Source organism: Indolivaga capnocytophagoides DSM 22835 (genome assembly GCF_000426485.1).
Classification (GTDB): domain Bacteria; phylum Bacteroidota; class Bacteroidia; order Bacteroidales; family Dysgonomonadaceae; genus Dysgonomonas_A; species Dysgonomonas_A capnocytophagoides.
The window spans coordinates 173,014-288,356 of sequence record NZ_AUFL01000005.1; the positions used below are offsets into that span (position 1 = coordinate 173,014).

General features: G+C 38.5%; 103 protein-coding genes and 1 pseudogene (2 of these 104 only partly in view). 41 read left to right on the forward strand and 63 right to left on the reverse strand.

Translation table 11 applies throughout. The features are described from left to right. Window positions 1-207, reverse strand: partial view of a trigger factor gene (gene tig / locus K322_RS0102390; protein WP_026625428.1) — the beginning only. Its footprint begins 1,167 nt before the window's first position; only the first 207 of its 1,374 coding nucleotides appear in the window; the start codon lies at window positions 205-207; its stop codon lies beyond the left edge, outside the window. A gap of 365 nt (window positions 208-572) precedes the next feature. Between tig and K322_RS0102395 the strand changes: the two genes are divergently transcribed. From K322_RS0102395 to K322_RS0102415, 5 genes are all read left to right on the forward strand, one after another. Next, window positions 573-1,274 (forward strand): Crp/Fnr family transcriptional regulator, encoded by a 702-nt coding sequence (locus tag K322_RS0102395; protein WP_026625429.1) that lies wholly within the window; start codon window positions 573-575, stop codon window positions 1,272-1,274. Then, on the forward strand, window positions 1,271-2,785 hold the full coding sequence (locus tag K322_RS0102400; RefSeq protein ID WP_026625430.1) for a GH3 auxin-responsive promoter family protein: 1,515 nt from the start codon (window positions 1,271-1,273) through the stop codon (window positions 2,783-2,785). The genes K322_RS0102395 and K322_RS0102400 overlap by 4 nt, the downstream gene beginning before the upstream one ends. Window positions 2,786-2,964: 179 nt before the next feature. Next, window positions 2,965-3,810 (forward strand): outer membrane protein assembly factor BamD, encoded by an 846-nt coding sequence (locus K322_RS0102405; RefSeq protein ID WP_026625431.1) that lies wholly within the window; start codon window positions 2,965-2,967, stop codon window positions 3,808-3,810. A 126-nt stretch (window positions 3,811-3,936) separates the two neighbouring features. Continuing rightward, window positions 3,937-4,269, forward strand: coding sequence for a DNA-directed RNA polymerase subunit omega (locus K322_RS0102410; RefSeq protein ID WP_026625432.1), 333 nt, complete (start codon window positions 3,937-3,939; stop codon window positions 4,267-4,269). Beyond that, window positions 4,269-4,727, forward strand: coding sequence for a DUF4293 domain-containing protein (locus K322_RS0102415; protein ID WP_026625433.1), 459 nt, complete (start codon window positions 4,269-4,271; stop codon window positions 4,725-4,727). The genes K322_RS0102410 and K322_RS0102415 overlap by 1 nt, the downstream gene beginning before the upstream one ends. Window positions 4,728-4,780: 53 nt before the next feature. Here the strand turns inward: K322_RS0102415 and K322_RS0102420 are convergent, their stop codons facing one another. Then, window positions 4,781-7,729: a PEP/pyruvate-binding domain-containing protein gene (locus K322_RS0102420; RefSeq protein WP_026625434.1), complete on the reverse strand. Its 2,949-nt coding sequence runs from the start codon at window positions 7,727-7,729 to the stop codon at window positions 4,781-4,783. 262 nt (window positions 7,730-7,991) lie between these two features. On the opposite strand from K322_RS0102420, the gene K322_RS0102425 reads away from it, so the two are divergent. Further along, entirely contained in the window at window positions 7,992-9,008 is a 1,017-nt protein-coding gene (locus K322_RS0102425; RefSeq protein ID WP_035331135.1) for an LLM class flavin-dependent oxidoreductase, read from the forward strand. 6 nt (window positions 9,009-9,014) lie between these two features. Here the strand turns inward: K322_RS0102425 and K322_RS0102430 are convergent, their stop codons facing one another. Both K322_RS0102430 and K322_RS0102435 read right to left on the reverse strand, forming a co-directional pair. Beyond that, a complete protein-coding gene (locus tag K322_RS0102430) occupies window positions 9,015-9,383 on the reverse strand; it encodes a hypothetical protein (RefSeq protein WP_026625436.1) in 369 nt (122 codons plus the stop codon). Window positions 9,384-9,396: 13 nt separating this feature from the next. Further along, window positions 9,397-9,699 (reverse strand): FtsB family cell division protein, encoded by a 303-nt coding sequence (locus K322_RS0102435; RefSeq protein WP_026625437.1) that lies wholly within the window; start codon window positions 9,697-9,699, stop codon window positions 9,397-9,399. Between the two features lie 149 nt (window positions 9,700-9,848). Here K322_RS0102435 and xerD point away from each other — a divergent pair, with 149 nt between their 5' ends. Both xerD and K322_RS0102445 read left to right on the forward strand, forming a co-directional pair. After that, complete coding sequence (gene xerD, locus K322_RS0102440; protein ID WP_026625438.1) at window positions 9,849-10,754, forward strand: site-specific tyrosine recombinase XerD; 906 nt, start codon at window positions 9,849-9,851, stop codon at window positions 10,752-10,754. Window positions 10,755-10,948: 194 nt separating this feature from the next. After that, complete coding sequence (locus K322_RS0102445; protein WP_051290587.1) at window positions 10,949-11,572, forward strand: inorganic pyrophosphatase; 624 nt, start codon at window positions 10,949-10,951, stop codon at window positions 11,570-11,572. A gap of 59 nt (window positions 11,573-11,631) precedes the next feature. On the opposite strand, the gene K322_RS0102450 is transcribed toward K322_RS0102445, so the two are convergent. The 8 genes from K322_RS0102450 to K322_RS0102485 all read right to left on the reverse strand — a co-directional run bounded on the left by K322_RS0102450 (window position 11,632) and on the right by K322_RS0102485 (window position 19,466). Next, complete coding sequence (locus K322_RS0102450) at window positions 11,632-12,276, reverse strand: YiiX/YebB-like N1pC/P60 family cysteine hydrolase (protein ID WP_026625440.1); 645 nt, start codon at window positions 12,274-12,276, stop codon at window positions 11,632-11,634. Window positions 12,277-12,341: 65 nt separating this feature from the next. After that, complete coding sequence (locus tag K322_RS0102455; protein ID WP_026625441.1) at window positions 12,342-13,283, reverse strand: glycosyltransferase family 2 protein; 942 nt, start codon at window positions 13,281-13,283, stop codon at window positions 12,342-12,344. Continuing rightward, window positions 13,276-14,319, reverse strand: a complete 1,044-nt coding sequence (locus tag K322_RS20090) for a glycosyltransferase (RefSeq protein WP_051290589.1) — start codon at window positions 14,317-14,319, stop codon at window positions 13,276-13,278. The genes K322_RS0102455 and K322_RS20090 overlap by 8 nt, the downstream gene beginning before the upstream one ends. A gap of 1 nt (window position 14,320) precedes the next feature. Next, window positions 14,321-15,007, reverse strand: coding sequence for an acylneuraminate cytidylyltransferase family protein (locus K322_RS0102465; protein ID WP_026625442.1), 687 nt, complete (start codon window positions 15,005-15,007; stop codon window positions 14,321-14,323). 98 nt (window positions 15,008-15,105) lie between these two features. Further along, window positions 15,106-16,665: an aldolase catalytic domain-containing protein gene (locus tag K322_RS0102470; protein ID WP_035331137.1), complete on the reverse strand. Its 1,560-nt coding sequence runs from the start codon at window positions 16,663-16,665 to the stop codon at window positions 15,106-15,108. Further along, on the reverse strand, window positions 16,662-17,912 hold the full coding sequence (locus K322_RS0102475) for a hypothetical protein (RefSeq protein WP_026625444.1): 1,251 nt from the start codon (window positions 17,910-17,912) through the stop codon (window positions 16,662-16,664). Before K322_RS0102475 ends, K322_RS0102470 begins: the two co-directional genes overlap by 4 nt. Window positions 17,913-17,964: 52 nt before the next feature. Beyond that, window positions 17,965-19,227, reverse strand: coding sequence for a metallophosphoesterase family protein (locus K322_RS0102480; RefSeq protein WP_026625445.1), 1,263 nt, complete (start codon window positions 19,225-19,227; stop codon window positions 17,965-17,967). After that, window positions 19,224-19,466, reverse strand: coding sequence for a hypothetical protein (locus tag K322_RS0102485; protein ID WP_026625446.1), 243 nt, complete (start codon window positions 19,464-19,466; stop codon window positions 19,224-19,226). The genes K322_RS0102480 and K322_RS0102485 overlap by 4 nt, the downstream gene beginning before the upstream one ends. Window positions 19,467-19,789: 323 nt before the next feature. On the opposite strand from K322_RS0102485, the gene K322_RS0102490 reads away from it, so the two are divergent. The 4 genes and pseudogenes from K322_RS0102490 to K322_RS0102505 all read left to right on the forward strand — a co-directional run bounded on the left by K322_RS0102490 (window position 19,790) and on the right by K322_RS0102505 (window position 23,513). Then, window positions 19,790-20,365 (forward strand): terminase small subunit-like protein, encoded by a 576-nt coding sequence (locus K322_RS0102490; protein ID WP_026625447.1) that lies wholly within the window; start codon window positions 19,790-19,792, stop codon window positions 20,363-20,365. Window positions 20,366-20,504: 139 nt separating this feature from the next. Then, on the forward strand, window positions 20,505-22,058 hold the full coding sequence (locus K322_RS0102495; RefSeq protein WP_026625448.1) for a glycoside hydrolase family 10 protein: 1,554 nt from the start codon (window positions 20,505-20,507) through the stop codon (window positions 22,056-22,058). Window positions 22,059-22,082: 24 nt separating this feature from the next. Next, window positions 22,083-23,216, forward strand: a pseudogene (locus K322_RS18375) (THUMP domain-containing class I SAM-dependent RNA methyltransferase); the annotation flags it as partial. 21 nt (window positions 23,217-23,237) lie between these two features. Beyond that, window positions 23,238-23,513 (forward strand): hypothetical protein, encoded by a 276-nt coding sequence (locus K322_RS0102505; protein WP_026625449.1) that lies wholly within the window; start codon window positions 23,238-23,240, stop codon window positions 23,511-23,513. 65 nt (window positions 23,514-23,578) lie between these two features. On the opposite strand, the gene K322_RS0102510 is transcribed toward K322_RS0102505, so the two are convergent. After that, on the reverse strand, window positions 23,579-24,589 hold the full coding sequence (locus tag K322_RS0102510; RefSeq protein WP_026625450.1) for an aspartate-semialdehyde dehydrogenase: 1,011 nt from the start codon (window positions 24,587-24,589) through the stop codon (window positions 23,579-23,581). A gap of 354 nt (window positions 24,590-24,943) precedes the next feature. On the opposite strand from K322_RS0102510, the gene K322_RS0102515 reads away from it, so the two are divergent. The 3 genes from K322_RS0102515 to K322_RS0102525 all read left to right on the forward strand — a co-directional run bounded on the left by K322_RS0102515 (window position 24,944) and on the right by K322_RS0102525 (window position 27,166). Beyond that, window positions 24,944-25,795: an RsiV family protein gene (locus tag K322_RS0102515; protein WP_026625451.1), complete on the forward strand. Its 852-nt coding sequence runs from the start codon at window positions 24,944-24,946 to the stop codon at window positions 25,793-25,795. A gap of 95 nt (window positions 25,796-25,890) precedes the next feature. Continuing rightward, a complete protein-coding gene (gene rsmG / locus K322_RS0102520) occupies window positions 25,891-26,511 on the forward strand; it encodes a 16S rRNA (guanine(527)-N(7))-methyltransferase RsmG (RefSeq protein WP_026625452.1) in 621 nt (206 codons plus the stop codon). 16 nt (window positions 26,512-26,527) lie between these two features. Further along, the gene (locus K322_RS0102525) at window positions 26,528-27,166 is read left to right on the forward strand and encodes an MBL fold metallo-hydrolase (protein WP_026625453.1); all 639 of its coding nucleotides are present in this window, start codon (window positions 26,528-26,530) and stop codon (window positions 27,164-27,166) included. Window positions 27,167-27,227: 61 nt separating this feature from the next. Here K322_RS0102525 and tsf read toward each other — a convergent pair whose 3' ends face one another. The 5 genes from tsf to K322_RS0102550 form a co-directional block, all read right to left on the reverse strand. Then, entirely contained in the window at window positions 27,228-28,052 is an 825-nt protein-coding gene (tsf, locus tag K322_RS0102530; protein ID WP_026625454.1) for a translation elongation factor Ts, read from the reverse strand. Between the two features lie 206 nt (window positions 28,053-28,258). Beyond that, window positions 28,259-29,104, reverse strand: coding sequence for a 30S ribosomal protein S2 (gene rpsB, locus K322_RS0102535; protein WP_026625455.1), 846 nt, complete (start codon window positions 29,102-29,104; stop codon window positions 28,259-28,261). Between the two features lie 196 nt (window positions 29,105-29,300). Continuing rightward, window positions 29,301-29,687, reverse strand: a complete 387-nt coding sequence (gene rpsI, locus K322_RS0102540; protein ID WP_026625456.1) for a 30S ribosomal protein S9 — start codon at window positions 29,685-29,687, stop codon at window positions 29,301-29,303. Window positions 29,688-29,692: 5 nt separating this feature from the next. Next, window positions 29,693-30,148 carry a 50S ribosomal protein L13 gene (rplM, locus tag K322_RS0102545; RefSeq protein ID WP_026625457.1) on the reverse strand — a complete coding sequence of 152 codons (456 nt, stop codon included), beginning with the start codon at window positions 30,146-30,148 and terminating at the stop codon, window positions 29,693-29,695. A 266-nt stretch (window positions 30,149-30,414) separates the two neighbouring features. Beyond that, window positions 30,415-30,855 carry a copper resistance protein NlpE gene (locus tag K322_RS0102550; protein ID WP_026625458.1) on the reverse strand — a complete coding sequence of 147 codons (441 nt, stop codon included), beginning with the start codon at window positions 30,853-30,855 and terminating at the stop codon, window positions 30,415-30,417. A 208-nt stretch (window positions 30,856-31,063) separates the two neighbouring features. Here K322_RS0102550 and pnp point away from each other — a divergent pair, with 208 nt between their 5' ends. Further along, window positions 31,064-33,247: a polyribonucleotide nucleotidyltransferase gene (pnp, locus tag K322_RS0102555; RefSeq protein ID WP_026625459.1), complete on the forward strand. Its 2,184-nt coding sequence runs from the start codon at window positions 31,064-31,066 to the stop codon at window positions 33,245-33,247. A 129-nt stretch (window positions 33,248-33,376) separates the two neighbouring features. On the opposite strand, the gene K322_RS0102560 is transcribed toward pnp, so the two are convergent. From K322_RS0102560 to yihA, 5 genes are all read right to left on the reverse strand, one after another. Beyond that, a complete protein-coding gene (locus tag K322_RS0102560) occupies window positions 33,377-34,303 on the reverse strand; it encodes a 3-phosphoglycerate dehydrogenase (protein WP_026625460.1) in 927 nt (308 codons plus the stop codon). Window positions 34,304-34,325: 22 nt separating this feature from the next. Beyond that, window positions 34,326-35,399: a 3-phosphoserine/phosphohydroxythreonine transaminase gene (gene serC / locus K322_RS0102565; protein ID WP_026625461.1), complete on the reverse strand. Its 1,074-nt coding sequence runs from the start codon at window positions 35,397-35,399 to the stop codon at window positions 34,326-34,328. Window positions 35,400-35,601: 202 nt separating this feature from the next. Then, complete coding sequence (locus tag K322_RS0102570) at window positions 35,602-37,134, reverse strand: phosphoethanolamine transferase (RefSeq protein ID WP_026625462.1); 1,533 nt, start codon at window positions 37,132-37,134, stop codon at window positions 35,602-35,604. Window positions 37,135-37,217: 83 nt separating this feature from the next. Continuing rightward, on the reverse strand, window positions 37,218-37,667 hold the full coding sequence (locus tag K322_RS0102575; RefSeq protein WP_374116871.1) for a nucleoside deaminase: 450 nt from the start codon (window positions 37,665-37,667) through the stop codon (window positions 37,218-37,220). Window positions 37,668-37,759: 92 nt separating this feature from the next. Then, on the reverse strand, window positions 37,760-38,356 hold the full coding sequence (gene yihA / locus K322_RS0102580) for a ribosome biogenesis GTP-binding protein YihA/YsxC (protein WP_026625464.1): 597 nt from the start codon (window positions 38,354-38,356) through the stop codon (window positions 37,760-37,762). Window positions 38,357-38,555: 199 nt separating this feature from the next. On the opposite strand from yihA, the gene K322_RS0102585 reads away from it, so the two are divergent. Next, entirely contained in the window at window positions 38,556-39,749 is a 1,194-nt protein-coding gene (locus K322_RS0102585) for a M20 metallopeptidase family protein (RefSeq protein ID WP_035331143.1), read from the forward strand. A 77-nt stretch (window positions 39,750-39,826) separates the two neighbouring features. Here K322_RS0102585 and K322_RS0102590 read toward each other — a convergent pair whose 3' ends face one another. From K322_RS0102590 to K322_RS0102600, 3 genes are all read right to left on the reverse strand, one after another. Next, window positions 39,827-40,951 carry a TlpA disulfide reductase family protein gene (locus K322_RS0102590; protein ID WP_026625466.1) on the reverse strand — a complete coding sequence of 375 codons (1,125 nt, stop codon included), beginning with the start codon at window positions 40,949-40,951 and terminating at the stop codon, window positions 39,827-39,829. Between the two features lie 171 nt (window positions 40,952-41,122). Then, window positions 41,123-42,223: a TlpA disulfide reductase family protein gene (locus tag K322_RS0102595; protein WP_026625467.1), complete on the reverse strand. Its 1,101-nt coding sequence runs from the start codon at window positions 42,221-42,223 to the stop codon at window positions 41,123-41,125. Window positions 42,224-42,265: 42 nt separating this feature from the next. After that, window positions 42,266-43,354, reverse strand: coding sequence for a TlpA disulfide reductase family protein (locus K322_RS0102600; RefSeq protein ID WP_026625468.1), 1,089 nt, complete (start codon window positions 43,352-43,354; stop codon window positions 42,266-42,268). A 531-nt stretch (window positions 43,355-43,885) separates the two neighbouring features. On the opposite strand from K322_RS0102600, the gene K322_RS0102605 reads away from it, so the two are divergent. Beyond that, complete coding sequence (locus K322_RS0102605) at window positions 43,886-44,974, forward strand: hypothetical protein (RefSeq protein WP_026625469.1); 1,089 nt, start codon at window positions 43,886-43,888, stop codon at window positions 44,972-44,974. Window positions 44,975-45,032: 58 nt separating this feature from the next. On the opposite strand, the gene K322_RS0102610 is transcribed toward K322_RS0102605, so the two are convergent. Beyond that, window positions 45,033-47,654, reverse strand: coding sequence for a valine--tRNA ligase (locus K322_RS0102610; protein ID WP_026625470.1), 2,622 nt, complete (start codon window positions 47,652-47,654; stop codon window positions 45,033-45,035). Window positions 47,655-47,900: 246 nt separating this feature from the next. Here K322_RS0102610 and K322_RS0102615 point away from each other — a divergent pair, with 246 nt between their 5' ends. The 3 genes from K322_RS0102615 to dinB all read left to right on the forward strand — a co-directional run bounded on the left by K322_RS0102615 (window position 47,901) and on the right by dinB (window position 49,830). Next, complete coding sequence (locus tag K322_RS0102615; RefSeq protein WP_051290596.1) at window positions 47,901-48,290, forward strand: TM2 domain-containing protein; 390 nt, start codon at window positions 47,901-47,903, stop codon at window positions 48,288-48,290. An 88-nt stretch (window positions 48,291-48,378) separates the two neighbouring features. Beyond that, window positions 48,379-48,702 carry a DUF2752 domain-containing protein gene (locus K322_RS20530; protein WP_157279376.1) on the forward strand — a complete coding sequence of 108 codons (324 nt, stop codon included), beginning with the start codon at window positions 48,379-48,381 and terminating at the stop codon, window positions 48,700-48,702. A gap of 57 nt (window positions 48,703-48,759) precedes the next feature. Beyond that, complete coding sequence (gene dinB / locus K322_RS0102620; protein ID WP_035331201.1) at window positions 48,760-49,830, forward strand: DNA polymerase IV; 1,071 nt, start codon at window positions 48,760-48,762, stop codon at window positions 49,828-49,830. Window positions 49,831-49,883: 53 nt separating this feature from the next. Here the strand turns inward: dinB and K322_RS0102625 are convergent, their stop codons facing one another. The 16 genes from K322_RS0102625 to K322_RS0102700 all read right to left on the reverse strand — a co-directional run bounded on the left by K322_RS0102625 (window position 49,884) and on the right by K322_RS0102700 (window position 67,750). Then, on the reverse strand, window positions 49,884-50,477 hold the full coding sequence (locus tag K322_RS0102625) for an RNA polymerase sigma factor (RefSeq protein ID WP_026625473.1): 594 nt from the start codon (window positions 50,475-50,477) through the stop codon (window positions 49,884-49,886). Between the two features lie 182 nt (window positions 50,478-50,659). Beyond that, complete coding sequence (pdxH, locus tag K322_RS0102630; protein ID WP_035331145.1) at window positions 50,660-51,298, reverse strand: pyridoxamine 5'-phosphate oxidase; 639 nt, start codon at window positions 51,296-51,298, stop codon at window positions 50,660-50,662. A gap of 243 nt (window positions 51,299-51,541) precedes the next feature. Next, window positions 51,542-51,991 (reverse strand): GatB/YqeY domain-containing protein, encoded by a 450-nt coding sequence (locus K322_RS0102635; RefSeq protein ID WP_026625475.1) that lies wholly within the window; start codon window positions 51,989-51,991, stop codon window positions 51,542-51,544. A 109-nt stretch (window positions 51,992-52,100) separates the two neighbouring features. Continuing rightward, complete coding sequence (ftsZ, locus tag K322_RS0102640) at window positions 52,101-53,396, reverse strand: cell division protein FtsZ (RefSeq protein WP_026625476.1); 1,296 nt, start codon at window positions 53,394-53,396, stop codon at window positions 52,101-52,103. 148 nt (window positions 53,397-53,544) lie between these two features. Beyond that, the gene (ftsA, locus tag K322_RS0102645; RefSeq protein ID WP_026625477.1) at window positions 53,545-54,942 is read right to left on the reverse strand and encodes a cell division protein FtsA; all 1,398 of its coding nucleotides are present in this window, start codon (window positions 54,940-54,942) and stop codon (window positions 53,545-53,547) included. Window positions 54,943-55,024: 82 nt separating this feature from the next. Beyond that, window positions 55,025-55,759: a cell division protein FtsQ/DivIB gene (locus tag K322_RS0102650; RefSeq protein WP_026625478.1), complete on the reverse strand. Its 735-nt coding sequence runs from the start codon at window positions 55,757-55,759 to the stop codon at window positions 55,025-55,027. A 21-nt stretch (window positions 55,760-55,780) separates the two neighbouring features. After that, window positions 55,781-57,157, reverse strand: coding sequence for a UDP-N-acetylmuramate--L-alanine ligase (gene murC / locus K322_RS0102655; protein WP_026625479.1), 1,377 nt, complete (start codon window positions 57,155-57,157; stop codon window positions 55,781-55,783). A 13-nt stretch (window positions 57,158-57,170) separates the two neighbouring features. After that, complete coding sequence (gene murG / locus K322_RS0102660; protein ID WP_026625480.1) at window positions 57,171-58,271, reverse strand: undecaprenyldiphospho-muramoylpentapeptide beta-N-acetylglucosaminyltransferase; 1,101 nt, start codon at window positions 58,269-58,271, stop codon at window positions 57,171-57,173. Window positions 58,272-58,300: 29 nt separating this feature from the next. Continuing rightward, complete coding sequence (locus tag K322_RS0102665) at window positions 58,301-59,503, reverse strand: FtsW/RodA/SpoVE family cell cycle protein (protein WP_026625481.1); 1,203 nt, start codon at window positions 59,501-59,503, stop codon at window positions 58,301-58,303. 72 nt (window positions 59,504-59,575) lie between these two features. Next, window positions 59,576-60,910 (reverse strand): UDP-N-acetylmuramoyl-L-alanine--D-glutamate ligase, encoded by a 1,335-nt coding sequence (gene murD / locus K322_RS0102670; RefSeq protein ID WP_026625482.1) that lies wholly within the window; start codon window positions 60,908-60,910, stop codon window positions 59,576-59,578. Window positions 60,911-60,920: 10 nt separating this feature from the next. Beyond that, entirely contained in the window at window positions 60,921-62,183 is a 1,263-nt protein-coding gene (mraY, locus tag K322_RS0102675) for a phospho-N-acetylmuramoyl-pentapeptide-transferase (RefSeq protein WP_026625483.1), read from the reverse strand. A gap of 24 nt (window positions 62,184-62,207) precedes the next feature. Beyond that, a complete protein-coding gene (locus K322_RS0102680; protein ID WP_026625484.1) occupies window positions 62,208-63,665 on the reverse strand; it encodes a UDP-N-acetylmuramoyl-L-alanyl-D-glutamate--2,6-diaminopimelate ligase in 1,458 nt (485 codons plus the stop codon). A 27-nt stretch (window positions 63,666-63,692) separates the two neighbouring features. Beyond that, the gene (locus tag K322_RS0102685) at window positions 63,693-65,900 is read right to left on the reverse strand and encodes a penicillin-binding protein (protein WP_026625485.1); all 2,208 of its coding nucleotides are present in this window, start codon (window positions 65,898-65,900) and stop codon (window positions 63,693-63,695) included. 91 nt (window positions 65,901-65,991) lie between these two features. Next, window positions 65,992-66,330: an FtsL-like putative cell division protein gene (locus K322_RS0102690; RefSeq protein WP_246037511.1), complete on the reverse strand. Its 339-nt coding sequence runs from the start codon at window positions 66,328-66,330 to the stop codon at window positions 65,992-65,994. Between the two features lie 33 nt (window positions 66,331-66,363). Then, the gene (gene rsmH / locus K322_RS0102695; RefSeq protein WP_051290598.1) at window positions 66,364-67,299 is read right to left on the reverse strand and encodes a 16S rRNA (cytosine(1402)-N(4))-methyltransferase RsmH; all 936 of its coding nucleotides are present in this window, start codon (window positions 67,297-67,299) and stop codon (window positions 66,364-66,366) included. Continuing rightward, a complete protein-coding gene (locus K322_RS0102700; protein ID WP_026625488.1) occupies window positions 67,292-67,750 on the reverse strand; it encodes a division/cell wall cluster transcriptional repressor MraZ in 459 nt (152 codons plus the stop codon). Before K322_RS0102700 ends, rsmH begins: the two co-directional genes overlap by 8 nt. A gap of 333 nt (window positions 67,751-68,083) precedes the next feature. Here K322_RS0102700 and K322_RS0102705 point away from each other — a divergent pair, with 333 nt between their 5' ends. The 4 genes from K322_RS0102705 to K322_RS0102720 all read left to right on the forward strand — a co-directional run bounded on the left by K322_RS0102705 (window position 68,084) and on the right by K322_RS0102720 (window position 72,511). Then, on the forward strand, window positions 68,084-68,917 hold the full coding sequence (locus K322_RS0102705; protein WP_035331149.1) for a 1-acyl-sn-glycerol-3-phosphate acyltransferase: 834 nt from the start codon (window positions 68,084-68,086) through the stop codon (window positions 68,915-68,917). 160 nt (window positions 68,918-69,077) lie between these two features. Then, entirely contained in the window at window positions 69,078-70,151 is a 1,074-nt protein-coding gene (locus K322_RS18380) for a GNAT family N-acetyltransferase (protein WP_084158490.1), read from the forward strand. A 297-nt stretch (window positions 70,152-70,448) separates the two neighbouring features. Next, window positions 70,449-71,672 (forward strand): 3-phosphoshikimate 1-carboxyvinyltransferase, encoded by a 1,224-nt coding sequence (locus K322_RS0102715; RefSeq protein ID WP_026625490.1) that lies wholly within the window; start codon window positions 70,449-70,451, stop codon window positions 71,670-71,672. An 11-nt stretch (window positions 71,673-71,683) separates the two neighbouring features. Then, window positions 71,684-72,511 carry a metal ABC transporter permease gene (locus K322_RS0102720; RefSeq protein WP_026625491.1) on the forward strand — a complete coding sequence of 276 codons (828 nt, stop codon included), beginning with the start codon at window positions 71,684-71,686 and terminating at the stop codon, window positions 72,509-72,511. An 82-nt stretch (window positions 72,512-72,593) separates the two neighbouring features. Here K322_RS0102720 and K322_RS0102725 read toward each other — a convergent pair whose 3' ends face one another. The 3 genes from K322_RS0102725 to K322_RS0102735 all read right to left on the reverse strand — a co-directional run bounded on the left by K322_RS0102725 (window position 72,594) and on the right by K322_RS0102735 (window position 78,316). After that, window positions 72,594-74,483 (reverse strand): carbohydrate-binding domain-containing protein, encoded by a 1,890-nt coding sequence (locus K322_RS0102725; RefSeq protein ID WP_084158496.1) that lies wholly within the window; start codon window positions 74,481-74,483, stop codon window positions 72,594-72,596. Between the two features lie 167 nt (window positions 74,484-74,650). After that, on the reverse strand, window positions 74,651-76,774 hold the full coding sequence (locus K322_RS0102730; protein WP_026625493.1) for a S46 family peptidase: 2,124 nt from the start codon (window positions 76,772-76,774) through the stop codon (window positions 74,651-74,653). 51 nt (window positions 76,775-76,825) lie between these two features. Next, the gene (locus K322_RS0102735; RefSeq protein WP_026625494.1) at window positions 76,826-78,316 is read right to left on the reverse strand and encodes an oligosaccharide flippase family protein; all 1,491 of its coding nucleotides are present in this window, start codon (window positions 78,314-78,316) and stop codon (window positions 76,826-76,828) included. A 269-nt stretch (window positions 78,317-78,585) separates the two neighbouring features. Between K322_RS0102735 and K322_RS0102740 the strand changes: the two genes are divergently transcribed. From K322_RS0102740 to K322_RS0102755, 4 genes are all read left to right on the forward strand, one after another. After that, entirely contained in the window at window positions 78,586-79,167 is a 582-nt protein-coding gene (locus tag K322_RS0102740) for a terminase small subunit-like protein (protein WP_026625495.1), read from the forward strand. Window positions 79,168-79,504: 337 nt separating this feature from the next. Beyond that, on the forward strand, window positions 79,505-81,316 hold the full coding sequence (locus tag K322_RS0102745; protein ID WP_026625496.1) for an AMP-dependent synthetase/ligase: 1,812 nt from the start codon (window positions 79,505-79,507) through the stop codon (window positions 81,314-81,316). 38 nt (window positions 81,317-81,354) lie between these two features. Next, complete coding sequence (gene hemW / locus K322_RS0102750) at window positions 81,355-82,485, forward strand: radical SAM family heme chaperone HemW (RefSeq protein ID WP_026625497.1); 1,131 nt, start codon at window positions 81,355-81,357, stop codon at window positions 82,483-82,485. 76 nt (window positions 82,486-82,561) lie between these two features. Continuing rightward, window positions 82,562-82,777, forward strand: coding sequence for a hypothetical protein (locus K322_RS0102755; RefSeq protein ID WP_134437213.1), 216 nt, complete (start codon window positions 82,562-82,564; stop codon window positions 82,775-82,777). A 12-nt stretch (window positions 82,778-82,789) separates the two neighbouring features. Here the strand turns inward: K322_RS0102755 and K322_RS0102760 are convergent, their stop codons facing one another. Next, entirely contained in the window at window positions 82,790-83,494 is a 705-nt protein-coding gene (locus K322_RS0102760; protein ID WP_026625499.1) for a 16S rRNA (uracil(1498)-N(3))-methyltransferase, read from the reverse strand. A gap of 118 nt (window positions 83,495-83,612) precedes the next feature. Further along, a complete protein-coding gene (locus K322_RS0102765) occupies window positions 83,613-84,218 on the reverse strand; it encodes a bifunctional nuclease family protein (RefSeq protein ID WP_026625500.1) in 606 nt (201 codons plus the stop codon). A gap of 611 nt (window positions 84,219-84,829) precedes the next feature. On the opposite strand from K322_RS0102765, the gene K322_RS18385 reads away from it, so the two are divergent. The 3 genes from K322_RS18385 to K322_RS0102780 all read left to right on the forward strand — a co-directional run bounded on the left by K322_RS18385 (window position 84,830) and on the right by K322_RS0102780 (window position 88,359). After that, complete coding sequence (locus K322_RS18385) at window positions 84,830-85,261, forward strand: GtrA family protein (RefSeq protein WP_026625501.1); 432 nt, start codon at window positions 84,830-84,832, stop codon at window positions 85,259-85,261. A 115-nt stretch (window positions 85,262-85,376) separates the two neighbouring features. Next, a complete protein-coding gene (coaBC, locus tag K322_RS0102775) occupies window positions 85,377-86,576 on the forward strand; it encodes a bifunctional phosphopantothenoylcysteine decarboxylase/phosphopantothenate--cysteine ligase CoaBC (protein WP_026625502.1) in 1,200 nt (399 codons plus the stop codon). 82 nt (window positions 86,577-86,658) lie between these two features. Continuing rightward, window positions 86,659-88,359, forward strand: a complete 1,701-nt coding sequence (locus K322_RS0102780) for a peptidoglycan DD-metalloendopeptidase family protein (RefSeq protein ID WP_026625503.1) — start codon at window positions 86,659-86,661, stop codon at window positions 88,357-88,359. A 10-nt stretch (window positions 88,360-88,369) separates the two neighbouring features. On the opposite strand, the gene K322_RS0102785 is transcribed toward K322_RS0102780, so the two are convergent. After that, the gene (locus tag K322_RS0102785) at window positions 88,370-89,287 is read right to left on the reverse strand and encodes a LysR family transcriptional regulator (protein WP_026625504.1); all 918 of its coding nucleotides are present in this window, start codon (window positions 89,285-89,287) and stop codon (window positions 88,370-88,372) included. Window positions 89,288-89,501: 214 nt separating this feature from the next. On the opposite strand from K322_RS0102785, the gene K322_RS0102790 reads away from it, so the two are divergent. The 3 genes from K322_RS0102790 (at window position 89,502) to K322_RS0102800 (ending at window position 91,828) form a co-directional block, all read left to right on the forward strand. Further along, window positions 89,502-90,155, forward strand: a complete 654-nt coding sequence (locus K322_RS0102790) for a YceI family protein (protein ID WP_026625505.1) — start codon at window positions 89,502-89,504, stop codon at window positions 90,153-90,155. Window positions 90,156-90,252: 97 nt separating this feature from the next. Beyond that, on the forward strand, window positions 90,253-91,086 hold the full coding sequence (gene ygiD / locus K322_RS0102795; RefSeq protein ID WP_026625506.1) for a 4,5-DOPA-extradiol-dioxygenase: 834 nt from the start codon (window positions 90,253-90,255) through the stop codon (window positions 91,084-91,086). A 25-nt stretch (window positions 91,087-91,111) separates the two neighbouring features. Next, complete coding sequence (locus K322_RS0102800; RefSeq protein ID WP_026625507.1) at window positions 91,112-91,828, forward strand: pirin family protein; 717 nt, start codon at window positions 91,112-91,114, stop codon at window positions 91,826-91,828. Window positions 91,829-91,920: 92 nt separating this feature from the next. On the opposite strand, the gene pbpC is transcribed toward K322_RS0102800, so the two are convergent. From pbpC to K322_RS0102820, 4 genes are all read right to left on the reverse strand, one after another. After that, entirely contained in the window at window positions 91,921-94,290 is a 2,370-nt protein-coding gene (gene pbpC / locus K322_RS0102805) for a penicillin-binding protein 1C (RefSeq protein WP_026625508.1), read from the reverse strand. Between the two features lie 247 nt (window positions 94,291-94,537). Then, window positions 94,538-95,059 carry a gamma carbonic anhydrase family protein gene (locus K322_RS0102810; RefSeq protein WP_026625509.1) on the reverse strand — a complete coding sequence of 174 codons (522 nt, stop codon included), beginning with the start codon at window positions 95,057-95,059 and terminating at the stop codon, window positions 94,538-94,540. A 29-nt stretch (window positions 95,060-95,088) separates the two neighbouring features. After that, window positions 95,089-96,873 carry an aminopeptidase P family protein gene (locus K322_RS0102815; RefSeq protein ID WP_026625510.1) on the reverse strand — a complete coding sequence of 595 codons (1,785 nt, stop codon included), beginning with the start codon at window positions 96,871-96,873 and terminating at the stop codon, window positions 95,089-95,091. A 67-nt stretch (window positions 96,874-96,940) separates the two neighbouring features. Continuing rightward, the gene (locus tag K322_RS0102820; RefSeq protein ID WP_026625511.1) at window positions 96,941-97,291 is read right to left on the reverse strand and encodes a bactofilin family protein; all 351 of its coding nucleotides are present in this window, start codon (window positions 97,289-97,291) and stop codon (window positions 96,941-96,943) included. 176 nt (window positions 97,292-97,467) lie between these two features. Between K322_RS0102820 and folB the strand changes: the two genes are divergently transcribed. Together folB and K322_RS0102830 are read left to right on the forward strand one after the other, a co-directional pair. Then, entirely contained in the window at window positions 97,468-97,821 is a 354-nt protein-coding gene (folB, locus tag K322_RS0102825; RefSeq protein WP_035331152.1) for a dihydroneopterin aldolase, read from the forward strand. Window positions 97,822-97,855: 34 nt separating this feature from the next. Then, window positions 97,856-98,389: an RNA methyltransferase gene (locus tag K322_RS0102830; RefSeq protein WP_026625513.1), complete on the forward strand. Its 534-nt coding sequence runs from the start codon at window positions 97,856-97,858 to the stop codon at window positions 98,387-98,389. A gap of 81 nt (window positions 98,390-98,470) precedes the next feature. Here the strand turns inward: K322_RS0102830 and K322_RS0102835 are convergent, their stop codons facing one another. The 3 genes from K322_RS0102835 to K322_RS0102845 all read right to left on the reverse strand — a co-directional run bounded on the left by K322_RS0102835 (window position 98,471) and on the right by K322_RS0102845 (window position 102,800). After that, on the reverse strand, window positions 98,471-99,703 hold the full coding sequence (locus tag K322_RS0102835; protein ID WP_026625514.1) for a 3-deoxy-D-manno-octulosonic acid transferase: 1,233 nt from the start codon (window positions 99,701-99,703) through the stop codon (window positions 98,471-98,473). Between the two features lie 2 nt (window positions 99,704-99,705). Continuing rightward, window positions 99,706-101,229 carry a glutamate--tRNA ligase gene (gene gltX / locus K322_RS0102840; protein WP_026625515.1) on the reverse strand — a complete coding sequence of 508 codons (1,524 nt, stop codon included), beginning with the start codon at window positions 101,227-101,229 and terminating at the stop codon, window positions 99,706-99,708. A gap of 386 nt (window positions 101,230-101,615) precedes the next feature. After that, window positions 101,616-102,800: a C1 family peptidase gene (locus K322_RS0102845; protein WP_026625516.1), complete on the reverse strand. Its 1,185-nt coding sequence runs from the start codon at window positions 102,798-102,800 to the stop codon at window positions 101,616-101,618. A 494-nt stretch (window positions 102,801-103,294) separates the two neighbouring features. On the opposite strand from K322_RS0102845, the gene K322_RS0102850 reads away from it, so the two are divergent. From K322_RS0102850 to K322_RS0102860, 3 genes are all read left to right on the forward strand, one after another. Next, entirely contained in the window at window positions 103,295-104,014 is a 720-nt protein-coding gene (locus tag K322_RS0102850) for a head GIN domain-containing protein (protein ID WP_026625517.1), read from the forward strand. A gap of 11 nt (window positions 104,015-104,025) precedes the next feature. Next, complete coding sequence (locus K322_RS0102855; RefSeq protein ID WP_026625518.1) at window positions 104,026-104,778, forward strand: head GIN domain-containing protein; 753 nt, start codon at window positions 104,026-104,028, stop codon at window positions 104,776-104,778. A gap of 117 nt (window positions 104,779-104,895) precedes the next feature. After that, window positions 104,896-107,244, forward strand: a complete 2,349-nt coding sequence (locus K322_RS0102860) for an ATP-dependent helicase (RefSeq protein WP_026625519.1) — start codon at window positions 104,896-104,898, stop codon at window positions 107,242-107,244. Window positions 107,245-107,251: 7 nt separating this feature from the next. Here K322_RS0102860 and K322_RS20095 read toward each other — a convergent pair whose 3' ends face one another. The 7 genes from K322_RS20095 to K322_RS0102895 form a co-directional block, all read right to left on the reverse strand. Beyond that, window positions 107,252-107,830, reverse strand: coding sequence for a porin family protein (locus tag K322_RS20095; protein ID WP_026625520.1), 579 nt, complete (start codon window positions 107,828-107,830; stop codon window positions 107,252-107,254). 247 nt (window positions 107,831-108,077) lie between these two features. After that, window positions 108,078-109,191 (reverse strand): peptide chain release factor 2 gene (gene prfB, locus K322_RS0102870; RefSeq protein ID WP_134437195.1). Its coding sequence is split into 2 segments (ribosomal slippage): window positions 108,078-109,127 and window positions 109,129-109,191, totalling 1,113 coding nucleotides; the frame shifts between segments, so codons are not numbered across the junction. A gap of 252 nt (window positions 109,192-109,443) precedes the next feature. Continuing rightward, window positions 109,444-110,109: a porin family protein gene (locus K322_RS0102875; protein WP_026625522.1), complete on the reverse strand. Its 666-nt coding sequence runs from the start codon at window positions 110,107-110,109 to the stop codon at window positions 109,444-109,446. Between the two features lie 86 nt (window positions 110,110-110,195). After that, entirely contained in the window at window positions 110,196-111,842 is a 1,647-nt protein-coding gene (locus tag K322_RS0102880) for an alkaline phosphatase (protein WP_026625523.1), read from the reverse strand. A gap of 5 nt (window positions 111,843-111,847) precedes the next feature. Continuing rightward, window positions 111,848-112,993, reverse strand: coding sequence for a lipid-A-disaccharide synthase (lpxB, locus tag K322_RS0102885; RefSeq protein WP_026625524.1), 1,146 nt, complete (start codon window positions 112,991-112,993; stop codon window positions 111,848-111,850). A gap of 13 nt (window positions 112,994-113,006) precedes the next feature. After that, window positions 113,007-113,789, reverse strand: coding sequence for a 5'/3'-nucleotidase SurE (gene surE / locus K322_RS0102890; RefSeq protein ID WP_026625525.1), 783 nt, complete (start codon window positions 113,787-113,789; stop codon window positions 113,007-113,009). A 134-nt stretch (window positions 113,790-113,923) separates the two neighbouring features. Next, window positions 113,924-114,922, reverse strand: coding sequence for a Stealth CR1 domain-containing protein (locus tag K322_RS0102895; RefSeq protein WP_026625526.1), 999 nt, complete (start codon window positions 114,920-114,922; stop codon window positions 113,924-113,926). 93 nt (window positions 114,923-115,015) lie between these two features. Here K322_RS0102895 and K322_RS0102900 point away from each other — a divergent pair, with 93 nt between their 5' ends. Next, window positions 115,016-115,343: the 5' portion of a glycosyltransferase family protein gene (locus tag K322_RS0102900; protein ID WP_026625527.1), read on the forward strand. The gene runs 773 nt beyond the window's last position; 328 of the gene's 1,101 nt are visible here — the first part of the coding sequence; the start codon lies at window positions 115,016-115,018; its stop codon lies beyond the right edge, outside the window.

Below are 115,343 nucleotides of genomic sequence, written 5' to 3' on the forward strand. Positions count from 1 at the left end.
TTTATTTACTTCATCGGCCAAAATAGATTTACCGTACATTTTTTTCACCATTCCTACAGGCACAGTACCCGGACGAAATCCCGGTACATTTGCTTTCTTACGGAAAGTTTTAACCGCTTCGTCTACCTTTACCTGATAATCAGCCTTCTTTACTTCAATCTTAAGGATAGCATTTACACTATCTACACTTATAAGAGATGTATCCATCTTTGGTCTTTTATTTATAACTTTTATCTAATTAATTCGGTGTAAGAAAAATCAAGATTTATAACGACTTACCGTACACTCAACTTTTTTAGTGGTGCAAAAATAGTTTATATTATTCCAATATTCAAATTTATTTCCTTTTTTCACAGGAAAGATGCCGTTCCCTTTTTTGCCACAAACAATAGTTTATTCCACAACAAGTTAACCCGGGTATTAATCGGAAATCCGATAATGACACAATACCCACTCAAAAGGCATACAGCTGTGGTTTTCTCCTAAAAATCATAAAAATAAACAAAAAATACCTATATTTGCCGATGCATTGAAATATATGCATTTTGAGTCTTAGTAAAATTCTGCACTTTATGATGAAAGATAAGGGAGATGAAATTAGCTTAGAAGCTAGTATCCCTGAAATATGGGCACTTCTGGATGACAAAGAGCGAGAAATAGTAAAAGAGAACGCTAAATTAGTCAGCTACAAAAAAAACGAAATCATTTATTGTGAGGAAGAAATCCCCAAGGATTTGATGTGCCTACTCAAAGGAAAAGTCAAGATTTTCAAAAACGGAGTTGGTGGCAGAAGCCAGATTATCAGAATGGTAAGACCTGTTCAGAATTTTGGCTACAGAGCATTCTTTGCTAAAGAACCTTATGTTACCAATGCTTCGGCTTTTGAAGCATCTACACTTTGTTGTATTCCAATGGAAATAATAGAGGCTTTAGTATTGAAAAACACCAAATTGGCCATGTTTTTCATCATTGAACTCTCTACCGATCTAGGTATAGCAGATGAACGTGTTGTAAGCCTTACCCAAAAACATATACGCGGCAGACTTGCCGAATCGCTGGTATTCCTTCTCGAAAGCTACGGACTGGAAGAAGATGGAGCCACAATAAGTATATATCTATCACGTGAAGATCTTGCTAATCTTTCGAACATGACCACATCCAATGCTATACGTACATTATCGACATTTGTCGACGAGCGTATTATTTCGCTGGACGGGAGAAAGATCAAAATCATTGACGAAGAAAGACTTCGAAAAATCAGCAAAATAGGATGATTGCATCTATAATACGTAAATACCTTGATCACAAATTCAAGGAAGTAGACTATTTTATACAACACCCTTTTCAGTCACAAGAGAAAATACTTGAATACCTGATCCAATCAGGGCAAAATACATTTATCGGACAAGAATTCAAATTCTCATCCATCAAAAACAAAGATGATTTTCGTAAGCAGGTTCCTATCTTTCATTATGAAGATATGAGACCTTATCTCGATAAAATAATCGTTGACAAGCAACAGAATATACTTTGGAACAAACCCGTTAGGTGGTTTGCAATGTCTTCGGGTACAACTCAGGACAAAAGCAAGTACATTCCGGTCACTCAGGAGTCTCTAACTAAGAATCATTACCGTTGTGGCGAACAAATGCTTGCCATATATGCAAAAAGTAATCCTCAAACCAAATTCTTTCTGGGGAAAACACTGGTACTGGGAGGAAGTAAGCAGATCAATCATATCGGTGACGGGATTTTCACGGGAGACATTTCGGCGATACTTATCAAGAATCTGTATTTCTGGGCTAAACTAAGCCGTACCCCCGAAAGCATTTCATTGCTGCCCGATTGGGAAACTAAACTGCAAGCTCTGACCGACTATGCTATAAAGAATGACATAAGAGCATTTATGGGTGTTCCTTCATGGCTCTTGGTTTTACTGAAAAAGATAAAAGCCGATACAGGCAGGGATCTTACCGACCTTTGGCCTAATCTCGAAGTATTCTTTCATGGCGGAGTCAGCTTTACTCCTTTCGAAGAGCAATACCGAAAGCTCATCAACAAACCGTCTATGATGTATTGGGAAACATACAATGCATCTGAAGGCTTTTTCGGAGTACAGTTCTCCAGACAATCGAAAGATATGCTGCTGATGCTGGACTGCGGAATATATTATGAGTTTCTGCCTATTAATGAAATAGATTCGCCCAATCCGCAGACATTGACTCTCGAGGAAATAGAAACAGGACTGAATTATGCAATTATAATCTCGACCAACGGCGGCTTATGGAGATATATGATAGGTGACACAATAGAGTTTACATCTACATCGCCATATCTTTTCAGAATAACAGGACGCACCCGTAACTTCATTAATGCTTTTGGTGAAGAAGTTATAATCGATAATGCAGAAAAAGCATTATCGGAAGCTTGTCTGGCTACAGGAGCAGTAATAAGTGAATACACGGCAGCCCCGATATATTTCGGCGATAATTCGGCTGGGGCTCACGAATGGTTCATCGAATTTGAAACTCAGCCCGACAGCCTTGATAAATTTACGGAAGTATTAGATAACAGCCTGAAAAAAGTAAATTCGGATTATGAAGCTAAAAGATCGTACAATCTCTCGCTTCAAATGCCCAAAGTCAGGGTTTTGGCTGCCGGAACTTTTTACAATTGGATGAAGTCTATAAACAAAACAGGCGGACAAAATAAAATCCCCAGATTATCAAACAACCGGGATTATGTGGAAAGGCTGATCGCTTTTATTACAGAAGATAAAGACTGATAACATATTTTGATATACCAAAATAACTTAAAAAAAAGACTTTTTTTTCGAAATATAAAAGCTTTACTTAAATTTGTGCCCTAAAGGTCTAGGACCTTCTTATTGCTTTGGCTGATCAAACAGCTAAAAGTTGTTATAAACTAGAAGTATATCATTGAATACTTTTTTTACATAAAAGAATGAAAATAAAGATCTTTTTTGCTTTCTTGCTTACTCTGCTCATTACTAGTTCGTGCGGCGAGTACAATAAAATACTGAAAAGTACCGACTACGAACTGAAATATACTTATGCAAAGAAATATTTCGATGAGAAAAAGTATGGAAAGGCTTCTACTCTGTTAGAAGAGTTAGTTCCGATATTTAAAGGAACTTCACATGCCGAGGAATCGTTATTTTTATTAGCTCAAAGTTACTTTTACAATAAAGATTATACTACTGCCACTCAATATTATAAAGCATATTGCAATACATATCCAAAAGGAGATTATACTGAGCTGTCGAGATATAATGCTGCATACGGACTTTATCTTGATTCGCCGGATGTACGCCTCGACCAGACCAATACATACAAATCGATGCAGGAGTTCCAAACATTCCTCGAATTGTATCCTCAAAGCGATAAAGTACAGCTAGCTCAGGAATACTTATTCGAAATGCAGGAAAAACTGGCACTAAAAGAATTGATGGCATGCCGTTTGTATTTCAACTTGGGTAATTATATGGGTAACAACTACGAATCATGTGTCGTAACTGCCAGAGAAGCAATAAAAACATACCCATACTCGAAATACCTCGAAGAATATCAGGTTCTGATCTTGAGATCAAGATATGAATTGGCTAATCAGAGTATAAATGAGCGTAAACCCGAACGTTATAGAGACGTTATTGATGAACAGTACAACTACTTGAATATGTTCCCCGAAGGAAAATATAAGAAGGAAGCCGAAAGATATCATAAGCAGGCTTTAAAAGCAATTGGACAAAACACTGACAATTTGTCAATAAGTCCAGAAGAAACAAAATAAGGATTCTATCCTTTTATTTAGAACAGAAAGTAAATAATACAATCTGTTACACTTACAAAATCAATAAGAAGGTCTGAGACCTTAATAGAAATAACAAAATTCATTATATAGCGATTTTAAATAATTATGGACTACAAAAAAACGAATGCACCGAGTAATACGGTTACAAGAGATATGATGAGCCTCTCAGCTGATACTGAGAATGTATACGAAACTGTAAGAATTATCGGTAAAAGAGCCAATCAGATAGCTGTAGAAATGAAACAAGACCTGGATCGTAAGCTACAGGAATTTGCCTCATATAACGATAATCTGGAAGAAGTATTCGAAAACCGCGAGCAAATAGAGATCTCACGCTACTACGAAAAACTTCCTAAAGCGGGACTTATTGCTGCACAGGAATATACTGAAGGCAAAATCTACTATAGAAACCCGAATAAGGATAAAGACAACTTCTAATGATACAAAGAATACAGTCGATATATTTATTAGTTGCAGCCATTTTAATGGCTGTAACTGTTTTCAGTCCTTTAGCTTTTTTGGCTGATGGAGCAAACGGATATTTTATATACCGATGCTTAGGCTTCTTTGAAAACGGAGTTGGATCAAGTTATCCGACATGGGGTGTTATAGGAGTGGTATCGTTAACAGCGGTACTCACTATAGTCTCTATATTTCTCTATAAGAATAGAAAGCTGCAAATAAAACTTTCATATGCAGCAATAGCAGGAATCCTGGCTTCTTATGGAACTATCTATACCTACCTGCAAACAGGTATGGCTGCTACATCTTCAACGTTAGTGAATGTAAAATACGGAGTTATCCTACCCGTTATAGCACTAATCTTTATCGTTCTTGCTATAATAAAGATAAAAGCAGACGAAAAACTGGTACAGTCGCTCAATCGAATAAGATAAGGTAATTATCACTTATATAGACAGAAAAGGAGGAAGTGAGATTCCTCCTTTTTTTATTTCAACACTATCCCATATTTTTTCTTCCCGTTAATCTTTATAACCAAAGGGTCTGAGAACCGGACATGTCTCAAATACTGAGATTCGAAAACTGCAGGTTGGTTATTCAGGTACTCTTCGTCAAAAATACCATCATCTTTCAAGTAAGGATTGACAGTGAAATACCCTACCCCGAAAGAGGTCAGATTCTGAAAGAAGTGGGTTCCCTGGCTTGGCTCTATCCTATAATTTTCAAGCCCCGACTCAACAAGCAAACGTGCATTACTCACATGAGGCCATTTAACAGGTATTCCCAGCCAATAATCGCTGCTGCCCCATCTGCCGGGCCCTACCAGAATATAACCTTTATCATTCTCGGCAAACTGTTTATTAAGTTTTTCTATTTCATAAGCGACAAACTGATTGTTCGCGGCATTGAAACTGTCAGATTTTACGTATATAATATCGTATACATCGTCAATTATTCCATTTCCTAAAGCGTTTTTCGAAACCAGAATAGTTTCATCTTCAGGTATCACCGATAGGTCTTCGGTCATAGCTTCTTTATTCTGCACAATAGGACGTATCTGCAACAGATAAAATTGGGCTTCATCTTTGCTCTTTATATTTACGGCAAACTCTATTTCTATAGCCCTTCCCATTTCTTCCTGACCGATACGCAGTACTTTTTGAAGTGATTCCGGGAACGGAAAGAGGTCGTGCTGCAATATATTAGCGAATGAAATGATCTTCCGCCCTCCTTCATAAAAGCCGTCATAAATAACCTGATCCATGGGATCGAAAGTGGACACAATATATTGTAGAGAGCCATCCTGCACAGCATCCGACACATTCACTTTCAACAGATTAAAGCCATCGTTTACCGAAAACTCACGGTCGGTATCTTCCATATCCAAGGCATAAAACTGACGCTGGGTATCACGCAAAGCAAAGTCCATTGTACTTAATTGCAGTATATTATTTGGATGATAGGGTGAAAACCGCAGAGTTGTTCCCCCATCTACAATATACTTACCTAAGCCAAGGGCAATATTGGCTACACCTTCCTCTGCCTTTTCATGCCCTATAGGATAAAAATTGAGAGAATGGGCAACCCCTGACATAGTCGGATAAAAACGGTTACCGTATTTAGTCCCTACAACTTCCTGAAGAACAATTCCCATTTTCTCCTGATCTATCAGATTTTGAGTGGCAGTCATATATGCCTTACTATCTCCATAAAAGACAGATGCATATACCGACTTCACGGCATCATTGATAAGCTTCAACCGCTTTTCCTTATCATACAGATCGGGAATCATATAAGTAGCATATATGCCGGCAAACGGCTGATAATAAGAATCCTCCAGCAAACTGGACGAACGGATGGCGATAGGTGCATGTACAGCCTCGAACAAAGCCAGAAAGTCATCATTTAACCGTTCCGGTAGTTCGGCTTGCAGAAAAGCTTTTAAGATATCTTCATCCGAAGCTTCGGACAAAGCAATCGGATAAAGGTTATTGCGATCCATATACTCATCGAATATATCAGTACACAGGACTACTGTTTTAGGCAAAATCACAGGAAAATTCAGATTATCATTCAACTCCATGTGTGTTTTCACAATATTACCCAGAAAAGCTAATCCACGTCCTTTTCCTCCCAATGACCCTTTTCCGATACGTGCAAAATTGGAAAATTCATCGAAACGGTCTTTTTCAAAGACTGCGATAACTCCCGAATTCTTGATCCTTCGGTATTCTACAATCGCATCATAAATAAATTCGCGCGCTTCGTTGATATTTATATCCTTCACATCTATTTTTTTCAGAGCTTCGGCAATCGGAAACATAGCCCTCGAATACAGAAAACGTGAAAAATGATTATGAGACATGTGATATACCAATGACTTATCGGGTATGATCTTTATTGACCGCTGAAGATCCTTCAGGTTTCTGATTCGCAATATTTCCTCCTGAGTATCGGGATCAATAATGATAAAATCGCCAAAACCAAACTGTTCTACAATTCTGGCTCGTAAATCCAAAGGATACCGCTTCGAGTTCTTATCTATAAATGAACAATTCAGATCTTCGGCATACTTTTGATTTGCTTTTTCCGACGAATTAAAAATCACGGGAAGAAAACGATCCTGCTCCTTAATCCATTTAGCCAGATAATAACCAGCCAAACGCTCCTTAACCCCACTTTGCATATAGCTCATATCCGTTACCACCCCAAGCATATTATTTTTGTAACGAGTGTAAATATCAGCAGCTTCTTCATAACTTCTGGCTAGCAATATTTTGGGACGTCCTCTCATTCTCAATGTCTGTTGGTGCTCATTGAGAGCCTCTTTCGAAAACTCCTGAGATTCTTCCAATACAATCTTAAACAATGCCGGTAAGGCAGAAGAATAGAAGCGAACTGAATCTTCAACCAGCAATATAATCTGCACCCCGACCATCTCTGTATCGTGATCGACATTCATCGCATCTTCTATCAATTTGATAATGGCTAACAGTAAATTGGAATTTCCCATCCAGCTGAAAACATAGTCGGCAAAAGACAAATCTTCTGTTGACAATCTTTTGGATACCTCTTTCGAAAAGGCTGTCAACACAATCATCGGGATGTCCTGATACTGGCTTTTGATATTTCGAGCCAATGTGAACATCTCGTTGTCATCCATATTAGGCATAAATATAACCAGCTCGTAATGATTTAGCTTCAGACATTCATAAGCATCTTCTTCGGTAGACACCTGTGTAAAACGGGGCGGATAACGTAAACTCAGAGACGTATACTCGTCAAAGATCTGCTCATCCACACGTCCGTCCTCTTCCAATATAAATATGTCGTATTTGGTGGCAATAAGTAATACATTGTATATCCGTTTGTTCATCAAACTTGCAAACGAAGTGTCTTTAAATCGGTATTGTTTTATATCCGGAATATTCTGCATGTATAGTTTTTTTTAATTCTCAACTTTCAAAAGTTTACAAAGATCACTAGTCACTGATTCCTCCTTATAGATAAAATCAAAATATAAGCAACGTCCTCATTACTTTTTATCACAAACGGAACCTTCCAGCAAGATCTGTGACCTTAAAGATATTATATTATCGGTGAAATCTAAATTTCAAAAGTCAATTATCCATAAATATCTGCGTTTACTTAAACCGGAGACGCATACAGCTGTTATATATCGTATAAAATATAAAAAGATGGCAAAACAACATATTAAGCTTAGTGTATTAGATCAATCTCCTATCAATAAAGGAAAAACCTCAACAGATGCATTAAATGAAACAACCCGTCTGGCGGAACTTACCGACAGTCTGGGATATACCCGATTTTGGGTTTCGGAGCATCACAATGCCCCGACTCTGGCCGGCAGTACACCGGAAATACTGATTGCCCATCTGGCAAATCACACGAAGAAAATGCGGATAGGATCAGGAGGAATCATGCTGCCTAACCACAGTTCGTTGAAAGCAGCTGAAAGTTTCCGTCTGCTCGAAGCTCTTTATCCGGGACGTATCGATATGGGAATAGGACGGGCTCCCGGTACAGACCGACTGACAGCATCGATATTAAACCCGACCAACAAATTCGATGAGCAGGACTTTATACAACAGCTATACGACCTCAGTGATTTTTTTCACGATTCGCAAGAGAGCGGATCTGTATCTCAAAAAGTAAAGGCGATCCCTGTTACAAAAACAGTACCTCCGAGGTGGCTGCTTACCTCCAGCGGCGAAAGCGGGCTTATTGCCGCTCATTTCGGACTGGGACTTTCCTATGCACAGTTTATCAACCCGTATGTCGGAGCAAATATCATTCAGGGATACAGACGTAATTTCAAGCCGTCATCAGACTTAAAAGAACCTCAAGCCAATGTAGCAATCTTTGTTTTCTGCAACGAAGACGAAGAGGTCGTAAAACGCCAGCAGGCTCTCATGGACTATCGGTTTATTCAACTCGAGAGAGGAGGAAATCTGGTTGCCGTACATTATGAGGACATTATAACAATGCCGTACACAGAATTCGAAAGACAACGGATACAATACAACAGAGGGCGTACCATTATGGGAACACCGGAAATAGTGAAGAAAAAGCTCACAGCCTTAGCCGAAACTTACGATATAGATGAAATTATGCTGGTAACGTATGCTGAAAAGATAGAAGACAGGCTTCACTCGTATGAATTACTTGCCAAAGAGTTTAATATCAGCGAGTAAAGATATTTATTTGTTATTTTCTTCTCGCTGCTCCCTTGCATACTCGTGAGGGAGTATAATTGCGGTATAAAGAATCAGAATGGCTCCGATAAACATAGCCACCACCCATTCGTTCATTTGCTCGAACATCAGGTAAGTAGCAACAGCCATTGCTATCACACCGAAAACACGGATAGAAGCCAGACGCTTCCCCCTCATACTTTTTCCGGGATAAGGAGAGGTAAATATCCCCCACCCGAACCCAATGACACCGACAGCCATAGTACAAGCAGCAACAAAAGGATTGAACAAATACACACCGGCTGCCAATAGAATGAGCAGAGCCGATATTTTAAATACAGTATCTTTTATTTTGGCTGATTTATCTTTATTCATAGTTAGACGGGACTCATTCCACAACGAATACTTCTTCGTTGTCTTTTTTCATTTTATAGTTTTCACGGGCAAACTTTTCGATATTGTCTTTATCAGACTTCAGCTCGTTCAGTTTTTGTTTATCTGTTTCTATCTTTTCTTTGTAATAATTGATCTGTCCTTTCAGATCGCTGATCTCAAGATCGTAGCTGAACCGAGCAAAAATAGTACTATCACTGATTATAAAACAGCAAACCAACAAAACAAGGATAAAAGCCAGTTGTACTTTTGTAAACTTGCTTAATATATATTTTCCTATTTTTTTCAACTGTTCCATAATCTTACACTTATTGAGTAAACAGACTTATATGCAAATATAGAGATATTTGATCAGATTGCTGATGATATTAGGTTGCTTTTTGCTCAAAAGAAATTTTTTCATGTAGATTTGTAAATCTCAGCTCATAACGACTGATGGGACAATAGATGATAAAAGAAACCGACATAGTATCTAAATACAAATCGTACCTGCTTCTGGAAAAAGGATTATCCAAAAACTCAATCGAAGCATATACCGATGATCTGCTCAAGCTCATAAATTATCTCGATAACGAAAATCTCAAGCTTCAGCAGGTTACATTGGATGACTTACAACAGTTTGTCAGTCAATTGTACGATTTAGGAATCAATGCACGGTCGGTCGCCCGTATATTATCCGGAATACGGTCTTTCTTCAATTATCTGATTCTTGATGGTTATTTGCAGAACGATCCGTCTGAATTACTCGAGACGCCCAAAATAGGACTAAAACTCCCGACGGTACTGTCATTACAGGAAATCGAACAAATCAAAAACAGGGTTGATGTATCAACAAAAGAAGGTCACCGCAATAGGGCTATTATAGAAGTTCTATACAGCTGCGGACTACGTATATCGGAACTGATCAACCTGAAGTTTTCGGATATGTTTCTCGATGATGGATTTATTCGAGTCGAAGGTAAAGGCAGCAAACAACGACTTGTGCCCATATCGGAGATTGCAATAAAAGAAATAGGGAACTACTTACTCGACAGAAAATTGTACGACATCAAAAAAGGATCAGAAAATGTAGTTTTCTTAAGTAAACGAGGTACACCTATATCACGAATTATGGTTTTTCATTTTATAAAACAGTATGCACAAGAAGCAGGTATTCAGAAAAATATCAGTCCTCATACTTTTCGGCATTCATTCGCTACTCATTTACTTGAAGGAGGAGCCAATATCAGGGCTATTCAGCAAATGCTGGGACACGAAAAAATAACAACAACGGAAATATACACTCACATGGACAGGGAATATTTGAGACAGGAGATTATTGAACATCATCCGCGCAATATTGATAAAAGATAAGAGATATAGAAAAAAATAAAGAACTCGTCAATTGAAGGTTATTTCTCTCAGTTATACTTAAATATCAAAGTACAGTAGACATAAAACGAAACAAAACAGGCGATAATAAAAAGAATTTGAAATGCAAAAATTTTCGATTAGACATAATTTATCTAAATTAGAGCCGTTACTTATATAATCTAAATATACTTTTGATGATTAGAAAATACAAAGCACACCCTTGGCATGGGATAAGTCTGGGAGATGAAGCTCCCGAAGTGGTCAGAACTTTTATAGAAATAGTTCCGACAGATACTGTAAAATATGAAATAGATAAATCGACCGGCTATTTATGTATAGACCGTCCTCAGAAGTACTCGAATATCATTCCTGCTCTTTACGGTTTTTTGCCGCAAACAATCAGTGGTCCTCGTGTAGCAGAACTAAGTAACGTCAGATTGAGCCGTACCGATATTGTCGGAGACAGCGACCCTATCGACATTTGTGTTCTAACAGAGAAAGACATCACACATGGAGACATCATTGTAAAAGCACGTCCCATCGGAGGATTCAGATTGATAGACCACGGACAGGCGGATGATAAACTGATAGCCGTTCTGGATAATGACGCGATTTACAGCAACTATAAAGATATTAGCGATGTGCCGTTACCGATCATTGAACGCCTGAAACATTATTTTACAACTTATAAAGATATACCCGGTGATACGGAACGCAAATGCATATTAACTCATGTGTACGATGTAGAAGTTGCGTATGAAGTTATAAGAAGATCAATCGAAGACTATAACGAAAAGTACGATATTTGTAATATGTAAGGTCTCAGACCTTTTTATATGACAAATATCGTACTTTATTGTATTTTTGAAAAACAGTCTTAATACCGATATACAATATCAACAGCATCAGACAAAGACATTGATCCGGGACTAATGCCCAGCTCACCTTCCGGAACAGGCAACTGATGCTTTTCGAAATATTTCGACCAGCCTTCGGTTGTTTTTCCGGTTTTGGAATCTTTAAATGTCATCGGAGCCAAGTGAAATACTTCAGTTCCATTATTAGCCAGTTTCAGTGTTTCATATATAAGCTCGGTACAATAATAATTGTCGTTACCTAATATAAAACCATAATCGTACACCTTTCCTAAATGAGTAAAGCCGATCTTCAATGCTTCGGGTATTAGCGGCTGATATTCACTTTTCAACCGTCCGACAACAGATCTGGGTGTAGAACCATTACTCGATTTTGTATAAAGATACTCATTGATAGGAGTCAGAACCAGTTTAGGCGTGGTAGCCTCTAGTACAAACACACTGTCGTTATCATCAATATAAACCATCCCAACATGTGTAAACTGATAACCATCGAGGCTGGTTGTCACTTCCTGAATCGATTTCTCGAGATTACTTACTCCTGAATCCTGAAAAATCAGGTCTCCATTTTGCAATTTGAACTCCTGCGCTCCGGCATAACCCGAAAAGAACAGCGAAAACACCAATATAGTTATATAATATTTCATTGTTTAAAGTATAAATTCAATCTATAGAACCATACTTTGTGCTTTTTGTTCACACAGCAGTACCTTTATTTATCCAAATACTCTTCCGTCTCCTTTGCAATATAAATTGGACGCTTCTTGGTCTCAAGATATGTTTTAGATAAGTACTGACCTAAAATACCCAGACAAAGCAACTGTATTCCTCCTATAAAGAAGATACCGCAAATCAGAGAAGGATAACCTGCTACGGGTTCACCCCAGAGTAATGTTTTGGCAATAATATAGAAAGTCCAGCAGATAGCGATAAGGAAAAGTACAATACCGACGATAGAGGCGATAGCCAAAGGACGCGTAGAGAAAGCAATAATTCCTTCTATGGAATAAAAGAACAATCCCCAGAACGACCATTTGGTTTCTCCGGCTACACGTTCAACATTTTCGTAAGCAATCCATTTAGTATTGTAACCAACCCAGCCAAATATACCTTTCGAAAAACGGTTATACTCCTTCAATTCTAAAATGGAATTAACCATCTGACGAGTCATCAAGCGAAAATCCCGGGCGCCGTCCACAATCTCGGTATCGGATATCTTATTAATCAACTGATAAAACTGCCGTGCAAAAAACGATCTTATTACAGGCTCTCCTTTACGGTCGACACGCCGTGTTGCCACACAGTCATAATCTTCGTTTTGCAGCGAATCATACATTTCCGCCAACAAGTAAGGAGGATCCTGCAAATCGGCATCCAGCATGGCGACATAGTCTCCGGTCGATGCTTCCAATCCGGCATAGATAGCTGCTTCTTTTCCAAAATTGCGAGAAAAAGAAACGTAACGTACACGAGAATCTTTCTTTCTCAGGTCACGTATAACTTGTAGTGTTTTATCCCTTGAACCGTCATTAACAAAGATAAACTCGAATTCTTGTCCGCTCATCCGCTCTGCAACTTTTACCAACTCCTCATAAAGGAACGGCAAAGCCTGCTCTTCGTTATAACACGGAACAATTGTTGATATTTTATCCATTTGCCTTAAACTTATTTTTAAGTAAAATAATCGTATTGAAAACGTTTAACAGAAAAGCAAAACGTTGCTTTATCATCCAAATCATCAGCTGCCCCTTCCATCCCAGCCGTTCGGAGGTCATTCGACCTGCCGCATCTCGGGTTTCGGTACAACATATTATTTTTTTCACATTCCGGTATCTTGTTCGGAATGAATTTTGGTTATTCGAAAAGTACTCCTGATTTACAGAAGTTATTACCCTCAATATACAATCGTTTGCCAGACGTTGGTCTGCTTCTCCGACAAAAATACTATTTTTATTTTTTATGTATAACTCTTTCAGGTTTCTAAGAAAAATAAGTTCCTGATCCCATCGCTGCGGATCATACCGATTCGACAGCGATTCATCATTCACTTCATAATGATAAAACACATCCTGCACGAATAGCATATTACCGGCAAACAGCATTGAAGATATAGTAAACAAACGGTCTTCGCATCGCCTCAGCCGTGTATCGAACCTTATCTTGTACTGTTCTATCAGTTCTCTTTTAAAAAGATGAAGCCATAAGACTCCGAGAATAAACATCCCTCCGAATTTTTCGGAACCAATCATCGGTAATACGACCTCTTTTTCAAAAAGATCCCCATCATAAACCCCTTCAAAGGGAAGCCTGTTAATTATCTCTCCTTTCCGAACGGCATTAAAACGTATTATATCAGGATTCTCTGCGGACAAATACTCTGTCAATTTCCCGTAAGTATCCGATTCAATCCAATCGTCCGGATCAATAAAGCTTATATAATCGCCCGTGGCTATCTCTAGTCCGGCATTACGAGCAGACGATACTCCACTATTCGGTTGATGAATAACCCTGACTCTCTGATCTTGTAAGGCATAATTATCACAAACAGAGGGTGAACTATCCGTTGACCCGTCATCAATCAAAATAATTTCCAACTCCTTATATGTCTGATTCAAGATAGAATCGACACACCGGGTCAGAAACTGTTCCATATTGAAAACCGGAACTATAACGGAAATACGTTGCTGCATTCTATTTGTTTTTTAGCTGCTTATATATTGCTTCTGCTATAAAAAAATCGTCTACCCAGTCTATATCGAAAGCAGCAATATCACTGTTTTCGAAAAGATAAGGCTTCTGCCCTATTCTATCGTTCAGATTCTTATAAACGGTTATATCTGCGAGAAAAATTCCGCTATCGACCTCAAACAAAGGTTCAATTGTTTGCGTCCGAGGCCATTTCTCTTTCTGCCTGTCGTAATTTACCGCTCCGCTTTTATTCCAGATAAAAGTTCGCAATGCCATTACCGACATCAAAGAATCATAATCAGCTCCCGACAAAACCTCTTTATATTTTGATATTGCTTTAGCATACAACTCCGCATCTATAAACGGCGAAGTTACATGTGTCCATAAAACAGCACCTTCGGTAATTATTTGGGGTACATATTTAACCAGATCATCAGTAGATGCTGACGAAGTCGCCAGATGTTCGGGACGCCGATCTATCTGTATTTTAGCGTTTGATAATGATTCTGCAATATGTATCACCTCATCGTCATTAGTCGACAGCACAATTGTATCTATCTCCTTACAAGCTATAAGCTGATCGAGTTTTATCCTTAATAATCCCCCCTCAATACCTGCAAAAGAACGGGTATTTTTATGCGGAACACGTTCACTTCCTGCACGGCATGGTAAAAAAGCAGATATTTTCATTTTGATTTTCCGTTTACTAAGGTCGCAGACCTATTTGTTTCTTTGGCAAGTAAATAGGCTGAGCTTGTTATAACATTGAAATGTATCATTAAATACTTTCATTTGATTAATAGTCCATAGACCGATATATTCTTAACTCCGTTGTATTTGGTCGCTGTTATGGTTGCGATTTCTTTTTCAGGGTTTTCATTAACTGCTCTTGCCAACAGATATTCGTTTTCCTGAGTCAGCATTCTTTCATTCTCTCCGATCAATCCATCATAGCCGTCATATCCGGCAATATAAATGGTATTTGCCGAAATTTCGAGAGCAGTCTGTAACGCCAGTGCCGTATGCGAATCCTGATAAAGATCGGAAAATGTAACTGATGCCAATTCGAAACTTTTATCTTTCAGCTTTTCGGGAATATACGTTCCCATTTTTCTCGGATAAGGAGGCAGCACGCACGATATACATTCGAGATTGAAATCTGCAAACACTTTTTCTAAACGGTGTCCCTCATTCCCCACTAAACAGAAATACTGAGGTATGTCTATATCATTATAATATCCGGCATTCTTACTGCTTGCATGTATCAGACATACCGAATGGTTGTTTTGCTTTTTAATCAGCTGTTTAACGGCATATGCGGCACTGGCTCCGCTAGGGCCTCCTCCGATAATAACAGCCAGATCGAAATGTCGCCTTTCGGCATTGAATTGAGGTAACTTAAGGTTGTCGCCTTTCTTGTCCTTCATATTATTCAAAGCCTGTAAGATACTGTTGATCGAATAAAAACGGCGGGTTACCCAGTCCATCACATCTTTTTGTGGCAATGAATTGAACCCCGAAACCATATAAGGTAAATTCGTTCCCCAGCGATATTTTTCTTTCAGCCGCTCAAAGTCGGCAACGGTTATACTCAGACTGTTAAAATCAATTTCCAAGCCTTTGTTCGACGACAGATAAGACAATAACAATTCCGTCCGAAGGTTGCCCGCTCCACGCCCCATCCCGGTGATGGTTGCATCCACAATATCACATCCAGCATCTATCGCAGCCAGAGTATTGGCAAAAGCCAGTTCTATATTATTATGTCCGTGAAAACCTATCTTGCATTTCAGTACCGATTTAACCGCCTTGGTTATCTGGCTGACTTGTTCGGGCATCATACTTCCAAAAGAATCGACCATTGCAAAGCTGTCGACAACACCGTTCAATGAGAGCAGACTGTTTATAAAATCCGGGTATTGAGATGTCCACTTCGACATGTACATAACATTAAAACCGACTTCGAAACCCATATTCCGAATTTCGGCAGCAGTAACTTTTGCCCTACCGAGATTTGAGGGATCAACTGCCATTCGTATAAAGTCGAGCTTTCCTTTACAAGAGCCCAATAACCTGTCTAAATCTTCGACCCGAATTTCTTTCTCATTCAAAATAACACCGATCTTTTTAGACGGCATATATTTACGAGCCCTGCTTATGACATAATCTGGGCAGAAGTTATATTCTCCTTTGTAGTCATTGCTTAACAGCGAACGATAACCGATCTCTATATACTGAACCGGCAACTTCTCCATCGACTCAAAGTAGTTCTTTGTCAGATTCTCTTCAAAATCCCAATTTGTATAATATCCGCCATCACGGAGCGTACAATCTAATACCTGTATCATTTCAGTTCGGGATTAAATACATATTTGATCACTTCTTTCATTTCCCTCCTGATTTCACTTTCAGGTTTTGATTTGAAGTAGTTTATCTTGTTTTCCAGCCCTGCCAAGTCATAAAATTTATCATCCATTCCATAGAAGTCTTCGTTTTCCGAATCAGACCATCTTAATGAAATTTTACCTAATGCCAAAGACTCATAATATGCTGTTGTATTAACAGCTATGGTAAAATCGACTAAATCAGATCTTAAAACTTCCTGCACAGAATGTTCCCGCCCTACAAAAAATAGATTATCAGTAATACTTGCGAAGGCTTTATGTTCGGAATCGACTACAAACGGATGCTTTTTCAGATAAAACAATATCTTATTGCCGTGCTTGCGATTAAATTCCATAAGCAAAGCCAGTAACTTGTCATTGGAAGGTATATATACCGACCGTCCCAAGAGTACCAGACATTTACTGAATGACTGATCCACATACCCGATCTCTGCATCTTTGTATTTCGAATTTCCAGCCAATATAAAACGAGACTCGTCAAAACCTTTAGTCTTCAGATAATCTATGGTAGATTGTCCCCAGCACATCAGTTTATCTGCTATCAGATTATCCATATTGATAATATCAAACGGAACCATTTGCTTAAAGTCGCAAAAAACACCATGCTGAAGGCTGATTGTTTCCACTTTATGTTTCTTAAAATAAAGCGTCAGCAGACTTTCTTCTTTATATGCCGAATTAAAGCAGATATATTTTTTGACATTCGGAGGACACAGTACTTTATCGAGGTATTTAACCTGATTAAACAAGTTGGTAAGTATTGCAACCAAATAAAGTTTTGTAGTAAACGATTCTTTTACGGAACGGGAGAAAATAATCCGAAAGGCTTTCAGCAAATGACTTATATATGAGATTCCGAAAGGCGAATATCCAACCTTGTCAAGTGTCTCAAGACACGTCACATCCGAGTCGGGATAAGTTTTACGGACAGACTCCGCCAGATCACCATAATCTTTACGGTTAATCAAATAGGTTATTACCGTTGACTTTTCGGTTTGGAGAACTTGTGAAAGGTTAGTAAATTTTACCCCTTCATAAAATCCCTTAAATACATCCCTGCCTGTTACGGCATCATCAGTAAACATACATGTGAGATAACCCGGAATAAGACACCCGATATTATACCCCCTGTATGTATAATCGAGCTTAGAAAGCAGGTCTTTGTAACGGTTATAAAATCTTGTATCCATAATATAGTCCGAGAAGTCTTATCCGGCAAAGTTAATCATTTAAGGCAATGCCTCAAAAAGTTATTTCTACGTTATTATCAGCCGGATAAAAATCGAGTTCGATATTTTCGGGCGATAATGGCACAGGCATTCCCATATCCTTTATCAGATGCGCAATCGCTTCCTTCATAGCATCATCCACCTTTTCATCACCTTGCAGATGCTGTACAAATATCTGCGACGCCAGATCGGCTAATAAATCTAACGTTTGAGGAGGAAAGCTCATTCCTTTTGCTCTGATTACCTCCAAAGCCAAAGCTCTGGCACGCGACTGCATTACTTTTTTATTGTCTTCGGCCAGATCGGGCTTACCTTCGATAGCCGTCACGTTTTTTGTCGATACAGACATTCCGTTTTCGGTCAATTCCACAAAACGGTAAGGATATGCAAATGCCGCCAATGAGCCTGTTTCTATATCATAAATTTTATTTCCTGCCGGTGATTTGTATTCGGTGATGTCATTTGCATGGAAATGTCCGGTAAATATAGCCTTCATTCCCTGATCAGCTAACAAATCGGCTAAACGGCTCCAATCGTCCACCAGATAATCTTTAAAGAAATATGACTGCATCATAATATGTTCTACCAATCCATGATGCATCATACCCAGCACCCGTATGTTTTGTTTTCGGGCTTCAGCCAAAACTTCGGTGATCCACTTTTCAGTTTCGGGTAATATTCTCCCCGATGATATACTATTTCCCTTATAATCCTGATATTTGCAGGCATCTATAGCGAGCAGCCATGTTTTTTTATCCAGTTCGGCAACATAACTCAATGATGCTGTATCTCGGCTGATTTGTTCCGTATAACCACAATCGGCATATATTTCGGCAAATTCCTGAGGTGAAATATTTTCTGTCGGCAGGGTTTTATCTCCTTCGTATTTCACCGGGTGAGGAATATTGATATCGTGATTGCCCGGAATAACATAAATCCGCACACCTTTATCGATCAGCGGCTGGAGCTTTTTTCTGAAATCTATATGGCTTTGTTTCTCTCCATCTTTAGTTATATCTCCCGGGATCAGCAGAATATCTATGTCGCTTTTCAGATAATCGTCCAATACCTGCTGCAGTACCAATGGAACATCACGAATATCTTTTCCGCTCATATTTACATAATCTTTCACGGCTTTACCGTCATCCATCAATTGTTCTGACAAATAATGAGGATCACCGATAACACCAAGACGTAAAGATTCGGTACCGGATGCACAAGATTGCAAATGAATCGAAAAAAACAATATAAAGAAAAACAGTATATACTTCTTCATCGTCCAACCTCTATATATGTATTGTTCAGAAAATCGTCGGCGCGTTTTTTTGTCGTTTTAATGATAAAATAACCACATATGTAGAGTACCGTAGCCAACAATAGCATATATCCGCCTTTTATCATCAAAGATTTTTGCTTACGAAAAATACCGAATAAAAGCACCACAAGACCCGCAATGCCTAATATTATAAGTATCGACTGAATTATTTCTATAAAATCGGCTATTTGATCTAACATATCTTACCTAAGGTTTCAGACCTATTTATTGCTTTGGCAAGTATAACCACCAAAGTCTGTTATTAAACTAAAAGTATATCATTAAATACTTTCTGTCACTTAATTAAATCTACGAAAATAAGAAAAAAGAATTGTTGATGCATGGATATCTATTTATAAATTATATGAATCAGTAGTTAGATTGATAAAACGATCGTTTTTCAAATACTGATTCACATAAATTATATCTACGACAATTAGTACATACCAAATTTTGATCATAGAGAAGATGTTCACCTGCTGTTTTCTGAAATTTTATCTATACTTAAAAACACTTTACAATTATGGCAAAATACACAGAAGAACTAGGAAAGAAAATAGCAGACGCAATAGAACAGGATGAATATACATTAGGTGAAATCTGCACGATGTACAGCATCAGCCGTAAAACATTCTATCAGTGGGCACGGAATCATTCAGATTTCAAGGAAATGATAGATGATGCCCGTGCAGGTCGTGACGAAAGGCTGGCTCAAAAAGCCCGAAAAATCCTCAAACAAAGATTAGAGCATGGCTATACCGTAACTACCACCCGTTATAAATATGCAGTAGATGAGTACGGTGAAATATATCTGACAGGAAAAACGGTAACCATGAAAGAATATGCAGCAGACGAAAAGACACTGAAAATGGCAATGGCAAAAGAAGGAGAAATAGAAGAGAAGGTAGAAAACATTCGTGTACCGTGGGAAATCATAGTACAGAATCAAGAGGCTGCCGATCAGATTGAATTACTACGTAACCCCGGAACCGAAGAAGAAATAAGAGAAATATCTCTGCAAATCCAACAGAAGTATGCAGCGACACGACAAGAATCTGACCCCAATGCTTACGATCCGTCATTGGACAGTCGGATATAAGTAACAATAATGAAAAAGTGCAATTCTGGTGTGACTTTTGTTACCTTTTTCAGAAAATGAATAATTGCTTATTGATAACTGTTCTTTGATTTCGTTACCTTTTGCGTTATTATTTATACTTTTGTCTTTCTAAATTCGAATGATGAAAAAAATATGGATATTCTGGACATCAGTGATGTTCATTCTCGCAGCAATTCTGTTCTCTTCTTGCGGAAGTAAAAAACCGCAGCCGAGTTACAGTGATCTGAAATACCCCAAAAGAGAATTTCGTGGAGCCTGGATACAAACTGTATGGCAAGGTCAGTATAAATCGATGAACAGTACACAAATGAAACATTATTTCGTTTCGATACTGAACAAGATGCAGGCTGCCGGAATCAATGCTGTCATTTTTCAGGTACGTCCGCAGGCCGATGCCTTCTACTATTCCGAGCTGGAACCTTGGAGCAGTTTTATGACAGGAACACAAGGCAAAGGATTGCCGGATGGATTCGATCCTCTAGCTTTTATGACCGAAGAATGCCATAAACGTGGAATGGAACTGCACGCATGGCTCAACCCATACAGGGTATCGGCATCAGAGAATCAGGTATTGATGAAAAATCACATCTATTACCGAGAGCCTGAACGTTTCGTAAAATACGGTACTCAAATATTCTTTGATCCGGGTATCCCTGCCAACAGGGAATATATCTGTAAAGTTGTGAAAGACATTGTGAGCAGGTATAATGTCGATGCCATCCATATGGACGACTACTTCTATCCTTATCCTATCGCAGGAAAACCATTTCCTGACGAGCGCAGCTTTGCCCGCTATGGAGCAGAACAGGGATTCGATGCGGCGCATAAAGACGATTGGAGAAGAAACAACGTAAACTCACTGATCAAGGAAATAAAAGAAACAATTATACTGACTAAACCCTGGGTAAGATTCGGGATAAGTCCGTTCGGAATATACCGGAACAAACGCAGCACCCCTAACGGAACAGGCAGCAATACCAACGGACTGCAAAACTATGACGACCTGTATGCAGATGTGAAGCTTTGGGTCAAAAACGGCTGGATAGATTACAATATGCCCCAGATATATTGGGAGATCGGACACAAAGCCGCAGATTACACAACCCTTATTCAATGGTGGTCTGAAAACAACTTCGGACGTCCTTTGTACATCGGACAGGATATCAAACGAACAATGGATGCAGAAATGCCCTCGGGAGATAATCAACTGGATGAAAAGATGCGCCTGTCGAGAAGCTTTCAAAATGTACACGGCAATTCTTTTTGGGACGGATACAGTCTTATCTCAAACTACAGAGGAGTATCGGATGCACTAAGCCGCGAGTACCACAAATATCCTGCGCTTATTCCCCCATATACTTTTATGCACAACAAAGCTCCACAGAAGGTAAAGAATATCAAAGAACTCTATACCGAGAAAGAGCATTTACTGATCTGGGACAGCAATAAAAAAGAGGGAAATCCCGAAACGGCCAGCTACTTTGTTATTTACAGATTTGAAGAAGGTCAACCCGAAAACATTGAAAACCCCGCTAATATAGTAGGTATTACTTCCGATAATCAATACATATTGCCTTATGAAGGAGGTAAACGTAAGTTTAAATATGTAATTACGGCAGTAGATGCTTTCCATAACGAATCGAAAGGAAAGTCTAAAAAAATTAAGTTATAAATAATGGCACAAGAAAATTTTGAGATGATAGCCAAAACCATGGCAGGTTTAGAAGATGTTTTAGCAGAAGAGTTAATCGCTCTTGGAGCTAATGACATACAGATAGGACGCCGCATGGTATCTTTTTCGGGCGATCAGGCTCTTCTATACAGGGCAAACATGCATTGCAGAACTGCTCTCCGGATACTGAAACCGATTTTCCAGTTTAAGGCAAAAAATGCAGACGAAGTATACGCCGAAGTAAAAAAGTACAAATGGTACGAAATTCTGACCGAAACAAACACTTTCGCAATAGATGCGGTCGTATTCTCTTCGATCTTTACACACTCTAAGTTTGTAGCTTACCGTGTAAAAGATGCTATTGCCGACTACTTCACACAACGTGCAGGTAAACGTCCGTCAGTAAAGGTCAGTAATCCTGATGTTTTGATAAACATACACATCGCCGAGAATATCTGTACCATATCATTAGACAGTTCGGGCGAATCACTTCACAAACGAGGATACAGGGTCGCTCAGACGGAAGCTCCGCTCAACGAGGTGCTTGCGGCTGGTATGATTCTGAAAACAGGCTGGAGAGGACAATCAGACTTTGTAGATCCAATGTGCGGGTCGGGTACTCTTTTGATAGAAGCCGCCATGATAGCCATGAATATCCCTCCGGGCATTTACCGCAGCGGTTTTGCTTTCGAAAAATGGAATGATTTCAATCAGGATTTGTTCGATACCATATACAATGATGACAGTGCAGAACGTGAGTTTAAGTATAAAATTTACGGATCGGATATTCAACAAAAAGCCATTGATATAGCTACCGAGAATGTGAAGAGTGCAGGAGTAGCGAAATATGTCGAATTAAAAACAATGCCTTTTCAACAATATACAAAGGCTCCTGCCGAGAATGGGTTTATCGTAACTAATCCTCCTTATGGAGAACGTATCAAACCAGATGACCTCTTCGGGTTGTACGATATGATCGGAGAACGCCTGAAACATGTATTTATGGGCTATACTGCATGGATACTAAGCTACCGTAAAGACTGCTTTAACAAACTGGGGCTTAAAACCTCGGAGAGAATCTTTCTGGTCAACGGTTCTCTTGAATGTGAGTTCAGAAAATATGAACTGTTTGCCGGCAAGAGAGACGATTTGAAGAAAAACCAGGAAACAAACTAGCAGATGGAATTTCTAAAGGTTGGTGATTTTTGGACATATCAGATTCCCGAATGGGATAATTACGAAAAAGATATTCTTGAAAAGATTCTTTTCAAATTAGACTTTATATCCGTATCCGGCTATATCATGGCTCTCGAGGCAGATGTATGGAAGATAGAATATCAGGATCACACTTTCAGACTGGCCAATGATCTGGTGCATGGTTGCGAAATTAAGACGGACAGTGAAGAAGCACTTCCTTTGATGCAGGAATTGATCAAAAAACTGCCATTAGAATAACGAAAAAAGGGCTGTTCCTTTTTACTTTTGGAACAGCACCTTTCTTTATATGTTGAAATACTTACTTACAAAGCATTTTCTTTGATCAGGTACTCAGCTATCTGAACAGCATTCAAAGCAGCACCTTTCTTTATCTGATCACTTACCGACCAAAATGAAAGTCCATTCGGATTAGTTATATCTTTACGGATGCGTCCGACATATACTTCTTCTTTATTAGCTACAAACAATGGCATAGGATAATCTTTGTTTGCAGGGTCGTCTTGAAGTATAACTCCATTTCCTTCTGCAGCCAATGCAGCCTTAGCTTCCTCTACAGAGATTGGTCTTTCGGTTTCTATCCATGTAGCTTCGGAGTGAGCTCTTACAACAGGTACACGTACACATGTAGCACTAACTTCTATATCAGAGTGCATGATCTTGCGAGTCTCGTTGTACATCTTCATTTCCTCTTTGGTATAGCCGTTATCAGTAAACACGTCGACCTGAGGAATAACATTATATGCCAACTGGTAAGCAAACTTTTCGACAGTAACTTCTTCTTTATTGAGTATCTGTTTAAACTGGTTTACCAATTCGTCCATAGCTGTTGCTCCCGCTCCGGATGCAGCCTGATAGGTAGATACATGTACCCGTTTGATGTGAGATACTTTTTCCAGCGGATTCAACGCAACCACCAACTGGATAGTGGTACAATTAGGGTTAGCTATAATATTACGGGGACGTACTTTGGCATCTTCGCCATTCACTTCGGGAACAACCAAAGGCACATCCTTATCCATACGGAATGCACTTGAATTATCGATCATTACTGTTCCAAACTGGGTTATAGTATCGGCAAACTCAATTGATGTACCACCTCCGGCAGAAACAAATGCAATATCAATATCTTTAAAGTCATCGTTGTGCTTAAGTTCCTTTACCGTATACTTCTTACCCTTGAAAGTGTATTCTTTACCTGCACTACGGGCAGAACCAAACAAGACTAATTCATCAAACGGGAAATTGCGTTCGTCAAGAACTTTCAAAAATTCCTGGCCGACCGCTCCACTTACGCCAACAATTGCAATTTTCATTTTTGTGTTGATTGTTAATAATAAATAATTCTTTTACCTTGAGACTTAGAATCTCCTTCGCAAAGATAGACTTTTTATCTATGCTATAGATATATGATTATATATATTTACGAGAAGAAGAATATTAAGGATAAAGCCGTTATCTAAAAACACAGAAATGCAAAGTATATTTTACATTTCATTGATAGAATAAGTTTATCGGATATTGCCTTTTGGCTCGAATTTTATTTGGTATATTTGCGTATAAATTAGTTTTTAGGTCTTATTCCTCTTTGCTCGAGTTGCTCGAATAAATAACAATCGGAAGTTATCATTTAGGAATAAGTTATTAAATACTATATGTTATTTTACAATATGAAAATTCATTATTTATATTTACTGCTACTCGGAGTGTTTGTGTTCTCAATGGAGTCTTGTAAAAAGCAGGTTTCCAGTACAGCGGATAACGACATACAATTCGACACGATACATTCAGTCCGAAATTATCACATAGACAACGACTCTACACAGCCTTCGTCTAACTTGAAAGTGACTTTTATCTATCCGAAATACTATAGCGACGGAGCCTTACTTGATTCGATTCAGGAGATTTTCATATCCAGCTTTCTCGATGAACATTATTCGCATCTAAAACCAACCGAAGCTATTACAGCCTATGAAGATGCATATATCGAAAATTACAAGCAAGATGTCAATATCTATATCAAAGACCGAGTTTCGGGAGCATCCCATGATGATAATGACAATTACTTCTCTTACTATGAAACGATCAGCAATGAGATTCTTTTCAATAAGGGAAAAATACTATCTTTTCAGGTAAAACAAGTGAATTATAAAGGAGGTGCAACGTCTTATGAATATCTCAAAAACCATACTATAAACCTCGAAACAGGTAAATTAATGATGGAAGATGACATCTTTAATTCCGGATTCGAAAAGTTCCTATCATCAATATTCAAAGACAGGCTGATGAAGTCCAATAAGGTTCAAACAATTAATGATCTCGAAAATCTCGGGTATTTCGGTATTGATGAAATAGTACCAAACAACAATTTTTATGTTGACAGTAAAGGTATTACTTATATATTCAACAAAGGTGAATATTCAGCGTATCAACTGGATGCAATCAAGATCTTTATACCATATGACGAGTTGAGCCTTGTATTGAAAGAAAATTCACCGATAAGTCAATTTATAGAGAAATAAGGTCACAAACCTATTTATTGCTTTGGCTTGTATAACAACGTGAGTTTATTATAACTAAAAATGTATCATTAAATACTTTTATTTACTAAATAGTTATGGATATTATACTGAAATACTTTCCGAATCTGACAGATAAGCAAAAAGCCCAATTTGCAGCCCTTTATGATCTGTATCTTGATTGGAATTCGAAGATCAATGTGATATCCCGCAAAGATATTGAAAACTTGTATACACACCACGTTCTTCATTCATTAGGCATAGCAAAAGTTATTTCTTTCAAGCCCGGAAGTTCTATAATGGATGTAGGCACTGGAGGAGGTTTTCCGGGAGTACCTTTAGCTATTTTATTCCCTGAAACCCGATTCTTACTTGTAGATAGCATCGGCAAAAAAATAAAGGTAGCAACAGAAGTATCGAATGCTATCGGACTTGAAAATATCAGTTTCAGACACTGCAGAGCACAGGAAGAGAAAGGCAAATTCGATTTTGTAGTGAGCCGTGCGGTTATGCCGCTTGAAGAGTTAGTAAAAATAATAAAGAAGAATATATCCAAAGAACAGCAAAACTCTTTACCAAACGGGCTGATATGCCTGAAAGGCGGAGAACTGGAAGGAGAAGTAGCCCCATTCAGAAAATATGCCGAAATCGACGATTTGAGTAATTTCTTTTCTGAAGATTTTTTTGAGACAAAGAAGGTAGTTTACCTACCTCTGTAAATAAAATAGAAATACGATGAACATAAAGATATTCGAATTCAATCCAATCGCAGAAAACACATACGTTGTTTATGACGAAACCAAAGAATGCGTGATTATCGATGCTGGCTGTTTTTTCCCTGATGAAAAAAGGCAGTTGCTGGATTTCATACTGGACAACGATCTTGTGGTCAAACACCTACTAAATACACATCTCCATTTCGATCATGTTTTTGGAAATAAGTTTATACTGGATCAGTTTGGCTTAAAAGCATTTGCTAACGATAAAGATTTATTTCTTTTAGAGGCAATGCCGGCACAGATGCGCATGTTTGGATTCAGAGACGCAGAAGAAGCTCCGGAAGTCGGCAGTTTCATTAAAGAAAATGATACAATAGAATTCGGCAATCAGAAGTTCATTGTATTGGAAGTTCCGGGACATTCGCCGGGCAGCGTTGCGTTTTATAGTATCGAAGGCGAATGTGTATTTGTCGGAGATGCCTTATTCAGGGGAAGTATCGGTCGTACCGATCTTGCAGGAGGCAATCAATCTCAATTGATCGAAGCCATAAGAACCCGCTTGTTAACATTACCTCCGGAAACTATCGTTTATCCCGGTCACGGACCGCAAACAAGCATCAGAGACGAGAAAAGGAATAACCCTTTCTTACAATAAACCAATACAAAAAGGCGAATCAATCGATTCGCCTTTTTGTATATTAACTCTATTGTGCTAATTATTCAGCATTCAAAGAGAAACGTTTGAATCCTACAACAGTAAGTTCTTTATCCACAGAATGCAGATATTGCTCAATGTTTTGTTTAGGATTCTTAATAAATTCTTGTTGAAGAAGAGTAAACTCTTTGTAGAATTTAGTCAATGCACCTTCAGCAATTTTCTCGATCAAGTTTTCAGGTTTACCTGCTTCACGAGCTTTTTCTCTAGCAAGGTTTAATTCTCTTTCTTTGATTTCTTCAGATACCTCTTCAGCTTTCAAAGCAACAGGATTCATTGCAGCAATTTGCATAGCCACATCTCTTGCTACCTGAGCATCCACACCTGCTTTGTTGAAACCTACGATAGTAGCCAACTTGTTTCCCGGGTGTATATATGATACAACAGAAGGAGCAGACAATGTTTCAAAAGAACCTATTTCCATCTTTTCACCAGTTACCCCCATACGGTCTGTAACTAGATCTTCGATTCTGCGTCCATCGACTTGTACATTGTTTAACGCATCTAATGATTCAGGTTTGTTAGCTAATGCAGCATCAAGGATAGTAGTAGTTAATCCTACGAATTCAGCATTGATAGCCACGAAGTCTGTTTCACACTTTAATGCTACAAGAGCAGCGAAATCATTGTTTACACCTGCTAATACACAACCTTCAGAAGCTTCACGGTCGCCACGTTTTGCAGCGAAAGCTTGTCCTTTTTTACGAATAATTTCGATAGCTTTATCAAAATCGCCACCAGCTTCGCTCAATGCATTTTTACAATCCATCATACCTGCGCCTGTTCTTTTGCGTAGGTTTTGGATATCAGCCATACTAACTGCCATATTCTTTATTGTATTTTTTAGATTATAAAGGTCTCAGACCTATTTATTATTTAGGTAAGTAAACAACCAAACACAATATCAATCGTGTGGTATATCAGAGACTTTAGTCTACTTACATTGGTATATTAAAAAAAGAGAAGGTTAAGAATCAGGCCTAAGAATGTTTGTTCCCAGCTGTTATTCTTAACCTTTATGTATTTACGAGATTACTCTTCGTCTTTCACATATTTGCTAGCAACAGCAGCCTTCAGAGCTTCTTCGTCATCTTTAGATGCACGTTCTTTTTTAGCTCCGGTTTTAGCTTTACGCTCTCTTCTTGCACCTTCTTCCTGAGCTTCGGCAGCAGTACTGTCTGCTTTTTCTACTTTGCGTTCTTCTAAACCTTCTTTGATAGATTCGCAAAGGTGAGAAAGAATCACTTCGATAGATTTAGCAGCATCATCATTTGCAGGGATAACAAAATCTATATCCGAGGGATTAGAGTTTGTATCTACCATTGCAAATACTGGAATACCTAAACGTTGAGCTTCTTTCACTGCGATATTTTCTTTCAAAACATCAACAATGAACAGAGCAGAAGGAAGACGTGTTAAATCTTGGATAGACCCTAGAGTTTTTTCCAATTTAGCACGTTGACGAGTGATTTGAAGTTTTTCTCTCTTAGAAAGAGTATCAAATGTACCGTCTTTAATCATTTTGTCAATAGTTGACATTTTCTTAACAGCCTTACGGATAGTAGGAAAGTTAGTCAACATACCTCCTGGCCAACGTTCAATAACGTATGGCATATTTACTGATTGTGATAAATCGGCAACGACTTGTTTAGCTTGCTTTTTAGTTGCAACGAACAAGATTTTTTTACCTGATTTAGCTATTTGTTTCAATGCAGCAGCAGCTTCGTCAGCCTTTGCGATTGTTTTGTATAGGTCGATAATGTGAATGCCATTACGCTCCATAAAAATATAAGGAGCCATAGCTGGATTCCACTTTCTTTTTAAGTGTCCGAAGTGTACACCAGCTTCAAGTAATTGGTCAAATTCTAATTTTGCCATTTTTGTTTTTTCGTTTTTAATGCGTTTACTTTCTTTTTCTGCAAATTTGAATTGCCGGGTAGCTCATCAAAGAAGTCCCGTCAATTTAGATACTAAACGTAACTTTTGCCGACGTATTGACAACGTCTATATTTCTGTTCGCTATAAGAACTAAGCCACGAAAGACCAATTCTGATAAGCGAAAGCCATAGCCAAATTAACGTTTTGAGAATTGAAATCTTTTTCTTGCTTTTGGTTGTCCCGGTTTTTTACGTTCAACAACACGAGGATCACGAGTCATAAAGCCTTCTGCTCTTAGAGCTGGTTTATCATCTGCATTGATCTTTACAAGCGCACGAGCTATACCTAGACGTGCAGCTTCTGCTTGCCCTTTGTAACCACCACCATTCAGATTGATTTTAATGTCATATTTTTCAACAACACCTAATTTATTTAGAGGTTGAGTCACAACATACTGAAGGATTGATGAAGGGAAGTAATTTGTTAAATCTCGTTTGTTGATAACAATTTTTCCGGTTCCCTCGCTAACGTATACACGAGCTACTGCAGCTTTGCGTCTTCCGATTGCATTTATTACTTCCATTGTTATTATTTAAGAGAGTTTATATCTAATGTTTTAGGTTGTTGAGCCTCATGTTTATGTTCTGAGCCTCCGTATACATAAAGATTTTTCAAAAGAGCAGCACCCAAAATATTTTTAGGCAACATACCTTTTACCACTTTATGCACTAATCTGTCAGCACCCTTGCTAAGCAATACGGCTGGAGTAGTTTCGCGTTGTCCTCCGGGATATCCTGTATATCTCAGATAAACACGATCGTTCCATTTGTTACCAGTTAGAACAACTTTATCAGCATTAATAATAACTACATTATCTCCACAATCTACGTGAGGAGTAAAACTTGGCTTATACTTTCCTCTCAAAAGTTTAGCCACCTTTGAAGCCAAACGACCTAAAGTCTGACCCGAAGCATCAATCACAACCCACTCTTTTTTCGCGGTTGCTTTGTTTGCGGAAATGGTCTTATAACTTAAAGTATCCACTTTCTTTAATTGTTTTAATTTGGTTAATGACTAATACCCGATCATAGCTTAATCTACTTTTATCTGCTAAGGACACTTGTAAGCAAATAACAAACTATGTATCAAATATTTAAATTCACATTTATAATAATCGGCTCGCAAAGATACGGATTTTCTGTTAATTAGCAAAAAATATTATCACAGATAATTACGATTTCAACAACAAAAAAAGAGTTGTGATTTTTTATCACAACCCTTCGATATATTTTCAAGACAACACCGGTCTCTTACTCTTTTTTCAACACGTACTGATCGGCTAAGCTGCCTTCTATTTTTTTGCCTTCAATATCCAACTGACGCAAAGCTCCCTCTTCTACAAAATATTGATTAGGAGCATCTTCTCCCGACAGTGTTATAGTCGAACCATCTGCACTCCAGCTAAATACCCCTTTACTTGCATATGCTTTCGGATTTTTCTCCCCCAGATATTTAAATTCTTTGCTATAAGTACTATCTGTCAGATTGATAATAACCTCCATTCCTCCTGCTGATGCTGTAGGCAACACACCTTTATAAACCCCTGCGACATCCAATGATGTTCGAGCATTATGATCATCTACAACAGTTGTCAACGAATCACCTCCTACGGACTCTTGCTTATCCGCTTGTTTATTATTACAACTGAATAACAAAACCGAAGAGAATAATAACAAAAAGCTTTTTTTCATAATATTTATATTTTAAATTAACACTAATGATTTCTCATCATCCCAAGAAAATAAAAATTCCGTGAAATATTCCTCCAGCAAATATAACCTTTCAATGACAAAAGTGTTCATTATTTTATGTTAAGCTATCTTTAATGTGTTTCAAAACAGAATAATAAAAAACTTTACGTAACTTTACGCGATTTTTAGAAGATAGAAAAAAAGAATTATGATTAAACCGATTACAAAAAGTATCGATTTGGGTGATGGAAGGTCTATCACCATTGAAACAGGAAAATTAGCTAAACAGGCTGATGGTTCTGTTACCGTTAGAATGGGAGATACTATTCTGCTGGCTACAGTATGTGCCGCAAAAGATGCAAATCCGGGTGTAGATTTTATGCCCTTGCAAGTTGAATACAAAGAAAAATTCGCCGCATTTGGACGTTTTCCGGGAGGTTTTTTACGCCGTGAAGGACGTGCATCTGATTACGAAATCCTAACATGCCGATTAGTAGACCGCGCTCTGCGTCCTCTTTTTCCGGATGATTATCACGCTGAAGTTTTTGTTAATATAATATTATTCTCTTCAGACGGTAAAGATATACCGGATGCCCTTGCCGGATTGGCGGCATCTGCAGCGTTAGCTGTATCTACAATTCCATTTAACGGACCTATTTCTGAAGCACGAGTTGCCCGTATTGATGGTAAATTCGTATTAAATCCGACTTTCGATCAATTAGCACAAGCCGACATGGATATTATGGTAGGAGCAACTATCGACAATATCATGATGGTAGAAGGCGAAATGAAAGAAGTGCAAGAATCAGAAATGCTCGAAGCAATCAAATTTGCACACGAAGCCATTAAGCTACAATGTCAAGCTCAGCTTGAACTTATGGAATTATGCGGTACTACAGAAAAACGCACTTATTGCCATGAAGCGAATGACGAAGATCTTCGTAAAGATGTTTGGGCTAAATGTTACGACAAGGCTTATGCTGTTGCAACATCATGTAACACAAACAAACACGAACGTGTAGATAATTTCGAAGCAATAGTTACAGAATATAAAGCGAGCCTTACTGAAGAAGAACTTGCAGAAAAAGGAGCATTGATAGGAAAATACTATCACGATGTGGAAAAAGAAGCAATGCGCCGCTCTATTTTAGACGAAGGAAAGCGTCTTGACGGTCGTAAGACTACCGAAATTCGTCCGATCTGGAGCGAAGTAGACTATCTACCCGGAGCCCATGGTTCAGCAATATTCACTCGTGGAGAAACACAATCACTTACTACTGTTACTTTAGGAACTAAACTTGATGAGAAGATCATTGATGATGTTTTGAATAACGGAAGAGAACGTTTCCTTTTACATTACAATTTCCCTCCATTCTCTACAGGAGAAGCTCGTCCACAGAGAGGTGTAGGACGTCGCGAAGTTGGACACGGTAATCTTGCCCACAGAGCTTTAAAACCAATGATCCCAACAGGATATCCTTATGTTGTACGTGTGGTTTCTGATATATTAGAATCAAACGGTTCATCATCTATGGCAACAGTTTGTGCGGGAACTCTGGCTCTTATGGATGCCGGTGTGGAAATTAAAAAACCTGTAACAGGTATTGCAATGGGACTTATTTCTGAAAAGAAAGGCACAAACTATGCTGTTCTTTCAGATATTTTAGGTGATGAAGATCATTTAGGTGATATGGACTTCAAAGTTTGTGGTACTGTAGATGGTATTACTGCTACTCAAATGGATATTAAAGTAGATGGTCTTTCTTACGAAATTCTAGAGAAAGCATTGAATCAGGCGAAAGAAGGACGTTTACACATCATGGGTAAAGTTCTTGAAACACTGCCTGCTCCAAGACCAGATCTTAAACCAAATGCTCCTCGTATTGTTGTGATGATGATACCTAAAGACTTTATCGGAGCTGTAATAGGACCTGGTGGAAAAATTATACAAGGTATACAAGAAGAAACCGGAGCTACTATTACTATCGAAGAGATAGACAATCAAGGTCGAGTAGAAATCTCTGCTACCAACAAGGCTTCTATTGATGCTGCTGTTGCTAAAGTTAAAGGTATTACTACTGTTCCTGAAATAGGTGAGGTATATGAAGCGAAGGTTCGTTCGATCATGCCTTATGGCGCATTCTGCGAATTCTTACCGGGTAAAGACGGACTTCTACATATTTCCGAGCTATCTTGGGATCGTATAGAAAACATGGAAGATGCAGGCTTAAAAGAAGGAGATATCTTAGAACTTAAACTAGTTGATATCGATTCTAAAACAGGAAAGATTAAGCTTTCTCGTAAAGCATTACTTCCTCGTCCTCCACGTCCTGAAAGACCGGTTGTAAAAAAAGACGATCAAGCTCCTGAAGTGGCTGCACCTGAAAATTGATTTCTTGAATTTTCAACATATAAAATAAGGATTGCAAAATGCAATCCTTATTTTTTTTACACTGAAAAAAAACCGGAGCTATATAAATATATAGCTCCGGTTTTATATAATGATGTAAATAATCTTATCTTACTTGTTTACTCTGAAACGTTCATTACCATTTTCGAAGAAGTCTACAATCTGATTAGCCGCAGCTATACCAGCATTCGTATTAGCTTCGCCTGTTTGTGCCCCCATCTTCTTCGGAGTAGAAAAATACCTGTCTGCAAATTTAGCAACCAGTTCTTCGTGATTTCCGGGCTTAATATCAGTCACATATTTAAAGTCTGTCCGCTCTTCCATAAATTTAACGATCTCAGCCTCATTAATCACTTCTTTGCGGGCTGTGTTCAATAACAAAGCTTTCTTAGGAAGTTTACTCAACAATTCGAAATTGATTGAATTCTTAGTCTCTGCGGTTGCAGGAATATGCAATGATACAAACTGACATGTAGTATATAATTCTTCAACAGATTTAACAGCCTTAACACCTTCTTTCTCTATAGCCTCAGCCGAAAGAAAAGGGTCGAAAGCATACACATCCATTCCGAATCCTTTAGCTATACGAGCAACATTGCGACCAACGTTTCCGTATGCATGAATTCCAAGTTTTTTGCCTAACAACTCACTCCCAGATGTTCCGTTATAAAAATTACGAACAGCATATACTGCTAATCCAAATACAAGTTCTGCAACTGCATTTGCATTTTGTCCGGGGGTATTCATTGCACAAATACCATTGGCTGTAGCTGCATCCAGATCGATATTATCATAACCGGCTCCGGCACGCACCACTATTTTCAATTGCTTTGCTGACGACAAAACATCCTTATCAAAGATATCACTGCGGATAATCGCAGCATCAACATCGGAAACAGCATCTAACAACTGCTGTTTTTCTGTATATTTTTCAAGCAGAACCAATTCATATCCTGCCTTCTCGATAACACTTCTGATGCCTTTTACAGCCTCTGCCGCAAACGGTTTATCAGTTGCTATTAATACTCTTTTACTCATAGTATTTTGTTATATCCGATTTTTATTTAGCATTGTTTTTTTCGAATTCCTGCATAGCATCAACTAATGCCTGAACACCTTCCAAAGGCATCGCATTATATATAGATGCTCTGAATCCACCTACCGAACGGTGTCCTTTCAGTCCATCCAAGCCCTTGCTTGATGCAAATTTCAGGAAGTCAGCTTCCAATTCTTTATAACCTTCAGACATAACGAAACAAACATTCATTAACGAACGGTCTTCTTTCGCCGCAGTTCCGATAAACAGAGGATTACGATCTATCTCATTATACAACAAAGCAGCCTTTTCTTTATTCAATTTTTCCATAGCAGGAACTCCACCTTTGGCTTTCAACCAACGCAAAGTCTGCATGGCTGCATAAATAGGCACTACAGGAGGTGTATTGAACATAGAACCGTTATCGATATGCGTCTGATAATTCAGCATAGTAGGTATCTGACGTGATACTTTTCCTAGAATTTCATCTTTAATTACTACAAATGTTAGCCCTGCGGGAGCTAAATTTTTCTGAGCACCACCATATATAAGAGCATATTTAGAAACATCTATCACACGAGAGAATATATCAGAAGACATATCTGCTACCAACGGTACGGGCGAATCAATATCGGTGTGTATTTCTGTTCCGAAGATGGTATTGTTCGTTGTTATATGGAAATAATCAGCATCAGCCGGTATCGTATAATCTTTAGGAATATAAGTAAAGTTCTCTGGTTTCGACGATGCAACTTCTACGACTTCACCAAATAGTTTAGCTTCTTTTTCCGCTTTACTAGCCCAAGTCCCTGTATTCAAATAGGCAGCTTTCTTTTCGAGTAAGTTAAAAGGCACCATACAGAATTGTAAACTTGCCCCACCACCAAGAAATATTACCGAATAACCTGCGGGAACATTGAGTAGTTCTTTAAACAACGCAATCGTTTCATCCATTACGGCAATGAAATCTTTCCCACGGTGACTAACTTCCATTAGAGACAATGTAGATGAATTGAAGTCCAAAATAGCCTTGGCTGTTTCCTCTATTGTCTGCTGTGGTAAAATTGAAGGACCTGCACTAAAATTGATTTTTTTCATATTTGCAAGAATTAAAATCGTTCTTTCTTATTGGTTAGACATCTGTCAAAATTAATAAATATATTTGAAATTCGCAGTAATATTAAAAAAACCAACTTCTTTTTATGTTATTTTGTAGCTACAGATCAAACAATAACAATACACTTTTATCCACCTTAAATTATAGATAAAATAAATGATTTACGGTTAGGTTACTCCAATATTATAAATCGGCAATCTTATAGCTTCGTCCGTCTACATGATAGTAATATAAAGCTTCGTTTTGGGATCTTCTTAATAACTGCTCATCTATATCATAACCTAATAGAAAGGACATAAAATAACTAATACTATTAGAATTAAAGATACCATTATCCAGAAAATGCTCCATCTTTTGAGAAATATACCGTTTCTGACTATAAGGTATGATCAAAAAAGGAATCTTAAACTGGTCACTTTCTTTCTTCATTATTCCATGACCTTTATTTATTACCTCTCCATGATCAGAATAATAAACAATTACAGAAGAAATACTGTCTTTTGCTGAACCTTTGACTAAGTGATCAAGTTGAGATAAAACCCGGTCTGTATGATGGATACTTCGGTCGTAGTCGAGTGTTATTTCCCTTCCGGGTACTTCCTTAAAATCATCTTGATCCGTCCGATCATACTTATCGTTATAATCGATATGACTTCCCTTCAGATGAATAAAGAATATCTGCTTCTTGGATGAATCATATTGTTCACTCACATCCTTCAACAATTGAATATCATCCTTTTCAAAATGATAGAATTTCGAGGTCTTAGCATACGAAGCCATCAACCCTATAAAGCTGTCATGCATACCAACCTTATCTTGATTAGAAACCCAATGAGATTCATAACCTGCCAGATTAGCCATTGTCACAACATTTTCATTCTTGGTAAACGGAGCAACATCAAGAGGGGACGCAAAACTTAGAGACATTCTCAGCGCCTCTCTGGTTATAGGTGCTACAGAAAAAGCGTTATAATAAAGAAGATTTCCTGCTGTATTAAGACTATCGAGGAAGGGAGTTGTTGGTAAATCATAGCCATACAAACTATAATGAGTCCTCAAAGAACTTTCACCTATCACCAGAAATATTGTCTGTGGAGAGACATTCTTCTGCGAGTAAGAAAGTCCCGGCATAAGGACTTTCGGCAAGGTTGCTTCTTCTCTGAATTTCCTCATCTCATTCCAATATGAAAGCGTTGAAATAAACGAATTCACCCCTAAAGGAATCCGAACTGACATACTGGTCTGAATAAAAAGATCCGGAGCAGTATTAAATTCTTCATAGGCAGTTACTCTTTCGCCTTCTCCTCTTGAGAGAAAGATAGATGCAAAATTTAGACTTAAAGCAATCACTAAAAAGCCAACGATATACTTTTTTCGAATCGTTATCGACCGTGCTTCATGCACAGACAACATAATAATTGAAGTAGTCAGGAGAATAGCAGGCAACCAATCTTTTATATATAAGAGAAAGAAATCTCCGGCCTCAGATGTATTACTTTCAAACATTGAGGAAATACCTCCAAGAGTTAGCAAAGTCCCGTACACTAATTTATGGGTAATATCCGCTGTCACTAAAAGAGATAAGACAAAAGCAAACACCCAAGAGAACTTCGGAATCTTAGATATAAGAATAATCAAAGATTGTAAAATTACAGCATTTAATACTGCATAGATAAGATTGAAGAAAAAACGGCTATCCGGTAATCCAACTCTCATCCAAAACGCTAAAATCCCAAAATACAAAAAACTCAATATTGTAAACCGATACTTCAGAAATATTGAGCCTAAAACATTTATCATTAATATTCTATCTTGTCTTCTTTATCTGTCCACATTCTGAAAGCCTCTAAGGCTTCGGTATGCAACACTTGAGAAGAAGGAATGCTTCTTAATTCAGGTTTTAGTTCTATCTGCTCATATATAAACGAATCATCAAAACCGATATTTTTGGCATCAACTTTATTGCACCCGTAATAAATACGCTCAATACGAGCCCAATAGATCGCAGATAAGCACATAGGACAAGGCTCACATGATGTATAAATTTCACAGCCGCTAAGATCAAATGTATTTAAAGCGGTACATGCTTTACGAATAGTTGTAACCTCGGCATGAGCCGTCGGGTCATTATTCAGTGTCACACAATTAGAACCTTCCGCAACTATTTTACCATCTTTTACGATAACTGCTCCAAAAGGACCTCCCCCATTTGCCACACTATTCATTGAAAGCTCTATTGCTTTCATCATATATTCTTTATTCATCTTTATTTCTTTAATAAATAGTCACTAAGGCAATAGTAACCGGATAAAACTTCATTATAAATCAGATCGAGTTTGATTTATAATCCTTTATTGATTTGTTCGATATAATCAAGAATCTCTTCTCCTCCTATTTTAGCTTCGGATGAAGTATGGAATATAGGCGGAAGCTCTTCCCATGTTTCATGTAATTTATTCAAATAAACGGTCATATTCTCATTTAAACGAGATTTGCTCAACTTATCGATTTTAGTAAAAACAATGGCAAACGGAATAGCATTTTCGCCAAGCCACTCGATAAACTCCAGGTCAATCTTTTGAGGTTCGTGTCTGCTATCAAGCAACAAAAACAGGTTTGTAAGCGCTTCACGTTCCAGAATATAATCCTCGATGATCGTTTTAATACGTTCACGTCCATCTTTACCTCTTTGAGCATATCCGTATCCCGGTAAATCAACCAGATACCACTCATCATTGATAATAAAATGGTTTATTAACTGGGTCTTTCCCGGTTTAGCCGATGTCATGGCCAATCCTTTACGATTGGTCAGCATATTTATAAGCGATGACTTACCTACATTAGACCGTCCGATAAATGCAAATTCAGGCTTCTGATCCTGAGGGCACTTACGATAGTCGGTATTGCTTATTACAAATTGAGCGTCTTTTATTATCATTTTGAATGTATTCACAAATTACAAAAATACTACTTTAGATAGATAAAACAATAAGGTCTCAGACCTATTTATTGACTTTGCCAGTATAACAGCAAGAGTAAGCTATCACTTAAAACACATCATTAAATGCTTTTATGGCTTAGTTTTAAATCTTATTCATAACTTTAAGACTTCATTTCAAGTCATCAGAAATATGAAAATGGAACAATCAGAACTTACGAATGCGATCAAGGCAAAAGTCAAACTTTATCATAAAGATACTGTAACCCAGTATCAGCATTTACACCAGCATCCCGAATTGTCTTTCGAAGAGAAAAGCACATCCGAATACATCGAAAAACGGCTGAACGGCTGGGGTATAGAATACCGCAGCCACATCGGAGGATTTGGCATACTAGCGTGTATAAAAGGACAGAACCCAACATCACGTACTATAGCTCTCAGAGCGGATATGGATGCACTCCCCATTACTGAACAAAACCCCGTCAGTTTTAAATCGGAAAACGAAGGTGTAATGCATGCTTGCGGACACGACACACATACAGCAAGTTTACTCTCAGCTGTCAGAATCATAAACGACCTGAAAGATTCTTTCGAAGGTACAATCCTGTTCATATTCCAACCCGGAGAAGAAAAACATCCCGGAGGAGCAAGCCTGATGCTGAAAGACGGCATCTTCGATACGTATAAACCTGACATTATAATAGGACAACATGCTTATGTCGATTATCCCGTTGGAACTGTCGGTTTCGAGGCAGGAGTTATCATGGCATCGGCAGATGAAGTCCATATCAAAATCAAGGGCAAAGGAGGGCACGGAGCTATACCTCATGAAGCCAACGACACGGTACTTGCGGCCTCTCAGTTAATAGTATCAATGCAGCAAATAGTAAGTCGCCGATCCAACCCGTTCAAACCATGTGTACTGACATTCGGGAAGTTCATTGCCGATGGTGCGACCAACATCATTCCCAACGAAGTTACTCTTGCAGGCTCTCTTCGCTGCATGGACGAAGAAGAGAGAAACAAGCTAAAGCCTATTATAAAAGAGATAGCGATAAGCACAGCTAAGGCATATGGATGCCAATGCGATATTGAGGTCTATGACGGATACCCCTGCACATATAACAACGAACAAGTAACAGCAACAGCCAAGTCTTTCGCCATAGAATATCTGGGAGAAGACAAAGTGCTGGGATTGCCCAAACGTATGACATCCGAAGACTTCGGCTTCTTTTCTCAGGAATATCCGTGTACGTTCTATCGGTATGGGATAATGGGTATGCAGCATTGTACAGGATTACACACCCCGACATTTCTTATCGATGAAGAGGCCCTGCGAACTTCTGTCGGAACAATTACCTATCTGGCATTAAGATACTGTAACCCATAATACAAAAAGCTCAGAATAGAATGTCTACTCTGAGCTTTTCTCTTGTTATCTTTTAAGTCACAAACAAATCTGCAACCTTATCTCAATATTTCTGCGAGTTTCTTTAACAGTGCATCACCTCTCAAGTCCTTTTCGATAATCTTACCGTCTTTATCCAAAAGTAGAGTATGAGGAATGCTGTTTACTGCATAAGCAGCACCCAATTCTGTTTTCCAACCTTTCAGATCTGACATCTGAGGCCATGTTATATTCAGGTCTTTGATGCCTTTTTCCCATGCTGCTTTGTCATCATCTAAAGAGATACCGACAATCTCAAATCCTTTTGCTTTATACTTTTTATAAGCTTCTACTACAGTTGGCATTTCTGCACGACAAGGAGGACACCATGATGCCCAGAAGTCTACTAATACCACTTTTCCTTTTCCGGCATAATCAGACAATGCAATTGTTTCTCCGGCAGGAGTCGCGCCTTTGACATCTACAAATGGTTTACCTATTTCTGTAGCATCCAAAGCCTGTAATCTCTGTTCCAATTTTTGAACCTTTGCATTGGCTTTCAGTTTAGCATCCAAGCCTGGCAATAACTCTTTCAACTGAGCGGCTGAAAATGAAACACCTCTATCTAAAAGAACATATTGTCCTAAAACATTAGATATATTAGACTTGGTAAAGTCGAAAGTTGCAGCTTTTATTTCATTATAAACAGAATCATAACTGTTTTCCAATTTGGCTTCTAATTCAGGAGTAAGTTTTTTAGCTTCCTTGGCAGCTTCTTCCTCTTTGCTGATAGCAGCCATTCCTTCGCCGATAGTGTTTCGCTTATCGACAAATGCTTGATACTTATCATTCAGATCCGAACCCTTGATAGTCGCCACATAAGTGGTATCAAAAGACATCTCTATGCTGTCGGCTTCCAAAACAAATACAGCCGGACGGCGCAATGCCTCCATTGAAACAAAACGGATAGCAGGAGCTTCTGCCGCCGATCCGCTAAACACAAATGTACTATTGGCTACAGTCGCAGTATCTACGGAAACATAGTCACCAGTGTTTTCGTCAATAATCTGCAAATAAACTTGTTTTCCATCATACTCCGCAGAAGGTAATTTCCCGGTCAGAGCAAATTCCTTCTTCTCGGGTTTACTTGTACAAGCAGCCATAACAACCGCCAATGTTAGGAACAGTAAAGAAACTTTTTTCATCTTTCTTCAATTTTAAGGTCTCTGACCTATTTGTTAAATCAATAAACGAGTTAATATACATTTTACATTTGTCTGCTATATTAAGTAAAAGAAAATATTTAATGATATACTTTCAGGTTATAACAGACTTTGATTGTTTTACTTACCAAAGTAATAAAAAGGTCTGAGACCTTATTTCAATAATTCAGCGAGTTTTTGCTCTAATTGATCACCTCTCAAATTTTCTGCGATAATATTCCCATCCTGATCAATCAATAGTGTAAACGGAATACCCTGTACATGATAAGGAGCACTTAGTTCGCTACCCCACCCTTTCAGATCCGACATTTGCGGCCAAGTCATATTCATTTTTGTCAAAGCAGCAGTCCATGCAGCTTTGTCTTCATCCAAAGAAATACCGACTATTTCAAAACCTTTTGATTTATAAGCAGCATATGCTTTTACCACATTAGGCATTTCCTGAACACAAGGCCCGCACCACGATGCCCAAAAATCAACCAATACCAGTTTATTCTTACCAACATAATCAGATAAAGCGATTTTCTTTCCGGCCGGAGAATCTCCTTTGACATCAATATATTTTTTACCAACAAATCCTCCGCCACCGTTCTGAGCCTGCTTCATTGAAAGAATCTCTTCTATCAGTTTCTGATGTTCGGGGCTTGATAACGCCTGCAGTTCTTTCACTTGTTCATCAGAGAAAACACCCATAAAGGATATGAAATAGAACTCTCCGACCTTATTTTTGATATTTTCCTTAACAAAATCATAACCAATAGTTCCCATTTGCTTGTTCAAAGCATCCATCTGAGACATATAACCCTGACGTACAACATCGTCTGTTGCCTGATATATTTTTAAATCCAGCGCATCCAACTGTTTTACTACATCTGATAGTTTATTAAAGAAAACCTGACACTTATCATTCATCGGTGTACCCGAAGTTTTAGCGACACTATCTATTGCAACCTCTATAGTTCCATTTTCATAAACAAAAGGAATGCCATTGGGTGTACCCTCAGCGGCTTCTTTTACAACAATGTAACCAACAGAAGGTTCGGTTGTCTCTTTTAATTTGAATTTAAATTTCCCATCATGGACAATAACCGAATCAATCGGCTCAAAATTATCCTTCAATGATTTCATTGACAATAGGTAAACCATCTTGCCATCGTTAGATTTATTGGCGAATGTCCCGTTCAATTCGTTCTGCTTCGTACAAGAAGCCAATAATAAAGCTATTACCGGTAATAGGTATAATAGTTTCTTCATGCTTATTTATTTATAATTATTAATTAAGTAAAATTTGAGACCTTAGTCCAGCAATTCTTTCAATTTATTTGACAACTGCTCGCCTCTCAGGTTTGTTGCGATTATCGTTCCCTCCCTATCCAGCAACATAGTAAAAGGAATACTCGTAATTCCATATAATTGTCCGGCTTCACTCTTCCATCCTTTCAGATCCGACATCTGAGGCCAAGTCATATTCAATCGGGATAGAGCACCTTTCCATGCACTGGCGTCCGTGTCGAAAGAAACTCCGACTATTTCGAAACCCTTGTCCCTATATTCATTATAAGCTTTCACAACATGAGGCATTTCTTTAATACAAGGACCGCACCACGATGCCCAAAAGTCTACTAATATGATCTTTCCTTTCCCTGCATAATCAGACAAAGATATTTGTCTGCCGTCAGGAGCAGGCATCGAAAAATCCATAAACTTAGCTCCTTTTCCGGTTTTGGCTTTCTTCTCAAAATAAGCTTTCATCTCGCTCCCCATCCGGCTATTTTGGAATTGAGGACGTGTTTCAGATAATAAATCAAGAATATCCGAAGGTTCGAACAATTCGATAAAAGAGAATAGGAAGAATTCCCCAACCTCATTGCCAATATTCGATTTTGTATATTCAAATCCGTTGGTTTTAATCGTATTCAAAAGAGCGTCATATTCTGCAGTTCCCTCCTCAGAATCTAAATACTCTGTTTTTTGAAGCAAAGCTTCCAACTTTGTTTTTTGTAATTCCTGATCCTGAATAAACCGATAACATGCTTCATTTCCCGGAGTACCTGATGCAAAAGAAGGTTTTCCCATTTTCAGATCAATAATTCCGCTTTCCAAGACAACCAGTGCTTGAGGAGCATCTTTTAATTGAGGTGACGACACAAACCCCAACTCTACACCTTCCGTTCTTGACAAATCAGAGAAAACGAATTCATTATTCTGAATCAGAGCACTATCAATCTTTACCAAAGAACGTCTGTCATCCGACATCTTCTGAAGATAAATGTATTTACCATTATATCCTGCTCCATCAATAGAGCCATAAATTGTAAACTTCTTATTTTGAGCATTTGCACATAAAGCTATCAGTAATAAACAAATACTAAATATTCTGTTCATAAGCATTTTATTCCTTTAAGGTCTCTGACCTTTTTATTCTATTTCATGAGGTATTTCTTGTGGCTCGACAAAATCAAAATAAATTCTGCATTAATTAAACACTAACTGCCACTAATAAGCAAAAATAGGCAAAGTATTCGATAGATAACTGAATATGACGGGCATTTGTTTATTCTTTTTCAATATTTTACCAAAAAGGTTACAAAAGTTACACACTTTATGTTCACTTTTCGAAGGTTACTTTTTATTTCCTTTATTACTTCAGCTGCCCGTAGTGGCGAAAAATCTTTCGCCTGCAAATACCGGGCAAATAATTATTCGCGCCTACAAAATTCCTCAAAAGGTAACAAAGGTGATACCAAAAATGGACTTTTTCCATTGTTACTTTTTTCCTTTATTGTCACATTTCCCCATTAGATTCTAGCTTTTCAAAGAATATTTACCCATAGATAAAAAAGTAAATAAAAGGTCTGTGACCCTAGGTGTTTTTTTCATACATTTACATTCGAACCATTTAAACAACACATAAATATGGGAGCTTTCTTCTCTAACCTACAGGTTAAAATACCTGCGCATGAATCCCTTTCTAACCGGAACATAATTGATTGTATAATAAAAATCCACAATGATCTGGGCTACGAAACCACCGAAAATGAAGAATCAGCTGATAAAAGTATTATCATAGCCTCAGAGAAATCTACGCCATGGTATTCGATATACGACGAAGACTTTGATCTTAAAGCCAATAGTACCGACATTCTAGCTTCTTTCTTAGCCGAATCATTAAGCACAACTGTCTTAAGTACTATGGTAAGTGACAGTGACTATCTGGATGTCTCTTTATTCGGCATGGACAAAACGAAACATTCTATCAATAATGTCAATGATGAATTGAAATTCACTTTTCCTGAAATACACAGCTGGAATAGTATATTACCTGATAATAAGTCTTTTGAAGATATATTCTCAATATTCAGGGAGCAACAGATATTGGTGGAAAACTATCTGGATAAGCTGGCTCCATTGATACATCTTTCACCCTTATACATTCAATTAGGATATCAATATTTCGAAGAAATAATGCCTAATAAAGGTATAAAGCTACACTTTTCAAAAAAGGAAAAAGAGCAAAAGGAAACTCCGTCTGAGACCAACCTCGTATTCTCAGTGTACGGTTCGGATTATAATTTAAAAATTGGAGAACCTCATCCCATATCTTTTCAGATAAGTAACACAGGACTTTCAACAAAGGAAATAGAGATAATAATGGTAGGCGATGCGATTGAACAAGAAATGATTAAACCATCGGATATACAAATACGAATTAATGAAATTCAAAAAGAAATATCATTCTTAAAGACAATATCAACTGATAATAGAAAACTATGGGTAGCTCAATTAAGCGAGATCAACATACCCGAAGGTTGCTCCCTACCACCCAGCTATTCAATGAAAGAATATAGACGATATATGGAACAGATGTATAAATCGGCTATTATCCTGAACTTCAAAGTAGAAGGAATAAAACCGGGCAAAACATCTTTCTCTATATTCGCAATTCCCTTACCTAGAGGCTGCGGACAATCGGCTTATGCAGAAATAACATTTACTATAGAATAAAAAAACGGTTCCCCTTTTAAATCGAAGGGGAACCGTTTATATATCAACAATCGAGAGATTATTTTTTCAAAGACTCTATCGATTCTTCTATTGTTTTGATCTTGCTTTCGGCATCGGCCAGTTTCTTGCGTTCATTTTCCACAATTTCGGGCTTAGCATTCGCTACAAATTTTTCGTTGCTCAGCTTCTTCTGTACAGAAATTAAGAATCCTTTCAGATAAGTGAGTTCTTCTTCAAGCTTTTTCAGCTCGGCTTCGATGTCGATATTATTGCCGAGAGGAATAGCAAATTCGGTTGTTCCAACCATGAAGGTCACTGAACCCGAAGATTTATCCGAAACCTGATCAATAGCTGTAAGATTACCCATTTTCTGAATAACAGAATCAAATGTCTTGGCATACTCTCCTAAAACTTCCAATCCAAGAAGTTCTTTATTCGGAATATTTTTTTGAAGTCGTACAGTGCGGATACCCGACACTATTTCTTTTACCTTTTCGAAGTCAGACAAATAATCTGCATTAAATCCTTTCGACTGGGGCATATCAGAAATCATAAGACTTTCACCCGATTGACGGTCAGTCAAAGCTTGCCATAATTCTTCTGTAATAAATGGCATAAACGGATGAAGTAATCTCACCAGTGAATCAAAGAATCCCAGTGTTGCATTATATGTTACCGCATCTATGGGTTTTTGATAAGCAGGCTTGATCATCTCCAGATACCATGACGAAAATTCATCCCAAAACAGCTTATACAACTGCATTAATGCTTCCGACAGACGATACTTTCCGAACAGATCTTCAACCTCTTCGATAGTCTTCGATAAGATATTATCGAACCATTGTATTGCTATCTTTGCCGATTCGGGCTGTTCAATAGCTGCATCTACTTCCCATCCTTTAATCAGACGGAAAGCATTCCATATTTTATTGTTAAAATTACGTCCTTGTTCGCAAAGCGCATCATCAAACGGAATGTCATTACCTGCGGGAGCAGTCAACAACAATCCCATACGGACACCATCTGCTCCGTATTGGGCTATCAGGTCTAAAGGATCGGGCGAATTACCCAACTGCTTAGACATCTTGCGTCCAAGCTTATCTCTAACGATACCTGTAAAATACACATTACGGAAACATGGCTGCTGACGGTACTCGTACCCCGACATTATCATACGGGCTACCCAGAAGAATATAATATCCGGTCCTGTAACCAAATCATTCGTAGGATAGTAGTAATTTATTTCTTTATTATCAGGCTCATTAATTCCGTCAAATACAGAAATAGGCCACAACCACGAAGAGAACCAAGTATCCAGACAGTCTTCATCTTGTTTCAGATCCGACATTTGAAGATTGCTATTACCTGTTTTCCTGCGTGCTTCTTCCAATGCTTTTTCAGGAGTTTCAGCAACTACATATCCGCCCTCCGGCAAATAGTAAGCAGGAATACGATGCCCCCACCAAAGCTGACGACTGATACACCAATCCTTGATGTTCTCCATCCAGTGATTGTATGTATTTTTGAACTTAGCTGGAAAGAATCTGATCGTATCATCCTGAACAGCTTTTGCTGCCGGAGCAGCCAAATGTTCCATTTTCAGGAACCACTGCATAGACAGCTTAGGTTCGATAGCCACGTGTGTACGTTCCGAATAACCTACCTTATTGGTATAAGGTTCAGCTTTCTCCAATAAATCAAGATCAGTCAGATCCTTTTCTATCTTTTTACGAACGTCGAAACGATCCATACCTTCGTATGCCAATCCATGTTTATTAAGTGTCCCGTCATCATTGAAAATATCTATTGTTTCGAGGTTGTACTTTTCACCCAGCATATAGTCGTTCACATCATGGGCAGGAGTTACTTTCAAGAAACCTGTTCCGAATTCCATATCCACATAATCATCTTCAATGATAGGTACTTCACGATTAACAATAGGTACAATCACCCGTTTGCCTTTCAGTCTGGCAGTCTTCGGGTCATTGGGGTTAATGCAGACTGCAATATCCCCAAATATAGTTTCGGGACGGGTTGTTGCTATTACCGCATAATCGTCGTCACCTACTACTTTATACTTCAAATAGTACAGCTTGCTATGTTCTTCTTTATGGATTACCTCTTCATCCGACAAAGCTGTTTTAGCTTTCGGATCCCAGTTCACCATACGGACACCTCTGTATATTAATCCTTTATTATAAAGGTCTGTAAATACTTTGAATACACTTTCGGAACGCTTTTCGTCCAAAGTAAAACATGTACGATCCCAATCGCACGATGCACCCAGTTTTTTCAACTGTTCGAGAATAATACCTCCATGTTTATCAGTCCATTCCCATGCATGTTTCAGAAACTCGTCACGAGAAAGATCTTTCTTTTCGATTCCTTCGGCTGCTAATTTTGCAACCACTTTAGCTTCGGTTGCAATAGATGCATGGTCTGTTCCGGGAACCCAGCAAGCATTTTTACCCATCATACGGGCACGCCTGATCAAAATATCCTGAATAGTATTGTTAAGCATATGCCCCATATGCAGCACACCTGTGACGTTTGGCGGAGGTATGACGACTGTAAACGGCTCTCTGCTATCGGGTTCGGAGTGGAAAAACCGATTTTCCAGCCAATACTTGTACCATTTGTCTTCAACTTCTGCGGGGTTGTACTTACTTGCTATTTCCATAATCGTATTTAAAATTCAATCTGCGAAATTACAAAAATGTTTGCATATAGGACTTAACACTTTATCAAAAGTCGTTATGTCCCGAAAAAAGATTGATCACTTCGGACTAAGTATATAAAAAAAACATTTACTTTTGATTTTACTCTAAGGTCTCAGACCTACTTGATCTTTGGCAAGTATAACAACCAAAGTCTGTCATGAACTGAAAATATCATTAAATACTTTTTTTACTTAATATTGTATAATATGGAAAATACAGAAACAACGAAATCGGCAATCAGTCAAAATCAAATTGATATGTTTCTTGCCTCTCATGGAAAGAAGTTTTCCCCGATGCATTTTATGCAAATCAAACAAGAACTGTCAAAGTTGACTGAAAGTCAATATCAAGCCGTTTTAATAGCCGATTACAAAGATCCGACTATGCTTCTTGTTATATCACTTTTAGTCGGTCCATTGGGCATAGACCGATTCTTATTAAATGATATAGGATTAGGCGTAGGTAAGTTATTAACCTGTGGCGGATGCGGAATATGGACAATTGTCGATTGGTTTTTAATACAAGACAGAACAAGAGAATATAACTATAATTTGTTTGTTCAATCCATCTATGGGATGTCGCATTACTCCAATTAAGATATTCATAGAAAAAAGCCGGCAATACCCATACAATAACATTATAGCAATTGCATCTATTATTGCCGGTTATTTATTTTTATTGCTCATGGACTGCGCTTTACACCATGAGTATAAAACGATATGCCCGTTTAAATTAATCACAGGCATTCCATGCCCGGGATGTGGCATGGGGCGTGCCAGCCTGGCACTATTGCATGGACATATCGGGGAATCGCTGTATTATAATATCTTATGTATTCCGTTTACGGCTGCAATCAGTATATCGGCAATCTGGCTCATAAGGGATCTTATCACCAAAAGGAATTCATTTTTCAGCTATATAAAACAACCATTGGACAGAAAGTGGAAATTCTTACTACTGTTTCTCATCTTGTCAACATGGATTTTAAATATCTATCACGAAATTTAAAGAATCCTGCCAAGAAAATACTTGCTCATTCTTCATTTCATTTTGTACTTTTGTTCTATGCGCAAAATCATTCATATAGATATGGATGCCTTTTATGCTTCTATAGAGCAAAGAGATAATCCCGAACTACGAGGCAAACCCGTGGCCGTTGGCTACTCCGGAGAACGGGGAGTTGTTGCCTCCGCCAGCTACGAAGCTCGCCGTTTCGGGGTAAAATCTGCTATGCCTTCCAAAACAGCTCTTCGAAAATGTCCGCAATTAATATTCATACATAGCAGGTTTGATGCTTACGAAACTGCATCTAATCAGATTATGAATATTTTTCATGAATACACGGATCTCGTAGAACCATTATCTTTAGATGAAGCATTTCTGGATGTAACAATTAATCATAAAAACATCCCTTATGCAACAGTGATCGCCCAGGAAATAAAAAAGCGGATTTTGGAAGAAACCTCTCTAACGGCATCAGCAGGAGTAGCCCACAATAAGTTTCTTGCAAAAATAGCATCGGACTATAAAAAGCCAAACGGAATATTTGTGATAAAACCAAAGGATGCAGAGTTATTCGTTGAAAATCTACAGATCGAGCAATTTTTCGGTGTAGGTAAGATTACAGCTCAGCATATGCACCAGATGGGCATCAAAACCGGATTGGATTTAAAGCTAAAATCTGAACAAGAACTGGTCAGCCATTTCGGTAAAGCAGGACACATTTATTACCTCAATGCGAGAGCAATAGACGACCGCCCCGTAGAACCCAACAGAGAACGAAAATCTATCGGTGCTGAAAATACATTCATGAATGATCTGGGAAGTATTGAAGAATTTATACCGCCGCTTAAAGAAATAGCAGCAGAAGTAATAGAACGCATTAAAGAGAATAATTTTGAAGGAAAGACGATTACTCTCAAAGTCAAGTATGTTAATTTTAAAACGATAACAAGAAGCCGGACTTTATTAAGCAACATAACAGACTATCATACTCTGATGGAAGTTGCGACAGATCTGATCAAACATATAGATATGCAGGAAAAAGTCAGGTTATTAGGATTAAGTATAAAGAAAAATGATAGTCCGGGAAGCATATCAAGAGCCATTCAGCTTACTTTAGATTTTAAGGATTAAAGTCTCAGGCTCTCGACCAACACACCACCACTAATAGGAAAACACATTATAAATTAAATCACATGCAGAATAACTCCGTTTTCTTCAGCTAATTTACGTATATTAATAATGGCATATCTCATCCGTCCCAATGCCGTATTAATACTTATCCCTATCTGATCGGCTATTTCTTTGAAGCTCAAATCCTGATAATATCTCATTTCCAAGACTTCCCGCTGATTATCGGGCAGATACTCAATCAAACGTTTAACATCTGTCAGTATCTGAGACCAAACCATTTTATCTTCTATAGTGATATCACATAGTGTAGCATCATTCAATAAATCAACTTCCATCTCATCATTTGAGACAGTATTTTCGTTTCTTTCTAAGCGGAAGTAGTCTATAATCAGATTGTGGGCAATACGCATTATCCACGCCTTAAATTTACCATTCTCAATATAACGTCCCTGTTTTATATTGATGATGGCCTTCACAAAAGTGTCTTGAAAAACATCTTCTGCCATTTCTCTATTCTTGATTATAAAGAATATATAGTTATATACATTCTTTCGATGTCGCCTCAATAGCTCATCAAAGGCATGATTATTCCCTATTGCATAATCAATGACCAATTCCTCGTCAGTCTTGGCTTTCAGTGAATCCATTACTAATATATGTATTTATTATAGAGTAATGTTGTTCTATAGGCGATGTAGTTTTTAAGTCTATTTATAAAGTTACAAATAAAGGTCAATTATCCTAATTTTCCAAATTTTCACAGATTTTAGATCTGAAAAATGTTAACAAAACAACTTTCCAACAAATTAATCAATTAATTATCAGCCGATTACGGAGCAATTCGATTTATAATCCATCTACTATCCGATAAGCGGTATTGGATTCGATCGTGTAAACGGCTCGAACGCCCCTGCCAGAACTCGAAAAGGGTAGGCTTTACAATATATCCTCCCCAATTCTCGGGACGGGTTATCTCTTTACCTTCAAATTTCCGATTGTATTCGGAGAGTAAGTTGTTCAAATATTCTCTATCCGGAATAATTTCACTTTGCGGAGATGCCCATGCCCCCAAACGGCTATTCACAGGACGAACTTCGAAATACGAATCAGACTCCTGCGATGATATCTTTTCGGCATGCCCCTCAATTCTTATCTGACGTTCCATTTCCAACCAAATAAAGTTTAAGGCACATTGTGGATTTTCTTCCAATTGATGGGCTTTCTTGCTTTCGTAATTTGTGAAAAACACGAATCCCTCTTTCCTGAATTGCTTAAGCAATACAATGCGTGACGATGGTTTCATATCCAGACCTACTGTTGCCAGATTCATAGCATTGGGTTCTTTAACCATTCTCCCGATAGCCTCATTGAGCCATACTTCAAACATATCAAAAGGATCAGGCAATGCGTCCGATTCATTCAGTATGGTTTGAGAAAAGTCTTCCCGCAAATTAAACAAGTCTATCATAAATATGAATTAAGGTCTCAGACCTTTTTATTGCTTTGGTAAGTAAGACAACCAAAGTATGTTACAAATCAGAAATATATCGTCAAATACATTCTGTTATTTATTATTACGAAAATAGAACACGAAACTAACACGATTTGTTCTCTAGCTAATATTGGATTTTATTTACATAAAGACACAAAAAAGGGTTATTGACTTGAGCAACAACCCCTAAATATTCTAAACTTGTATAAATACGGTTCTTTACGACAGCAATTTTTTAACAGTCTCAGATATTGCACGCCCGGCTGCTAAACCAGCCAATTCTTTTGTTGCAACCCCCATTACCTTACCCATGTCAGCAGGGCCACTGGCTCCAACCTGAGTAATTATTGCTTTTAATTTAGCCTCCAGTTCTTCTGCGGTTAACTGCTTAGGAAGATACCCTTCCAGTACCGCCACCTCGGCAAGTTCTTTTTCGGCTAAATCCTGACGGTTCTGAGATACATATATTTCCGCACTGTCTTTGCGTTGTTTTACCATCTTCTGAAGAATCTTGATTGCTGTATCATCTTCCAGCTCTCCATGTCCTTCTTTTGAGGTTTTAGCCTCAATAAATTCTTTTTTAGCACCACGCAAAGCTTCTAATCTTACTTTATCTTTAGCTCGCATTGCGTCTTTAATATCTTCACTTACTTTATCAAACAAATTCATAACTTGTTATTTTTAGTAATTTAATTATGGTAAACAAGTAGACCAGTTAACAAGTACTGAATGTACGTCTATCCGTTTACTGATTTAATAAATAGGTCTGAGACCTTGATCAGTTAAATAAATCGGTAGCCTTTTTATTATTATCAGGCTTATATTCATTTGGGTTGAAATCCTCACCTCTTTTGAATACAGGTGTATTCTCTAAAGCTTCGACTATACGATCGTCATCTAATTCTTCGGTCGACAGTATAACTGGTTTCGGCGTAAAGAATGATCTGACATCCATTGTCTTCACTCCATCCTTACCATAATGCTGCTCGATCATCACATTGATACGACGCTTTTCTTCTTCTTCTTTATATTGACGCTCTTCTTCTTCACGTAATTCTTCGTCTGACAACTCGCGCAGATGCTCTTCTATTCCCGGAATGCTCGACATTCCGAAGCCTGTTGCCAAAAGAGTAATCTTCACTTTTGCACCCAAGTCTTTTTCAGTGGCTGTACCCCAGATAACTTCAATCTCAGGACCAAAGCGTTTCATAAATTCAGATACAGACTCCATTTCTTCAACAATCAACGGATTATCTTCACCCGAATAAATATTGAATAATATCTTCTTAGCATCAAATACATCATTATTGTTAAGCAACGGAGAGTGCAAAGCATTCTTGATCGCTTCATCAACACGATATTCACCTTCACCCATACCACTACTCATGATGGCGACACCTCCGTCTTTGAGTATTGTCTTCACATCGGCAAAGTCAAGATTGATATGCCCGTGTACAGTGATAATCTCGGCAATACCTTTTGCGGCAATAGCTAATGTATCATCAGCTTTGGCAAAAGCGTTAGGTATAGTAAGATCCGAATAAATATCTATCAAACGCTCATTATTGATTACCAATAGAGCATCTACATTCTTAGCAATCTCTTCGACACCTTTCAGTGCCTGTATGATTTTTTTGCGGCCTTCGAATACAAAAGGAATAGTTACAATACCAACAGTAAGGATATTCATATCCTTGGCTATACGGGCTACGACAGGTGCAGCACCTGTTCCTGTTCCCCCACCCATACCGGCAGTAATGAATACCATTTTTGTACCATCGCTGAGCAATTCCTGAATATCCGTCAAGCTTTCTTCTGCGGCCGCTTTTGCGACTTCCGGACGGTTTCCGGCTCCAAGCCCCTCTGTTGTACGACGTCCAAGCTGCACTTTCACCTCTACCGGTGCTTCATGCAATGCTTGATTATCAGTATTACACAATGCAAACGAAACATCGTGAATACCTTCATTATACATATGGTTTACGGCATTACCTCCACCTCCGCCAACACCTATCACTTTGATGATTGTTTGCGTTTTCCGTGGAAATTGAAAGTCTAATATTTCGTCATCCATATACTAATATATCTTCTAATTTAAGGTCGAAGACCTATTTATTATTTTTATATATAAACTACCAATAAGTAACTGAAAGAATTTAACAATATATTTATTATCTCATCAATAGCCATCATTACTTATCGAAACAAAAATGACATACTAATCAATCTTCGTCTTTAAACATGGTTCCTCCAAGATTCTGAATCTTTCCGAAAAAATCGAATAATCCGGGACCTTTCTTGTCCTTCTTCTTTTTTCTCGGTTTTTCCTCATCTTCATCTTCCTCCTCGTCGTCTTCATCGGTATTTACAACCGGAGCAGCCTGCTGCACTACGGGTGCAACGTGTTTTTTAGGTTCTTCTGCAGCTGTTTCAGTTGGTACTGATTCAGATACCGATACCGAAGGCCTGTTCAAATAATCACTTTTGGAAGTCTCCCGTTTTTCGCAATTCTCGTTAGCAAAAAGCAATAAACCCAAAACTTGTGTATATGCCGGATTCTGAAGCAGATCGGCAGCATTATTTATATACAAGCGCTTGGCAGCCCCTCGTTTCACCGGCATCTGCAATTTTTCTTCAAGAAATTCGGGTAGACCTGTTAATTGAGATGCAGCACCAATGATAACAGCTCCGGCCTCGAGTTGATTATAGTAGCCCGATTCTTTTATCTGATTGATTATATTTAATATAATTTCTTCTTCACGTAATTGAATAACCTTATTCAACTCTTTTACATCCACATCCGAATTGGATGTAGTCTGCTTATTTTTATCCTTACCGACTCTTCCGTATTTAATTTTATACGATTCGGCGGCAGTGTCAATAAATCCCAATTCTTTAATATCTTTCGTTACGGTACGTCCTCCGAATGGAATCACCACCATATAACGAAGCAAGCCTCCCTTATATATAGAAAGAGTGGTTGTTCCAGCACCAAAGTCAATCAATGCACAGCCGGCTTGTTTATCTGCTTCATCCAAAACAATGGCTCCTGCAGCTACAGGTCCTACTATATAACCGGCTATCTCCAATTGGTTTTTCTCCACAAGACAGCGGTTCAGATTACTTTTTATATTAGGACGTCCGACAATCAGACGATAACGGCCTTCGACGACAGAAGCTGTTTTATTAATCGGATCTTCATCATATTGTCCGTCCAAAAATATTTCAGGTGCTACAACACTGTAATTCGTCAAAAACTCAGGCTTATTCTGACGGGCCTGCTGTTCCATCTGGTCTATAACCGCAAATGTAACATCCGACTCCACGCCCAGATCCTTCGTTAATGAATATTCTATTGCCCGCAACGATTTTCCGGCAATAGATACGTATACTTTACCTATTTTACGTCCCGATTTATTTTCGAGTAAGTTTATGAGCTTCTTTATTTTACCGGAAGCTTCATCAATATTATATACAACTCCATGTTTCACACAGTTGTCGGACGGGATTGATTCCGAAGCAAGTATAGATATTACACCTTGCTCGTTTTTACGCCCCATAAGACCGACAATCTTTGAAGTTCCCAGGTCGATACCCACGATAAAACCCGCCTGTTCCATATCTTCTATCTTTTCAGTTAAGGCATTCAGCCTTTTTATTACTTTAGTATTGCTAATGTTACAAATCAGCAAATACTCTAATTCAACGTTTTGTTCCTATAACTTGTTTGTCGTACTTCAAATTTAATTTCGAATACCTGTTCCATCCCGTATTGGGTAAAGCTTCCGTATAGAAAGTTTTCAACCTGGCCAATTTATCCTCGTAGTTATCCAGGCTGCCCAATAAGACCTCATGATCTCCGATACGGGTTATCAGCGAGACATCGGTCTTAGATCTTACGACAATTTGTTCAATCTGAGCATTCCAAAATGCGTTATCATACAAATATAATGCAAATTTATATAAATCTGTTGCAGCAAAGTCTTCTTTTATATTTCCGGTAGCCAAAGGCAAATAAGCTGTATTACGGTTAGATAGAGGCATTGCCTCTCCTTGCTTGTCAATATAATAACTATTGCCATTGTCGGGTATAATACGCAATACCGGAATCCGTTCCTGTATAACGGCTCTTATCCCACCATCACTGGTTATGAATACATTGGCTGAGCGTATCAGTTTATTTTCTAAAATTTCCTGCTGAATTGCGTATGTATCAACCTCTTTCAGCTGCTTTCCATATGGATTCAATCCTTTGGTATTTATATCTTTTTCGATGTCAGATGCTTCGATAAACTTATCATCACTTTTATTATCAACCACAACTTCGAAATGACTGCATACTTTCTCCTGCGGTTGCTTCTCGAAAAAGAAGGCCGCAAAGATCAGGTATCCGCCCAATAGACATAAACCTGTTATGATTAAAATTTTCTTTACCATTCGAAATTGAAGGTCTCAGACCTATTTATTTAATCGTTCTTCCAATAGTTCTTTTATCGGCTGCAAAAGTTGGTCAATATCTCCCGCTCCGACAGTCAACAGAACTTCTATATCTTTTTTATTCCTTATAATATCCAATAGTTCGCTCTTTTTACACAGCGTTTTTTTACAGGTAACTTTATCAAAAATTATTTGAGAAGTCACTCCCTCGATAGGTTTTTCCCTTGCTGGATAAATATCAAGAAGAATCAATTCGTCCAAAAGCGATAAACTACGGGCAAACTGATCCGCAAAATCGCGGGTACGGCTATATAAGTGAGGCTGGAAAACACCTAATACTTTCTTATCCGGATAAAGTTCTTTTACAGATGAAATACTAGCCGATAATTCATCCGGATGATGTGCATAATCATCTATCATCACCAATGAGTCGGTTTTCAGCATAAAATCGAAACGTCGTTTTGCTCCTTGGAAAGTACGCATACCATTTCTCAATTCATCGTCTGTAGCTCCGTTCAACCAAGCCAAAGCCATAGAACCGATTCCATTTTCGATATTAATACGAACAGGAACACCTAACTCTATATTCTTCACAACCGAATCGGGTGTCACAAAATCGAAACGTATTGTACCACTTCCCACTTTTATATTTTCAGCCCTGAAGTCTCCCTTATCCTGAGAATAAGTATATAATCTGACTCCGGATTGCAACTGAGGTTTCAGCTTTATATTGTGCTTCACCACGAGAGCTCCACCGGGTTGAATAAGCGATGTAAACTTCTCGAAACTTTTCAGATATTCATCTTCTGTTCCGTATATATCCAAATGGTCGGGATCAACCGAAGTTATCAAAGCCATATAAGGATGCAGCCAATGAAACGAACGGTCATATTCGTCTGCCTCTACTACTGTAAATTCGCTTTTGTCGGACAACATCAGGTTACTGTCATAGTTTTTCAGTATCCCTCCCAAGAAAGCGTTGCAATCAAGATGAGAACCTTTCAATATATGAGCCAGCATGCTGGATGTTGTTGTTTTACCATGAGTACCTGCACAACATAAGGCCTTGCTGGACTGAGTTATCAATCCTAAAACCTGAGCCCGTTTATGTATATCAAATCCATGTTCTCTGAAATAATTCAGTTCAGGACTATCATCAGGCATGGCAGGAGTATATACTATCAGGGTCGTTTCTTTATCAGTATATAGGACAGGTATATTTGCTACATCATCGGCATAATGAATATCCGCTCCTTCTTTCACCAAAGCTTTGGTCAGCAAAGTTTCGGCACGGTCATAACCTCCGACTGATTTACCCTTCGACATAAAATAACGAGCAAGATTACTCATCCCGATACCCCCTATTCCTAAAAAATATACTGATCTGATATTATCCATTGTCTTTCGCTTCTTAAGCCTTTGAGTTTATTATCTTTTCGATTTCGTCTACTATACGGTTTGCCGAATCGGGCAATGCCATCTTTTTGATATTGTCCGACAGCTGCCGCAAAGTATCGCCATCATTTACTATTTTTACCGCCATGGGTATCAATTCATTTTGAGCATCCGCATCTTTTATCATCACAGCAGCATGATGATCTACCAATGCTTGTGCATTTTTTGTCTGATGATCTTCTGCAACGTTGGGCGAAGGCACTAATATGACAGGCTTGCCCAGTATACTCAATTCAGAGATTGATCCGGCTCCTGCTCTGGATACAACCAGATCCGCAACCTTATATGCTAAATCCATCCGATTGATAAAATCATACAGATGAATATTTTCAGATTTTTCTTTACTCTGTAGAGACATCGTCAATTCATGCAGATACCGTTCTCCGGCCTGCCATACAACCTGTACTCCCGATTCAGCCAACAGCGGCAGATTATGGAGGATACTCTGGTTTAACGTCTTCGCACCAAGGCTTCCTCCTATCACCAAAATTGTTTTTTTCATCGGATCGAGGTTAAAAAACTTCAAGGCCTCTTCTTGCAATACATTCGTTTCCAGATCCTGACGGCAGGGATTACCTGTAAGTACGATTTTTTCTTTCGGAAAGAACCGTTCCATACCTTCATAAGCAACACAAATACGGGCAGCTTTTTCGGCAAGTAATTTATTAGTTACACCAGCATACGAATTTTGCTCCTGCACCAATGTAGGTACACCCAAACGGGACGCCATTTTCAACAATGGCCCGCTGGCATACCCTCCTACTCCGATAGCAATATCGGGTTTGAAAGTTTTAACTACTTTCCGAGCTTTTAACAAACTTGTAGCCAATTTCTTCAAAACAACAATATTCTTCAATAAAGCTGATCTATTGAAACCGGCAACAGGCAGACCTACAATTTCATAACCGGCAGCAGGTACACGCGTCATTTCCATACGATCTTCTGCTCCAACAAACAATATTTTAGCATCCGGATAACGCAGTTTAATTGCGTTAGCTATCGATATCGCCGGAAATATATGTCCTCCCGTACCTCCTCCACTTATTATTACTCTCATAAATCTTTATAATATTAAGGTCTCAGACCTTATTCGTAATCAACATTTGCAATACTCTCATCTACGTCTTCATGCTCGTCTTCTTTAGCATTCGAACATGCCAGAATAATACCGAAGTACACACACGTTATGATCGTAGATGTTCCTCCTCTACTTATAAGCGGCAGTGGCTGCCCCGTTACCGGAATAAGATTTACCGCCACAGCCATATTCGCCAATGCCTGTATAGTTATAAGCAAAGCTGCCCCGAGCAGTAAATAACGGGGAAATAACTTTTCGCACTTCGAAGCTAAAATTCCAGCCCGAATCATCAATGCAACATATAGTAAAAGAGTAAACAGACCTCCAAGAAGCCCCATTTCCTCCAGAATTATAGCAAAAATAAAATCGGAATAAGCCTGCGGTAGAAAATCCCTTTCGGTTCCACTTCCCGGCAGTCCTATAATTTTGCCATTAGCAATAGCTATTTTGGCATGTGATACCTGATAATTTTCATCTGTAATCTTATACTCTCCTCCATTTTCAGCACCTTCTTCCTCTGCCGAAGAGTGCCTGTCGATACGTGCCTGCCATGTTGCAAAACGATCAGGCAGATAGGCTTTAGCGGTAGAAGCGGGAATCAGAGTCAACATACCTACCAATAATGTAATAGAAACGATACCAACCAGAGCTATCAATCCCAACTTTTTAAGATCGACTTGTCCGATAAACATCATCAGGTAGCAGACAAACAGCAGCAAACAAGCTGTAGATAAGTTCTCGGTAATAATGAGTGCACATGTAATACCGATACCTACAAGTAAAAATTTAAATACCTGCGACTGATTGTTATCCTTTAATTTACTCAAAAAGAATGCAACATATCCCATCAAAGCAAGTTTGGCTATCTCCGAAGGCTGTATAGTAAACACACCGCCTACACCAAGCCACCGCTGCGCCCCGTTTACATCCGAACCGAGAAACATGGTCATAATGAGCAACACCCATGACAAAGGCACAAGCAGTATCATTCCCGAAAAATACCTTGTAGGCACTCTTTGCAGGAATACTACAGCACCGAAACCGATCATCAAAAAGACTGCATGACGGAAAATCGGCCCCCAGTGATTGTGCTGGCGATAAACAATCGTACTCGAAGCACTAAATACCTCGAGAAGTGATATAATACATAGTGCAATAAATATACACCAGATTGTTTTATCACCTTTAAATATACGTTCAAAGATGTTCATTCAATATGTAAATTAGTAAACTGGATAATGTCCCCTTTTATCGGCTCATTATCTAATTTTCAAATTGATTTTTTAAAGCTTACGTACCCAATATTTAAACTGGTCTCCGCGGTCTTCATAACTCTTAAACAAGTCAAAACTTGCACAACATGGCGACAAAAGGACCGCATCTCCGGCATCAGCAAGCTGATATGCTTTTGTTACAGCTTCTTCCATTGAGCCGGCATCTTCAATTCTATCGACTTTACCATCGAAGAACTTGTGCAGTTTTGAATTATCCACACCTAAGAAAACTAAAGCATGCACTTTAGATTTTACAAGCTCTTCAATCTCAGTATAGTCATTTCCTTTGTCTTTTCCTCCCAGAATAAGCACCACTTTAGATTTCATACTCTTCAGTGCATACCAGCAGGAATTAACATTAGTGGCTTTCGAGTCGTTAATAAAGTGAATGCCTTTCACATCAGCGACCTTCTCCAAACGGTGTTCCACACCTTTGAAATCGCTTAACGACTGACGTAACTTATCATCTGTAATATCCAACAGTTTGGCTGTGATACCGGAAGCTAAAGAATTATACAGATTGTGAGTACCTGTTAATGCTAATAAATCTTGTTCCATCTCAAATACAGATTTTGGTGTATGTATAAATATTTTTTTATCATCGGAATATGCAGAAACTCCTTCTTTTTCGGATTCTGCAAATGTATATATTGTAGCCTGAGGATGTAGCTTTTCTACTTCGACAGTCACAATCGGATCTTCCGCCCAGTATATAAAAGCATCCGCCTTAGTTTGATTACGGATAATCCGCATCTTGGCGTCAACGTAATTTTGCATTTTATGATCATATCTATCCAAATGATCAGGAGTAATATTCAGAAGAATAGCAATATCCGCCTTGAAATCATACATATCATCCAACTGAAAACTGCTCAATTCCAAGACATAGTAATCGAAATTATTCTCTGCAACCTGACGGGCAAAACTCCGTCCGATATTACCGCCTAATCCAACATTCAGTCCGGCTGATTGTAAAATATGATATATAAGACTGGTAGTCGTGGTTTTACCGTTACTACCGGTTATACTAATCTTTTTAGCAGAGGTATAACGTCCTGCAAATTCAATTTCCGAAATTACCGGAATATTTTTTGAACGGGCAGCAACAATCAATGGAGCATCTTCCGGGATACCTGGACTTTTGATAATCTCGTCTGCTGAAAGAATAAGGCTTTCCGTATGTCCTTTTTCTTCGAAGCTGATATTCTTTCCCGATAGTTCTTCTTTATATTTTTCCTGTAAAGATCCATTATCCGAAAGAAATACATCAAAACCCTTAGCCTGTGCAAGAATCGCTGATCCTGCACCACTTTCGCCTCCACCAAGTATTACTATCCTTTTCATATATTCGAAATTATCTCATCTTCAATGTTATCAGTGTTATGGCAGCCAATATGATACCTATAATCCAGAAACGTACTACTATTTTAGATTCAGGAACAGGATTAAACGGCTTTTGTATCAACGCCTGTATTCCAGAATTTCCTGCTTTCTGAAAATGATGATGCAACGGAGTCATTTTGAAAATACGGCGACCTTCACCATATTTCTTCTTTGTAAATTTGAAATAGAACACCTGCATCATCACCGAGATACTTTCAACAAAGAAAACTCCGCAAAGAATCGGCAACAAAAGTTCTTTATGAATAATCACGGCAAACACACCGATTATACCTCCTAAAGTCAAACTACCTGTATCTCCCATAAACACCTGTGCAGGAAACGCATTATACCAAAGAAACCCGACAGTAGCCCCGATAAATGCAGCTGCGAAGACTACCAGTTCTTCACTTCCCGGAATAAACATGATATTCAGGTAAGAAGCAAACTCAACGTGCCCTGACACATACGCCAGAATACCGAGCGTAACCCCTATCACGGCTGAACTTCCAGCCGCTAAACCGTCTAGTCCGTCTGTTAAATTAGCACCATTGGATACAGCTGTAACAATGAATATTACAACCAAAACAAATAAAAACCAAGCTGCAGCACTTGAATATTCCCCCATAAAGGAAACAAGCGACTCATAATCCAGATTATTATTCTTGAAGAAAGGAATAGTGGTCTGTGTAGACTTTACTCCCTCGACAGTATAAGTAACCCGTTCTATTATGTCTTCGGTATTCCGTACTTCGGTATTCTCTTTTACTATTACAGATGGGCTCAGATATAAAGTCAATCCGACAATAAGTCCTAGACCAATCTGAGCTATTATTTTGAACTTACCATGCAATCCTTCTTTATCTTTTTTGAAGACTTTTATATAATCATCCAGAAATCCTAAAGACCCTAACCACACTGTAGTTATCAACATCAATATTATATATACGTTCTCCAGACGTGCCAACAGTAAAACGGGAACTATTATCGCTATGATAATTATAATACCTCCCATAGTTGGAGTTCCTTTTTTACTTAACTGACCTTCGAGTCCCAGATTACGCACAATCTCGCCGATCTGCAATACCTGAAGTTTATCAATAATCCTTCGACCTATAACAGTAGATATAATCAAGGATAACAATATAGTCATAGCTGCCCTAAATGATACGTATTTAAACATACCGGCACCAGGGAAGTCTAAGGTATCCAAATAATTAAAAAGATAATATAGCATTATATAATATATATTTAACTTGTTCTACAAACCTAAAATTGCTTTTACAACCTCCCTATCATCAAAGTGGTGTTTCACACCTTTTACATCCTGATAGTCTTCGTGTCCTTTACCAGCTATGAGAATAACATCTCCGCTTTTAGCTAAAGTACAAGCTGTCTTTATAGCTTGTTCCCTCTCAACAATACACAATGTTTTTTTCATCTGAACAGGATCAAGACCTGCAACCATATCATCTATGATAGATTGAGGTTCCTCAAATCGGGGATTATCCGACGTTAGAATAACCTGATCACTCAATCTTACCGATTCCTGAGCCATAATCGGACGTTTGGTTTTATCCCTGTTTCCTCCGCAGCCCACGACACTTATAACCCGTCCTCCTCCGTCAAGAACATCATGAATGGCGTTCAAAACATTAGTCAGAGCATCCGGAGTATGCGCATAATCTACGATTGCAGTAAAACCGTCTTTAGATCTTATCGTTTCGAAACGGCCGGCAACAGATTTCAGAGTACTTAATATAACCAACACCTTTTCGATATCCTGCCCTAACAAGACACTTGCTCCATAAACCGCCAGTAAATTATAGACATTGAATACTCCTACAAATTGGACTTCCAATTCACGTCCATTAATTTCAATAGCTGTTCCATCGAAATGCTTTTCGAGAATGCGGGCCTTAAAATCTCCTAATGATTTTACTGAATAAGTATGCTTTTCGGCTTTTGTATTCTGAAGCATTACCAATCCGTTTTTATCATCCACATTGGTAAGAGCGAATGCTGATTCGGGCAGATTATCAAAGAATAACTTCTTAGCTTTCAGATATTCCTGCATTGTCTTATGATAATCAAGATGATCCTGTGTCAGATTGGTAAAAATACCACCTCTGAACAATAATCCGCTTATTCTTTTCTGGTGTATAGCATGTGAACTCACTTCCATAAAAGCGTATTCGCATCCGTCATCAACCATTTTTGCCAAAAATTCATTTAATGATATAGGATCAGGCGTCGTATGAGTAGCCGGATATTCATCATCGTTTACATAATTGCATACAGTAGACAGAAGACCTGCTCCATATCCCAATTGACGAAACATTTTATATAATAAAGTTGCTGTTGTTGTTTTTCCGTTTGTTCCGGTAACACCAACCAACTGCAATTTCTGGGATGGGTTTCCGAACCATGCCGAAGCCAACTTACCTATTGCATCGGCACTGTCTTTTACTTTTACATAGGTAACACCCAATACCGTATCTGCTATATCTCTATCGTATATTATAACTTTAGCTCCCGATTCGATAGCCTTACTTATGAATTCATGACCATCGACCTGAACGCCTTGAGCTGCAATAAAAGCAAAGCCTTCCGAGACTTTACGCGAGTCCGAAGCAATTCCTTTTACATCAACATCTTTATCGCCATGTGTATCAATTATATCAACCTGAATATTTGACACTAACTCTTGCAACTTCATAGTTTTCTTATTTTATCTTGTAATTTTTTATTTCAATTCTAATGAGATCGAAGAACCTCTGACAATACGACTGCCCGAAGGCATCGATTGAGAAACTACTTTACCGTAGCCCTGAATCCGTACCCGCAGCCCCATTCTTTCCAATACGAAAAGAGCATCGCGGGCACCCATTCCCTTAACATCGGGAACGAGACCATTTTCTATCACATTCTTTCTCAGATCTATCTTATTGATAGAAGGAGTTGCAACAACCCATTCCGCATCATCCTGAGATGGTGTATAAGGTAAATTAAGACTGCTAAGCACTAGCTCCAGATCCTTCTTGGAACCACTTTTCACATAAGGAGTCATCAATAATGCAGTATCGGGCTTACAAGCCGAAGGAGCCATGTACACTTTCCGTGCATATACCTGTTCTGCTATCTGTTTAAAAACCCCTCCGGGCATCAATCCTCCGGATGGAACACCTTTAGGTCTTCTTATTCCGACAAAACAAGTGTACATCGGTTTTTCAGCCGGAAAATATCCACAGAAAGACACGTAATAACCACTTCCGTAGCGTCCCTCCGATGCAATCATTGCAGTACCTGTCTTTCCGGCAATCTGGAAAGATTTGGATCCGACAAACTTACCTGTTCCTTCATTTACAACACCAACCAGCATTTGTTGTATCTCTTCCAATGTTTTGGGCGAACAAAGCGATGGGTTAATGATATCTGTAGTAAATTCTTTCTCTACTTTTCCATCATGCATGAAAGCCTTTGTTATAAATGGCTTTATCATTTTACCTCCGTTAGCTATACCATTATAAAACATCAATATATATATAGGAGGTATTTGAGTTTCGTATCCGAATGACATCCAGGGCAAAGTGGTTCTTGACCAGTAATGCGATTTATCATTGGGATGGCGTATAATTGCCGTACCTTCTTTTCCTTGCAAAGGTACATCCCAATCTATTTTTTTTGTTATTCCGGTATCATAAATTCGCTGAACATATTTTTCCGGATTATTCTCATAACCTTTCAGTATAACTTTAGATACAACGATATTAGATGATATATGTATCCCTTGCGCCACGGTAAGGTCTCCTCTATCCGCTCCATGTCTCCAATAGTGATCTCTTACAGTACGGCCGCCATATTGAAAAAGTCCTGTTCCTACATGAAATTTCTCATCAGGAGTTACAACTCCATCTTCGAGAGCAATCATCACGGAAAGAGTTTTAAATGTCGATCCCGGCTCACTCATGTAAGAAAAAGCATTGGGATTTCCTTCGGCATAACTGCCATCAGGCATCCTGTCGAGATTCGAGATTGCTTTGATCTCTCCTGTTGCAACCTCCATAATGATAGCTGTTCCGGATTCAGCTCCGGTCTCTTCTAATTTCGAATATAAAGCCTTTTCAGTTATGTCCTGAATATCTACATCTAATGTAGTTTTTACATCCCAACCATCTTCAGCAGGAACTTCTACAACATCGAGCCAGCGTCCTTGTATTTTCTGACGGCTTTTCACTCCGGGCTTTCCCCTTAATATCGAATCATACTTTAATTCGACACCACTTGATCCCCCTTTATCTATATCTTTATATATAGAACCCACTGTACGTCCGGCTAAACGTCCAAATGGTTTTGCCCGCATCGAACGTTCTTCGACAATCATACCTGTGCGGTTCGATCTCTGATTAAGAAACGGATATGTACGTAATTCTTTCAGCTCCACATAATTTACATCACGTTTTATAAGACGGATATATCGGCTTTTCGGTCTGAATTTCTTCTTCGAGCCACTCTCTTTAATTTGTTCTATTTGATTTAACTCCCTACGGCTTAAATCCCAGCCGTTCAGTATGAGATTTTTATATTGAGTCGCATTCTTATCAGGATACTTACGCGCTAAAGCTACGGATAAGTCTCCGACATACTTCATCAAAGTATCCTTACGTATACCTTCTGCCATAAAGTCGATATAAACACCGTAAAGAGGCTCGCTTGTAGCCAAAAGCCTGCCATCATCGGCATATATATTCCCTCTGTTGGGCTTTATCTCCCTATCTTTTTTTACTGTTTCTTTAATCCCCAAAGCACGCCATTGGTCACCTTCGACAAACATGATACGCACTATATACACCAGTATGGCAACAAAGATGGCCAGAAACAGGAAAACGATAAACCCATAGCGGTTTATGATCGTTTGCTTCTTGCCTTTTATACTATTTTCATTTTTTGCCATATATCCTTTCTTTATCGCCTTGACAATTCAGATGAAATTCAAAGCCGAATCTAAAACACACAGTATTGAACTTTCGCTGTCCTCATTCAACTCACTCTTTCTCCTTGACTTTATAAGCAGGTTCGGTAGGCGACCGAAGCTCTAACCCATTATCATCCACAAGAGACTGAACTCTTGTCTGCCTACTTACGCTGGTCAACTCAGAAGATATCGTCAATGATTCGTATTTAACGTCTTTCATTTCGATCTTCAACGACTCTATCTCGGCTTTTTTCGCAATACAGCTATACCTATTACTTATATATAGAATAATGATCACAAAGACAACAAGCATAAAGCGTGTATTCTTCAGGAAGAAATCCTCGGTAAGGATTGTTCCGCTTAATACATGCATTGTACTTTTTCGTATATCTTTTAATTTCAATGACATAATCAACAATTACGAGTTACGAGATGTGAGTCCTTATTTCTTTTCAGCAATTCTTAACTTAGCACTTCTTGATCTGGGATTCAGAGACTGTTCGTCATCCGAAGGAATGATTACTTTATTATTAACAAGGATAAATGGAGTATTCACATTTCCGAAAAAATCTTTATCCACATTCCCCTCAAAATTTCCTGTCTTAAAAAAATTCTTCACCAAGCGATCTTCTAATGAATGGTAGGTTATAACAGACAATCTACCTCCGGAAACAAGAAGATCTTTTGCCTGTTCGAGCATCTCTTTTAGGGCATCCATTTCCTGATTAACCTCTATCCTCAGAGCCTGAAATGCCTGAGCCAGTATTTTTTTCTCTTTTCCACCTTTAGTATAAGGTGTAAGAATATCGAGCAGATCTTTAATTTTCCTGAATGGCTTTTCTTTTCGTCTTGCCACTATTTTAAATGCAATCTGACGAGACTGCTTCAACTCTCCATACAAATAGAAAACATTCGCCAGATCCCCCTCCTCATACTCATTCAAGACCTGAGCCGCAGAAACACCCGCCTGCCGATTCATTCTCATATCAAGATCTCCGTCTTCAAAACGAAAAGAAAACCCTCTCTGGTCATCATCGAAATGATGTGAAGACACACCCAAATCAGCTAAAACCGAATTAACAGATTCGACATGATGGTATTTAAGGAAATTTTTCAGATACCTGAAATTACTTCTTATGAAAGTAAGACGAGAGTCTCCTGTTATATTATGGATAGCATCTTCATCCTGATCAAATACATAAAGACGCCCATCTTCCCCTAAACGGGATAAGATCTCACGGGAATGCCCTCCGCCTCCGAATGTAACATCAACACAGACATCTCCAGAATGAATATCCATTCCGTCGACACTCGGCATTAACAATACCGGAACGTGATAACCGTCTGCAACAATTAATTTATCTTTATTTTCAGCCATTCGGATTCTCTTTATTCATTATTTCCTGAATCTGCATACCAAAATCAGACGGATCGATAAAAGTTTCAGCTAAGCGGTCTTTTCGCCAAATCTCGATTGTGTTATCAACTCCCAAGAATTGAATTTCAGCCTCAATCCCCACCATCTGCAAATAACGCTTAGGAATCAATATACGCCCACTGGCATCGACATCAAGACGTTCTGCATCGACTACAAACTGGCGGAACAACTGCTGATGAGATTTATCCCAGCGATTGAGACGGCTACGCAAATGCTGAACTTCCGCATCCCAAACATCCACAGGATACAATACCAAACAATCCTGAAAGAGGTCTTTGCGAAGAACAAACGCAGACTGAGCCACACCTTGCAACACTTTTCGAAAGGCCGCAGGCACGAAAACCCTCATTTTCGCATCTATCTTTGCATCTATACTCCCCAGAAATTGCATATCACAATTAAGCTTTTACTCCTTATTTTTACATATAGAGCGTAAAGTTATAAAATTATCCACTTTGCCCCACTTTAAAACACCAAGTTTTTAAAAAAAGTTTTCAACAGTGCAACTTTTCTAATATTCAACACATTAAGGGCTTACAACATTTCAATCAGATTTACTAAAAAAATGAAATCAGATTCAATAAATCCCGAACACTTAGTCTTCATTCTTATAAAAAAGTTATCTTTACGCTTTCAGGAAAATTAAAGGCGTCAGGCCTCTTTTATCGGAAATAAGGCAATCCGAATTAGGCTATAAAACAGATCATTGAATTTTAATCAGAAGATGGAAGACCTTGAAGAGAAAGCTGCTTTAAACACTTTGGATCTTGACAAGATATTTAAAAGCAAAGCTCCGAAGCTATACGCTAAAACACCTTCATTTATCCTCAGGTATTTAAAGAAGAAAGTACATATTGATGAGTTAAACGAAATCTTAACGATCTACAAAGACAGGTACGGAGTAGATTTTATGGATGCTGTTGTCGGATATTTCGACCTCAAGCTGAAAATCAACGGACTCGAAAATATTGATAAAAACGGAAGATACATCTTCGTATCGAATCATCCGCTTGGCGGATTAGACGGAATCTGCCTATCGGCGATTGTTGGAAAGAAATTTGATAAAAGAATCAAGTATCTTGTCAATGATCTCCTTTACTACATAAAAAACCTTCAACCGATATTTGTCCCCGTGAATAAATACGGAAAACAGGCAAAGGATAAAGCCAAGGCAATAAATGACGCATATTTATCTGATGATCAAATCATCACCTTTCCGGCAGGAATATGTTCACGCAAAACCGGAGGTAAAATCATAGACCTTCAATGGCAAAAATCGTTCATACATAAAGCCATTGAAACTAAACGGGACGTTATTCCCGTACATTTCAATGCCCATAATTCGAATTTCTTTTATAGATTTGCAAATTGCAGAAAAGCTTTAGGTATTAAATTCAATATTGAAATGCTGTTTCTTCCTGACGAGATGTTTAAGAATAAGCATCAGACGTTTACCATCACTTTCGGAGAGCCTATCAAATGGGAAACCTTTGATAAATCGAAAACTCCGCAGCAATGGGCTGACGAAGTCAAAAATATTACTTATAAGTTAGATTAGAGCTGTACAAACGGCTAAATCGATCGGCAAATATGAATAACCGAAACATTTTCTTTTAAGTAATGAATTGTAGTAATTATCGATTTTTGAATAACAACAAGCTTTGGCTGTTTCATTTACCAAAGTAATAAATAGGTTTGAGACCTTACTTAGTATAAAGATGGAAAATATTATTGCTGAAGTAGACAAAGCTCTAATCAAAGCCGAATTGACGAAAGACAAGTTCTTACGTAAAACAAATAAGGCTAACAACGAAATATATATCATCACGCACCACAACTCCCCAAACACCATGAAGGAGATAGGGCGTCTACGCGAAATCGCATTCAGATACTATGGCGGAGGTACAGGAAAAAGCACCGACATAGATGAATACGACACGATGGACAATCCATACAAACAATTGATAGTATGGAATCCCGAAGCCGAAGAGATACTTGGCGGTTATCGTTTTATATGCGGCCCCGATATACAGTTCGACTCCAACGGAGAACCCATACTTGCAACGTCTCACCTGTTTCATTTTTCTGAAAAGTTCAACAAAGAATACCTTCCGTATACTATTGAGTTGGGCAGATCTTTTGTATCCCTCGAATACCAAAGCACCAGAGCAGGCTCGAAAGGAATATTTGCCCTTGATAATTTATGGGATGGTTTAGGCGCACTATCCGTTGCCGATCCGACCATGAAGTATTTTTTCGGAAAAGTAACAATGTACGATACATACAATTCTCAGGCAAGGGATATGATCTTGTATTTCATGAACAAGCATTTCCCCGATCCCGAACACCTCATATATCCCAAACAAAGCCTCAATATAGAAACCGACAAGAGAATCTTAAAGCGGCTTTTTACTGAAGACGATCTAAAAAGTGATTACAAAATATTAAATACATCGGTCAGAAAATTGGGAATCAATATTCCTCCGTTGGTAAACGCTTACATGGGATTATCTCCCCGTATGAAAGTATTCGGAACAGCAATCAATGATACATTCGGAAATGTGGAAGAGACCGGAATACTTATCGACAAAGACGAAATTCTGGAGGAAAAACGCAAAAGACACATAGAGTCGTATCTGCTGGATAAACCTTCGAAACGATTTTTAAAAAGACTCAGACAAATGATTAACTGGAGCTGGAGTTCTTATAACTGGGGATCTTATAAAACCGGTAAATCCGGCAAACAAGGTAAAGCAACAGGTCGTTTCACCAGAAAACGCCGTCCTGAATAATTGAGAATTAGATTCTGATCATTTTAAACTTCGTATAACGATTAGTCTTATAAACAAGCTTTTCGTATATTTGTAAGGTCTCAGACCTTTTTGTGATCAATAACAATTGAGAATAGAGATTATTTTCAACTGTCAACTCACAGTTTACAATCTGCTAAGTTTAAGAGCCTATTTATATTTTAGCGGAAATTTTCATTAAGGCTCTTCAAGCTAATTCTTAGCTGCTTTTTCTACTATAAAAAAGCTTAGCTATAAAATTTAAACAGACTCTAAAAAATACTTACTATTATTACAATAATGAAATACGAAATAAGAGGTACAAATACAATCAACGGAGAAATACAATTGGCAGCATCTAAAAGTATAAGCAACCGTGCCCTTATCTTAAAAGCATTAAGCAACAGTCCCTATCCTATCGAAAATCTTTCGGATTGTGATGATACACGGGTTATGGTCGATGCTTTTTCGTCCGATACAAATGCCATTGATATCGGTGCAGCCGGAACCTCCATGAGATTTTTGACCGCATATTTGTCTCATATACCCGGAGAATGGACTATCACCGGAACCGAAAGAATGCAAAAACGTCCGATAAATGTTCTGGTGGAAGCTCTGAATGCAATCGGTGCACATATCGAATATCTGCAGACAAAAGGTTATCCGCCACTTAAAATACGAGGTAAAGCACTAAACGGAGGAGAAGTTTATCTTTCGGGAGGGATCAGTTCACAGTTTATCTCCGCCCTTTTGATGATTGCTCCGACAATGGAAAAAGGGCTGACCATACATCTCGAAGGAGACGTAATTTCCATACCGTACATCAAACTCACATTAAAAATGATGGCTGAATTCGGTGTCAAAGCCGATTGGTCGGAAAACGTGATCAAAATATATCCGAACGAATACAAACCCGTAAAGTACATTGTCGAGTCTGATTGGTCGGCTGCATCGTATTGGTACGAAATAGTAGCTCTGGCAGATCATGCAGAGATAGAACTGAGAGGTTTATTTAAAGACAGCGGACAGGGCGATTCTAAAGTTGCCGATCTGTTTGTAGACCTCGGTGTCAATACCGAATATACAGAAAATGGTGTCATATTAACCAAGACAGACCGCTTTGCAAAAAAAATGTTCCACAACTTCGTGAATGAACCCGATCTGGCTCAAACATTTGTTGTAACATGCTGCCTTAAAAACATACCTTTTCTATTTACAGGTTTGCAAACTCTAAAGATTAAAGAGACAGACAGAATAGAAGCACTTAAAGCCGAAATGAAAAAATTAGGCTATCTTCTCACAGACAGCAAAGACAGCATTCTGGAATGGAATGGAGAAAGATGCGATGCGGAAAGTGATCCGGTCATTGCGACTTACGAAGATCACCGCATGGCTATGGCTTTCGCTCCGGCTGCAATCAAGCTTACACATTTGAAGATCAACGAACCACAGGTTGTTTCCAAATCATATCCTAATTATTGGAATGATCTGAATAAAGTTGGCTTTGATATCAAAGAAATTTGAGTTTTTCACTAATGAATTTTTTAGAATTATTTCAATACGATTTTTTCAGCAATGCTCTTCTTGGGAGTATTTTTGCGAGCATCGTATGTGGTATTATAGGCACTTATATTGTTGTCAAACGGCTGGTTTTTATCAGTGGAGGTATAACCCATGCTTCTCTGGGCGGACTAGGTATCGGTTTTTATGCAGGCATTAATCCGTTTGTATCGGCACTTATCTTCTCTGTGTTTTCCGCTTTTGGCATCCAATGGTTTTCATCACGGCAAGGGGTTAGAGAAGATTCTGCAATCGGTGCGTTTTGGTCGTTCGGTATGGCTATCGGTATTATCTGTATTTATCTGAAAGCCGGATTTGCACCTAATCTTTCCGATTATCTTTTCGGCAATATACTGACCATAACCCGTACAGATATATACTTATTTATTGCACTATCTATAGTATTAAGTCTTGTATTCTTCTTTTTCCGGAAAGAAATACTATACACATCATTCGATCCTGATTTTGCCAGAACCAGACACCTTCCGATAAAATTGATAGAGTATTCTATGATGTTTTTCATAGCTGTTTCTATCGTGCTGATTATCCGGCTTGTCGGAGTCGTATTACTGATGTCTTTGCTTACAATTCCACAGATGACAGCTAATTTATATACAGCCAACTATTCGAAAATAATATTCCTGTCTATATTATTCGGATTAATCGGATGTATATCGGGACTGATATTGTCAGCATATATCAATGTGCCATCAGGTGCATTTATTATCTTTACCCTGATTGCCATATATTTTATATGCCGCATTCAATGCAAAATAATGAAGGTAGAGCCGACTAAGGCATAGATCAAAATTAGATATAAAGAAAAGGACGCCAAATATGATATTCGGCGTCCTTTTCTTTATATCTTTTCCATACTCTACAGCATCAGCGTCCTCCGCCTCCGCCGGAAGAAACACTACCAACGGTTGTTACTACTGAAGATGTAGTAAATGTTTTAGTCGAAGTTCCCTTTGTATATGTCGTTCCGCTATATAATCCGTGAAAATCAGTACCTCCGGAAGTACTTCCTCCAGTATAGATGGTATATGAAGTATTTGATTTTATTGCCGGAGTACTAAACAACATTGTCATTTGGCTGCTGTACGCGCGTGGCACTTTCACGGTCATGATAGAAGTACCATCAGCTGCTTCGATATGAATCAGCTGATTAGCTGTTCCTGTAGCCCCATATATCACAGAATATTGAGTGCTCACACTTGATGTTGGCGTACTGGTTGCACCTCCGAATCCGACAAGAGTTCCTCCTGTAATCTTGAATGTATTATTGTCACAATCAAACCCTTCTTCGGGGGCAGTTGTTCCTGATGAAATAATAGTACCCCCCGTAATGGTCAAAGTTCCATTCGAATCAATACCATCATTAGTCTGGCTATAGCAATATACATTGCCACCGTTTATCGCTATGTGGTTGGATGCATTTATACAATCATCGTAAGCTTCGATCTCTATTGTTCCGCCGTTGATAGTTAGAGTAGCCTTACTTTCAAGTCCCTCAGCTTCAGTCTTGGATGTTTTTATGGTGATTGTTCCGCCGTTCACAGTAAGGTTACCATCGCTTTTTATCGCTTTGGCGGCAGTATCATCATTCTGATATTTAAACTGATCTCCGGTAGTAGTAACAGAAATGATTCCATCATCAACAGTCAATGTTCCGTCAATATTAATACCCTTACCTCCACTTCCCGAGCTGGTAATAGTTACACTCCCTCCCTGCATCAAGAAGTTACCATCTGCTTTGATTGCTGCAGAAGATGAAATATCGGCATCATCCGTATCATAATAGGCATCTCCTGTAGAAGTGAAGTTAAGAGTTCCTGCTGTAATGGTTATATCGCCTTTACTTTTCAAACCCTTTGAAGCCTTGCCGCTTATTGTTAGATCTAATGTTCCGCCATTTACTATTATATAAGGAGTAATAGAGGTATCCGTATCCGAATAAGACGTTTTTACGGCATCTCCGTCTGCACTGTTAATACTGATAGTCCCCCCGTTAATCTCAATGTATCCTTCTTCACATTCTATGCCATCGCCCGTAGAAACAAGATTGATAATACCTCCATCGATACGGACATAATCATTGGCATGAATTGCATCTTTAGCAGCCCCTGCAACTTTTACAGTCCCACCTTTTATACGTATATAGTCGTCACTGACAATACCATGCTTATAACGTCCTTGCACCTGCAGGCTTCCTGCTCCATCGAATATAAGCTGCCCTTCACTAAAGAAAGTCCCTTTCATATCTTCATCGCCGCTGGCAGTATATGTAGTACCATCGATCAAACGGTTAGAGGTTCCCCCGACCATAGTAACCGAAACTTTCTTTCCGGATTGGATATTGACAGCAGGACCATCGGCACTAATTATATCAACACCATTGAGTCCTATTCCAAACTTATAATCGCTATATATCTTCACCGATCCTGAGGATGTTGATCCCGATAACACGTAATTGACCTCCGTACTCTGATTGGTGGATGTTATCACTACATTTGCACCGTCCGCAACAACAGTAACCCCATCCGAGGAAAAAGGATTTGTAACAGTAGCTGTAGTTCCCGAGAAATCAATAGTTACAGCATTTACAAAAGTGGTGTCCTTGGTATTTGTAACAAAGTCCTCATCGATATTATTTTCCGTGCCTCCGCTATCAGGAGTATCCCCATCGTCAATAGTATCATCGTCACTGCTGCATGATAATGCAAAGACGGCCATTAACGAAATAATAAACAATCCAAATTTTTCTAACTTCATATCCATTTATACTTTTTGATTTAAGGGAACTAAGATTATAATCTTTTGTCCTACATGCAAAAAAAATCGATAAACAGGCAGATATAGACGATGAATTTGATGAATCTGAATAAAAAAAGGCTTCACCCGTGTAGGGTAAAGCCTTCATATATCTATATCAGATATTCTTATTTTTGGATATTCAGCTCATTTATCAGACGATGACAACCCATTATCTTATCGATTGTATATAATACATAACGGATATCGACACTTATTGTACGCTGAAGTTTAGGTTCGAAAATAATATCACCGCTCAAGGCTTCCCAGTTACCGTCGAAAGCCAGACCTATAAGTTCTGCTTTTCCGTTAAATACAGGACTGCCCGAGTTTCCTCCGGTAATGTCATTGTTTGACAAGAACCCTACATGCATCGTTCCATCTTCATCGGCATATCCACCCCATTGAGCAGCTTTCAGATTATCAAGAATATACTGTTGAACCGCAAATTCAGGATCATCTTTATTTTCTTTTTCCAATACACCTTTTGATGTTGAGTAGTAATCATAAGATACTGCATCTGCAGGGTTATATCCTCCTACCGATCCATAGCTTAAGCGTTGAGTGAAATTCGCATCTGGAGAAAAGGTCTTTTCGGGTTGCATTTCCATCAAAGCTGCCATAAACTTACGGGCATTTTTATCGATAATCGGATCGTAAGAAGAAAGATCTTCACGAATCTTCAAACGGCATTCGGCAACCGATGCCGCAAGCACCATAGCCGGATCTTTTTCGAGTTCTTTTATCGGTTTATCAGCTAATAATGTAGCTAAAGTATTAATGTCGGTAAGCTTGGTATTTTTAAATACCCAGTCGGTATATTTATCGTAGTCTCCTTTGAATTTATTGTTAATTGTTCCATAAATATCAGGTAGATAACCTGCAGGAACTTTCTCTGCATAGAAACGAAGCAAAGCGGGCATAACCTGTTTATCCAAAGCAGGTACATAATCTTTGTACAGATCAGCCATTTTAGACCTTACAGCGGCAGCTGCCAATTCTTTATCACTCAAGTCTGTTTGTCTGATTATATTTGCAAAACGAACAAGCTCAATGCCATTATTAAATGTTTCGGCAAAATATGTCGCTATCCTTGCGGGTTCCATTGTGCTGGTGTATGCATTATCCAAGTTTGATAGAACATCTCCGTATTGTTCTTTTGCAGAAGGTGTCTTTTCTATCCAATCAGCCAAACGAGACTCCAGTGCCTGTTTATCTTCCAAAACATGAAGACGTCTCAATGCCTGATTCATACCCATTGAGTTTTTCCAATAGTTTGAACTGCGGCTGAATTTCACTGAATATTTAATACGTACAGCATCATCGGCATTCATTGCTTTACGCCAGATATCCTGTTTGATTGTACGAACTTCTATACGGGGGATATTTTCGGATGTCATCATCTGAGAGATTCCCCATGACGGCAAATAACGTTCTGTACTGCCCGGATAACCGATAGTCATCGCATAATCTTTGTCTTTATATCCTTTTATAGAAACCGGTACTGAATATTTAGGTTTATAAGGAACATTATCGCTGCTGTAATTAGCTGCCTGATTATCTTTATTGGCATACACTCGGAACACAGAGAAATCTCCTGTATGACGAGGCCATTGCCAGTTATCGGCATCACCTCCGAATTTTCCGATTGATGAAGGCGGTGCAAACACCATACGAACATCTCGGAATACTTCATAAACTACCAGATAATATTTGTTTCCGGTATAGAAAGGAATGATACGGGCATTTAAAAACTCGTTGCCTTTATATTGATCCAAAATTTTAACAGATAGAGAATCTATGATTGTATTTCTTTCGTGTTCGGTCATGTTGTCTGTAACACCTGCTGTAACAGCTGAGGTTACATCTTCTGTTTTTTGCAGAAACGAAACGGTAAGCCCTTCGGTGTATAACTCTTCGGCATTCGAATGACTAACAAAACCATCTTTCAGATAATCATGTTCTACTGAACTATGCTTCTGAATAGCATCGTATCCGCAATGGTGATTTGTAAATATCAACCCTTCCTGAGATACAGCAACTCCGGTACAACCTCCGCCGAAGATAACAACGGCATCTTTCAATGATGCGTTTTTCTCACTGTATACACTATCGATAGGGAAAGTGAAACCCAATTCCTGCATACGGGCAGCACTTTGACGATTTAATTCTTTCAGAAGCCACATACCCTCATCGGCATGGATAGCAGACAAAGTCAGCAAGGCTCCGAACAATAAAAAGATTCTCTTCATCTTCACTACTTTAAATTAAAGGTCACAGACCTGTTTATTTATTTGATATAACTATTTAATTTTCTTATTTATAAACGGAATTTGAGACAAAGGCAGATCTTTCTTTATCAATACCGCTGCAAATACAGCCAATAATATAACTCTGTACGATAACCTCAACACCTCATTTTCTATTGGGACATACATTCCTAATACATACAAAACCGCAACCAATGCGAAATAAAAGAAGATAGTCTTCAGATCGTATTTAATCGGATAATACTTCTGCCCGTAGAAATAAGAGATAGACATTATTATCAGATTACAGATAAATGTAGCCCATGCACTGGCTATAAAACCAAATACGGGTACAAATATAACATTTATAAGTACTGTTATAAAACATCCTAATACAGAAAATGTTGCTCCATAGTGAGTTTTATCTATCAACTTATACCAAACAGACAAATTGAAATATATTCCGAAAAATATTTCACCCAACATAGCCACAGGTACAATAGATATGCCGACCATATAATTTTTGCTGACAATATACTTCAGTATATCCATAAAAAACATAACACCCAGAAATACAAAGAGCGCAAATATCACAAAATACTTCATTGCTTCGGCATACGGGCGTGTATCATTATCAGAATTATTCTTTGCGAATACGAAAGGCTCGTAAGCATACCGGAAAGCCTGAGTAAACATAGTTATTACTACCGTGATTTTCAAGCATGCATTATATATTCCCAATTGGCTGTAAGCCTCTTCAATATTATCGAATATGTGAGGATATACAAGCTGTGCCACGGTCTGATTAATAACCCCTGCTATACCCAAAATAAGCAATGGGAATGAATACTTATATATACGCTTGAGAAGCTGTCCGTCGAACCGGTATTTAAATCCGGTCATATCGGGAATCAGCATACAGAACACAACGATATTAGCCAATAAATTAGCTATAAATATATACCCGATTCCATACGATGGATTATAAAACCAATCGATCAGATGGGGAGCCGATTTATAAATAAACGGGCAAGCAACAAGAAAGAACAGGTTGAAAAATATATTGGCAAAAATGAATATAATCTTCAATGATGCAAAACGTATAGGTCTTTTTTTATATCGCAGGTAAGCAAAAGGTACAACCATAAAGGCATCCATTGCCACGGCAACAGCCATGATAAGTATATGCTCGGCATGATCGGTATACCTCATCCATTCGGCTATAGGAGTCAGAAAAACAGAACAGAGTATAATAAACAGGACAGATGTTACACCGAGCGACGTTAGCACCGAAGAATAGACCCGATCAGGATCTTCGTCTTTCTTGTTCATAAAGCGAAAGAAGCCGGTTTCCATTCCATAAGTCAGCAAAATCATAAAGAGGGCTACAAACCCATAAATATAACTGACCTTGCCATACTCTACCGTATTCGTAAAAATATATACATGTAAAGGTGTCAGACACCAATTCAAGAAACGACCCAAAATACTGCTCAATCCATAGATAGCCGTATCTTTTGCTAAACTTTTGATTCCTCCTGCCATAGACATAAATATTGCGGTTGCAAAGGTAATATAAAACTAGGGCAAACGCATCAAATTCTGAGCAATGTAAATCAACAGCTAAAATTCGCCCTTTTTATTTTATGTCATTTACTAATTCTGTTTGTCGGGTTAACTCTTGCTACACCTACAAAGACATATGAAGGTCTTTCAACTAAAATTAAAGAATGTTTTTCAAATACTGATTCACATAAATAAAAGACCTGCCTGCTTTCTGAAATTTTATCTATACTTAAACATACTTTACAATTATGGCAAAATACACAGAAGAACTAGGAAAGAAAATAGCAGACGCAATAGAACAGGATGAATATACATTAGGTGAAATCTGCGCGATGTACAGCATCAGCCGTAAAACATTCTATCAGTGGGTACGAAAGTATTCCGATTTTAAGGAAATGATAGATGATGCCCGTGCAGGTCGTGACGAACGATTAGCGCAAAAAGCCCGAAAAATCCTCAAACAAAGATTAGAGCATGGTTATACCGTAACTACCACACGTTATAAATATGCCGTAGACGAGTACGGTGAAATATATCTGACCGGAAAAACGGTAACCATGAAAGAATACTCCGCAGACGAAAAGACCTTGAAAATGGCGATGGCTAAAGAAGGAGAAATAGAAGAGAAAGTAGAAAATATTCGTGTACCGTGGGAAATCATAGTTCAGAATCAAGAGGCAGCCGATCAACTCCAATTCTTACAAGACAGTGGCAGCGGTAATTACACGGAAGAAGAAATGAAAGAAAGGCAAAAAGCACTCAAAGTCAAGTCTGATTCCACGGAGGCGGAGACAGCCTTTGATGCTTACGATCCCACACTCGATAGGTGATAAAAAAAGGTTACTCCATAAAATCGTTGAAAAGATGGAACCTTTGTTACCTTTTTGGAAATTATTTAGGGGTAAAAAATCTTCCACCCGAAAAAAATCCGGCGTATAAATTTACGTCCCTACGGGCAGGCTTAGTTTCGAGAGTAAAAAGTGCCATCTGAAAAATGAACGTAAAGGCTGTAACTTTTGTAACCTTTTCATCACGTTATCAGGATATAAAGCACAGCTATTGCCCCGACAACTGATGTGTAGACAATAATAAAAACCAGGCAATTAACACCGATTAATCATTTAATAATCTAACTTTGTCATCTGATACCATTAGTAAAAAATAGAAATGAGTTACTATCATCTTGCCGAGCTGGTACATAAGCGTGCAGCAAAATACAAATCGAGAACTGTATTGAAGTATCGAGATAACGACCAGAAGAAATGGTTGAATATTTCATGGAACCGCCTCTCTGACTATGTTATGAAAACGGCATGGGCTATGGCAGAGATAGGTATAGAAACGCAAGAGAATATCGGTATATATTCTCAGAATATGTATCAATACATATTTACCGATTTCGGAGCTTATGCAAACCGTGCAGCAACTGTACCTATATATGCAACAGCATCACCTCTGCAGGTCGAATATATCGTTCACGATGCACAGATACGCACTCTGTTTGTAGGTGAACAGTTTCAGTATAACAATGCTTATAAGGTACAACAACATAGTGCAGTACTAAAACGCCTGATAATTTTTGATCCGAAAGTCAAAAAGCATCCGGAGGATACAACCTCTATCTATTTCGATGATTTTATCGCATCGGGCGAAAATTCCGATTCGATGGTAAAAGTATCAGTCAGGCTCAAATCGATCCGTGAGACCGATACCGCCTGTATCATTTATACATCAGGTACAACAGGAGAACCCAAAGGTGTAGTACTGCTGCATTCTTCGTTTCTCGAAGTGTTCAGAATACATGACGAACGGCTGCCCAAACTATCGAGTAAAGACCTTTCGATGAATTTTCTTCCTTTGGCTCATATTTTCGAAAAAGCGTGGACTTATTACACCTTGCACAAGGGTATGACTATAGCTATAAATACCGATGCCAAAGAAATTCAGAAATCCATTAAACAGGTACGGCCTACACTTATGTGCAGTGTCCCCCGTTTCTGGGAAAAAGTATATCAGGGGGTAAACGAAAAGATAGACAGTTCTAAAGGTATTATGCGCTGGCTTTATACCGATTCTATAAAAACCGGTAAAAGATATAATCTCGATTATAAGAATGAAGGCAAAAGAGCTCCGCTGGGTACACGCCTGAAATTTACGTTTTACAACAATACTATTTTCCGTATACTAAAAATGGTTATCGGAATCGAAAAAGGGGTATTGTTTCCTTGTGCTGGTTCCCCATTGTCCGATCAGATCAATATATTTTTGCAATCGGTAAATATCCCAATCATTATCGGATATGGGCTTACCGAAACAACTGCAACTGTAACATGTTACCCCGATCGTAACTTTATCATTCACTCGGTTGGAACCGTTATGCCCGGATTGGAAGTTAAAATTGATCCTGCGAACAATGAAATTCTGGTAAAAGGGCGTACTGTAATGAAAGAATATTACAAGAAGCCGGAAGAGACAGCCAAAGTATTTACTGAAGACGGATTTTTCCGTACGGGAGATGCAGGTGAGCTATTAGCTGATAATACGATTGTATTGACAGAACGGATCAAAGACCTGTTCAAAACATCAAATGGTAAATACATCGCACCTCAGGCTATCGAAACATTGATCGCCAATGACAAGTTCATAGATATGATCTCGATTATCGGAGATGATGTTAAGTTTGTGAGTGCACTTGTAGTTCCCGACTATGATGCTGTTGAAAAATGGGCTAAAGAACATGATATTGTATATTCGACAAGAGAAGAATTACTAAAAGACAAAATTGTTATTTCGATGATATCCACCCGCATAGAAATGCAACAGGCTCCTTTGGCTCCTTACGAAAAAGTAAAGAGATTTACTCTTCTGCCCGAGCCATTTACAATGGAAAGCGGCGAATTAACAAATACGCTGAAAATCAAACGTAAGGTAGTTGCCGAACGTTACAAAGACATTATCAACAAAATGTACGAAGACTAAGGTCTCTTGCCTTTTGTTTAACATTCTATCATATCCGAATGGCTGGTATATATATACATGTTCCCTTTTGTAAAACGAGATGCATTTACTGCGATTTTTACACACGAACCAGCATGGAACAAAAAACGCCTTTTGTATCAGCTATTTGCAAAGAACTGGTATTACGCAGCAACTATATAGGAGGCGAATCTGTCGGCACTATTTATTTCGGAGGAGGGACACCGTCTCAATTATCGAAGGCTGATTTTAAGGCTATTTTCAGTACTATATATGAAACCTACAGAGTCGATAACGATGCCGAAATCACACTGGAAGCAAATCCGGATGATCTGAATGAGAAGTATTTGGATATGCTCCGTTCGATAGGTTTCAACAGACTGAGCATGGGTGTACAAAGCTTTGACGATAAACAATTACAGTTTCTTAACCGGCGTCATTCGGCTCAAAAAGCTCTCGATGCAGTAAGGATGAGTAAACAGGCAGGCTTTTCGAATATAAGTATAGATCTTATGTACGGGTTACCTGATCTCACATTGGAGATATGGAATAAGACCCTCGATACTGCAATGAATTTAGACATACAGCACATATCGTCATACCATCTTATTTACGAACAAGGTACAAAGCTATACAGGCTCCTTCAGAAAGGAAATGTCAAATCTGTAGAAGAAGAATTGAGCGTCGAAATGTTCTCAACCCTGATTAGAAGACTTCAAGAGAATAGTTTTATCCATTATGAGATATCAAATTTCGGTAAAGAAGGATATTTCTCCCGACACAACAGTTCATACTGGCTGGGAACAAAATATCTGGGAACAGGTCCATCGGCTCACTCCTATAATAAGAAAAACCGATGCTGGAATATATCTTCCATATCAAAATACATTCAGGGTATCGAAGATAATGATCCTCAGATAGAAATTGAAGACCTGGACATCCGAACCAGATACAACGACTTTATACTTACAGGAATGCGCACAATGTGGGGAATCAGTAAATCGGAGTTGAAAAGTCTATTCGGTGAGAAATATGCCTCATATTGTGATCAGAACATAGCCCGTCATTTAAAGAGCGGTGATGTATATACAGATGAAGACCGTTATAAAATAAGCCGTCAGGGAATATTCGTTTCGGACTCTATAATGAGCGACCTGATGTATATCGACTAATTTTAAGGTCTCAGACCTGTTCGTTTAATATACAAAATCATTAAATGCTTACTGTTACTAATATATGAACAAAAACATGGAAGAAAAGGTTAAGACTGAGAAGGACAAGGAATTATTGCAACCTATGATAGATGCCTTTATTGCCAGCGCACGTCATACACTTGAGTACAATGTGATAAAGTATTCGATGAAACGTTACGAGTCGTTTTTCTGCATAAAGTCTTATTACAGGAAAAAGTTGTATAAAGCTATTCTTGATTTAAGGGAGTTCAATAAACAAAATCCTAAATAGCACTCTAATCTATTAACCATTTATTACCTGTATTGTATTACATGCAACCAACGCTGCAGTTTCTGTTCTCAAGCGACTGTTCCCTAAAGAGATCGGTTCAAAACCATTATCAAGTGCCAATTGGACTTCTTTCTCACTGAAATCACCTTCGGGACCTATCAGTATCAGGACATTCCCACCGTGAGTATAAGCATCTTTCAATAGCTTCTTTTCCTGAGGATAGCAATGAGCTATGAATTTCTGCCCATCGAACGGCTGCCGTATAAAATCGGCTAAAGCTGTCATTTCATCTAATTGGGGGACGAACGACTTCTGAGATTGTTTCATTGCCGAAATGAGGATTTTCTCTATTCGGGGCAACTTTATCTCTTTCCTTTCCGAATAACGACACAACAATGGAGAGAACCTGTCAATGCCAATTTCAGTTGCTTTTTCGGCAAACCATTCTACCCGATCCATGTTCTTAGTAGGAGCAAAAGCAATATGCAGATTATTAGACCATGGTTTAGGTTCATCTATGGTGTTGATTATATTAACAACACAGTGTTTCTGATGCGCCTCTATTATTTCGGCATCAAAGAAATGCCCTTTTCCGTCAGCTATATATATAGTATCTCCTTCTTTCTTTCTCAGCACACGTATGCAATGAGCTGATTCTTCCTGAGGCAGTGTCTGATCCGAGAGAATATCGGGAGCAAAGAATATCGTTTTATCCATTTAAGTAATAGTAGATATTAATGTCGTATTTAAAGTAAAACAAGCCGTAGCTGTTATGTTTTGAAGGACAAATAACACTCGACGATACGGATGCGAGTCAATAAAAAGGTCTGAGACCTTAGTGTTTTTTTGCTCGTTTTTCCAATTCGTCACGAAGCACCGATGCGAGTTCATAGTCTTCATGTTCAATGGCATCATCAAGCATCGACTGTAGCTCTTCCTGATTAAGTAAAGCATACGAATCGGTATAATTGGCTGTTGTATCACCTGCCGTAAACATATCTTTGGATGCCGCTTCTTCGTCTCCTTCTGTGAAAACAACAGCTAAATCCCTCATGATTTCATCAGTTGTGTATATCTTCGACTTACTTCGCAGAGCGATACCTATAGCATCTGATGTTCTGGATTCTACTGTTACAGTCTTGTCTCCCTGTTTAAAATACAGTTGGGAATAAAATACTCCGTTTTCGTATTTATAGATAAGAACTTCCTCAAGTTTAATATCGAAACTGTTCATAAAAGAGTAAAACAGGTCGTGAGTCAACGGACGGGGAGGTTCGGTATTTTGCAGTTTAAAGGCAATAGATTGTGCTTCGGGTGTACCGACAACAATCATCAGACGGCGCACACCTCCTTCTTCTGCCAAAACAAGACCATATGTACCCGATTGTGTTTGATTAAACGAGAAACCTAAAACTGACAATTTGATCTTTTTATCCTCCACTCTGCTTGACTTTTTTGAACGTTCTTTATCTTCTGAATACATCTAACGACTCTAACCAATTTACTCTTTTGCAAAAAAACAGCCAATCCTATTTATAAGTTCAATAGCACTATTTAAATGCACCTTATTAATTAATCCGAAATTATAGCTAAGATTTTATCTATGCTAAAAGAGTTCTTTAAATGGCTGAACTATATTAATAGCTGATTATTGTTAATTGATTTAGAATCAACTACAGAATACTTTCTGTTATTTAGTAACTGTTTAAATTTACCAAACGATGTATCACAATTACGATTCATTTCTTTTTCGTTTATTTTTAGGCTCTTTTTGCCTGAATTTTTATCTTTTCTCAACTCAAACAGCCCGCTGTTATCGTATCGAAAAAAATAAAAATCGTTCCAAAAATATCTCTAAAATCCAAACGAGCTAAATTTAAACAGTTACTTAATTATTCAAAAATAAGTATTTTTACTGTGTCAATAAAGCTTTGAGCTATTTTTTAGCAACTTTTCGTAAAGAAAGTCAAATCTTCAAAAGAATAAAGAATTATCTTTGCCGACTCAAGGTCCCCGTACCTAAATATGCTTAGTATTACATAAAAACAAATAATGAAGCAATCGTACAAGGAATTTCTTAAATACGGAATAGTCGGCGTTATTGGTCTTGGAGTCGAATGGCTCAGTTTTTTCTTTTTCCGCGACTATCTGGGCATTAACTACATAGTATCTCACATATTAAGCTGTGTGCTTGCAATCATTAATAACTTTTTTCTGAATAGTTATTTTACATTCAATGCCACCGACAAAATATTCAAAAGAGGTCTCTCTTTTTTCGGTATAGCAGGAGTCGGCATTGTTGTAAGTACAATACTTCTGCCAATATTGGTCAGAATATATAACATCGGGCTTGAACAAACCGACCTGATAGAAATTAGTCAAAAAACAGTTCAAAGTACTGCTAAACTGTCTTGTACTGCAATAGTTGCCTTTTTGCAATTCTTCTTTAACAAGTATTATACATTCAAAAAGAAAGATCAATAAGTTAGGTATCAATCCTTTTTGCTAATTTTGCTTGTAAGACAATATCCACGATACAATAAGGAAGATTATATTGTCTTATATTCATATTGATTCTAAAAAAACTCAAACATAAACCATGACTTTCAAAGGTAAACATATAGTTTTAGGCATCACCGGAAGCATTGCTGCTTACAAAGCGGCATCTTTAGCCAGATTATTTGTCAAAGAAGGCGCAGAAGTACAGATTATAATGACACCTGCCGGAAAAGAGTTCATTACCCCTGTTACCCTTTCGGCATTAACAGGAAAGCCTGTTATCAGCGAATTCTTCGGAGCTAATGACGGAACATGGCACAGTCATGTTGATCTGGGTTTATGGTCTGACTTTATGCTAATAGCACCCGCTACAGCTTCAACCTTAGGTAAAATGGCTAACGGGATAGCAGACAATATGCTTATCACAACTTATATGTCAATGAAAGCTCCGGTATTCATTGCTCCGGCAATGGACTTGGATATGTTTGCACACCCTTCTACTAAACGTAATTTGTCTCTTCTCGAATCATGCGGAAATCATATTATAGAACCGGCATCCGGCGAATTGGCAAGTCATCTGATTGGAAAAGGACGGATGGAAGAACCCGAAAAAATTGTAGAATATATAAGGAATTACTTTTCGAAAAAGGAAAGTCTTTCAAAAAAAAAAATACTGATAACGGCAGGTCCGACCTATGAAAAGCTCGACCCTGTAAGGTTTATCGGAAACTATTCTTCGGGAAAAATGGGATTCTCTCTTGCCGAAGAATGTGCGGAAAGAGGTGCTGAAGTTATCCTTATCGCAGGCCCTGTATCTTTAAAGACCATTCACCCGAATATTAAACGTATTGATGTTGAATCGGCCGACCAAATGTATCAGGCTGCATTAAGTGAATTTTCCGATTGTGACACCGCTATCCTTTGCGCAGCCGTAGCAGATTACAGGCCTAAAGAACAAGCGGGTACTAAGATTAAACGAACCGACGATGAGGGAATAACCCTCGAACTGGTTGCCAATAAAGATATAGCGGCGGCTCTGGGTAAACAGAAAAAAAACTCTCAAACTCTTATCGGATTTGCTCTCGAAACAAATAACGAAGAGCAAAATGCCCTAAGAAAGATTGAAAAGAAAAATCTGGATTATATCGTACTAAATTCTCTGCAGGATAAAGGAGCCGGATTTCAGCATGACACCAATAAGATTGCTATAATTGATAAAAACGGCAATCGAAAAGACTTTGTTCTAAAGGACAAAAGAAGTGTAGCAAGGGATATACTTGACGAAACGATAGATAAGTAAATGTAAGTAAGTCTCTTTTCTCTTACTTATAATAACTCTGTATAATCCGATTTAGAAGATTATACACAAAAACTATTTTATAATGAACAGACTAGCAACGACACTCATTATATCTTTATTCAGTTTAAGTTCTTTTGCTCAAGACTATGGCAGCCCGCTGGGCATACCGTTATTATTGAGTGCCAATTGCGGAGAACTCAGAAACAATCATTTTCACTCTGGAATTGATATAAAAACCCAAGGAGTTGAAGGAAAAGAAGTATATTCTGTTTCCGACGGATTCGTATCCAGAGTTTCGGTTTCTCCGTCCGGATACGGGCTGGCTTTATATATCGACCACCCTAACGGACAAACATCAGTGTACGGGCACCTCAGTAAATTCAACCAACAGATAAGCGACTTTGTAAAGACCCAGCAATATTCGCAGGAAAGCTACAGGGTTGATCTGAAACTGAAATCGAACCAGATAAAAGTCAAAAAAGGAGACCTGATTGCTTATTCAGGCAATACAGGAGGATCAGGAGGACCCCATCTTCATTTCGAAATACGAGATACAAAATCTGAACAGATATTAGATCCCCTTCCTTACTTTAAGAATATGATAGGGGACGAAGTATCTCCCGAAGTCAGGGGAATAGCGGCATATCCTGTTCCGGGACGAGGGGTTATCAACGGTTCTTACCTTCCGCTTCGCCAGTCCGTCTCGAAATTAAAGAGCGGAGAATACACCAGTCTGCGAGATACAATCGAGGCATGGGGTTATATCGGACTAGGTATAAAGGCATATGACAGAATGAGTTCTACAGCAAACATCTATGGAGTTAAGTCCATCAGCATGAAAGTAGATAATACGGAAGCTTTCTCTTACGATATTATACGATTTCCATTTGACCAAACCCGTATGATTAATACATTTACGGACTTTGCCGATTGGAGACTCAACAAATCATTTTACATGTATTCATTCATCGAGCCGGGAAATGCTTTGCCATTCTACAAATCGAAGAATAGCGGTTATCTCAATATCAATGAAGAACGTCCTTATAATATCGAATATACCTTACAGGATGTATATGGAAATACAACATCGTATACATTCTCTATAATGGGCAAAAAGCAAGATATTCCCCGCCCATCGGGATGTTCGTTGGTTATGGTATGGGATCAGGACAATAAATATATAAGTGATGCCTTTTCACTGCTTGTAAATAAGGGTAATCTATATAACGATGTCTGTTTCACGTTGTCTCAAAGCAGTTCCGACAGTTATTTCTCGGATATCTTCACTGTCAATCAATCGCCCGTACCATTACATAAATCAGGAGAAGTTAGGATCAAACTAACATCCGATCCACTAAGTAATAAAAATCAATATGGAATAGTACAATTGATAGGAAACCGAAGATCATGGATCGGCGGGAAATATTACAATGGTACTGTTTCGGGAAATATACGGGAATTTGGTATGCGGCTGACAGTCTCGTCCGATACACAATCCCCTACTATCGCTCCGGTAATTGCTAAAACTTCAAAGAAAAGGAAGAGTACTCCTCAACCAATTAATTCGATTAAGCTCCGTATCACAGACAACCTTAGTGGAGTTACATCTGTCAGAGGAACTATAGACGGTAAGTTTGCGTTATTTGAGAACGACATTAAGTCTCCTGTTTATACTTATACCTTCGATCCTGACAGATTATCCAAAGGCTCACACACTTTAACGGTTGTGGCAACTGATGCCTGTGGAAATTCGACAGAATACACAAGTGAGTTCACATATTGAGTAAAAGCTTTTACATAATATCAAGATACTCTTCCATACTTTGTTTTATAAAACCTCGAACCTCATTAACAAGATGGGGCTCTAGCTTTTCCTGATTATATCCTAGATAAAGGCTGTTTGTAGTGGGGACAATTCCTTTCCAGACTACTTTAACCTGTTTATTCTTCAGAGCCTCTCCACCTATCAGATCGGAAGATACGGCAAAACCTCCACTTGTAGCAACTGCGCGTAAAATGGAGATATTGTCAGGTATAGCAGCACTCAACTTCAGAATGGGGCGTTTCAAAAAATTACTCCTCCAAAATCGTCTCACTAAAGGGAGGTTAGTATCATAAGCATACCAGATTTGTTTCCTCAACCATCTTTCAGCTTTAGCAAGGTCATTTTCGGCAATATACAGATCAATTTCTGTTGTATCGAATGCAGGATTACAAACAATCATAAAAGATTCTGAATATAAATATTCATATGTGAGATTATCTTGGGTCTTATCCTGTTTTGTTATAAATGCAATATCCAATTCTCCGCTTCTTAGCTTCGCTATCAGGTCTGTAGCTAAACCATACTCTACTATAAGATGTGATTTTACAAGATGCATATTTTTCGACAGATAAGAATAAAACACTTCTGAGGGTACTCCCAATCTGATAGTCGGTTCTTTACGGATACTTGATTTTTTGAATTCAACCTCTACACGCTCCAGATTATCGATAGACTCTACGATCTGTGTATATAAGAGTTTTCCGTATTCGGTCGGAACCATTTTCCGTGGAAGCCGGATAAAAAGAGCATGACCAATATAACTCTCTAAAGAAGAAAGTTGTACACTTGCATTCGGTTGAGAAATCATTAATTCGGCTGATGCTTTTGTTAATGTACCATGCTGATATATTGCTTTAAACGTCCGATACCATTCCAGATTGACCATAAGCTTATATTAAGTAACTGTAAATATTTATGTTGCATTTTTCAGGCAGAATTAATAGACACAATCAAACTCCGAAAAGCCACAATAAAGCCTGAAATATTAGCACAGAGTGCAAATCTATAAATTTTTGAATAGATTTCTATAAAAACATCTATTTTGATAATAGATTTCAGCACCTTACCTTTGTATCAAGAAAATTAAAACATAGACAATTATGAAAACTTATTTATTTGCATTATCAGTTTTATTATTTGCTGTTTCTTGCGGCAACAATCCTAAGAATAAAATAGAAGGAACAGATTCTCAAGCTGTAGCAACAGGAGAAGGTGAAAAACTAATAGTTGATACTCAGGCTTCATCCATTAAATGGGTAGGTTCAAAACCCGGAGGAGACCATCACGGAACTATCGGTATTAAAGAAGGTAGTCTGGCTATTAATGGAGAAAATGTTGCTTCAGGAGCATTCGTTATAGACATGAACGCTATCAAAGATGAAGATCTTACAGATGCAAAAATGAATGATATGCTTGTAAACCACCTTAAGAGTGCCGACTTTTTCGATGTAGCCACATATCCTGAAAGCAGTTTTGCTATAACTAAAGTAGAAGCTGTTGCCGGAAATGATTCGATTACCCATACAATAAGCGGAAATCTGAAAATGAAAGATGTAGATAAGAACATTACATTCGGTGCTAAGATTACTAAAGAAGGAGATGTATACAAAGCAGTAACTGTTCCGTTCACTATTGATCGTACCCAATGGAACGTAAAATACGGATCAAAGAGTTTATTTGCTGAATTGAAGGATAATATAGTAAACGATAATATCGAATTACAAATAACTATTGTTGCTAAAGCCACAAAATAAGGTTAGGACTAAGAGTAAGAAGGTTGAATAGAGTGTCTGACGGCTTTGGCAATACAAATAGTCAAAGCCGTTTTTATATCAAAGAAAGGAGGTTTATATGAACCTGAAAGATTTACATAAGCAATTATTGTACCTCGAAGATACCCCATTGATGCCTGTTATCTTTGTTGGACATGGTACACCAATGAATGCTATCGAAGACAATGAGTTCTCTTACAAATGGCATGAACTGGGAGCTTCGATCCCTTATCCGCAAGCTATACTCTGTGTATCGGCTCACTGGGAAACACGAGGTACATATATCACTGCCATGCAAAGCCCGAAGACAATACATGACTTCTACGGATTTCCCCGAGAACTATTCGCTCAACAATATCCGGCTAAAGGTTTACCGGAACTTGCCAGCGATTTAGCCAATAACAGCTTACCGTTTTCAATCGAAACAGATTATGAGTGGGGCCTGGATCATGGAAGCTGGAGTGTGCTTAAACACTTCTATCCTAAAGCAGAAATACCCGTATTGCAGTTAAGTATCGATTATACCAAGCCGTTGAGCTATCATGTTGAATTGGCTAAAGAACTGAACTTCCTGCGCAGAAAGGGGGTGCTAATAGTCGGGAGCGGTAATATGATACATAACCTGCGTATGGTAACGCCTAAAAACGGAGACTTCAATATTGAATACGGATACGATTGGGCAATAGAACTAAACGAAAAATTTAAGTCCCGGATTTATGATCGGGATATTAACTCGCTGACAAATTACAAGTCGTTAGATAGTGCCGTTAATTTGGCAATACCATCATTGGAACATTACATTCCCCTATTGTACACTTTAGCATTACAAGACAAGGACGATCAGATAACTGTATTCAATGATAAAATTGTCGCAGGATCGCTATCAATGACATCAATCATAATTGGACAATAATACATAAACAACAGGAGGTTATTTTATGAAAACAACTTTATATAGATCAGAAACAAGAGGACATGAGCGACACGGATGGCTCGATGCCCGGCATACTTTCAGTTTTGCAAACTATTACGATCCCAACCGGATTCATTTCGGAGCACTTAGAGTACTGAATGATGATATCATCGAAGGAGGTAAAGGATTCGGCACTCATGGACACGACAATATGGAAATTATAACCATACCTCTCGAAGGCAACCTACACCATCAGGATAGTCTTGGTCATGGCGGAGTTATAAAGACCGGTGATGTACAGGTTATGAGTGCAGGATCGGGAATCAAACACAGCGAGTATAACGGAGAAAACGAACAGACTCTGAACTTATTCCAGATATGGGTATTCCCAAACAAAAAGAATGTACAACCTCGATACGAGCAGAAAACGCTGGATTTCTGGAATAAGAAGAACAAACTCCACGAGATAGTGACTCCTACCGCAAGCGAGCATGCTTTATGGATACATCAGGATGCATGGTTCTCGATCGGAGAGTTCGACAACAATAAAGGCGAGTCATATACATTAAAATCAGACAAAAACGGCGTCTTTGTTATGGTAATAGAAGGTTCATTCAATGTATCGGGAATAGACCTTAACCGTAGAGACGGATTAGGAATATCCGATGTAGATAAACTTGAGATCAAATCATTATCCGACAATGCCCGTATTTTACTCATGGAAGTACCTATGCAAATATAAGGTAAGGTAAATCACTCATACTTTTTTCTAGCTAAATAGTAATTGTGTTTTGACTGAGGAGCGGCTTCTTTTTAGTAAGAAGTTGCTCCTTTTCATTTAACAGAAAAATTGATCGACAGAGAATTTCCATTTTCATCAACAACTGTCAGTCGGTGATTTCCGGCAGAAGGAGCCAGTTCCTGTTTATGAAAGTTCTGCGTTTCGCCAACATAAGTTTCATCCAGATGCCAAAAGACTTTCGATCTAGGGTCACGGTGAGCCAGTTCAAATATAATATGCCCATTACGGCCGTCAAGCTGCTTGGGAATACTTACCACAGCATTGGCTGTAGGATATATAAATTCCATCACCTTAGTATTGTCGGCAGACTGACATTCCGGAGAAAAAGGTGGTAATGATCTGTAAGACGGATGATGCTCTTTATAGAACCATTCCCACGAAGCAGGCAATACAAACCACGACGTCTGCACAATTCCCCTTTCTCCCGCACAATCTTCATAGACCCGATACTGATGATCTTCCGAAACATTTACTCTTATGTGATAAGAACAAACAGCAGCCTCTGCACCTTTCTTTGTCGTCCAAATAGTATCGATCGATGATTCGGGGCAATTAACTCCGGCAAGCAATCCGCTCTCTTTGCAAACTTCTGTTCTGACCATATCCGTTGTAGGAGCAGGAAACCATCGGGATGCAGGCAGGGCATTGAATATATCAAACATCACCATCCCTGCAGTTCGTGCCCCTGTCAAGCCCGGACGTCCTTCTCCATCGGAATTTCCGACCCATACACCTACTGCATATTTAGGATTCACTCCTACTGCCCAGCCGTCACGAAAGCCAAAACTCGTGCCCGTTTTCCATGCTATTTTCTGAATAGAAGGAATCGACCGCCAATCAATTTCTTCGGGACGGTTGAGATTTGTCAAAGCATCAAAGGTCAGCCAGATAGCCCCTGCCCCGAACATAGGACGGGTAATGCGCTCTTCCGGCTTGTTATTATCTTGGTCATATACATATGATACTGCTCTGCGTTTCCAATATCGTCTATCGCTATTGTAGTCATTCAATGCCTGCGCCATGTGCGTATACATCGATACAATATCCCAAAGTTTACCTTCGGCTCCTCCCAGAATAAGAGATAATCCGTAATTATCGGGGGACCGGGATAAGGTTGACATACCTGCATCTTTCAACAAATTATAGAATTTAGGAACTCCATATTTACGCAGAGATATCACAAAAGGAATATTCAACGAACGCGCCAAAGCCTCGGATGCGGGTACCGCTCCATCATAGTTCAAACTAAAGTTTTTAGGGGTAAATCCGTTTATATTGATCGGAATATCCGCCAACAACTGATTCGGCAGTAATTGCCCGTTATCCAGCATCGCACAATACAAAAAAGGCTTGAGTATACTTCCTGTACTGCGGGGAGCCTGCAATATATCAACCTGATTGGCAGATATACTCTTATCGAAATGTACATTGCCGCAATATGCAACCACTTCGTTTTTTTCGACATTAACAACCACTGCTGCTATATTTTTAATCTCATTCTGGGCAAATTCGGCATTCCAGCGAGCCAGGATATTTTCGATAAGCAATTGCTGCTGTTTGTCAATTGTAGTGCGCACTTGCCGCCCTCCTTGCTCCATATATATTTTGGTAACCAAATGAGGAGCCACTACCGGTAAAGCATACGGTTCAAAAGGTAAAGGCTCCGACACAGCGAGCTCGTAATCGGTTTTATCCAGAATATTCTTATCGTGAAGCTTTTTGAGCAGGTTATTCCTTTTAGTTAACAATTTGGCTCTGTTCCGCCCGAAGTGCATCATTGCCGGAGAGTTAGGCAATACAGCTAATGTCGCAGCCTCAGCCCATGACAATGTGGAAGATTGATGCCCGAAATAGCGCCACGAAGCAGCCTCTATACCAACCACATTCCCTCCCATCGGAGCATGAGAAGCATATAAGTTAATAATCTCGTCTTTAGAATAAGAAAACTCCAAACGGGTGGCCATTATCATTTCGATGAACTTTTCGCCGAATGTCCGGTTCTCTTTTCGGGAAAGCCTTATTGTCTGCATCGTGATGGTACTGGCTCCGCTTACAATCCTCTTTTGACTCAGGTTTTGTTTAACAGCTCTGAATATTGACACAGGATTAATCCCCCAGTGATATCCGAAATACTGATCTTCAAATTCAACCAAACAGGTTTTGTATTTATCAGGAACGGAATCTACCGTAGGAAAACGCCATTGCTGATCATCGGCAATACGCGCCCCCAACAATTCACCATTTCGGTCAGAAACAACCGTACTGTATGGCACATCAAACAATGGAGAAGGCAGACAAAAGATATACCAAACCAATAATATCAGAATTACAGGTATTGCAATGCGATATTTAAGTTTAGCTGTCTTATATTTATCAAACCATTTTCTAATAAATTGTATCATAGCCGATATTCAAGATCAGTAATAAACTAGTTTTTTACCCTAAAAGGTTACAAAGGTAACATGCCTTTTGCACATTTTGTCATTGTCACTTTATCCCTTATTATCTCATTTTCACATTGGCGTATTTGCTCATTCTTACCTTATAGATAAAAAATTCTAAAAATGAATCTGCACCCATACGAATAAAAAAACGGGTAAATGACTTCACCTACCCGCAAATTATAACGCATATATTTATTTAACCGTTCTATTCTTCATCCTTAAACCAACCCGAATACATCAGATAATTTTTTGCAATTTTCTGATTCATTTCTTTAGCTTGTTCCGAGTCTACCTTTTTCACAAATTTAGCAGGTACTCCGGCATAAATGCTTCCCGGTTCCACAATAGTTCCGCTCAGAATAACCGAACCAGCCGCAACGATGGCACCTTCACCGATTACCGCATGATCAAGCACAATCGCCCCCATACCTATCAATGCTCCATTTTCGATTTTAGCCCCGTGTATCACTACATTATGTCCTATCGAAACATCATCTCCGATCTCTACAGTCGATTTTTGGTATAACGTATGCAATACTGATCCATCCTGAATATTCACTCGGTTTCCGATACGAATAGAGTTTACATCGCCACGCAACACAACATTAAACCATACGCTGCAATCGTCACCCATTATCACATCACCTATAATTGTAGCATTATCCGCTAAAAATGCATTTTTTCCTATTTCGGGAGTAAATCCTCTTACTTCTTTTATTAAAGCCATACTTTATAATTGTTTACAGGTTTCAAACCTTATATTGCTTTTGTTTTTTCTTTTAACCAATTCTTTTCATCCTCTGTCAGATTTGGAGACAATCGGTCGTATACATACTGATGGTAATTATTGAACCAGCTAATTTCATCCGCAGTCAACATTCCTTTCACGATAGGAGTCGTGTCTATCGGACAAAGAGTTAATGTTTCAAAAGAATAAAATGCACCGAATTCAGTTACACATTTTTCTTTGGTCACAATCAGATTCTCTATGCGGATGCCATACTTATTAGCTCTATACAGACCCGGTTCATTGGAAGTAACCATACCGGGCTGCAAAGTAGTCGAATTTTCATTCATACGTATACTTTGAGGTCCTTCATGAACATTCAGAAAATGACCTATACCATGTCCTGTACCATGCAAATAATTCAAGCCGTTATCCCAAAGAGCCTTACGGGCAAGAATATCCAATTGGCTTCCTCTTGTTCCCTGAGGAAATATACAGGTTGCCAAACTGATATGACCTTTCAGTACCATTGTATAGTCTTTTTTCATCTGCTCGCTGATTTCACCCAATGCCACGGTACGGGTAATATCTGTAGTACCGTCAAAAAACTGTGCTCCCGAATCAATCAATAAGAATCCCTCGGGTTTTATCTTTTGCGAACTCTCAGGTGTCACATGGTAATGCACGATAGCTCCGTTTGCCTGATATCCGGCGATAGTATCGAAACTTTCACCGACAAAAAGATCCTGCTCACTACGATACTCTACCAGCTTTTCTACAATGGTAAGTTCTTCTATATCTTCTGTACCGACAGCCTTTTCAAGCCACATAAAGAAACGTACCAATGCTGCACCGTCCCGCTCCATTGCATTATGAAACCCTTGTATTTCGGTTTCATTTTTTATACTCTTCATCAAATCCACAGGAGACGGAATATCTGTAATCCTGCATGAATCAGGAATCTTATTGTAAAGGCTGAAAGACACTTTCGTACCCTGAAGACAAACTTTTGTTCCCTCTTTTATATTCTGTATATAATCCGAAACTTTTGTATAATCGGCTATAGAAATACCTTCTTCATGGAAATAACGAACGATTTCTTCGGTCAGCTTCTTCGGATTGATAAAGATGACAGCTTCATTTATTGATACATAAGCATGACATACGGCTACAGGATTACAATGGACATCATTGCCACGAATATTGAACAACCACGCAACCGTATCGAGTGATGATATAAGTATCGAATCGGCATTACTGTCTTTCAAAACTTTCCTTACCGCCTTTATCTTCTCAGAAGCAGTTATGCCCGAATATTTCACAGGCAATTCGAATATTATGTTGGAGGGTATATGAGGTCTGTCGTTCCAGATTGAGTCAAACGGATCATAGTCTGAAATCAGGTGTAAACCTTTGGTGTTTAAACGGGCTGTTAACTGATAAGCATCTTGTGCCGCATAGACATTGCCATCAATACCGACATTATTTCCATCTGATAATTCAGACAGCAACCATTCTTCGATAGTTGGTGTAGTCGGCAATCCTTCTCTGAACAGCTCGATATCCGAACCATTGAGTTGTTGCGCCGCTTGCAGAAAATAACGTGAATCTGTCCAAAGTCCGGCTTTGTCTCGGGTTACAACAACCGTTCCGGCAGAACCGGTAAAACCGCTGATCCATTCTCTCGAAGCCCAATGCGAAGCAGGATACTCACTCAGGTGAGGATCGGTACTTGGTATTATAAACGCATGAAGGTCTTTTTCTTCTAAAAAACGTCTTAAAGACGATAATCTATGATTTATAATATTTCCCATGACTGAAAACAGTTTTTAAGGTCTCTAACCTTTTTTCTCTATCATTATGACTGCCCTGAAGTATTGGTCAGCTCTTCATTTTACATGATCCGGAAAATCTTGCTCCCGGCTCTATCTCTATCACCTGCGTAGTTATATCTCCGATCAGGTTTGCCGTAGCTCTTAAAATTATAGTATCTTCACAGATCACATTTCCCGAGACTTTACCCAGTAAGTCCAGATTGGTACATTCGACATCGCCGGACACATGCCCGTTATTACCGATAATGATTTTTCCTTTACTTATGATATTTCCCTCTATAACACCGTCGATACGGATATCATCCTGTGTTACAAGGTTTCCTGTTAGAACTGTTCCGGCAGAGAGTACATTATGCATGCCACTGGGGGTAGGCACGACTTCCTTACGATTCAACATATATCAATTTTTCTAAATGAAGTTATTTTCGGTCTCAGACCTTTTTACTGACTTACCAAGCACAATCAAAGGTTAAATATTCCAACCTCCGAACAAGGATGAAACTACTTACCGCTGCTTGAAGATAACAAATGTAAAAAAAAAACTTAGCTTTGCACCTCAATTCTACTATTAAAATGGAAACTTACATATTACTGGAAAACGTCAGGTTGTATGCTTATCACGGGGTTGGAGAGCAAGAACGAATCGTGGGAAACCGTTATCTGATCAATCTGAAAATAAAAATCAATGTTATGGATGCCGTCCGGTCAGACAGCCTGGAAGATACAATAAGCTATGCCGATGTTTTTGAAATAGTAAAAAAAGAAATGGCTATCCCGTCTAAATTACTGGAACATGTTGCAGGTAGGATTATTTCGGCTTTACGCAAAACGTATCCCGCTATTGAAAGTATCGAACTAAAGCTATCCAAAAACAATCCGCCGATGGGAGCCGACATGGATTATGCCAGTGTATTGATTATAGATTAAGTCACGGAAAATTAGGTCTGAGACCTTAAAGAAAATGAAGAAACTCAAGATAACAGAACTGAACCGTATATCTCAGGAAGAATTCAAAACGACAAAAAAAATCCCTCTGATTGTCATTCTTGACAATATACGGAGTCTGAACAATATAGGATCGGTATTTCGTACCTCAGACGCTTTTCTGGTTGAAGCTATCTATCTGTGCGGAATAAGTGCAACTCCACCAAACGCAGAGATACATAAGACTGCATTGGGAGCTGAACATTCTGTAACATGGAAATATTTCGCAGAAACTATTGATGCTGTAAAGTCACTACAAGAGGAAGGTTATCATGTTTTTGCCATTGAACAAGTACATAACAGTACAATGCTCGACAATTTAGAGTTAAATACTTCTCAAAAATACGCGATTGTTATGGGCAACGAAGTAAAAGGTGTGCAGCAGCCTGTAATCGACATCTGCAACGGATGTATAGAAATACCTCAATTCGGCACAAAACATTCTCTTAATGTAGCAGTAACAACGGGTATCGTAATTTGGGACTTCTTTAAACAATTACACACCCGTTAAAAGGGTGTGCGGGGGGGCAGGCCTTTTTATTGACTTAGTTATTATAAAAACTTAAAGTAAGGTTCTGCGTCTAAAAACCGTTCAGAATTTTATAATCTTCATTACTTTATCGACGACTCCGGCATTGCCTGTTACATATTCTCCGGCATGAGTTCCGGCTGCTTCAAGCACCTTGGGATATTCAATAAATTCATCCATCAAGCTCAGGAAAGTATCATAATCATGGATGGAATATCCTCCTCCTGTTTCGAGTAATTGATTTGCTTCTCTGAATTTCTTAAAGTTAGGTCCGAAAATCACAGGAATATTATACACTGCGGCTTCCAACACATTATGGATACCTACACCGAACCCCCCTCCTACATAAGCTATCTCGCCATATCTGTAAAGCGAAGATAATAATCCGAATGTATCTATAATAAGACAGTCGAACTGTGATACATTTTCAGGGGTAGCTTTTGTATAACGAATAGAAGGACGCTTAAGTATACTTTCTATATAACTTAAATGAGCATCATGAATTTCATGCGGTGCTATAATCAGCTTGAGATTCGGATTATTATTAAAATATTCAACAAATACATCTTCATCTTTCGGCCATGAACTACCGGCAACCAATGTTAACTGTTTATTTCCGTCTTTATCTTTTGAGAAAGCTTCTCCTACCGGCAAATATTTAGCCTGCGATTTGATATCCAATACACGGTCGAAACGGGTATCTCCGCAAACTTCCACATTCTTGACTCCGATACCCTCCAATAACGATTTGGAGTTATCATCCTGCACACAGATACATTCATAGAACGAAAGCATCTTACAATAAGCTTTTCCGTACCATCTGAAAAATATCTGATTGGGACGGAAGATAGCCGACACCATATAGGTCGGGATATTCCTTTTATGTAACTGATTGATATAGTTGTACCAGAATTCGTATTTGATAAATATCGCTATTGCAGGATTTGCCAGATTTAAAAACCGTTTAACATTCCGTTTCCGATCGAAAGGCAAATAGCAGACAATATCTGCTAAATCGTAATTTTTACGAACTTCATATCCCGAAGGAGAGAAGAATGTTAGCAGAATTTTATAAGAAGGATGCTGAGCCTTTATCTTTTCAAGGATCGGCCGCCCTTGTTCAAACTCGCCTAATGAGGCTGCATGCAGCCATATATATTTAGCATCGGGGTCTATCTTTTCCTTCAATTTGGAATATACTTCCCGATGCCCTTTTACCATCAGGCGGGCTTTACGATGGAACGGCGAAATAAGGTTTACGATAAGGGCGTAAAGACCAATAATAAAATTATACATGCTTATGCTTTGTATTCAATTTTAGAAATAGCTGTTTCCAGACGTTTCAGAGTTTCATCTTTTCCGATAGCTGCTGTTATATCGAACATATGAGGCCCTTTAGACTCTCCTACTACAGCCAGACGGAAGGCATTCATTATATTTCCCAAATGATATTCTTTATCTTCTATCCATTTTTTCACAATGGCTTCTTGATTTTCAGATGAGAAATCGGATATATCAGATAAAACCCCGATCAATTCGGTCAACTGTGCGGGAGTTTCTTCTTTCCAGCGTTTTTTTACTGTTTTTTCATCGTATGAGACAGGTGCAACAAAGAAAAAAGACGATTGCCCCCACAACTCGGGAAGCAGACTCACACGCTCTTTGACCAAACCCACTACATTTTCAACAAAGGCAGGTTCGGAGTGGATACCTTCTTTGACCAGTTGTTTTTCGAAAATACGAGCTATTTCTTCGTTTGATGCAGATTGAATATACTGATGATTAAACCATTTTCCTTTTTCGAAATCGAATTTTGCACCGCTGCGGCTGCATTTTTCAATACTGAATGTGTGGATCAGTTCATCCATAGACATTAACTCTTGATCATTTCCCGGATTCCATCCTAATAAAGCAAGAAAGTTAATAACAGCTTCGGGCAAATAACCGCTTTCTCTGTATCCTGAAGAAATATCTTCCGATTTAGGATCTTTCCACTCCAATGGAAATACCGGAAATCCGAGACGGTCGCCATCCCGTTTACTTAATTTGCCTTTTCCATCGGGCTTCAATAATAAAGATAGGTGAGCAAATTGCGGCATGGTATCTGCCCAACCGAAAGCTCTGTATAATAAAACATGCAACGGAGCCGATGGCAACCACTCTTCACCGCGTATTACATGTGTTATCTCCATCAAATGGTCATCTACAATATTAGCAAGATGATATGTCGGCAGATTATCGGCAGATTTATACAAAACCTTATCATCAAGTTCCGATGAGTTGATCGTTACTTTGCCCCTTATCAGGTCATTAACCACAACATCTTCATTCGGTTCTATTTTAAAACGAACAACATAGTTTGTTGAGTTATCAATAAGCGACTGCACCTCTTCTTTCGGCAGAGTAAGAGAATTTCTCATCTGTCCGCGGGTAGAAGCATCGTATTGAAAATTTTCTATCTCCTGTCTTTTCTGTTCAAGCTCTTCGGGAGTATCGAATGCTATATATGCCGCACCTTTTTCTAATAATTGATCGACATATTTTTTATAGATTTCCTTTCGGTCAGATTGGCGGTAAGGTCCGTATTCTCCACCGATATGTGTACCCTCATCAAATTTCAGACCTAACCAGGTTAATGCCTCTATGATATAATCTTCTGCTCCGGGAACAAACCGCTGAGAATCGGTATCCTCGATACGAAGGATAAAATCACCTCCGTGTTGTTTTGCAAAAAGATAGTTATACAATGCTGTTCTTACACCTCCGATGTGAAGAGGTCCGGTTGGACTAGGTGCAAAACGTACTCTGACTTTAGAACTCATATGTGAAAGAAATTAAGGTCGCAGACCTATTTTATTATTTTTAGCAAATATTTTTATCTATTGTTTATTCTTAAGTAGTCAAGGATTTCTTACCTTTTTCCGATTCTCCTTGATAATTACAGCAAGTAGTTGTAACCTCAAATATATCATAAAAAATTCACAACCACTCAATATAAACATCCGGATACCAAACCTTCAGAAATTATCAATCATCAATCAATAAGCTGCTTATCGTTATTATATCTGAAAAAATCCAAGAAAAAGATCTGAGTCCTCAGTTAAAAATGCTTACAAAAGTAGATAAAAAAAACGTAGATATATATACAATAAGATCGAAATATGCCAAACGCACATTCCGATCTTATGTATAACCAGATATTATCGGCTTATAGCTTCAATTTGTCTGTAATATCTTTTGGCAATGCCTGTTTATTTACTACAAAGCTGATAGTTTTATACTTAACAAAAGTTTCCGATACATACCAGATACCTTTGTATTTTCCGGTTTCTCCCCACGAATTTTTCACCATGTAATATTTGGTTCCGTTCTGGTCTTTCGCAATACCGAAAATCTGCATACCATGATCATCTGTCGTTTCCTGATTATCAAAACCTGCCTGACGCATTTCCTGAGTAACTGCAATTTCTTTTACCGGGCCGGCTTCTATTTTCTTTCTCAATTCTGTTACTTTCTGAGATGCAGAAAGTCCAAGCCAATGAGCCTGATCCGATCCTATATTTTCAGGTGCATTATCATCTGGATACACTCCAAGACCATTGCGAGTAAAACCTGTTTCACTTACATCTGATGCCCAAGCGATGGTGTACCCTTTTTCTATCGCGTTATCCATTATTTTAATCATAGCATCCATCGGAACATTGTATGACAATGCCCAACGCCAGTTATCAGGAACTTCAACTGCAAATGGCGCATAAAACGGATGATGAGTAAATGATGAAATAGAAACATAATTATTACTATCCAAGCCTAGCTCTTTTGCCCAGCTCTGAGGAGTATAAGTTTTACCTTTATATGTAAATGACTGAGGCTTTTCACCCAGATAAGCGTCCAGAATCCCTTTGAAGCCGGTAAACCATGCAGTCGAATATCTTTTATTTCCGTTTTTATGAATCCCTTCAAGATATCCGGTAAGCCCATCAGCTAGTTCACCATGCTTATGACCGGTTTCACCATAATTCAGTCCAGGCATTGCTTCATTCGGAACAACTCCGTATTCGTTTATTGTTTCAATCACATCAGCAAAAGAGCCTCCCTGCGCAAAATTCAAATGACCGTCCAAACGGAGATACTTCTGAGCTTTATCTTCATAATTACGGCGGACAATATACATTTCGGATAAATCCTGTTCGCCTTTACCCATTTTAAGCAATTCAGATTCGAGAAAACCTACTCCCGAAAAACTCCAGCAAGTTCCGCTGCTACCCTGATTTTTGATTGACGTAATTGGGTTTTGTTTTACCACTGAGAATTGATAGCCTGTGCTATCTGTTTGAGCCCATGCAGAGAAAGTCATCAACAAGGCTACTGATGCAATAAATATCTTCTTCATACAATACCATTAAGGTCTCAGACCTTTTTATTAAATTACCAAGTACAACGACCTTCTATAACTCTGAGGTCAATTATTAATTTATACTTGTTTTTTTGTTTAATTAATGTAAAGTTATACAAAAAGTAACATACATGACACTTTTGCCTAATCGAAAGACATACAATTACATTTTTTAACTCTATTATGATAGAACACACAGAGTATTTCACCAATAAATACTAAAGTTCCATATTGTAAATATCTTTACAAATAGCTGTAAATAAATTTTACAGACAAGAGCGCCCTACAACAAATCAACAACCTATATATAAGCCAATTAATATTAATGGCATAATTTTAGCATAAGAAAGAGAAAGCAGAAATAAAGAGTTAATGTTTTCTGAATAAATAAAGATATAAAACAGACAACTTCATTTTTTTCGACAAACAGTGTAACTAATTAAGCATATAATCAGTCGTATTATATAAACAGAATTTAAATAGAATAGAATATGAAAGCTTTAGGTGTAATTTTACTCGCAGTATTATCCGTAACTACATGTTATGCTTTTGGATTTGGAGAACGTGGTAACCGCAATATCAAAACAAAAGAAATCTCCATCAGTAATTATTCTGTAATAGAAGCCTTGGGGTCGGCAGATGTATATTATGAACAAAAGCCAAACCAAAAGCCTTATTTGCGTGTGGAGATTGACGAAAACCTTATGCAGTATGTAAAAGTGCAGGTACAGAATGGCATTTTGAATCTAGGAACAAAACCCAATACGAATATGAGTCCTACGCGCTTCAGAATATATACCAACTCTACATCATTGGTTAAAGCCGGCATAAAAGGATCCGGAGACTTGTATTTACAAGGAAAGATACAAGCCGATAAATTTGAAGTGTATGTAAAAGGATCAGGTGATGTATCTGCAAATAACCTGAACACAAAACATCTGACAACATGGATTCAAGGATCAGGTGATATCACACTGAAAGGACAAACCGATTACCTTTCGGCTACAATTACTGGAAGTGGAGACCTGAACACCATTTCGCTATCATCGAAAAATGCCGATTGCCTGATAAAAGGGTCGGGAGATTTATCGGTAAATGCAAGCGGACAACTTAACGCCGAAGTCAGAGGCAGTGGAGATATCACATACGCAGGCTCTCCCCGTCAATTAAATAAATCGGTACGTGGCTCGGGTTCAATCAGCAAGAAATAAAAAGAAGAGAAATGAAAAACATTCTATTATTGTTTATCTGTATTTTCGCGATAACATCCTGTAATGTAGGAGTCTCGCCCTCTTTTGCAAACTCGTATTCAACCTCTTCAACTAAAACAGTCAAAGGGAACAGTAATATCGTACAAAAAGAATATACAATCGGAAATTATTCGAAGATCGACATACAGAACTTTACCAATATTGTATACGAACAAAAAGAAGGAGTAAGGCCATACATCAGGCTCGAAACCGATGAAAATCTCATCCCTTATTATCTGCTAGAGGTGAAAGATGAAACACTGATTATCAGATCGATCGAAAATGTAAACACCAAACATTGCACAGTATACACCAATTCAACATCTCTATCTGAAATATGGGTATCGGGTGTAAGTAATATAGAGTTGAAAGGCAAAGTAAATTCCGAAACTCTAGTTTTTCAACTTGCTGGTGTAAGTAATATTACAGCAGACAATCTTCATTACAATAAGATTACAGTAAACTTTTCGGGAGTTGGCGATGTAAATTTAGGAGGGGAGGCTCAAAAAGCTGTTTTTAACATCAGCGGGAAAGGCAATATTCAGGCTTCTGACCTAAATGCCAAAAATGTAGACTGTAATATATCAGGTGTTGGTAGTGCAAAGGTTTCAGCTTATCAAAAGCTAAAAGCATCGGTAGGCGGAATCGGCAATATCCGCTATAAAGGTAATCCGAAGCAAACCGAACTGTACAAAAATGGAATAGGCAGTATCAAGGCTGAATAATACCCTAGAGCAAAAAAGCTTGTTAGTAAATTATATTAAATTGTTGCAACGGGTGTATTTCATTGTTTATCTTTGTTCTTCTAAGTAACAAAAGGTCTGAGACCTTAAAATACAATCATGGAAGAATTATTGGAACAACTAAATACATCCCAACGCAATGCTGTCGAGTACAACGACGGTCCCTCACTGGTTATAGCCGGAGCCGGTTCCGGAAAGACCCGTGTGCTGACTTATAAGATCGCTTACCTGCTAAAACTGGATCTTCCGCCTCAGAATATTCTGGCTTTGACCTTCACCAACAAGGCGGCTCGTGAGATGAAAGCCCGTGTAGGTCAGCTTATGGGCGAAAATATTGCCCGGCGTTTGTGGATGGGAACATTCCACTCCATATTTTCTCGCATATTAAGAACCGAAGCGGAAAAGCTCGGCTTTACATCCAATTTTACGATATTCGACTCGGCTGATTCGAGGAACCTGATCAAGACAATCATCAAAGAGCTTCAGCTTGACGATAAAGTATATAAGCCGGCACGTATCCAGTCTATGATATCGAATGCTAAAAACGCACTTGTATCACCCATAGCTTATGCTCAAAGCCGTGAAATGCTCGAATACGACATGAAGGCTAAAGTTCCTCAGGTTAAGGATATCTATAAAATATACAGTACTCGTTTGTCTGCGGCTAACACTATGGACTTCGATGATTTATTGTATCATACCAACCGTTTATTCAGGGATCATCCCGATGTACTGGCTGCTTACCAGAACAGGTTTCAGTATATATTGGTAGATGAGTATCAGGATACCAATTTCGCCCAGTATTTGGTTGTAAAACAACTGGCCGATTCTCATCATCGTGTTTGTGTAGTAGGAGATGATGCCCAAAGTATCTACTCATTCCGTGGAGCAAATATCGACAATATCCTTAATTTCAAGAGCAATTATCCCGAAGCCCGTATCTTCAAGCTGGAACAAAACTACCGTTCGACCCAGAATATTGTAAATGCAGCAAACAGCCTCATCAAACAAAACAAGGGACAGATACAAAAGAATGTATTTTCAAAAAATGCGGTTGGTGAGAAAATCGAAGTTTCGAGTGCTTTTTCAGACTTCGAAGAAGGGATTATAGTTGCCAATAAGATACAGGATATCCGACGGATAGAAAATGCTTCTTACAGTGATTTTGTCATTTTGTACAGAACAAATGCCCAATCTCGTGTCTTTGAAGAATCATTACGTAAAAAGAATATTCCGTACCGCATTTATGGAGGATTATCTTTCTATCAGCGGAAGGAGATTAAAGACGTGATTGCCTATTTCCGTATGGTGGTAAATCCGAAAGACGAAGAAGCATTCAAACGAATCATCAATTATCCTACACGCGGAATAGGAGCAACTACGGTGGGTAAGATTACAGATACCGCTCAACTGCACAATGTGAGTCTTTGGGAAGTAATCCAAGACCCTCTGAAATACAATTTGAATGTAAACTCTGGTACAGCAAAAAAATTAGGCGATTTTCAGCAGCTGCTTTTCGGATTTATTCACGAGTTACCTGTAGCCAGCGCATATGACATAGCCACCAAGATAGTAAAAGAAAGTGGCATTGCCAGAGAAGCTTATCAGGATCAGACACCCGAAGGAATGAGCAGGCAGGAAAACCTTCAGGAATTGTTAGGTGGAATACATGAGTTTTGCGAAACCCGTATCGAAGAAGGTGAAACCCGTATAGGGCTTATCGATTTTTTATCGGAAGTCTCACTTTTAAGCGATCAGGATACCGACAAGGAAGAAGATCAGGAGAAAGTTACAATGATGACTATTCACGCATCTAAAGGTCTGGAATTTAAGAATGTCTTTATCGTAGGGCTAGAAGAAGATTTATTTCCGTCATCTATGACTAAATCCGAACCTAGAGGTTTAGAAGAAGAACGGCGGTTGTTTTATGTGGCCATCACCCGAGCCGAACAGTTTTGCATGTTGACCTATGCCAAAAGCCGTTTCAGAAACGGACAGACAAATCCATGCCACCCCAGCCGATTTTTGAAAGACATAGACAGTGAATACATTAAAGCCAATGCCGGAGTTCTGGATGGCATACAAACTCAATATTCGCAAGGTGGATTCTGGGATAACGTCAGAAAAAACAGAGAGGAAAAAGAAGAACTACAGGAAGTCAAAAGAAGAGAGTCTCCTATTTTTGAGAAAAAGGAAACTCCAATTCAATCAGCATATTCTAATCGTCCGAACTTTGTAAATGCAAAGACAGCTCAACCCAAAACACCGGCCAGCAGCGATGTATACGGTGTGCAAACCGGAGCTATAATCAAACACGAACGCTTTGGTATTGGAAAAGTGGTTGCTTTGGATGGAGATGCTTCGAGCCGCAAAGCTACTGTTGAATTCGAGAATGCAGGCACAAAGCAACTTCTGCTAAAGTTTGCCCGTTTTGAGGTTATCGGTTAACTTGTCTTCAATATGTGAAACCAACAGAAAACAATAATGATCTGTTCTTAGCATTGTACTTCGATGAGCTATAATCTTTGAATAGTCCGTATTGGTACTCTGCGCCCAAATGAATCATTTTGAAAAAGCTAAAACCTGCTCCGAAACTCAGTCCGCCGGTTACATTCTTCGTATACCACTTATCTGGAAGTCCGCTTCCTTTAATATAATCGTCTCCGGATAATCGAAAACTGGCATACGGTCCTGCCAAAGCATAAGCTCCCCAGAAGTTGGAAAAAGAATAGCTATATTTCAGATTAACAGGAATATCCACATAAGAGTTACTAACCTTAACCGAAGTATTCTCAAGTCCCCGTTTTGCAAAAATCGCACCGACAACCAACGAAAACTGACTGTTTACTTTCCCTATTTCAGCAATAGGCCCTGCATGATAGCCGGTATAGCTGTCGAAATTAGTCGCTCCCTTCGGCGTAGAGACATTGGAAAGGCTATATCCACCTTTTGCTCCTAACTTTACGCTCAACTGAGCTGATAATGAATACGAAAGAATTAAAAACAGAACAAGAAGGCTTAATACTTTTTTCATACCTTTATTTATTTTTGGACACAGACAAAAATAACAGAATCCCTTTATGGATAAAGGCTGTCAGGCATTCTTTCGTCTTCTAAAATCGATGAAATGGAGATTCTGATCGGTCAGGTTATATGATTTCAATGATCTTGATGCAGCATGATTCGATGAATGGATACATAATCTATTTAAATCTAAGGTGGAGATAAAAAAAAGGATGTATCATTTCTGATACATCCTTACATATTTATTTATTAATCTATTAAGCCTCTCCCCCAAATTCCATCAGATAAGCCTTGATAAACTCATCGATATCTCCGTCCATCACGGCGTTTACATTTGAAGTCTGGTAATTGGTACGGTGGTCTTTAACTCTTCGGTCGTCAAAAACATAACTGCGGATTTGCGATCCCCATTCTATTTTTTTCTTACCAGCCTCAACCTCCGATTGCATGCGGCTACGTCTTTCCAACTCAAGCTCATACAATTGAGATTTCAGCAATCGGATCGCATTATCCTTATTTCCGAATTGAGAACGGCTTTCGGTATTTTCAATCACAATTTCCTTTTCTTCTCCGGTTTCTTCATCTTTATACTTGTAGTGAAGACGAACTCCGGTTTCAACCTTATTGACATTCTGTCCTCCCGCTCCACTCGAACGGAAAGTATCCCAGGTAATGTCTCCCATGTTTACTTCTATCTCTATTGTATCGTCTACCAAAGGCACAACAAACACAGATGCAAAAGAAGTCATACGTTTACCCTGTGCATTATATGGAGAAACACGTACCAAACGGTGAACCCCGTTCTCGGATTTAAGATAACCGTAAGCAAAGTCTCCTTCGACCTGCATAGTTGCTGTCTTAATTCCGGCTTCGTCTCCATCCTGCCAATTCGTAATGGTGACTTTATATCCTCTGGATTCGCACCAACGTTGATACATACGCACGAGCATTGAAGCCCAATCCTGTCCTTCGGTTCCTCCGGCTCCACTGTTTACTTTCAAAACAGCTCCGAGTTTATCTTCTTCACGGCGAAGCATATTCTTCAGCTCCAGATTTTCGAGCAAAGCAATCGCTTTATTGTACGCCTCATCGATTTCCTCTTCCGAAGTAATTCCTTCTTTAAGAAAGTCATAAGCCAGCTGCAGTTCTTCTACTCCGGCTTTTACTTCGTTATATCCATTAACCCAACCTTTTAGCTCTCTGATTATTTTCATTTGAGCTTCGGCCGCTTTATTATCTGTCCAGAAATCCGGATCTTGTGTTCTTATCTCCTCTTCTTCGAGTTGAATTATCTTTGCATCAATGTCAAAGATACCCCCTCAGCGCTGACTCGCGCTCCAACACTTCTTTGAGTTGGTCTGCTGTAATCATATTGTGATTCAGTTTAAGTTTATAATATAGAAATAGCGTGCAAAGGTAGTCATTTTTTTGCACACTATTTAATACTTTAAGGTCTCAGACCTATTTATTCAATTACATCAGTCGTTTATCACGGTTCGGCAAAGTTCAGGTAAACTTGATGCTCTAAACGTTGCTTTGGTAAGTAAACAGCCAAAGTCTGTTATAAACTAAAAATATATCACTAAAAACTTGCTATTACTAATAATATACTTGACTGACTTTTCAGAATCTATATCCTAAAGAAAATGACCAGTTACGATTTTTCCACGAAGGATCTCCTCCATCATATTTCCCTGACATTGTGTTATATAATCCCAGTTCATAACCGATTAATAACATGTATTGTTTATATTCGATACCAACCCCACCTAGTAGACCTGCATCAAAAGCATGCATGCCAATATTATCAAATCCTTTTTCGTTATCATTCACGACAGCTGCATCTCCTGAACCATCGTAACAAAAGATTAGATTAGACTTATAACATTTTCTAGCATATACGCCATAAGCAAAATACCCTCCGGCATTAATGGACAACTTAATATTATGAGATACATCCATTTTATAGCCAAAACTTAAAGGCAGCTGCATATAATTGAGCCGATAATTCCATTTTTGATATCCAGTATCACCATATTTTACTTCTACCTCTGTTCCTTTAGCAGTAAAATCAAGACCTGTACGAAAGAATATACTTTCACTGAAATTATAATCGGCAATAATACCCGCATTATATCCTAATCGGGAATTAGCATCAGAAAAATCTCCTCCGGCAGAAGATATATTAAGTCCGGCTTTTGCTCCAAGAGTCCAACCTTTTTGGGCTTGTACATAAAATCCTGTCAATACAATAGAAGATAAAAGCAATGTTAAGATTATTCTTTTCATAGTATGTGTGTTGTTTAATTTTAATAAAAAAGTGATATACATACTAGATGCATATCACTTTATAAACGTTGCTTATATTTATAATATTATTTTAACTTATCCGCTAAACTTGCCGGAAGATAAAATGTATCATTCTTATCTATATATACAGTTACGGAACCCAGATCAAACTCTTTTCCATTGAGATACGCTACAGATTTGAATGCAGGAACGATTAATGTATTCTTCCCTTGTTTGACTGTCAACACAGGAAAATCCGTAGTCTTATCAATCGAATATTGCTTTCCGGCAAAAACTTCGTTATGCTTGGCAAATAACTTCGTTGTCAGATCCGGTAAAGAAGTTTGTAATCCTAATACATCAAACAAGTAATTATTTATCTGAGTATTTGTATTCATTCCATAAGGCATATCTCCTTGAGGATGATAAGCTGCCAGAAAAACCTCTTCTCCGGTATGTCCTCCGGTTGTAAAACCAAAGTAAGTACGGCTGTTCATTATATCCACAATAGTATGCCCCATATTCTTACTCACAGCTTTTTTCATGTAATCGGCCTCTTTATAATTTTTCGAACTCTGCAATTCGGCCAATTCTTCATCGGTAAGGTCTATATCGGTATATTTTTTGAATACTTCTTTTATCTTTTCAGGCTTTTCATTGATCAATATTTTCTCCAAGCCCTCACCTGTACGCTTGTATTTCGAAACATTAGCAAAAAGCTGATCGATAGTAGCTTTATCATAACTTTTCAGATCTCTACGCCCGATAGTAAAACCACTATTCCCGTGATCGGGCAAAATAATTACCGCTGTTTCCCCGTCTTTCTTGGCAAAATCAATGGCGGCAGCAACAGCCTTGTCAAAAGCCAGATATTCTGTTATGCAGCCTACAGCATCATTGCCGTGTGCGACCCAATCGACTTTACTGCCTTCAACCATAAGAAAAAAGCCTTTGTCATTTTTGGATAATTGAGCTATGGCTTTTTCGGTCATTTCTTTCAATGAAGGTATCTGAGTACTATCCCTGTCTATATCATAAGGCAGCTCTCTGTCCTGAAATAAAGCCCACACTTTATTATTCCCTTTAAAATTACGGAATGTATTAATATCATTCTGAATAAGGCTAGTATTGGTCTTTGTAAAATGCTCCTTAATATCATCGGTAAGAATTGAGTTCCCCCCTCCGAACATGACATCCAGATTTTGATACGCCATCTGTGATGCAATGTATTTATATTCTCCACGCTTATGATAATGAGCAGAACAATCGGCAGGTGTAGCATGCGGAAATTCGACAGTAACAACTAATCCTACTGACTTTTGCTGTTCTACCTTTGCTGCTTCCAAAATGGTTGTGAGAGGTTGATAAGCCTTTGACGGATCTACATATACCAGATCATTCTTTGGATCGGCAACGGGATATATAGACACGTTACCCGTTTGCTGGGGCATACCCGTCATATAAGCCGAGGTTGTAGGAGCAGAGTCTCCAATAGGTGCATTAGACGAAAAAGTCTTAACCGTACCACAGATATATGGGTCTATGCTCAAATTTTGACCACCCAGTTTATTGTATATCTGATACCAACGGGCAGCCGATACAACTCCGATAGATGTACCGTCGGGTATCATTACTATCACATTTTTGACCGGACGTACCGGATGATGGTACTGCTGTGCTCCAATGGAACAACAAATTAAGACAAAGCTGAGGATGAATGTTATTTTTTTCATATATATCATAATATCGTTTTATCAAGCTTTTCAATTATTATTCGGGCTGCTTTTTCCGATGCTCCGGGAGCTCCGAGAATGGAAATTATCCGATCATAATTTTCCAGCATATTACTTCTGTATTCCAAATCATTAAGCAGTAAATCGACTTCGTTCTGAATATTCTTTTGAGTAAAAAACTTCGCAAAAAGCTCTTTTACCACTTCTTCTCCTGCAATCAGGTTTACAAGTGAGATATACGGTGTATGCAATATATTTTTAAAAAACCAGTAAACAAGCTTTGGAACCGGTGTTTTGTAGCACACAACCTGAGGTGTTCTTAACAGAGCTGTTTCTAATGTGGCAGTACCGGAAGTCACCAAAGCCACTTCGGCATAAGTAAGCAATCGGTAAGTTTGTCCGAAAACAATTTTACAGTCATGAGTACCGATGTATTCTTTGTAATATCCGGCATCAATACCGGGAGCCCCCGCAATTACAGGTTGATAAGCCGGAAAAGCGGATACAACTTCGAGCATTGCCGGAAGATTATCTTTAATCTCTTGCTTACGACTTCCTGCCAACAATGCTATTATAGGTTTAGATTCTAAAGAGTTACTTTCGACAAACAACTCCGGTGTATCATCTATTGATGAATTTCGATAATGAGCCACTGCATCTACTGTGGGATTACCCACATAATCGACCTTATAATTATGCTTTTTAAAAAAATCGACTTCGAAAGGGAGAATGCAAAGCATTTCATCCACATATTTTTTGAACGATTTTACTCTGTATTCTTTCCATGCCCAAACTTTAGGGGAAATATAATAGTGAACAGGAATGGAAGTCTTAGTTTTTACAAACTTGGCTATTTTAAGATTAAATCCGGGGTAATCGATCAGAATTACCACATCAGGCTGATATTCAATGATGGCTTCCTGACAAATTTTCATGTTGCGGAGGATTGTACCCAGATTGAGCAATACAGGTATAAATCCCATAAATGCCAATTCGCGGTAATGCTTAAGCATTATACCTCCTTGCGCAAGCATAAGATCACCTCCAAAAAATCTGAAATCGGCATGAGGATCTTTAGACTTTAGAGCTGACATCAGATTAGATGCGTGCAAATCGCCCGAAGCCTCTCCTGCAACTAAAAAATATTTCATATATCGAATATGTTTAGACTAACTCTTCCAGTGATAGCATTTGAGATAAACTGTCGTGATCCGTCATATCCACTTTAATAGGAACAATAGACGTATATCCATTTGCTAAAGCCCATTCGTCTGTTGCCTCATCATTTGGTTCGTCATTATCAAAACGTCCTGTCAGCCAAAACACCTGTTTGTTAGCTCCGTCCTCGGAACGCTTAAATTCTTCGACCCATTGTCCGGCAGCCTGACGGCAGACTTTCACTCCTTTCAGTTCATCTTTGGCATTAGGAATATTCACATTCAGACAAACGCCGGAAGGCAAACCTGTTTTTAATATCTTCTGACTCAAAGCCCTCGTTATAGAATAAGTATGACTAAAATCGGCATTATAATCATGATCGAGCAGCGAGAATCCGATAGACGGAACCTTAAATAAGGCCCCTTCTATAGCCGCCCCCATCGTTCCCGAATACAACACACATACCGAAGCATTCGAACCATGATTAATACCCGAAACCAATAAATCGGGCTTACGACCAATAATTTCGCTGATGCCCAGCTTTACGCAATCCACGGGAGTACCCGAACAGGCATATACCGTAACGTCCTTCTGTTCATCCTTTTTTAGCAGATGGCATCTGATCGGGTGTATAGATGTGATTGCGCTCGACATCCCCGAACGAGGTCCATCGGGTGCAACAACAACAATTTCGCCTAATCCTATGAGCGATTCTACCAGAGAGTTAATACCTTTGGCTTGATAGCCGTCATCATTAGTTACTAATATTAAGGGTTTATTTACTGACATATTATTTTATAAATTTCTTTATTCTGTAAAATGAGAAGTGCAAAGATACTGAAAATATCTCCCTTATAAAAGTTCTATATATCTCTGTTAGAGCTGAAATATTAAGTTCTAGTGAAAAAAGAGAAACAAACAGATTATATTTCAAAAGCAGACTTCTCGGGAAGGATCATTTCAAATCCTCTTATAAGCTGATTTTTTACTATATCGAAATTTTGAATATTAACATTATCGTTCAAACAGATCATATCAAGGTTTCCACCTGTTATACGATCAACAATATATTGAATATCCTTATCGGCAATATCCATTGAGATTGTATTCCGTCTGGTATCGGCCGGATAAAAATTACCCTTAGCTAACTGCCAATAACGAAAAAGCCACTGATTCACATCTTCATTCGAACGAAATCGAGAAAGACAAGTCTTTTCCAGAATGTCGGGTTCGGCAGCCCAAACTTCTTCGAATGTCGATTTCAAATAAGCATTCGGAAGGTGAGGATCAATAAAACCCGAAAAATCCCGCCAAGGAGCGAGCAATATATTATTGATTACACCAATACCATAACGAATATTAAACCACTTCATAAGATTCGTACTCATCTGCCTGCGCTTACTGAAATGTTTATCTATAACATCCAGATCATTGATTGCCATATGAATAATTCCTCCGTCTGATGGCTTAGCTGTCATTACCCCTAAATCGCAAGGCAGTCCTTTTTTGAAAAATCGGCTAACAGGAATCGGCCTAAGCGCAAATATATCATCATTGAAATAGATAAATTTATCCGACAACCCTTTGATCCGATGCAAATTCAATTCGATAGTATTAGCACTGAAAGTGGGCAGATAACAAGACGGGATAAAGTCGTCATGCTTTACCCAATTAAGTTTAGGATTAGACAGATCAATCCATTCAGGAAGATGTCCACAGGTTACAAAATGAATCTTTCCGACCCATGGCATAAGCTGCTCGATCCCTCTGAACCAATACCGCATCAACTCCCAGTCCCGATAACGTATCGGATGACAATCTCCATTCGTATTGGTAGAAACGTATTCCTTAAATTGAGTTTGCCATAAAGGATCCGAAGAATCGACCCATGGAATCACTATGTCTATTTTATCGTTTGCCATCAAATCATGTTTTCTGGTATAAATATAAACAGAATAGTTTTATCGGAAAATTTTTACCTTTGACCAAAACAAATCTTAGTAACTGTTTACCGGATGAAAATTCTTTTGTTAGGAGAATGCAGCAACTTACATTGGACGCTGGCACAAGGTCTGCGCCGGCTCGGACACGATGTAACCGTAGCTTCGGACGGCAGCAGGTGGATGGATAACAAAAGGGATATAGACCTGAGCCGCAGAGGATATAATATTACAGACAGTTTCAGATATACGTGGACAATATATAACAATCTAGATAAATTAAAAGGATACGATATCGTACAGATCAAAAATCCATTATTTATAGATATGCGTGCCGAAAGTAATTTATGGTTATATAAATACCTGAAACGTAAGAACGGCAAAGTTTTTTTAGGAGCGTTTG

What these genes read in the sequence shown, in the direction of transcription:
- K322_RS0102625 (WP_026625473.1), bottom strand. Translation starts at nt 50,477, where the DNA reads ATGGATTCACTGAAAGCCAAGACTGACGAGGAATTGGTCATTGATTAT.
- K322_RS0102590 (WP_026625466.1), bottom strand. Translation starts at nt 40,951, where the DNA reads ATGAAAAAAGTTTCTTTACTGTTCCTAACATTGGCGGTTGTTATGGCT.
- pnp (WP_026625459.1), top strand. Translation starts at nt 31,064, where the DNA reads ATGATTAAACCGATTACAAAAAGTATCGATTTGGGTGATGGAAGGTCT.
- ftsZ (WP_026625476.1), bottom strand. Translation starts at nt 53,396, where the DNA reads ATGGATGACGAAATATTAGACTTTCAATTTCCACGGAAAACGCAAACA.
- rsmG (WP_026625452.1), top strand. Translation starts at nt 25,891, where the DNA reads ATGGATATTATACTGAAATACTTTCCGAATCTGACAGATAAGCAAAAA.
- K322_RS0102510 (WP_026625450.1), bottom strand. Translation starts at nt 24,589, where the DNA reads ATGAAAATTGCAATTGTTGGCGTAAGTGGAGCGGTCGGCCAGGAATTT.
- K322_RS0102730 (WP_026625493.1), bottom strand. Translation starts at nt 76,774, where the DNA reads ATGAAGAGAATCTTTTTATTGTTCGGAGCCTTGCTGACTTTGTCTGCT.
- tsf (WP_026625454.1), bottom strand. Translation starts at nt 28,052, where the DNA reads ATGGCAGTTAGTATGGCTGATATCCAAAACCTACGCAAAAGAACAGGC.
- rpsB (WP_026625455.1), bottom strand. Translation starts at nt 29,104, where the DNA reads ATGGCAAAATTAGAATTTGACCAATTACTTGAAGCTGGTGTACACTTC.
- K322_RS0102780 (WP_026625503.1), top strand. Translation starts at nt 86,659, where the DNA reads ATGAACAGACTAGCAACGACACTCATTATATCTTTATTCAGTTTAAGT.
- K322_RS0102665 (WP_026625481.1), bottom strand. Translation starts at nt 59,503, where the DNA reads ATGAACATCTTTGAACGTATATTTAAAGGTGATAAAACAATCTGGTGT.
- K322_RS0102735 (WP_026625494.1), bottom strand. Translation starts at nt 78,316, where the DNA reads ATGGCAGGAGGAATCAAAAGTTTAGCAAAAGATACGGCTATCTATGGA.
- K322_RS0102480 (WP_026625445.1), bottom strand. Translation starts at nt 19,227, where the DNA reads ATGAAGAAGTATATACTGTTTTTCTTTATATTGTTTTTTTCGATTCAT.
- K322_RS0102850 (WP_026625517.1), top strand. Translation starts at nt 103,295, where the DNA reads ATGAAAGCTTTAGGTGTAATTTTACTCGCAGTATTATCCGTAACTACA.
- K322_RS0102485 (WP_026625446.1), bottom strand. Translation starts at nt 19,466, where the DNA reads ATGTTAGATCAAATAGCCGATTTTATAGAAATAATTCAGTCGATACTT.
- K322_RS0102810 (WP_026625509.1), bottom strand. Translation starts at nt 95,059, where the DNA reads ATGGCTTTAATAAAAGAAGTAAGAGGATTTACTCCCGAAATAGGAAAA.
- K322_RS0102585 (WP_035331143.1), top strand. Translation starts at nt 38,556, where the DNA reads ATGGAACAATCAGAACTTACGAATGCGATCAAGGCAAAAGTCAAACTT.
- K322_RS0102815 (WP_026625510.1), bottom strand. Translation starts at nt 96,873, where the DNA reads ATGGGAAATATTATAAATCATAGATTATCGTCTTTAAGACGTTTTTTA.
- K322_RS0102615 (WP_051290596.1), top strand. Translation starts at nt 47,901, where the DNA reads ATGGAAAATACAGAAACAACGAAATCGGCAATCAGTCAAAATCAAATT.
- K322_RS0102650 (WP_026625478.1), bottom strand. Translation starts at nt 55,759, where the DNA reads ATGGTAAAGAAAATTTTAATCATAACAGGTTTATGTCTATTGGGCGGA.
- dinB (WP_035331201.1), top strand. Translation starts at nt 48,760, where the DNA reads ATGCGCAAAATCATTCATATAGATATGGATGCCTTTTATGCTTCTATA.
- hemW (WP_026625497.1), top strand. Translation starts at nt 81,355, where the DNA reads ATGGCTGGTATATATATACATGTTCCCTTTTGTAAAACGAGATGCATT.
- K322_RS0102715 (WP_026625490.1), top strand. Translation starts at nt 70,449, where the DNA reads ATGAAATACGAAATAAGAGGTACAAATACAATCAACGGAGAAATACAA.
- pdxH (WP_035331145.1), bottom strand. Translation starts at nt 51,298, where the DNA reads ATGATAGACTTGTTTAATTTGCGGGAAGACTTTTCTCAAACCATACTG.
- K322_RS0102600 (WP_026625468.1), bottom strand. Translation starts at nt 43,354, where the DNA reads ATGAACAGAATATTTAGTATTTGTTTATTACTGATAGCTTTATGTGCA.
- K322_RS20090 (WP_051290589.1), bottom strand. Translation starts at nt 14,319, where the DNA reads ATGCAGCAACGTATTTCCGTTATAGTTCCGGTTTTCAATATGGAACAG.
- K322_RS0102475 (WP_026625444.1), bottom strand. Translation starts at nt 17,912, where the DNA reads ATGGATACAAGATTTTATAACCGTTACAAAGACCTGCTTTCTAAGCTC.
- K322_RS0102560 (WP_026625460.1), bottom strand. Translation starts at nt 34,303, where the DNA reads ATGAGTAAAAGAGTATTAATAGCAACTGATAAACCGTTTGCGGCAGAG.
- surE (WP_026625525.1), bottom strand. Translation starts at nt 113,789, where the DNA reads ATGTCAGTAAATAAACCCTTAATATTAGTAACTAATGATGACGGCTAT.
- K322_RS0102450 (WP_026625440.1), bottom strand. Translation starts at nt 12,276, where the DNA reads ATGAAATATTATATAACTATATTGGTGTTTTCGCTGTTCTTTTCGGGT.
- K322_RS0102610 (WP_026625470.1), bottom strand. Translation starts at nt 47,654, where the DNA reads ATGGAAATAGCAAGTAAGTACAACCCCGCAGAAGTTGAAGACAAATGG.
- K322_RS0102860 (WP_026625519.1), top strand. Translation starts at nt 104,896, where the DNA reads ATGGAAGAATTATTGGAACAACTAAATACATCCCAACGCAATGCTGTC.
- K322_RS0102435 (WP_026625437.1), bottom strand. Translation starts at nt 9,699, where the DNA reads ATGGAACAGTTGAAAAAAATAGGAAAATATATATTAAGCAAGTTTACA.
- K322_RS0102820 (WP_026625511.1), bottom strand. Translation starts at nt 97,291, where the DNA reads ATGTTGAATCGTAAGGAAGTCGTGCCTACCCCCAGTGGCATGCATAAT.
- K322_RS0102410 (WP_026625432.1), top strand. Translation starts at nt 3,937, where the DNA reads ATGGACTACAAAAAAACGAATGCACCGAGTAATACGGTTACAAGAGAT.
- gltX (WP_026625515.1), bottom strand. Translation starts at nt 101,229, where the DNA reads ATGAGTTCTAAAGTCAGAGTACGTTTTGCACCTAGTCCAACCGGACCT.
- K322_RS0102420 (WP_026625434.1), bottom strand. Translation starts at nt 7,729, where the DNA reads ATGCAGAATATTCCGGATATAAAACAATACCGATTTAAAGACACTTCG.
- K322_RS0102700 (WP_026625488.1), bottom strand. Translation starts at nt 67,750, where the DNA reads ATGCAATTTCTGGGGAGTATAGATGCAAAGATAGATGCGAAAATGAGG.
- murD (WP_026625482.1), bottom strand. Translation starts at nt 60,910, where the DNA reads ATGAAAAGGATAGTAATACTTGGTGGAGGCGAAAGTGGTGCAGGATCA.
- K322_RS0102830 (WP_026625513.1), top strand. Translation starts at nt 97,856, where the DNA reads ATGAAGAAACTCAAGATAACAGAACTGAACCGTATATCTCAGGAAGAA.
- K322_RS0102855 (WP_026625518.1), top strand. Translation starts at nt 104,026, where the DNA reads ATGAAAAACATTCTATTATTGTTTATCTGTATTTTCGCGATAACATCC.
- K322_RS0102725 (WP_084158496.1), bottom strand. Translation starts at nt 74,483, where the DNA reads ATGAAGTTAGAAAAATTTGGATTGTTTATTATTTCGTTAATGGCCGTC.
- rpsI (WP_026625456.1), bottom strand. Translation starts at nt 29,687, where the DNA reads ATGGAAGTAATAAATGCAATCGGAAGACGCAAAGCTGCAGTAGCTCGT.
- rsmH (WP_051290598.1), bottom strand. Translation starts at nt 67,299, where the DNA reads ATGGCTGAAAATAAAGATAAATTAATTGTTGCAGACGGTTATCACGTT.
- folB (WP_035331152.1), top strand. Translation starts at nt 97,468, where the DNA reads ATGGAAACTTACATATTACTGGAAAACGTCAGGTTGTATGCTTATCAC.
- K322_RS20095 (WP_026625520.1), bottom strand. Translation starts at nt 107,830, where the DNA reads ATGAAAAAAGTATTAAGCCTTCTTGTTCTGTTTTTAATTCTTTCGTAT.
- murC (WP_026625479.1), bottom strand. Translation starts at nt 57,157, where the DNA reads ATGGATAATATCAGATCAGTATATTTTTTAGGAATAGGGGGTATCGGG.
- pbpC (WP_026625508.1), bottom strand. Translation starts at nt 94,290, where the DNA reads ATGATACAATTTATTAGAAAATGGTTTGATAAATATAAGACAGCTAAA.
- K322_RS0102430 (WP_026625436.1), bottom strand. Translation starts at nt 9,383, where the DNA reads ATGAATAAAGATAAATCAGCCAAAATAAAAGATACTGTATTTAAAATA.
- K322_RS0102465 (WP_026625442.1), bottom strand. Translation starts at nt 15,007, where the DNA reads ATGAAAATATCTGCTTTTTTACCATGCCGTGCAGGAAGTGAACGTGTT.
- serC (WP_026625461.1), bottom strand. Translation starts at nt 35,399, where the DNA reads ATGAAAAAAATCAATTTTAGTGCAGGTCCTTCAATTTTACCACAGCAG.
- K322_RS0102525 (WP_026625453.1), top strand. Translation starts at nt 26,528, where the DNA reads ATGAACATAAAGATATTCGAATTCAATCCAATCGCAGAAAACACATAC.
- K322_RS18385 (WP_026625501.1), top strand. Translation starts at nt 84,830, where the DNA reads ATGAAGCAATCGTACAAGGAATTTCTTAAATACGGAATAGTCGGCGTT.
- K322_RS0102575 (WP_374116871.1), bottom strand. Translation starts at nt 37,667, where the DNA reads ATGATGAAAGCAATAGAGCTTTCAATGAATAGTGTGGCAAATGGGGGA.
- murG (WP_026625480.1), bottom strand. Translation starts at nt 58,271, where the DNA reads ATGAGAGTAATAATAAGTGGAGGAGGTACGGGAGGACATATATTTCCG.
- K322_RS0102685 (WP_026625485.1), bottom strand. Translation starts at nt 65,900, where the DNA reads ATGGCAAAAAATGAAAATAGTATAAAAGGCAAGAAGCAAACGATCATA.
- yihA (WP_026625464.1), bottom strand. Translation starts at nt 38,356, where the DNA reads ATGATAATAAAAGACGCTCAATTTGTAATAAGCAATACCGACTATCGT.
- K322_RS0102405 (WP_026625431.1), top strand. Translation starts at nt 2,965, where the DNA reads ATGAAAATAAAGATCTTTTTTGCTTTCTTGCTTACTCTGCTCATTACT.
- K322_RS0102880 (WP_026625523.1), bottom strand. Translation starts at nt 111,842, where the DNA reads ATGAAAAAAATAACATTCATCCTCAGCTTTGTCTTAATTTGTTGTTCC.
- K322_RS0102515 (WP_026625451.1), top strand. Translation starts at nt 24,944, where the DNA reads ATGAAAATTCATTATTTATATTTACTGCTACTCGGAGTGTTTGTGTTC.
- K322_RS18380 (WP_084158490.1), top strand. Translation starts at nt 69,078, where the DNA reads ATGGAAAATATTATTGCTGAAGTAGACAAAGCTCTAATCAAAGCCGAA.
- K322_RS0102755 (WP_134437213.1), top strand. Translation starts at nt 82,562, where the DNA reads ATGGAAGAAAAGGTTAAGACTGAGAAGGACAAGGAATTATTGCAACCT.
- K322_RS0102470 (WP_035331137.1), bottom strand. Translation starts at nt 16,665, where the DNA reads ATGATACAGGTATTAGATTGTACGCTCCGTGATGGCGGATATTATACA.
- K322_RS20530 (WP_157279376.1), top strand. Translation starts at nt 48,379, where the DNA reads ATGGACTGCGCTTTACACCATGAGTATAAAACGATATGCCCGTTTAAA.
- K322_RS0102790 (WP_026625505.1), top strand. Translation starts at nt 89,502, where the DNA reads ATGAAAACTTATTTATTTGCATTATCAGTTTTATTATTTGCTGTTTCT.
- ftsA (WP_026625477.1), bottom strand. Translation starts at nt 54,942, where the DNA reads ATGGAACAGGCGGGTTTTATCGTGGGTATCGACCTGGGAACTTCAAAG.
- K322_RS0102635 (WP_026625475.1), bottom strand. Translation starts at nt 51,991, where the DNA reads ATGAATTTGTTTGATAAAGTAAGTGAAGATATTAAAGACGCAATGCGA.
- coaBC (WP_026625502.1), top strand. Translation starts at nt 85,377, where the DNA reads ATGACTTTCAAAGGTAAACATATAGTTTTAGGCATCACCGGAAGCATT.
- K322_RS0102740 (WP_026625495.1), top strand. Translation starts at nt 78,586, where the DNA reads ATGGCAAAATACACAGAAGAACTAGGAAAGAAAATAGCAGACGCAATA.
- K322_RS0102875 (WP_026625522.1), bottom strand. Translation starts at nt 110,109, where the DNA reads ATGAAAAGAATAATCTTAACATTGCTTTTATCTTCTATTGTATTGACA.
- K322_RS0102400 (WP_026625430.1), top strand. Translation starts at nt 1,271, where the DNA reads ATGATTGCATCTATAATACGTAAATACCTTGATCACAAATTCAAGGAA.
- K322_RS0102395 (WP_026625429.1), top strand. Translation starts at nt 573, where the DNA reads ATGATGAAAGATAAGGGAGATGAAATTAGCTTAGAAGCTAGTATCCCT.
- K322_RS0102720 (WP_026625491.1), top strand. Translation starts at nt 71,684, where the DNA reads ATGAATTTTTTAGAATTATTTCAATACGATTTTTTCAGCAATGCTCTT.
- K322_RS0102895 (WP_026625526.1), bottom strand. Translation starts at nt 114,922, where the DNA reads ATGGCAAACGATAAAATAGACATAGTGATTCCATGGGTCGATTCTTCG.
- K322_RS0102505 (WP_026625449.1), top strand. Translation starts at nt 23,238, where the DNA reads ATGGAATTTCTAAAGGTTGGTGATTTTTGGACATATCAGATTCCCGAA.
- K322_RS0102455 (WP_026625441.1), bottom strand. Translation starts at nt 13,283, where the DNA reads ATGGATAAAATATCAACAATTGTTCCGTGTTATAACGAAGAGCAGGCT.
- K322_RS0102495 (WP_026625448.1), top strand. Translation starts at nt 20,505, where the DNA reads ATGATGAAAAAAATATGGATATTCTGGACATCAGTGATGTTCATTCTC.
- K322_RS0102760 (WP_026625499.1), bottom strand. Translation starts at nt 83,494, where the DNA reads ATGGATAAAACGATATTCTTTGCTCCCGATATTCTCTCGGATCAGACA.
- K322_RS0102445 (WP_051290587.1), top strand. Translation starts at nt 10,949, where the DNA reads ATGATTAGAAAATACAAAGCACACCCTTGGCATGGGATAAGTCTGGGA.
- K322_RS0102605 (WP_026625469.1), top strand. Translation starts at nt 43,886, where the DNA reads ATGGGAGCTTTCTTCTCTAACCTACAGGTTAAAATACCTGCGCATGAA.
- K322_RS0102490 (WP_026625447.1), top strand. Translation starts at nt 19,790, where the DNA reads ATGGCAAAATACACAGAAGAACTAGGAAAGAAAATAGCAGACGCAATA.
- K322_RS0102800 (WP_026625507.1), top strand. Translation starts at nt 91,112, where the DNA reads ATGAAAACAACTTTATATAGATCAGAAACAAGAGGACATGAGCGACAC.
- lpxB (WP_026625524.1), bottom strand. Translation starts at nt 112,993, where the DNA reads ATGAAATATTTTTTAGTTGCAGGAGAGGCTTCGGGCGATTTGCACGCA.
- K322_RS0102595 (WP_026625467.1), bottom strand. Translation starts at nt 42,223, where the DNA reads ATGAAGAAACTATTATACCTATTACCGGTAATAGCTTTATTATTGGCT.
- K322_RS0102745 (WP_026625496.1), top strand. Translation starts at nt 79,505, where the DNA reads ATGAGTTACTATCATCTTGCCGAGCTGGTACATAAGCGTGCAGCAAAA.
- K322_RS0102705 (WP_035331149.1), top strand. Translation starts at nt 68,084, where the DNA reads ATGGAAGACCTTGAAGAGAAAGCTGCTTTAAACACTTTGGATCTTGAC.
- K322_RS0102680 (WP_026625484.1), bottom strand. Translation starts at nt 63,665, where the DNA reads ATGAAGTTGCAAGAGTTAGTGTCAAATATTCAGGTTGATATAATTGAT.
- K322_RS0102415 (WP_026625433.1), top strand. Translation starts at nt 4,269, where the DNA reads ATGATACAAAGAATACAGTCGATATATTTATTAGTTGCAGCCATTTTA.
- mraY (WP_026625483.1), bottom strand. Translation starts at nt 62,183, where the DNA reads ATGCTATATTATCTTTTTAATTATTTGGATACCTTAGACTTCCCTGGT.
- K322_RS0102845 (WP_026625516.1), bottom strand. Translation starts at nt 102,800, where the DNA reads ATGAAGAAGATATTTATTGCATCAGTAGCCTTGTTGATGACTTTCTCT.
- K322_RS0102550 (WP_026625458.1), bottom strand. Translation starts at nt 30,855, where the DNA reads ATGAAAAAAAGCTTTTTGTTATTATTCTCTTCGGTTTTGTTATTCAGT.
- K322_RS0102835 (WP_026625514.1), bottom strand. Translation starts at nt 99,703, where the DNA reads ATGTATAATTTTATTATTGGTCTTTACGCCCTTATCGTAAACCTTATT.
- xerD (WP_026625438.1), top strand. Translation starts at nt 9,849, where the DNA reads ATGATAAAAGAAACCGACATAGTATCTAAATACAAATCGTACCTGCTT.
- K322_RS0102570 (WP_026625462.1), bottom strand. Translation starts at nt 37,134, where the DNA reads ATGAGAGTTGGATTACCGGATAGCCGTTTTTTCTTCAATCTTATCTAT.
- K322_RS0102425 (WP_035331135.1), top strand. Translation starts at nt 7,992, where the DNA reads ATGGCAAAACAACATATTAAGCTTAGTGTATTAGATCAATCTCCTATC.
- K322_RS0102690 (WP_246037511.1), bottom strand. Translation starts at nt 66,330, where the DNA reads ATGTCATTGAAATTAAAAGATATACGAAAAAGTACAATGCATGTATTA.
- K322_RS0102785 (WP_026625504.1), bottom strand. Translation starts at nt 89,287, where the DNA reads ATGGTCAATCTGGAATGGTATCGGACGTTTAAAGCAATATATCAGCAT.
- ygiD (WP_026625506.1), top strand. Translation starts at nt 90,253, where the DNA reads ATGAACCTGAAAGATTTACATAAGCAATTATTGTACCTCGAAGATACC.